A 107,606-nucleotide genomic window follows, 5' to 3' on the forward strand; every position below is an offset into this window, starting at 1 on the left:
CGACCGCTTCAACATCCAGTGGCATCGGCACACCGGCGCCTGGTTCTGCCTGCACCGGGGCAAATCACTCGCCCAAGTGTGTGCCGCCAACGATTTGAGTCCACTCCGCCAAGCAAAACGACTCCCTTGCGCCAAGTAGCTGACTCTTTGTACCGGTGTGGATCGCGCTTGGCGTGAATAGCTCGGCCGGCGGCAAGGCGCGCAGCTATCAGCCAGCGCAGCGCGTTGCCGCCCGCCTCACCAACAAATGTTCAGCTGCCGGGAGGGGGTCTGGGGGAGGTCGCGTAGTTGAGGTTAGCGCGAAGGAGCTTTCGCTCAGGTGTAAATCTCGCCTGACTGGTATTGTCGCCGGTGCCTAGATCTGGGCGCATAGAAAGCGGTTATCAGGGGACGATGATGCCTCGCCAAAATGTGGCCATTGAAACGCTTCTGGGAATTGGGGACTTCGCGCGAGTATCTCCTTTGGCTCTAGCCCATTCCATCGAGGCAGGTCTTCCCGTGTCAGCGTTGGAGCAGATCGCGGCGATCATTGCGCCAGATGACGCCCGCTTCAAATATCGCTTGGTCCCAAAGGCGACATTGCGGAGGCGTATAAAGTCCAATGGACAGCTATCAACAGACGAGAGCGATCGCCTGTTCCGGCTTGCCAAGGTCTTCAGCTTCGCTCTTGAGATTTATGGGAAGCCGGAAAAGGTTCGCGAATTTCTGCAACGGCCCCACCAGATGCTTGAGGGCAAGCCCCCGCTCGATGTGGCCCTGGCCACAAGTCCAGGAGCCGATCTGGTCGTCAATCTTCTCGGTAGGGCAGCCTACGGAAGCGCGGTTTGACTAGTCCACGGCGAAGTCGGCAGGCTATGCGCTGTTGCAGCCGTTGTGCGCCATTAGTGGAGTTTGGATTTCAACCTGCAACGCGAAATTGAACGGAATCAACGATCGGCTGCGTGCCGCGCGCCGGATTCGCTGAGGTGATAGTTTCGATAAGGCCATTCCGAAATCAGTCGTCATGCCCTTGCGTAGCGCCACCGATAGAAATGAGCTCTCGGCCTTTTTGCTGCAACTAGCGCCGTCTGCTGAACGTGTAGCGAATGCTGTCGCCCGCGATATTGAGGGAGCCATCGGCTTCCGGGCTGAGCGGATTAGGCAGGATATCGATCGTCGTTTGGCCTGTCTGGCCGACATTCGCGACATAGGCGATCACATAGCGCTCGGGAGCCCGCGCTCGCGCGACGTCGCGCGCTCGCCGAACCTCGGTCTCTCCCATTTCGAACTGGCAGGGATCCTCGGTGCTCGCCTTAACCTCGATATACCAAGTCTGTTTGTTGAAACGGATGCAGAAGTCGTACCCAAGACCATCGTCGCCCTCGCGGCCGATGAACAGCCGTGCATTGCCCGATACCCAGCAGCGGTCAATGTCTTGGCCGGGCTGCCGCGCCTTTAGCCAGTGATAGACAGACAACTCGCCTAAGCGACCAATCATATCCTTTTTCTCTTGTGGTACGCTGCTGTAGGTGCCGCCGCCACTTCCCCGGCCACGCCGTTTCCTGCGCGCGGCCTCGGCCGGCGCGAGGTCAGCGAATGCGCCAATCGGCCGGTTCAAGACCTTCTTCGACAAGCCTTCGGCGATCTCTTTCGAGAGGCTTAGCCAATCAACTGCGTGCGGATCACGGAGTTCGCCGTTGAGGCGCACCGATCGCGCCTCACGTTCTCGGCTCTCGCGCTCGGCGCGTGCTCTGCGCGCCTCCGCCTCGATCTCAGTCTCGGCGACCCCAAGTTCAGTCCTATCCAGGGTGTACGCCATATCAGCCGGCCAAAGCCGGAGCCGACCGAGCCAGACCAGGATTTCCGCGTCGCTCCACACGCGGCAATCGAACGCGCCGGCATCATCCAGTCGACGCCGGATTTCCGTTTCTGCGAACGCCTGATCGCGCCAAAGTTCGTGAACCTGAGCCGAATGCTGCACGCCCCACGCGCGCACCAATGGCTGCGCGATCTGGGCCACTTTCCTCAGCACCGTCGCATTCGAGGTGCGAACCAGCATCAAGTCGGCCAAGCCGTACGGGTTCTCTCCCAAAGGCGGAGCTCCCGTAGCCGCCAGCCACTTCGCCACATGTTCTGCAAGCTCCGCCTCAGGGACGCGCTCGAACTGTTGGAGCCAGTCGGGATCGGGTTTCAAGGCGCTCAAGGCCTCCCGCGCGGCCTTGTAGCGTGGGTCCGGCTCGAAACCGAAAAGGGTCGGGGCCACCATATTCCGGAGCGCTTCCCCGATCACTATACGGTTGTCTTCGACATAGAAGTTGAGCTGCGCGCTCTGACCATCGGGATCGATGTCCGGAGCGCTGGCTACCACTCGCAGGCGACGATCATGTCCTATTTCAATGATCTGACCTTTGCGGATGTCACCTTCGGCGGGCAAAACTACGACCTTGCCCAAAGCCTTCTGATCAAACGCGATACATTCGCGCATGAGAAAGAGGTGCGCATTTTGCATTTCGACACCCACAAAGTCATTAGCGGCAAGGTCGCCGAGTTTCCCATCAACCCCGCCACGTTGATCGACGATGTGATGCTTGATCCGCGGCTCGACGCCTCAATGGTGGCGACCATCGGCGCTGCGCTGACGGCGGCGGGACATGTTGGGCCTGTCATACAGTCGGACCTCTATCGCCTTCCTTCCCTGACCATCAAGTCGGGCTGACCCGGCTTTGCGCCAATCGGAACCCAGCTTGTAGGGGTGCGCTTTAAGCGTATATAAAGAGCTGACTTGGACTGTAGACGATATCGAGATCGTGTTTGACAACACGGCCACCGATGATCCGGTCGTGACGGCGGATATCAACTATCCGGGCGGCACGCTGTCCGTTATGGCCGCCGCCACGAAAAAGGGGCGTCGTATCGAGTTCGATGGCCTTCACGTACACGGCTCGGGCGGCTCAAACAGTCTTGGTCACGCAAAGATTCGCCGCCTTGCGCGCCTGGTGATGGAGCAGTTGGATATCGATGAAATCTTCATTCGCCCAGCAGTTCGGACGACGGGTGCGAACCCGGGACATCGACCCGGTGACTTCCGGTTCACGCGCTCTCCTAAGCCTTGAGCCCCAGACAGGATTTTCCGCGACCGTCCCTGTGGCGCGAGCACTTATCCGTCGCGGCGTGAAGCCCAGCGTGGCAAAGTCGGTCGTTGAGCGTCTTTCAACCGGCGCGCCGGCTGCTGTTCGGCTCAAGCACTACGATCCCGAGGTTCTCGATCGCGAACTCAACAACGCCCACGTTGGCGTCCAGCGCCAAGACGTGGACATCGCCGAACTCGCCGTTGCGCTCTCCAAGGCGCGCAAAAAGCTTAAGATGAGTCAGGACACGTTTGCGAACGCCGTGGGCCTTAGCGTCAGCACCCTGCGCAACTGGGAGCAGGCGCGCTCGCAACTCGATGAGCCGACCAAGCTTCTGGTGCGTATGGTCGCCTCGGCGCCCGAACTGGCGATCAAGGCCGCAGCGGAAAACTGTGTGACCGAAACTGCTATTGGCCGCCCAGTCGCAAAGAAACCTGCCAAGCAAGCCGCACCCGACTGATTGGCTCAAAAAGCCCAACGCACCTAGGGGCCGCAGCGTAGGCGTAGCTTTCCTCGTCGCTATCCTCCGCGCGCGCCTACGCTAACTGCGAAAATAGTGTCCAGCAGTACGCGAGTGCCGTCGCCTACGCCGTCAAGCTGGCGTTTAGATGTCCGCAAGGAGCAGGGACGAGCAGACCTTGCCTGAAGGACGAAGACGCTTGCGGTTATGCGCGAATAGCGGGGCGGCGGCGTCGCGCCCGATGTGCGTGGAGAAGGAACTTTCTGATCTCCAATCGGCGGTGTGCCGTCGCTACGATGCCCATACCTTATTGAGCACGCCTGCCGCCATCGCTGCTTTGTCCTGGGGGAGGAAGCGTCCATAGTGCTGTGCGATGGTGTCGGGGGTGTCCTGGATCGCATAACTCGCCTGTTCGTATGAGCCGGTCTGCTTGAGAACGTGGGTAGCCAGGACATCGCGCACATTGTGCGGGCCGTGGGGCAGGAGGCCCTCGATCGCGCCGCGGCCGGTGTAGGGGTTGTAGATGCCGTAGCGCTGGATGGTCACCCGCCAGGCCTCGTAGAAGGTGTTCTGGTCGTAGGCGGCCTCGCGGCTTCTCGATTTCATCGTCTTGACGAAGAACACGCCCGGATCCGTCGCGCCGCGTAGGAGGACCGCCCGGTCGGTCGCGATGTACTGCGCGATCTCCTCGTAAAGGCCGCCCAGATCCGGCAGCACCAGCCTGAACGGGTTCTTTCGGAAGTAGCTGGAACCGGCGTTCTTGAACGCGGCGGCGGGGACGAGCACCTCCCAGCCGTTGTCCCGAGCGCTCCAGCGGAGCTCACCGCGCTTCAGGGCCTCCAGCTGACGCTCGGGTGTCGCGGGCCACCCTCTTGGCTTGAAGAGAAGCTGGCGGAGGTTCTTCTGGCGTAAGCCCAGATGCAGGCCGAGGCGGAGCATCAGAAACGCGCGGGTGGCTTCCGCTGCCGAAATCGGATGGCGCCGTCGACTGGGGCGGTAGCGCAGCACTTCCTCAGTGATCTTACGATACTCGCCCACCGGGCTGTCGGCCTCGAGGATCGGCAGGATGGGCTCGAACGGGTCGCGATGGACCCGGCTGACGCGCGCGATCTCCTTGGCGCGAATCAAGGCGTGACGGTGCTGTTCGTCGCAGACGGCGTTCCAGTCTGCCTGGGCGGCGGCCACGTCGGCGGTGGTGATGAGCCCTTCGATCGGCGTCAGGCGCTCGGCCAGGGCTGGTGTCTGTCGCAGCCAGCCCGTCTCGCGCCGGCACAGTGAAGCGCCGAGGATCAGCATCTCGGACTCCCATTGCGTGAAGAACCCGCGCCGCTTTTGTCGCCAGCCAAGGTACCAGTCCCACACCGCCGGGAACGCCAGGAGGCCGAAGGTGACGTCGGCGAGCGCAACGCCGAATCCGCCGACGTCGCCATCGGGCGAGGCGACCAGCGCTCCGAGCATCAAGCCAAGATGCTCCATCTTCTGGTCGGCCGTATCAGGGCCCCAGACACCGGCGCGTTGACGTCCACGACTGGTCAAGGTGGCGCATTTGAACTCGAGGAGATCTTTGGCTTCCGCATCAAGAGCCGGCGGCGCGGCGACCGGACGTGTTCTGCCATCGTCAGGCCAGTACTTTGCCGCGTTTGGCCTGGCCGTACCTGTCGCGGAGAACTGCATGGCGAACCGCTGCTTCATGGCCGCAGCTTGGAAGCGGCGATAGTCGGTCGCGCCGGTGATGATCACCGACTTCACCCAGGCCACGATCTCGTCCCGCTTGGCTTGGGGGAGTTGGGCAAAGTCGTCGGGCAGGTGCCAGGCCATCTGCCGGCGTTCCGGCTCGGGAAGAGGGATCAGGGTCTCGTTGGAGATCATTCTGCCCGGGTGGTGCAGCTTGGCGCGGAAATAGCCGGCCGGCAGCCGCCAGCGCCGTTCGAGCGCGGCTAGGATCCGGAAGCTAGTGGCGCTCCGCGGCGCCTTATCGCCGCGCCGCCAAGCCGTGAAGGTCGTGGTCTCAACCTTGTCGTCGCGACCGCATACCGCCCGGCGAAGGCCATAGCCGGTGTCGTTGTGGCGGCGCATGTGGAGGTCGAGCGCTTCGGCGAAGTCCTCGGGATCATTCCAGTCCTCCCAGAGCGGGGGCGGGAAGGGAACGATGGGACGGGGCGTGCAGCCGCGTTTCTTCTGAGGCGCAGGCGTTCGGTTTGCCGAGTTGTCCGTGGATAGCTGGCCAACGGGCGGCTGTTTGGGCTTACGGGGCATCGAGCACTCTGGAGACGCCGCGCACAACAATGCGGCGGAGTCAGAGACGCTAGACCCCCTAGCGGCGGGCGGTGGCGCTCCAGAAAAAATCCTAAGCCCGCATCCGTTGCTTGGCGCTAGTTCATCGAGCGCCGCCCTCGTCGTTCTTATGAATCTCGATCGGCGTCGGGCGACTGTGAGCGGCCGTATGTTGACGTAGTGCTGGAGACGCAGCGTCGATCCGCAGCGGCAAAATCCGGTTTCTGGCAAATAACTGGCAAGCACCAGCTAGACGCATCGACGAGATGAGATGGAGGTTGGTGTAAGTCTTTGTTTTTTAAGGGGAAGTGATGGTGGATGCGACAGGGATTGAACCTGTGACCCCCTCGGTGTGAACGAGGTGCTCTCCCGCTGAGCTACGCATCCGCCGGTGTGGAGAGGTCCGTGAAGAACCGATCCGCGAGAGGAGGGGGCCTATAGCCCGGTGTTCGGCGCGGGGCAAGAGGCCAAAAGCGTCTTGCAGGCCCGGGGCACATCCAAAAAGCTGTGGATGACCAGATCGGCCCCCAGGGTCTCGACCGGATCCTCCGTGTAGCCGAACGAGACCAGCAGGCCGGGGACGCCGGCGTTGCGGGCCCCCAGGGCGTCGTTGATGCTGTCGCCGACCATCACCGCGCGGGCCAGATCGCCGCCCACGGCCGCGATGGCGGCGGCGACATGGCGGCCGTCGGGCTTGGGCGCGGGGGCCAGGTCCGCGCCGATCACCCCGTCGAACAGCGGCGTCAGGCCCACCGCGTCCAGCAGGGCGACCGACAGGTTGGTCAGCTTGTTGGTGCAGACCACCAGCCTGGCGCCGTCGGCCTTCAGTTCGGTCAGCACCTCGACCACGCCAGGGAAGGGCGCGCTCTCGTCGGCGATGCGGTCCAGGTAGACGGCGATGAAGCGCTCCACGAGCGTCGGGGCGCGGTCGACTCCCAGCGGCGCCCCGGCTGCGGCGAAGCCGCGTTCCAGCAGGGCGCGCGCGCCGCGCCCGACCATCAGCCGAACCTCGTCGAAGGGCAGGGGCGGCAGGGTTTCCTGGGCCAGGATGGTGTTCAGCGCGCCGACCAGGTCGGGGGCGGTGTCGACCAGGGTTCCATCGAGATCAAAGGCGATTGTCGCCCCGTTCAGGTCATGAAGCTCGCTCATGGGTCTGGCCTTTCCGCCAATTGGGCGGCTAATGCAACGCTGGAAGCGTCCCAGGGAGTCGCCCATCCATGACTGATTCCGTTTCGAGCCCACCCCGTCCGCGCGCCGCCGTGATCCTGGCCGCCGGCCAGGGGACGCGGATGAAGTCGCCGACGCCCAAGGTGCTGCACAAGGTCGCCGGCCGGACTCTGCTGGACCTGGCCATCGACGCCGCCGAGGGCCTGAACTGCGAGCGGATCGTCGTCGTGGTCGGCGCGCACAGCCCGCAGGTCGGCGAGAGCGCCCGCAAGCGCCTCGGTCCGAACGCGACGGTCATCCAGGATCCGCCGCTGGGCACCGGCCACGCCGTGCTGGCGGCCAAGGACGCCCTGGCCGATTTCGAGGGCGACGTGGTCGTCACCTATGCCGACTGCCCGCTGACCACGGCCGGGGTGATCGCGCCGCTGTTCGACCTCATCGCGGGCGGGACCGACGTGGCGGTGCTGGGCTTCGAGGCCGCCAACCCGACCGGCTACGGCCGCCTGATCCTGGCCCCGGGCCATGTGCTGCTGCGCATCGTCGAGGAGAAGGACGCCGACCTCGCCACCAAGCAGGTCAAGCACTGCAATTCCGGGGTCCTGGCCGCAGACCGCGCGACGCTATTCAGCCTGCTGGCCGACGTCCGCAACGACAATAGCAAGGGCGAGTACTACCTGACCGACGTCGTCGGCCTGGCCCACGATCGCAAGCTCTCGACCCGCGCGGCCTTCGCCCCCGAGCCGGCGGTTCAGGGTGTCAACTCGCAAGCCGAGTTGGCCGCCGCCGAGGCGGTCTGGCAGCGCGGCCGCCGCAACGTCCTGCTGACCGAGGGCGTGACCATGCCCGCGCCCGAGACCGTCCACCTGTCGTGGGACACGAAGATCGCTGGCGGCGCCGTCGTCGAACAGTTCGTAGTCTTCGGCCCGGGCGTCAGCGTCGAGACCGGCGCGGTGATCAAGGCCTTCAGCCACCTTGAAGGGGCGGCGGTGGGCGAGGGCGCGCTGATCGGTCCCTACGCCCGCCTGCGGCCGGGCGCCGAGATCGGGCCCGAAGCCCACATCGGCAACTTCGTCGAGGTCAAGAAGGTCAAGGTCGGGGCGGGCGCCAAGGCCAACCACCTCAGCTATCTCGGCGACGGCTCGATCGGCGAGAAGGCCAACATCGGGGCCGGTACGATCTTCTGCAATTACGACGGCTTCGAGAAGTTCGAGACCCATGTCGGCAAGGGCGCCTTTATCGGCTCCAACAGCGCCCTGGTCGCGCCGGTCCGGATCGGCGACGGAGCGATGACCGGCTCGGGCTCGGTGATCACCAAGGATGTCGAGGGCGGGGCCCTGGCCCTGACGCGTCCGGAACAGAAGACCAAGGCCGGCTGGGCGACGAAGTTTCGCGCCCTCAAGCAGGCCGCCAAGGACAAGAAGAAGGGCGGCAAGAAATGAGCGTCGACGACCAGAAGCGTATCTCCGGCGAAGCCGCCGCCGAACTCGTCGAGAACGGGATGGTGGTGGGTCTGGGCACCGGCTCGACGGCCGCCTGGTTCGTCAAGGCGCTGGCCGCCCGCGAGCTGAGCGACATCCGTGGCGTGCCGACCTCGGACGCCACCGGGGCCCTGGCGCGCGAGCTGGGCATCCCGCTGGTGGCGCTGGACGACGTCAAGACCATCGACCTGACGGTGGACGGCGCCGACGAGGTTGGTCCGGGCCTCAGCCTGATCAAGGGCGGCGGCGCGGCCCTGCTGCGCGAGAAGCTGGTCTGGGAAGCTTCCAGCCGTTGTGTCGTCATCGCCGACGCGGCCAAGAAGGTCGACGCTCTGGGCAAGTTCCCGCTGCCGATCGAGGTGGTCCGCTTCGGCCACGTCCATACCAGCTGGCGCCTGGCCGACATCGCGGCCGAGTTCGATCTGCCGCCGCCGCGCCTGCGCATGGCCGAGCGGGGCGTGGTGGTCACCGACGGCGGCAACCTGATCTACGACATGGCCTCCGGCGTCATCGCCGAACCCACGGCCCTGGCCGCCGCGCTGAAGAGCGTCACCGGCGTGGTCGACCACGGCCTGTTCCTCGACCTCGCCGACGAAGCCCTGTTCGGCACGGACGAGGGTGTGGTGCGCCTCGTTCCCTGACATCCTACATAAGCCGACCAGTTAAGGTTCCGGAGGCCGGTGATGGCTGACTACGACTTCGATCTCTTCGTCATCGGCGCCGGCTCGGGCGGCGTGCGGGCGGCCCGTCTGGCGGCCATGAGCGGCGCCAAGGTCGCCGTGGCCGAGGAATACCGGGTCGGCGGCACCTGCGTGATCCGCGGCTGCGTGCCCAAGAAGTTCATGGTCTACGCCAGCGAGGTCACCAGCCAGCTGAAGACCGCCAAGGGCTATGGCTGGACGATCGAGGGCGCCAAGTTCGACTGGAAGGGCTTCCTGCACGACAAGGACGTCGAGATCGCCCGCCTGTCGGGCATCTACGTCACCAACCTGCAGAAAGCCGGCGCGCACCTGCTGCACGGCCGCGCCCAGATCGTCAACGCTCACACCGTCGAGGTGCTGCCCAAGGAGGGGAGCAACGATGCCGGAACCTACACCGCCAAGAAGATCCTGGTCGCCACCGGCGGTCGTCCGGTGAAGCCCGACTTCCCGGGCGCGGAGTTCGGGATCACCTCGGACGAGGCCTTCCACCTCCCCAAGCTGCCCAAGAGCATCCTGGTCGTCGGCGGCGGCTATATCGCCGTCGAGTTCGCGGGCATCTTCAACGGTCTGGGCGTCGAGACCACGCTGCTCTATCGCGGCGCCAACATCCTGCGCGGCTTCGACGACGATGTCCGCTCGCACCTGGCCGAGGAGCTGGAGAAGCGCGGCGTCAAGGTGGTGCTGGGCTGCTCGCACACCAGCATCGAGAAGCAGGCGGACGGCACGCTGCTCAGCACCTTGACCAGCGACCTGACCTTCGAGACCGAAGCGGTGATGTTCGCCACCGGCCGGGAGCCCTACGTCCACGGCCTGGGCCTGGAGAAGGTCGGCGTGAAGCTGAACGACAAGGGCGCGATCGCGGTCGACGCGCACTCCAAGACCAGCGTCGCCAGCATCTGGGCCGTGGGCGACGTCACCGACCGCATCAACCTGACGCCCGTGGCCATCCGCGAAGGCGCGGCCTTCGCCCAGACCGAATTCTACGACAATCCGACCACCTTCGATCACGACCTGGTCGCCTCGGCGGTGTTCTCGCAGCCGCCGGTCGGCTCGGTCGGCATGACCGAGGCCGAGGCCCGCCACGCGTTCGGCACGGTCGACGTCTATCGCTCGGTGTTCCGTCCGATGAAGATCACCTTCTACGGCGGCCAGGAGCGGTGCCTGATGAAGCTGGTGGTCAAGGCCGACGACCAGAAGGTGCTCGGTGTGCACGTGGTGGGTCCGGACTCGCCCGAGATCATCCAGATGGCCGCCATCGCCGTGAAGATGGGCGTGACCAAGCCCCAATGGGACTCGACCTGCGCGGTTCACCCGACCCTGGCCGAGGAACTGGTCACGATGCGCGAGAAGTATACGCCGGTCGAAGTCGGCGGGGTTGGATGACGCTGGCGGTGGCTTCTGCCGAGAGCCCCGAGCGCCGCACCCGGTGGCTGGGCGTGCTCGCCGTCTTTCTGATGGTGATGACGCCGCTGGTCGGCTACCTGGCGCCGCTGGGCTTCGCGCCGCTGCTGGCCGTGGTCGGCCTGCTGGCGACGCCAGGCCTGGCGCGATCGCGCCCGCCGCTGTTGCCGATGTTCGCCCTGATGCTGCTGGTGCTGTGGGCGCTGGTCAGCCTGAACTGGAGTCCGGCCGCCCCGGCGCTGTCAGAGCTCAAGCGCGACAAGGACGTCGGCGCCTTCACCGCCCTCAAGCTGGTGCTGCAACTGGGCCTCTACGGGACCGCCGTCGCGGTGCTCGGAACCATGTCGCAACGTTCGGCGCGGCTGGCGGGGCGGGTGATGCTGTTCGGCATGATCGCCTTGGCCGCCTTCACCTTCATCGACGCCGCGATGGGGGCGAGGATCTACCAGGCGATACGGGCCGCGACCCACGATCCGATCCGGCCCGACCTGGCGGTGGTGAAGGTGTCGCTGCCGATCTATCCGCTGGTGCTGCTGTTCTGGCCCTGCGTGCGTTTGCTGGACGCCTGGGGCTTCCGCGGCCGCAACGTGCTGATCGCGACCATGGCGCTGATGATCCTGGCCGCTTCCCACTTCACCAGCGCCGACGCTTCGGGCGCGGCTCTGCTGCTGGGCGGAGTCGTCTGGCTGGGGACGCGGATCATCGGCAAGCCGTTCGTGCGCGGCATGATCCCGGCGATCTCGACCCTGTTCATCTTCGCGCCGATGGTGGTGCTGTGGGGCGTGCGCTCGGGCCTGTTCGCCTGGCTGCACGTGATCGCCCCGCCCTCGTGGGACGCGCGCCTGAACATCTGGGCCTTCGCCGCCAACAAGATCGTCGAGCACGCCCTGCGCGGCTGGGGTGTCGACGCCAGCCGGACCTTCGGTAACGCCATCCCACTGCACACTCACAACGCCGCCCTGCAGCTGTGGCTGGAGCTGGGCGCGCTGGGCGCGGCCCTGGCGGCGGCGTTCTTCGCCTGGGTGCTGTACCGGATCGTGGCCTGGACCGGCGAGAACCGCCGCGACGGCGCGATGGCGGCCGCCACCCTGACCGCGTACGTGATGATCGGCGGCCTCAGCTTCGGCGTCTGGCAGGAGTGGTGGCTGGCGCTCGGCGTCATCGCCGCCATCGGCTGTGCGATCGCGCAAAAATCGAGCGCTCCACGGCGTTAGCGCGACCGTCACGTTTCTCGCTCGGGCGGATCGGCGGTGTTCAGCCGCATGATTTTGCCTTTTGGTTCCTTTCGCGGTATCTACGCCGCCCTTTCAGTTATCGAGCCTTGCCATGACCGCCCGCTGGACCCCCGCCGCCTGGAGAGCCAAGCCCGCCAAGCACATGCCCACCGATTATCCGGACATGGGCGCGGTGGAGCGAGTCGAGCAGACGCTGCGCCAGATGCCGCCGCTGGTCTTCGCCGGCGAGGCGCGCCGCCTGAAAAGCCTGCTGGGCGACGTGGCCGAGGGCCGGGCCTTCCTGCTGCAGGGCGGCGACTGCGCCGAGAGCTTCAAGGAATTCCACGCGGACAACATCCGCGACACCTTCCGCCTGATCCTGCAGATGGCGGTGGTGCTGACCTTCGCCGGCGGCAAGCCGGTGGTGAAGGTGGGCCGCATCGCCGGCCAGTTCGCCAAGCCGCGCTCCGAGCCCATCGAGACGATCGACGGCGAGACCCTGCCGTCCTATCGCGGCGACATCATCAACGGCATGGACTTCACGGCCGAGGAACGCGTGCCGGATCCGGATCGCCTGCTGAAGGCCTATGGCCAGTCGGCGGCGACCCTGAACCTGCTGCGCGCCTTCGCCAGCGGCGGCTACGCTGATCTGCACAACATCCACCGTTGGACCCTGGGCTTTGTCGGCGACAGCCCGCAGGGCGCGCGTTACCGCGAACTGTCGGACAAGATCACCGAGAGCCTGGCCTTCATGGCCGCCATTGGCGTCACGCCCCAGAGCCACCCGGGCATGCACCAGGTGGAGTTCTTCACCAGCCACGAGGCCCTGCTGCTGGGCTTCGAGGAAGCCATGACTCGCATCGATAGCACCTCGGGCGACTGGTACGACACCAGCGCCCACTTGCTGTGGATCGGCGAGCGCACCCGCCAGCTGGACGGCGCGCACGTCGAATTCATGAAGGGCGTGAAGAACCCGATCGGCATGAAGTGCGGCCCGACCATGGAGGCCGACGATCTCCTGCGCCTGATCGACGTGCTGAACCCCAACAACGAGTCGGGCCGTCTGACGCTGTACGGCCGCTTCGGTTCGGACAAGATCGCCGATCGCCTGCCGCGCCTGATGCGGGCGACCAAGTCGGCCGGTCGTTCGGTGGTTTGGGCCACCGACCCGATGCACGGCAACACGCTGAAGGCCTCGACCGGCTACAAGACCCGTCCGTTCGACCGCATCTTGAGCGAAGTGAAGAGCTTCGTGGAGATCGCCCAGGCCGAGGGCGTCCATCCGGGCGGCGTCCACCTGGAGATGACCGGCCAGAACGTCACCGAATGCCTGGGCGGCGCGCGCGCGGTTTCCGAGACCGAGCTCGCCGACCGCTACCACACGCACTGCGACCCGCGTCTGAACGGCGAGCAGGCGCTGGAGCTGGCCTTCCTGGTGGCCGAGAAGCTGAAGTCGGCCCGCGACGAGCAACGCCGTCTCGCTGCCGGCTGACGATCAGCGCCGGATACGGCGATCCTGACTGATCGCCGTTCAGGTTGGGCGAACATTGAAAGGTTTGCGATGCAGCGCGCGGCGTCTTGACCCGTCGCGCGGCGCTCTCCAATGGTTGTTTAAGGGAGAGACGAATGCGTTTGCGTCAGACAATCAAGCGGGAAATCCGGTTTCTGAAGGGACTTTCCCGGACGCTCAAGCGCGTGAAGTCGATTGCTCCCGACAGCCCGAACCTGATCTGTGACGACCTGGAAGCCGCGGTCGACAAGTGGCGCGATCGCCCGGCGATCACCTTCGAAGGCAAGTCGGTCACCTACGCCGAGCTGGACGCCATCGCCAATCGCTATGCCCATTGGGCCAAGGGGCTGGGGCTGACGAGGGGCCAGACCGTGGCGCTGTTCATGCCCAATCGCCTCGAATACCTGGCGATCTGGTATGGCCTGACCAAGGTCGGCGTGGCCACGGCCCTGATCAACAACCAGCTGACCGGCGCGGCGCTGGCGCACTGCCTGAACATCTCTCAGGCCCTGCATTGCATCGTCGACCCCGAGACCTCGCCCTGCTTCGAGGACGTCAAGGGCCAGCTGGAGCGCCACATGCACCAGTGGGTGCTGGGGCCTGTGACCGGCGAGCAGCGCGACCTGATCAAGGCGCTGAAGAGCTGCAGTCAGTTGCGTCCCGACCGCGAGACGGCCCGCGACGGCATCGTCGCCAAGGACACCGCGCTCTACATCTTCACCAGCGGCACGACGGGCCTGCCCAAGGCCGCGCGCATCACCCACATGCGCGCCCAGCTCTATATGCGCGGTTTCGCCGGCTCCACCGGTTCGAAAGAGACCGACCGCATCTACGTGACCCTGCCGCTGTACCACGCCACCGGCGGCCTCTGCGCCATGGGCGCGGGCCTGCTGAACGGCGGTTCGATCGTGCTGCGCAAGAAGTTCTCGGCCACCCACTTCTGGCCCGAGATCGTCGCCGAGAACTGCACGATGTTCGTCTATATCGGCGAGCTGTGCCGCTACCTGGCCAACCAGCCCGAGCACGAGCTGGAGCGCGCCCACAAGATCCGCATGATCTTCGGCAACGGCCTGCGTCCCGACGTTTGGAACGACATGCTGGACCGTTTCAGGGTCGGCGAGGTGCTGGAGTTCTACGGCGCGACCGAGGGCAACGTCTCGCTGTTCAACTTCGATGGCCGGCGCGGCGCGATCGGCCGGATCCCCGGCTATCTGAAGAAGAAGTTCAACATCCGCATCGTCAAGTTCGACGTCGAGGCCGAGATGCCGATCCGCGGCCCGAACGGCTGCTGCATCGAGGTCGCGCCGGGCGAGGTCGGGGAGTGCATCGGCCATATCGGCAGCGACGCCCGCTCGAATTACACCGGCTATGCCGACAAGGCCGCCACCGAGAAGAAGGTGCTGCACGACGTCTTCCAGAAGGGGGACGCCTGGTTCCGCACCGGCGACCTGATGAAGGTCGACGGCGACGGCTACATCTATTTCGTCGACCGTATCGGCGACACCTTCCGCTGGAAGGGCGAGAACGTCGCCACCAGCGAGGTGTCCGAACGCATCGCGGGCTTCGAAGGCGTGCTGGAAGTCAACGTCTACGGCGTCAAGGTCGGGGACCTGGACGGCAAGGCCGGCATGGCGGCGCTGGTCGTGGAAGGAGGCTTCGACATCGAGGCTTTCGGCAAGCACGTCGACGAGCAGCTGCCCAGCTACGCCCGTCCGCTGTTCGTGCGCCTGCAGCAGCAGATCGAGACGACCGGCACCTTCAAGTACCGCAAGATCGACCTGGTCAATGACGGCTTCGACCCGGCCAAGACCCGGGACCCGTTGTACTTCCGCGATCCGGCCAAGGGCTATGTGAAGATCACCAAGGCCCTGCACGCCAAGATCGAGAGCGGGGCTTTTAAACTTTAGGGCCGTCCGTGACCAAAGGAGCGATCAAGCGCCTGCTGGCCGCGTTCTCGCCGCTGCAACTGTTCGCCCTGATCGCGCCGAAGGACCTCGCGCGGCGCGTGACCCACGACGCGGGGCATGCAGAGGGACCGCGCGGCGGGCTTGATGTCTACGCGCCGCCAAAGGCCGACGGCCCGGCGCCGGTGGCGATCTTCTTCTACGGCGGCTCCTGGGAGACCGGCCGCCGCCAGGACTATCGCTGGGTGGCGCGCGCCCTGGCCGCCCAGGGCTTCCTGGCGCTGGTCCCGGACTACCGGCTCTATCCCGAGGTCCGCTATCCGGGCTTCCTGGAGGATGGCGCGGCGGCGGTGCGCTGGGCGGTCGACAACGCCGCCAGCCTGGGCGGCGATCCTGGCCGCATCGTTCTGATCGGCCACTCGGCCGGCGCCTACAACGCCGCCATGCTGGCCTTGGACCCGCGCTGGCTGCGCGCCGTCGCGGTCGAACCCAGCGTGATCCGCGCCTTCGTCGGCCTGTCAGGACCCTATGCCTTCCTGCCGCTGGAGAGCCCGGTGACGATCCGCACCTTTGGCGAGGCGGACGATCTCGCCGCCACCCAGCCGGCCGCCTTCGCGCGCGCCGACGCGCCGTCGGCGTTTCTGGCCACCGGTGAGCAGGACACGGTGGTCCGCCCCCGCAACACTCGCAAGCTGGCCGCCGCCCTGCGCGAGGCAGGCGCCAGGGTCGAGGAGCGCCACTACCCCGGCATGGGCCACGCCGGTCCGGTGCTGGCCCTGTCGCGCCTGTTTCGCGGCAAGTCGACGGTGTTGGCGGACATGGTCGCCTTCCTCAAGACAGCCGTAGGCTAGCCTCCGCAGGTCTGGCCGTTCAGCTTGCGCTGATAGGCCTCGGCCAGGCTGAGATACGGCGGCAGGAAGGTCTGAAGCGCCACGGCCTTGCCGTCGGTGGTCACGCCCGCCACGCCGGCCCGCAGCTCGAAGTGCAGGTGGATGGTCGTCGGCGTGCCCCCGAAATCGTTCGATACCTTGCCCAGCTTCTGGCCCTTGGCGACCTGGTCGCCTTCCTTCACCGCCAGGGTCGACATCCGCATGTGCAGGTAGCGGTAGGTGTAGTGCGGCTGGGCCTTGGCCACGAGGGTGACGCTGTACGAGCCGATGTCCGTGATCGTGCCGGCCTCGGCGGCCACGGCCCAGTGCTCGTTCTTCTTGCAGGTGGCCGGACGGATGTCCTGCCCCTGGTGACCCGTGCCGGCGCCGGCGCACAGCGGGTTCGCGCGCGAGCGGGCCTCGCAGAAGGTGTCGTGCCAGGGCAGGCTGTAGTTCAGCGCATCGCACTGGCTGGGCTTGCCGGGCGGACCCATGCCGCCGCCGGGGCCGTAGACCTGCGAGTTCGGGAAGCCGGCCTCGGCCAGCGGCCAGCACATGTTCGGCGACCAGACCGTGCGGTCCAGATAGCCCGGACCCTGGCCGGCCGGGATCGCGCCGGCCGGCGCGTGGTCGAACGTGGCCGGCGAGGGCGCGGGCGGATCGGCTGGCTGCGGCGCGGGATCGGGGCTGGGCGGCACGGGTTCGCTGGACGGCTGCTCGGCCCCGCCGTCGGCCGGGGTGTCGTCGGGCTGGGGCGGACCCGGCTCGGGCGAGGGCGGCTTGGGCGTCTCGCCGGGCGCCGGAGGCTTGGTGGTGTCGTCGCAGGCGGCCAGCGGCGCGAGGGCCAGGGCGGCGACCAGCAGGAGCGGGGAGAGGCGCATGGTCAACCTCCCAGCCCGGCGGCTTCGCGGGCCGCCTTGCCCATCACCACGGCGGTGGTCTTGCCGACCAGGCCCAGCACATAGTTGTCGTCGGCGCAGCGCGGGTCGCCGGCGGAGTCGCAGCGGATCTCCACCGTGTAGAGCACACCGTAGCGCACGAAGCTGGCCAACTGGCCGTCGACCGTGCGCTGGATCGTCAGCATCTCCGGCCCGGTCTCGATCTTCAGCGGCCTGGACGCCGGCATCGGCACGGTGACGGTCGTGCCGCTCAACGAGACGCGGCCGCCAGCGGTGTTGCTGGTGATCGTGTAGTAGTCGCCGAAGCTGTAGATCCGCGCCCCGGCCGTCAGCTTGGCGTCCCGGGGCAGCAGGATCGGCACGGCGGTCATGTCGACCTGCTCGCGGTTCAGGTTGCTCGCCAGGCTCTCGCCGACATTGGCCGACTGGCGCAGGCCGCCGACGGCGCCTTGCCAGTCCACGCGGCCGCGCGGCCGGGCGGTCAGCGCCGCGATCCCGGGGCGGACAGCCGCCGCGCCGGGAATCGGCGCACCGGTCGCATCCCGCGTCTGCGCCTTGCCGGTCGAGATCCACGCCGCGCCCGCGAGCACGCTCACGGCGACGGCCCCCGCCATCGCCCACCCTCTTGAATGACGCATGGCACCCCCACAGAACCGCGTTCTTTCAAACCCTAGCGCGAAAAGGTCGTGGTGTTAACCATTGGTCCCGCGCCGAGGTGCGATTGAACGGTTGTGGGTTCGTGTCTATATGGCGTGACCTGTTTCGGGCCTTGTGTGTGGCGGCCTTGAGAATTCCATTTCGTTCAAAGGGATAGAGCCCCCGCCATGCTGCTCACCATGCTGAAGGCCAAACTGCACCGGGCCACGGTGACCCAGGCCGACCTGGACTACGAAGGCTCGATCGCCATCGACCGCGACCTGCTGGACGCCTCGGGCATCCTGCCGAACGAGCAGGTCGATGTTCTGAACATCACCAACGGCGCCCGCTTCACCACCTACGCCATCGAGGCCCCGCGCGGTTCGAAGGTCATCGGCGTCAACGGCGCCGCCGCTCGCCTGGTGCAGAAGAACGACCTGGTGATCGTCGTGACCTACTGTCAGATGGCGGCGGAAGAGGCCCGCAACTACGCCCCGACCGTCGTGCTGCTGGACGAAGGCAACCTGATCAAGAAGGCGGCCTGATGCGTCGTATCGCGCTCGCTGTTCTCGCCGCCGCGGGCCTATCGGCCTGTTCGCCGAAGCTGCCTTCGGGCGTGGACGAGGCCGTCCTGACCCAGTCGGTCGGCAAGTCGATCGGCTCGCCCTCGACCTGCGTCGTGATCGCCGACGCCAGCGGCAAGCTGGTGTGGCGTGGCGGCGGCTATGTCACCTGCTCGCGCAACCTGCCGTCCTGCGAAGGCGCGCAGACCACGGCCGAGAGCTTGCTGAAGGCAAGCCTGGGCAAGCCGGCCCGCTTCATCAGCTGCGCCAGCGGCGGGGCCAACGGCGCCACGGTCGGCTGGTCCATCGGCCCGGTGCCGACCGGCGAGGGCAAGCCGCCGCGCGGCCTGACCTATGTCGCGGTCATGGAGGGCGAGCGGGCCCTGCCGGGGCTGGAGATCAAGGATCGTGTCGAGCGGGCCTTCAAGAAGGCGGGCTTCTAGGAAGCGAAAACCTCGTCCTTCGACAGGCTCAGGATGAGGTTTTCGACTCAATCACCGCGAGAAGTAGCCCTCACCCTGAGCTTGTCGAAGGGCGAGGGCGGCTCCAGGCGGATATCGCCTACTTGGCGGCTTCGTACGTCGCGCTGACGTCGATGCGGACCTTCAGTTCACCGGCCGCGATGCTGGTCGAGTCGGCCATCTCGCGCTTGGCCATGGCGAACACCGGCATCGGGGGCGGCGCGGGCTGGTAGCCGCCGCCTTCGCTCAGATTGACCAGGCGCACGGCCTTGTAGCCGGTGGCGCGGCCATAGAGCTCGGCCTTGGCCTGCAGGGCCTTCACGGCTTCCAGGCGCGCGGCGTCCTCGGCGGCCTGGGGATTGATGAGGCCGAAGCTGATGCCGTTGACCGTGTTGGCGCCGGCATTGACCGTGGCGTCGACCGTCGCGCCCAGCTTGGCCAGGTCGCGGACCGTGATCGTCACCTGGTTCGAGGCCTGGTAGCCGGTCAGCTTCGGCGGCTGGTTCTGCTCATAGGCGTACTGGGCGTTAAGGTTGAGGTTCGAGGTCTGGACGTCGCGCTCGGCGATCCCGGCCTTCTTCAGGGCGGCCATCACCTGGTTCATGCGCGCGCCGTTGGCCTTCAGGGCCTCGCCTGCGGTCAGGGCCTCGGTCTGCACGCCCAGGGTGATGGTGGCCATGTCCGGCGCCACGCGGGTCTCGCCATAGGCCGACAGGCTGAAGGTCGTGGCCTTGAACGCCGAGTCGGCGCTGGTCTGGGCCAGGGCCGGGGCGGCGGCGCCCATCAGCAGCGCGCCGCCGATCAGGGCGGGCAGGATGAAGGCGGCGGGGTGGCGCGCGGTGTTGGTCATCGTTCTTTTCTCCAGGTCCGTCCAAGGCAAGGGAAGCGCTGCTGGACAGCTATGCGTTCCCTGATGACAGCTCCAACCTGAACCGGAGCTTTAAGCCGCGTTCGGCTCATGCTAATCCGCCGCTCTCGCGTACGCTCACACGTATCCGCGCGGGCCTGTAGCTCAATGGTTAGAGCCGACCGCTCATAACGGTCTGGTTGGGGGTTCGAGTCCCTCCAGGCCTACCAAACATAAATTGTTCAATAAAATCAATGACTTACGGGGTTCGGGGCGCTACCACATGGGGCGAGCTAAGCCTTTGAATTCGTTCACTATTGCCTTTTCCAACGCGGATGCCGCCGGCGTCGGCTGTTGGTATAATCGTTGGTATCGCGTCCGATGCCATCACCGATACCAACAGAATGTCGGAATGCTGAGTTCGATCAAAGGCTTACGCGGTAAGCGTTTGCGAGTTCGCGGGCGGCAGAATCGGTAGCGGATGTGTGTCCCACTGCAGGACTCGAACCCGCTACGAACTGAAGTGAGGAGCGTCGAGGCCAATCCGGCGCCTGCGCATCGCCAAATGCGGGAGCCGCGCCTGGTCATGATGCAGGGGCATCCGCCCACAATGTTTGTTCGTCCTGTTCTGAGCCGACATTGCGAACGATCGGCAGGGCAATGAGTGGCTGATTGTGTACCCTCACCCTCGCACGGCTATGCAGTGGTCGGTCGGGCTCGGAATTTAGGACGAACATGTCGAAGCCCCGTCTCATGATCGAACGAGGATCAGGTCCCAATAAGGTGCGTCTGGGTGTCGCCGGAGAGGCTACGCTTGAGAAGCCGTTTTTCACAATCCACGTGAATCATCTAGGTAAAATTCGAGAAGAGACGGTTTGGTGCACCGCTCTAAATATCGATCAGATTGGCACTATGTTGCCGAATGAAATCGATAATGTTGAAAATGGATGTCTGTATTGTGTCCACATAGGTTGTTCTGACAGCTACGCATTCAGTTTATCGACGGATGGTCGCGATGCGATATGCACGGAATACTTTATTTATAACGATGGTGTCATAGAAAAATTCGATGAAAGTCGATATAAGTCTGAACGAAAGTCTATGGCTAGTCGAAATTTGTCACCGTTATATGCCGAAGACGGGCATGAGGCTGGATCTAAGGCGTTTGAGATCGTTTTCTTCTTTGCTGGTGTAAATATTCATTTTCCGTCCGCGATGGAAGGTGTGTCAATATTTCCAATTTCTCCTGGTTTAAGCAACGAATCTACATTCGAAGCTGTAAGGCAATATTTGCTGGATAGCCATACGATAAGCATACCATTTGGTGGCGATCTTAACGATCAGCTTATATATCAGCCGATGTTTTCAGTAAATTTTCATAAAATAGTTGCTCTGACGGAGCAATCTGCATTCGCCTTTGCGACTCGGTTTGTGCAAGATATTTCAACTATCATTGCAAGCGAACGTGGGGACAAACCATTTCCGGTTCTTTCTCTAATTTTGCATCACGAAAATGGAAATTGGCGAATTGATTCTACTAAATATGACTTCCGCGGAAATCTATTGCCGCCAATGTTTTCAAGCGCAAATATGCGTAGGGTTGAATATGTATATCCGATAATTAAATCGAATCCTTATGCTAGGCTTATTGTGGAGTTGTTTGTTCAATCTATATCGGAGCGAGATCGTTCATTCCGATTTTTCCGTCAGTGGGCGATATTAGAATTGATAGCCGATAGGAGAATAACAGCCTCATCGACGCCTCTTCTAAATCTCGATCAAACCCAGATTAAGCTGGGCAGCGGGAAGACACTGACTACCGAAAGGAAAGAAGGCAAGGTTTACTCCTACCTCCGGAGTGGGAGTTTGACCGCCATATATCAGGGGACCCATTCGGGCGTGACGCGTGTCCTAGAAGGATCAGCTGGAGGGGTTGATCAAGGCGGTGGTGTAGTAACCTTATGGGAAGCAGTAGCAGCGTCCTACAATATTAGGAATGAGGTTGCGCACGATGGTCGTTTCGATATTTCAAAGACACCCAGAAATGCCCGTGATAAATTGAGTAAAGAGATATATTCTGGTGTTTTTGGATTTATGGATCGCGCAACTGAATACGCCGTGTGGAAGGAGATTGCACAGATCGCATCGTTGTCTCCGTAGGGGTAGGTGATAGATGTTGTCTAATTCTGCCCTTGGAGTATGAAAACCTAAGGCTGGTGTATCGAGCATTTGTCGATGAGCATTGCTGTTGGTATCGACACCAAAAAGTTGATACGTTTCAACATAAAGTGGATACCTCCAGGCCTACCAACTCTTTGAATTCGTTGATCTGCTCTCTGCCAAGAAAAAGGCCGCCGCCAAGCGCTGGCAGCGGCCCCCTGTTCTAGCGGATAGATGCAGACTGTTGGATCGCGAGGAACTCGTCTGCCGGTACAGGACGGTTCCAAAAACGCTGGTCCGAAACAAGCCTATGCTGGCTCTCGCCTCCTATTGATGGGGGTATGTCGGCGACCTGCTTGATCTGTCCGCACTCGTCCAGCCAGACAGCATAGCAGCGGAAGTTCAGGAGATGGATTTCGGGAGTGCGCATGATGACGCCCTTCTCTCTTCACGCGCAGTGTGCGCGCGAGATCAGTATCCGGCATCCGGAAGGGGCCTCAGGATCGCGCTGCATCCCCCCCCACACCACTGGATACGCATCCGCGATCTTCACGCCCGTCTTGTAGTGAACGCCCGGCTGGGCGACGAAGCTGACGTTGGACTTGGCTTCGAACAGCACGATGATGTCCGAGCCGCCGAACTGGAAGTAGGCCAGCTCCTCGCCCTTGCGGAGGGTGACGCCGACCTCGGCGGTGACGATCACCGACGAGACCTGGCACATGCCGATCGGCAGCACCGCGACCAGGCCGATCGGGGTGTCCAGCACGATCAGGCCGCGGGCCTGGGCGAACTGGTAGCCGGCGGCGTCCGGGGCGTCGAAGGCGCGCAGGGGCTTCAGCTTATGAGCGCCGTTCTCGTCGCCGGCCACCGGCTCGGCCACGACCTCCAGATAGACCTGGCCCGGGATGACGCGCGACTCCAGCACGGTGCCGCCGACCGGTGCGTGCTGGCGGTGATAGTCGTTGGGCCCCAGGAAGGCGTGCATGAACAGGCCGTTCTTGAAGCGGTCCTTGTAGGGACTGCCCTCCATCAGCTCCTCGATCTTCCAGTGCAGGTTCTTGACCGTCACGTGGCTGTCGGTGCGGATCTCCCACTGGCCGGCGAAGGTGGAGTCGGCGGGGGAGACGATGACGCTCTGATCGGCGACCGCCGCTACCGGCCGGTAGCCCGGCTTGAAGTTGCGGGCGAAGAACTGGTTGAAGGTCTTCCAGCCGCCGTGCGGCTCGATGTAGTCGCCCAGATTGTAGCTCGGCGACTTGCGGAAGCTCTCCAGCGAGGCCGGCGTCAGGGATTCCGGCGTGTCGAGGAAGGCGCCCAGGGCGTCGGCATAGTCGACCAGCCATGCCGACAACGGCGTCAGGGGCGCGGCCTTGTTCAGCGGAACGACCTTGTTTTGCAGGTCGATCACCGCGTCCTGGTCGAGCACGAAGTAGAACTTGCAGAGCTTGTTATAGACCTCGCGGCCAGGCTCGTTCTCGCTGGGGACCCAGCGCAGGAAGTCGTTGATATAGACGTAGTAGCTCTCGAGGTCCTTCAGGTCGGCCAGTTCCGGGATGTTCCATGCGCGGGCCTGGGCGACGGCCTTCTCGAACCGCGCCTCCCAGCCATTGTCCTTGATCAGTTTCTGCAGCTTCACGACCACGGGATGCCACTTGCTCATCGTCTGTCCTCCAGGGGCGGGCCGCGCGGCGGCGGGGCGGGTGGGCGAAAGCTCTCTATTCGGGTCTCTGATCTATAGACTACTCATACTTGTATATCTTTACCGCGCTCGCGTAAATGGCGCCGCTCGCCATGGACGACAGTTGGGGTGACCGAGCCGAGACGGACTCCGGTCGGATATGCGTCAGACTCGGACGCATGCGCGCACGCGGGCAATCGACTCTTCCGTCGGTCCTAGGCACATTTGTTAACGGCGAGGACGTTCCGGGCGCCGTCGCGGCCGCGATGCAGACTGGAACGACCGGACGCCGTGACCCCAAGATCCCAGGCCGTAAGGAGGCTGTGATGGACATCGATCCCGACCGCCTGCGCGCGATCGTGGGCGCGCTCGGCGGCGTGGCCGTCTATGGCCTGGTGCAGGTGGGCGCGCCGAGCGGCGCGAGCCCGCGCGAGCTGACGATCCGGCTGGTCTGCGCCACCGCCTCGGCCGTCATCCTGGCGGCGTTCTTCGTCAAGGCGGCGCTGCCGCCGATCTCCTGGGCGCCGATGCGCGAGGCCTATCTGTTCGGCTTCGCGATCGGGGCCTTCAACTGGGACCTGCTGCCGTTGCTGTTCCGCGTGGTCAGGCGCCGCGCGGCCGAGCGGGCGGAGAAGCTTTAGAACCGGCTCGGAAACGCCTTGGTGGTCTTGGCGTCGTTGTAGCGCGCGCCCGGGCAGTCGACGGCGTAGGCGCCTGCGGTCTCGGCCAGGTAGGGGCCGCGGTCGCTGTCGCCGTTCAGGGCGCGGCACGAGACGGCCGTCTTGTAGACCACCGAGCCGTCGTGGCTGAGCTCGTTCATGAAGAGGTCGAAGGCCAGGTCCATCAGGCCGCGCGTGGCGGCCAGGCGCCGGTCGCGGCCGTTGAAGGCGGTGGTGACCTCGCCCTGTTGGGACATCTCGCGGCCCGCCGGGACGGGACCCGCCGCGGCGCCGGCCGCGCTGATCACGCCGCCGGCCAGCATGGCCTCCAGGTCCTGGAAGCGGCCCGAGGCCGTGCCGACGGCTAGCGCGGTGCTGAAGGCGGCGTCGAAGCCGGGACCCAGGCGGCTGGGACCACCGATGGCGGCGGCCTGGGCCGCGCCGACGAGGCCGGCATAGGGCGCGTCATAGATCGAGACGATCAGGTTCTGGTTGACGTAGTAGCCCAGCGCGATGCCGCCGATGGCCCCGCCGGGCAGGGCCAGCACGCGGTCGCGCGAGACGCCCAGCGGGCCGGCGATGGCGGCGCGGGCGATGTCGGGCGTGATCCCGGTCCAGCGCGCCTCGTAGGACGCTTCCAGCGTCTTCTCGCGGACCACCTCGCCGGTGCGCCAGCGCACCAGCCGGAAGGTGACGCGAGCCGAGGCCAGCTTGTCGGTTCCCCACCAGACGTTGGGGCCGCGCAGCTCTTCGAAGGTCGTGTAGAGCATGTATTCGGCGTCGAGCCGCGTCGGGGCCAGCATCTCGGCGCGGCGCAGGTGGTTGTTCAGGCTCTCGACCACCTGGACGCGGGTCGGGCGGGTGGTGACGACGGCGCCGCCATCGAACCAGCGGAACTCCGGCGCGCCTTCGACGGCCTGGACGGCGACGTTGCGATAGAAGGCGCGGGCGGGCGAGGCCTTGGCCACGGCGACCGGCGGCATGGCCGGCTGGCGCAGGGCGGCGACCTCCTCGCGGGTGGCGCAGGCGCTCAAGCCGGCGGCGACGCTCGCCAGTAGGATGGCCAGACGGATGGATTTGGTCGGCATGATCGTGCGCTCCCCCAGATGGGCGGCACTATCCGGCTCAATCCTAAAGAGAGCTTGAAAGGCGAAGCTTCAGGCGAAAAAGAGCCCCTGTCGGGCAGGACCGACAGGGGCGCCAAGGCTTCTTCGGGGAAGGAGTGGTCGGCTTAGAACCGATAGTTCAGGCCGACGAGATAGGTGCGACCGTAGTTCTGGTAGTCGATGACCTGGCGCGGATCGTTGTTCTGGTAGGTGACGAAGGGCTCGTTGGTCAGGTTGTTGACCTGGGCCAGGACCGAGAGGCCCTCCATCGGGCCGTCGCTGAAGGTGTAGCCGATCTGGCTGTCGACGACGGACTCGCCCTTGACCATCCGGTAGTTGCGGCCGTTGCCGAAGCCGGTGACCTCGCCCAGGAACTTCGAGCGGTAGCGGTCGCTGACGCGGAACGAGAAGCCGTTCTTCTCGTAATAGACGGTCAGGTTGGCGACGGTCTTGGACAGGCCGGGGATCTGCTGGGTCGGATCGCTCGGGTTGGGCTGGATCGAGCTCTCGGTGTACGAAGCGCTGAAGGTGGCGCCAAAGCCGTCCAGCACGTCGGTGAACAGCGCGCCGGGGATCGAGGCGGCGAATTCGACGCCCTTCAGATTGCCGCCCTTGCCGTTCTGCGGCGTGGTGACCAGGCCCAGGCGCGTGGCCGGGGTCGGACCGCCGCCGGTCGGGAAGCCCGTGAAGTCGAACACGACGCTCTGATCGTAGACGTAGGTCTTCAGGTCCTTGTAGAAGGCGGCCAGCGAGACATAGGCCTGACGGCCGAAGTACTTCTCGTACGACACGTCATAGGCGTCGGCGCGCCAGGGTTCGAGCTCGGGATTGCCGCCCGTGCCGCTCCAGGGCGAGAAGTTGATGTTGCTGTTGCCGGCCTTGGCGGCGTCGTAGCTGAAGGTCTTGCTGGCGCGCATCTGGTCCATCCGCGGACGGGCCAGGGTGCGGGCGACGGCGAAGCGCAGGGTCTGCTCGGCCGGCAGGTGGAACTGCAGGTTCATGCTGGGCAGGAAGTCGGTATAGGTCTTGCCGCCCGACAGGTTGGTGCGGGTCACGCCCGCGCCCGTGCCGCTGGCGCCCAGGGCGGTCGAGCTCTGGTCGGTGTTGACGATCTGGAAGCCGAAGTTGCCGGTGACCGGCACGCTGCCGACGGCCGCGTCGATATTGGCCTTCACATAGCCGATCGTGACCTTTTCCTCGACGTCCCAGCTCTTGACCAGCACATCCGAGTTCGGGTTCCGGACCAGGTCGTACGCGCCGTTCTTGATCAGGGCGAACGGATCGTAGCTGACCATGCCGGCGATGCCGATGAAGGCCAGAGAGGTCGTGCCGACGATGGCCGACGAGGGGAGCGCGACGCTGGCCGGCGAGCCCTTCGCGCGCAGGAACCACTCGTCATTGACGAGGCCCTTGGAGCGTTCGCTGTAGTTAAAGCCGACCTCGAAGCTCGACAGGCCGTCGTCCAGCGCCTTGGTCGCCGAGAAACGGGCCGCCTTCAGCTCGTCCTCGATGTGTGGCTGGTTCAGATAGCCGTCCTGGCCGCCGGTGATGATGTCGCCGCCCCAGCCTTGCGGGCTGGTCAGCTTGATCACGTTCGGGTCGGCGTAGTTCAAGGTCGACTTGAAGATCGCCACGCCGTCGTCGTTCATCGAGAACGTCATGTTGTCGGTCGCGCCGACGCCCGAGCGGCCCGTGCCCGAATAGCTCTCGACGATCTGGTCGGTGCGGTCGACTTTCGACCACGACAGGTCGCTGACCAGGGCCCAGTCGTCGCCGACGTTGAACCTGTTGTTCCAGCCGACCGACTTGATGGTCGCGTCGCGGTCGTTGCCGTCGTTGCGGACCACGCCCTTGACGCCGTTGAAGGCGCCGCTGTTGACGAAGCCGCCCGAGGCCTGGGCCCCGGTCAGCGGCACGCCGCCCCAGACCAGCGGCAGTTCGATGCCGCGCTGGATCTGGTGGTTCTTGAACTTCGAATAGAAGACGTCCAGCGACGAGCTGAAATTGTCGGTGGGCTTGAACTCCAGGACGCCGATGACGCCGTCGCGCTTCAGCATGCTGGACTGCACGTACGGCTTGGCGCCACCGATCACCAGGTTGCCCGAGGCGTCGGTCGGATAGCCCCATGAATTCCAGCGCTCGGCCTGATAGGGCGACTCCATGTGGGCGTAGCCCAGGGCCAGGCCCAGCTTACCGTCCATGAACTGGTCGATGTACGAGATCGAGAAGCGGTTGCCGTGGGCCTTGGTGCCGGCGTTCAGGGCGCCGATGTCGTTCCACTCGTAGCGGGCGCCGATCGCCAGGGCGCGCTTGCCGAAAGCCAGCGGACGGACGGTGCGCATGTCGGCGGTGCCGGCCAAGCCCTGGCCGATCAGGCCGGCGTCCGGGGTCTTGTAGACCACGACGGCGCTCAGCAGTTCCGACGGATACTGGTCGAACTCGACGCCGCGGTTGTCGCCGGTCGAGACCTGCTCGCGGCCGTTCAGCAGGGCGGTGGTGAAGTCCGGCGCCAGGCCCCGGATCGAGATGACCTGACCGCGACCGTCCAGGCGCTGTGCGGTCAACCCGGGAAGACGCGCGATCGACTCGGCGATCGACATGTCCGGCAGCTTGCCGATGTCTTCGGCCGAGACGGCTTCGACGATCGAGGTCGAGCTTTTCTTCAGCGAGATGGCGCCTTCGATGCCGCGGCGGATGCCGGTGACGACGATCTCTTCGACCTTGCTGTCATCCTGAGCAGCGGGTGCGGTGGTTTGCGCTTGAGCCGAGCCGGCCACGGCGAACGCCAGGACCAGGCCGGTGGCGCCGCCCGCCATCAGCCACGCACGACGACGCGAAACTTGGGTGTTCATGGAATGCTCCCTCCCTGTCCGGCTCTGCGCTCTTGCAAACTTGCGATCGGGCCGTTGCTGCAAACTACCGCAAATTAACGCGCTGTAATCAACCCAAAAAATTGCAAATCCGGCGCCGGGCTCGCCGTGGGATCACCGGAATGGGGCGTTGTGTGGTTTCTTTGCGCCACTTGTGCTGCGCAAATTTGTTGGAAGGGTCTGCAAATCCAGTCCGTCGGGCGGATTGACAGGTTGCTGTTGGTTCTGCAAATTCTTGCAAATAATTGCAATGGCGGCTGTCGTCCGCCGCGAGGGGAGGGAGCGATGTCGGCGTTGACGCCTTGGCGACGAACGCTGCTGGCCGTGACGGCCCTGGGCGTGCTTGGCGTGGGTGCGCTGGCCTCGGTCGCGTGCGCTGCTCCGGGCTCCTATCGCCTCCGCAAGCCCCAGGACGAAGTGATCTATTTCGTCCTGCCCGACCGCTTCGAGAATGGCGACGCGGCCAATGACCACGGCGGACCCCCCATCACGCAAAGGGGGGCGGGGCCGCTGGTCGACGGCTTCGACCCGACGCGGGCAGGTTTCTATCACGGCGGCGATCTGAAGGGCGTGACCCGGCGGCTGGACTACATCCAGGGCCTGGGCGCGACGACGGTGTGGCTGGCGCCGATCTTCAAGAACCGCGCGGTGCAAGGGTCGCCCGGCCACGAGTCGGCCGCGCACCACGGCTACTGGATCACCGACTTCACCGATGTCGATCCCCACTTCGGGACCAGGGCCGAGTTCAAGGTGCTCGTGGACGCGGCCCATGCCCGGGGCCTGAAGGTCTATATGGACATCGTCGTGAACCACACGGCCGACGTCATCCAGTACAAGGAATGTCCGGACGGCCGCTGCGCGCATCGTGGCGTCGCCGACTATCCCTATGTTCGCCAAGGCGGCCTCGGCGGCGCGCCGATCAATGCTGGTTTCGACGGCAAGGACTTCACCAAGCTCAAGACGCCGAGCTGGGCCTACACGCCTTATGTTCCGGCGGGGCAGGAGCACCTCAAGAAGCCGGATTGGCTGAACGACCCGATCTACTACCACAACCGGGGTGACAGCACGTTCGCGGGCGAGAGCTCGCTGCTGGGCGATTTCGCCACGCTGGACGACGTCTTCACCGAGAACCCCCGCGTGGTCGCGGGCTTCATCGAGATCTACGGCCAGTGGATCGACGATTTCGGGATCGACGGCTTCCGCATCGACACCGCCCGTCACGTGAACCCCGAGTTCTGGCAGGCCTTTGTTCCGGCCATGCTGGCGCGCGCCAAGGCCAAGGGCATCCCGAACTTCCACATCTTCGGCGAGGTGTTCGACGCCGATCCGGCGATCCTGGCCAGTCACACCAAGGTCGACAGGCTGCCGGCCGTGCTGGACTTCGCCTTCCAGGCGGCGGTCGCCGATGTCGCCCTGGGCCGGACCGGGACCGATCGCCTGGCCCGCGTCTTCGCCGCCGATCCCGTCTACGAAGGCGGCGAGGCGACCGCGCGTCAGCTGCCGACCTTCCTGGGCAATCACGACATGGGCCGGATCGGCTGGTTCGCGCTGAAGGCCAAGCCAGGGATAGGCGATGACGAGTTGCTGGCCCGTGTCACCCTGGCCAATGCCCTGATGCTGACCGCGCGGGGTGTCCCGACGATCTACTACGGCGACGAGCAAGGCTTCACCGGCGACGGCGATTACGCGGACAGCCGCGAGGACATGTTTGCGAGCCAGGTGGCCAGCTACAACGACAACCGTCTGATCGGCTCAAACGCCAAAGGGCCGAGATCCGCCTTCGGGACCGACGCTCTGCTCTATGGCCGTATCGCCGAACTCGCCAGGCTGCGCCAGGCGACGTCGGCGCTGCGCGAAGGGCGCCAGGTGGTCCGTGTCGCCAGTGAAAAGCCCGGCCTGTTGGCCTTCTCGCGTCTGTTGGGCAAGACCGAGGTATTGGCTGTCTTCAACACCGGCGACCAGCCGCTGAACGCCAATATCCCGGTCGAGACCGGTTCCGTCGCCTGGCGGGCGCTGCACGGCGCATGCGCCGCGACGGCGACCGCGCCCGGCAGCTATTCCATCGAGCTGAAGCCGCTCGACTACATGATTTGCGTTTCCGAGGGACGATAGTGACAGTGCAGGTTCTGGTTCGCCCCGGTGCGGAGACGTCGATGAACGCGGAGTGGTGGCGCGGCGCGGTGATCTATCAGGTCTATCCGCGCAGCTTCGCCGACTCGAACGGCGACGGGGTCGGCGACCTGCCGGGGATCACCGGCCATCTCGACCACATCGCCTCGCTGGGCGTGGACGGGGTGTGGCTGTCGCCGTTCTTCACCTCGCCGATGAAGGACTTCGGCTACGACGTCTCCGACTATCGCGACGTCGATCCGATCTTCGGGACCCTGGCCGACTTCGACGCCCTGATCGCCAAGGCCCACGCCCTAGATCTGAAGATCATCATCGACCTGGTGTTCTCCCACACCTCGGAAGAGCACCCGTGGTTCACGGAAAGCCGTCAGGACCGGACCAACGCCAAGGCCGACTGGTTCGTCTGGGCCGACGCCAAGCCGGACGGCAGCCCGCCCAGCAACTGGCAGTCGGTGTTCGGCGGCCCGGCCTGGACCTGGGACGCCCGCCGCGGCCAGTACTACATGCACAACTTCCTCAGCAGCCAGCCGCAGCTGAATCTGCACAATCCGGCGGTGCAGGAGGCTCTCCTGGCCGTCACCCAGTTCTGGATCGACAAGGGCGTGGACGGCTTCCGCTTCGACGCCATCAACTTCTCGATGCACGACCCGAAGTTCACGGACAATCCGCCGCTGCCGCCGGGCGGCAAGCGCACGCGGCCGTTCGACTTCCAGGACAAGATCCACAACCAGAGCCACGCCGACATCCCGAAGTTCCTGAGCCGCCTGCGGGCGCTGACCGACGCGGCGGGCGGCCGGTTCTCGGTGGCGGAAGTGGGCGGCGATCACGCCGACCGCGAGATGAAGCTGTTCACCGCCGGAAACGACCGCCTGAACAGCGCCTACGGCTTCCTCTATCTCTATGCCGACAAGCTGACCGGCGACATGATCCCGCGCGGCGCGGCCATGTGGCCGGGCGAGGACGGGGAGGGCTGGCCGTCGTGGACCTTCTCGAACCACGACGCCCCGCGCGCGGTGTCGCGCTGGGCCGAGGGGCGCGACCGAAAGGCCTTCGCCGAGATGTGCCTGTTGCTGTTGATGGGCCTGCGCGGCAATGTCTTCGTCTATCAGGGCGAGGAGCTTGGCCTGCCGCAAGCCCATGTGCCGTTCGAGCGCCTGCAGGATCCCGAGGCCATCGCCAACTGGCCCCAGACCCTGGGTCGCGACGGCGCCCGCACGCCGATGCCGTGGGTGGGTGGCGCTATCAACGCCGGCTTCTCGCGTGTCGAGCCCTGGCTGCCGGTCGATCCCGAGCACCTGCCGCTGGCGGTGGACGTCCAGGAGGCGGATCCGACCTCGACCCTGCATGTGGCGCGTCGCCTGATCGCCTTGCGGAAAGCCTATCCCGCCCTGCGCACCGGCGCGATCAGCTTCGTCGACACCAACAGCCCGCTGCTGATCTTCCAGCGCGGGGAGGGGGCGAACGCGGTGCTGCTGGCCTTCAATCTCGGCCATGAGGCGGCGACCTGGTCGCTGCCGGAGGGGTGGGCGATCGTCGACGGGGTCAACCTGGGCGGCGAGGGCGAAATGCCGCCGTGCGCCGGGCTGATCGCGCGACGGGTTTAACCGCCGCAGCTTTCGCGAATGATCAGGTCCGTCGGCACGCGTTCGGACCGGCTGGCCCGCTCGCCGCTGTCGAGCAGCTTGGAGACCATCAGCCGGCCGGCCTTGTTGGTGTCCTGGGCGATGGTGCTCAACGCCGGGCTGGCGTAGCGGCTGAAGGGGACGTTGTCGAAGCCCATCACCGAGACGTCGCCGGGAACCGACAGACCGGCGTGCTTCAGGGCCCGCATGGCGCCCAGCGCGATCAGGTCGGACGCCGCGACGACGCCGTCGAACGCCACGCCGTGATGGATCAGGCTGTCGACGGCGGCCTCGGCCGACTCGACCTCGAAGTGGGCTGGGACGATCAGGTCTGGGTCGACGCCCAGCTTGGCGTGATCGAGGGCGTCCAGATAGCCGCGATGGCGCTGCATGGCCTCGGGGGCCTCGGTGTCGCCGAGGAAGACGATGCGCTTGCGGCCCAGGCGCTGCAGGTGAAGCGTGGCGCGGCGGCCGCCCATCACGTTGTCCGAGCCGACCGAGCAATAGTTCTGGTCCGGCAGCTGGGCGCCCCAGACCACAAAACGGTTCTCGGTCTCGGCCAGGCGGTTGAAGGCCGCGTGCAGTGAGCTCTGGCCCAGGAAGATCACGCCCTCCGCCCGGCTGGTGGTCATGGCCGAGGACAGGTCCTCGAAATTGGTCGGGGCGATGTGGCTGAGGATCACGTCGCAGCCGCGCTCGCGGGCCGCCTCGCCGACGCCGGCCAGCAGCTCGAGGAAGAACGGATCCGACATGCTGCTGGCGCGGCCCTGCGGACGGGGCGTGACGATGGCGATCGTCGCCTCGGCCCCGATCGGACCGGCGGGCATGTAGCGGCGGAACGGATAGTCCATCTCGCGCGCCAGCTTCCAGATCAGCTGCTTGGTGCGCTTGTTGACGGCCGGGCTGTCGTTGAGGGCTCGCGACGCGGTCGAGATCGAAACCCCCGCCAGCTTGGCCAGGTCCTCCAGTCGCGTCGCCCCCTTGCTCACCTTACGCCCGTCCCTGTTCGACTGTTGATGCTGCAAAGATTTCTGCAAACTTTTTCAGAGGCCCATAAGGCGCCGTTCGATGGGGTTTGCAAGCCGAGCCGATTGAAAATGGGCGTGAAAACTACTGCAAATCATGGCGCGAACCTTGCCGCGCCGCCGGTGGCGGATGTCGGGTTTTGGGTGGCCTTTTCGCGAGAAATCTCAACAAATAATGGATTCTCCGTTGCGCCCATTGACGGCGCATGCGCAAATGCCCGTCACGAAAGTTCATGAAAAAACTTGCGAACCAGTCGGGCTAACCGGCGGTCGGAGCGGGGCGGAGGACCGATGGCCAGGCAGAGGCTCAGTTTCCTGCAGATCTGGAACATGTGCTTTGGGTTCTTCGGAATCCAGATCGGTTTCGGCCTGCAGAACGCCAACACCAGCCGCATCTTCCAGACCCTGGGCGTCGATGTGAACCATCTGGCGATCCTGTGGATCGCCGCGCCGGCCACGGGCCTGCTGGTCCAGCCGATCATCGGTCATCTGTCCGACAAAACCTGGGGGCGTCTGGGTCGCCGCCGGCCGTACTTCTTCTGGGGCGCGATCCTCACCACCCTGGCCCTGTTCGTCATGCCCAACGCGCCCGCGCTGTGGGTGGCGGCGGGCGCGCTGTGGCTGATGGACGCCTCGATCAACATCACCATGGAGCCGTTCCGCGCCTTCGTCGGCGACAACCTGCCCGACAAGCAGCGCGCCACCGGCTACGCCATGCAGAGCTTCTTCATCGGCCTGGGCGCGGTGCTGGCCTCGGCCCTGCCGTGGATGCTGACCAACTGGCTCCACGTGTCGAACACGGCGCCGGCGGGGCAGATCCCCGACGCCGTGCGGATCGCCTTCTACGCCGGCGGCGCCGGCCTGCTGCTGGCCGTGATGTGGACGGTGTTCACGACCAAGGAATACACGCCCCAGCAGTTGGAGGCGTTCGAGGCGGCCGAGTTCGACAACGGCGTCCACGAGAACCCCGAGCCGTCAGTCAACGCCTATCTCGGCCTGGCTCTGGGCGGCTTGCTGGGCGGGCTGGCCCTGGCCCTGATCGTCTGGGGCTGGAAGCTGGAGAAGGAGCTCTATGTCCTGGCGGGCCTGCTGGCCGTGTTCGGCGTGGCGGGAGTGGTCGGCGTTCGCCTCAAGCGGCGAGGCATGACGCAAAACGGCTTTTCCGAAGTGCTGGACGACTTCTTCCGCATGCCCAAGACCATGCGCCAGCTGGCGGTGGTGCAGTTCTTCTCTTGGTTCGGTCTGTTCGCCATGTGGATCTACACGACGCCCGCGGTGGCGGCGGTCCACTTCCACGCCGTCGATGCAACGTCGAAGGCCTATAACCAAGGCGCGGATTGGGTGGGCGTGCTGTTCGCCGTCTACAATGGCGTCGCGGCCCTGGCGGCCCTGGTCATCCCGCTGATGGTTCAGGCTACCAGCCGCAAGGTCAGCCATGCCGCCTGCCTGATCCTGGGCGCCCTGGGCCTGCTGTCATTCCTGCTGATCCGCGAGCCGGGGATGCTGTGGATCGGCATGATCGGCGTCGGCTTCGCCTGGAGCTCGATCCTGTCGGCCCCGTACTCGATCCTGGCCGGGGCCCTGCCGGCGCGGAAGATGGGCGTCTACATGGGCATCTTCAATTTCTTCATCGTCATCCCGCAGCTGCTGGCCGCGACGGTGCTGGGCCTGCTGCTGAAGAGCTTCTTCGGCGGCCAGGCGATCTACGCCCTGGTGCTGGGGGCCGCATCCTTCGCCATCGCCGCCGCCACGACCTTCCTCGTCCGCGACCGTGTCGCCGGCGAGCCCGCCTGATCCTCCCTTTCCCTTCCAGCCTGACGAGGTCCTCGCCATGCGCCGCCTGAAACTTCTCGCCCTGGCCTCGGCCGCCGCCTTCACCGCCAGCGGCGCCCACGCCGCCGCGCCCACCACCTGGGCCTATGCGGCCAAGACCGGGGTCGGCGCGTCCTACGAGGCCTATGTCGACGGGGCCTACAAGGCCGGCGGCAAGACCGGGGCGGTGTCCAAGGTTTGGTTCTCGATCGCCGACGGCGTGCTGACCGAGACCATGTACGGCCTGATCCACGAGGCCCAGATCAAGCAGATGCGCATCGCCGTCCAGACCGCGACGGGCCTGGCGGTCGAGGGCGCGGACACCACGTCGAAGACCGAATATCTGCATGTCGACGCGGCCGGCCGTCCGCTGTCGCCGGCCTACAAGATCACCACCACCGACCGCCAAGGCCGCTTCGTCATCGAGAAGCGGATCTTCACCGACCCGGACCGTAACGCCTTGTTCGTGCGCGTGACCGTCAAGGCGTTGAGGGGCCCAGTCACGCCGACCCTGGTGCTGGAGCCGCACATGGCCAACACCGGCGGCGGCGATACCGGCGCGGCCTCGACGGCGGCGCTGACCGCCTACGAGGGCAAGGCGTTCCTGAGCCTGAAGGGGACCAAGCCTTTCGCCAAGGCCTCCGCCAGCGTGTTGAAGGACAACGACGCGCTGCTCGGCCTGAAGGCCACGACGACCTCGGCCAAGGGCGCGATCGTCCTGACCGGCCAACTGCCGGCCGTAAGCAAGGAAGCGACCTTCGACTTCGCCGTCGGCTTCGGTCCGGACGCCAAGGTCGCCGACGCCACCGCCGCCGCGACGCTGAAGACCGGCTATGCCGAGGTGCTGGCCCGCTTCAACGGCGAGGGCGCGCGGGTGGGCTGGGAAGACTATCTGGCCTCGCTGACGCAGCTGCCGCGCCTGCGTGAAGCGTCGGAAGACGGCGGCAAGCTGGTCCAGGCCTCGGCCCTGATGCTGAAGGTCCAGGAGGATCGCACCCACGCCGGGGCCCTGATCGCCTCGCTGTCGAACCCGTGGGGCGACACGGTCGACGCCACCCAGTCTTCGACCGGCTACAAGGCCGTCTGGCCGCGCGACTTCTACCAATGCGCCATGGCCCTGGCCGCCCTGGGCGACAAGGAGACGCCGCTGGCGGCTTTCCACTACCTGCCGACGGTGCAGGTCGGAGCCAAGACGCCCGGCAATAAGGGCGATGGCGGCTGGTTCCTGCAGAAGTCGCACGTCGACGGTACGCCCGAATGGGTCGGCGTCCAGCTGGACCAGACGGCCATGCCGATCATGCTGGGCTGGAAGCTGCGGAAGCTGGGCTGGCTGTCGGAGGCCGAGCTGAAGACCTATTACGGCGAGATGCTGAAGCCGGCGGCCGACTTCCTGGTCAAGGGCGGCAAGGTCGACCTGGGCTGGAACCACGCGACCATCACCCCGCCGTTCACCCAGCAGGAGCGCTGGGAAGAGCAGGGTGGCTACTCGCCTTCGACGACCGCCGCCGTGATCGCGGGTCTGGTCGTGGCCGGCGACATCGCCGAGGCCGCTGGCGACAACGCCTCCGCCGAGACCTACCGCAGAACCGCCGACGACTATTCATCCAAGGTCGAGGCCCGCATGGTCACGACCAAGGGCGCGTTCGGCGACGGTCACTACTACCTGCGCCTCAACAGCGACCAGGACCCGGACAACAAGAGCCCGGTCGAGGAACGCAACGGCCAGACGGCGGTCCCCGAGGACAGGATGCTGGACGCCGGCTTCCTGGAGCTGGTCCGCTACGGCGTGCGCCGCGCCGACGATCCGGCCATTGTCGCCAGCCTGCCCAAGCTGGACGACGAGGCGATGGAGGACCTCTATCGCGTCCGCTACGGCTTCACCTTCCCCGGCGTCGACGGAACCTTCCCCGGCTGGCGCCGCTACGGCGTCGACGGCTATGGCGAGGATACCAAGACCGGCGCCAACTACGGGGCCGACGGCCAGATGCGTCCGGGCCAGCGCGGCCGCGTGTGGCCGATCTTCACCGGCGAGCGCGGTCACTACGAACTGGCCCTGGCCGGTGTCTCGGGAGAACCCGACGCGGCCTCCATCAAGAAGATCCGCGACACCTATGTCCGCGCCATGGAGCTGTTCGCCAACGAGGGCCTGCTGATCCCCGAACAGGTCTGGGACGGCGTCGGCGCGCCGAGCGCTCATGGCTACACGCGCGGCGAGGGGACCGACAGCGCTACGCCCCTGGCCTGGAGCCACGCCGAATACGTCAAGCTGCTGCGCTCGGTCAGCGACGGCCAGGTGTGGGACAACTACGCGCCTGTGAAGGCCCGTTTCTCCCGCTAGGGTAACTGTTCGGGATGCGCGGATTGTCGCAGTTCGGCGCGTCCGCGGCATGGTTAACGGGTAGTTTAGGATTCGGCCGCGAAGACAGGGTTAACAGCCCTGCTCGCGGCCGGAGACCTTCATGACAGCGTTCCGTCGATTGACCATCGCCTGGAAATTGATCCTCGTGGCGGGTCTCGCGATCGGCTTCCTGCTCATCGCCGCGGCGGTCGCGGTGTCGTCGCACACCAGCGCGATCGTCTCGGGCCTGACCAACCGCTACGCCGGTGCGGTGGCCGATGACGCGATCCAGAGTGTCCAGGCCGACATCGGCAAGGTCCAGTCGACGGCGCGGTCGATGGCCGTCTCGATCGGCGCGGCCCATGAGGCGGGCATGACCGACCGGGCCACGGTGGTCCAGATGCTGAAGCCCAACGCCGAGTCCTCGGCGATGGTGCTGGGCAGCTGGTACATGGCCGAGCCCAACGCCTTCGACGGCAAGGACGCCGAGTTCGTCGGCAACACCGCGTCGGGCTCGAACAAGGCCGGCAACTTCTCGCCGTACTGGGTGCACGACGGCGACAAGGTGATCTTTCAGCCGCTGGACCAGGGCAACGAGTACCAGGAGCCCTACTACGCCATCCCCAAGCAGACGGGGAAGTCGACCGTCGTCGAGCCCTATTCCTACGAGGTCGCCGGCAAGTCGGTGTTGATGACCTCGGTCGTCTACCCGGTGTTCTCGCACGGCCGGTTCATCGGCGCGGCCGGTCTCGACATGGCGCTGGACAGCGTCTCCAAGACCCTGGGCGCCCTCAAGCCGCTGGGCGGCGGCCGGGTGATGATGCTGTCGCCGAGCGGCAAGTGGATCGCCCATCCCGATCCGGCCAAGCGCACCCAGCCGTATTCGGATGCCGGCGCCGACCAACTGCAGAGCGTCCTGGCCGGCGGCGCGATCGTCGAGGTCAAGGGCGTCGTCGACAATGGCGTGCCGATGGCCCGCATCATCCGTCCCGTCCCGATCCCGGCTTTGAATACAACCTGGGCCCTGGTCATGGATGTGCCGGTGGCCGCCATCACGGGTCCCGCCGACCGCCTGGCCAAGATCCTGTTCGTCGGCGGGCTTGTCATCACCGCCGCCGTGCTGGCGGCGCTGTTTTTCGCCAGCGCCGCCCTGGTCAAGAAGCCACTGACGGGGCTGACCCGCAGCGTCGACAAGCTGAGCGCCGGCCGCTACGACGAGGCCGTTCCCGGTATCGACGGCGGCGACGAGATCGGCGCCATCGCCCGCGCCCTGGACGGCTTCCGCCACGACCTGGCCGATGGTCAGCGCCGCCGGGCCGAGCAGGAGGCCGAGCGCGCCGTGGCCGAGGCCGCCCGCCTGCGTCACGAGCAGGAAGCGCAAGCCTTCGCCGCCGCCCAGGCCAAGGCCGTCGCCAACCTCGGCGAAGGCATGGAGCGTTTGGTCGACGGCGACCTGATCTGGCGCATGCGCGAGGACGACTTCCAGGGCGACGCGGTGAAGATGCCGCGCGACTTCAACGCCGCCGTCGAAAGCCTGCAGGCGACCATGGCCGGCATCCTGACCGCCGCCCGCAGCATCCGCGGCGGCTGCGCGGAGATCAGCAGCGCCGCCGACGATCTTTCGCAGCGGACGGAGCGCCAGGCCGCTGGCCTTGAGCAGACCGCCGCCGCCCTCGACCAGATCACCGCCACGGTGAAGCGCAGCTCGGAAGGCGCCGAGCGGGCGCGTCAGGTGACGATCAGCGCCAAGGCCGCCGCCGAACGCAGCGGCGCGGTGGTCCAGGAAGCCGTCCAGGCTATGGGCGGCATCGAGAAGTCCTCGCAGTCGATCACCCAGATCATTGGCGTCATCGACGAGATCGCCTTCCAGACCAACCTGCTGGCGCTGAACGCTGGCGTCGAAGCCGCCCGCGCCGGCGATGCCGGCCGTGGCTTCGCGGTGGTCGCTCAAGAAGTGCGGGCCCTGGCCCAGCGCTCGGCTGATGCGGCCAAGGAAATCAGGGGCCTGATCCGCGCCTCCAGCGACCAGGTCGGCAAGGGCGTCAAGTTGGTCGGCGAGACGGGCGAGACCCTGGCGCAGATCCTCACCCAGGTGGCCGAGATCAACGAACTGGTCGGCGAGATCGCCTCGTCCTCCAAGGAGCAGGCCGTGGGCCTGGCCGAGGTGAACCAGGCCGTGAACCAGATGGACCAGGTCACCCAGCAGAACGCCGCCATGGTCGAGCAGTCGACGGCCGCCAGCCACGCGCTCTCGACCGAGGCCGCCGAACTGGAACGCCTGATCGGCCGCTTCCAGGTCGGCGCGGTGGTCCACGAACTGCCCGCCCGCGCCGAGCGCCGTCCAGCGGCTCCGGTCCAGCGTCCGACGGCGGCTCCAACCCGCGAGAGCTTCCGCCAGCGCTACGTGCAGGGCGCGAACGCCCTCAAGGTCGCGCCGAGCTCACGTCCGGGCGAGTGGGAAGAGTTTTAGGGCGCTACCTGGAACCGATCCGAGACGAACTTGCTCAGTCGCCCTGCCAGGAATGGCGGGGCGACATTGCTTAGGGCGACGATCACGCCCTCGCCGCCGTCGATGATCCGAAGGTCGCCGGCCATGCCGGGTGCGCCGCCGTTGTGGCCGACGATGGTCAGGGGGCTCGGATAGATGGCGATGCCGTAGCCGTACTTCATGCCATCGCCCAGATCGACGAAGCCCGTGGTCATCTGCTTGCGATGCGTCTCGTCCAACAGGCGGCCGTCGTAGAGCGCCATGGCGAACTTCACGAAGTCCTCCGCCGTTGCGTAGCCGCCACCCGCCGAGGTTCCGCGCCAAGGCAGGCCGCCGGCCAGTGTGAAGTCAGCCTTCTCATGTTCGTAGGCCACCGCGCGGCCGGGCACGGGCGTGGTCTCCGGTTCGAAGCCGCTGCCGGTCATGCCGGCCGGCTGGAAAATGTGGTCGCGGACATAGTCGTAGTAGCTCTGGCCGGAGACCGCCTCGATCACCCGGCCCAGCAGGATGAAGCCGTAGTTGGAATAGTCGTCCTTGGAGCCCGGCTCGAAGTCCGGGGTCCGCTTGCCGAACAGGTCGACATAATCCTGCAGCGTCCGCACCTGGTCACGCCTGGCCTCGTATTCCGGTGTGAAGATGTCGCCCGCGCCGCCCTGGTGGGTCAGCAGGTGATGCAGGGTGACCTTCCGGGCCCAGTCGGCGTTGGGATAGTCCTTGAGATAGGTGATCAGCGGCGCGTTGACGTCCAGTTTGCCGGCCTGGGCCAGCTGCATCACGGCGACGGCGGTGAAGGTCTTGTCCATCGAGCCGACCCGGAACTTGGTGTCCGCCGTGTTGGGGATCTTGCGCTCGCGATCGGCCCAACCCTGGACGAAGGTCGCGAACGGCTGGCCCTTGCGGGCGACCATGACGACGCCCGAATAGTCATCGCCCATCTCGGCCAACCTGCCGGCGATCGCCGTGGCCAGGGCTGCGTCTGGCAGGCGCGCGGGGGCTGGGGCGACTTGCGCGACAGCCGGCGCGGGCAGGGCGAGCGCGGCCAGGAGGCCAACGAGCAGGCGAAGCTTCATGTCGAGAATCCACTTGAGGTGGAGCGACGTTCGCTCAAGCGCTGTCATGTGTCTATTTGCAAGTCGTTCGCAAAAATGCTGGCGTTGGGACGGGCAACCCGGATACGTCAGGACTTGAGGTTCATCCCTGGAGCGCCGATGTCCATGAAGTCCTGGCTTGTTTCCCTGCCGATCCTGGCGCTGGCCGCGTCGTCGCTGATGACGTCGGGCGCCGTGGCCCAGACCGCGCCGATCGTGAAGCCCGTCGGTGACGCCTACCAACTGAGCCGGGGGCTGGAGGACTTCTACGATACCGCGTTCGTCATGAAGGACGCCGAGACCGGCAAGCCCCGCGTCGTGAGCTTCGCCGAGGCCGCCGAGTTGCTGTCGGGCTACGACGTCGTGTTCTTCGGCGAAAGTCACCGCCATCCCGGCGTGCATCTGCGGCAGCAGAAGCTGTTCCGCGCTCTGGTGGCCAGGAACCCGCGCTACATCCTGTCGCTGGAGCAGTTCGAGCGCGACACCCAGCCGGTGGTCGACGCCTATCTGGGCGGCAAGGTCGGCGAGAACGCGCTGAAGGAAAAGGGCAGGGCCTGGGACAACTATCCGACCTCGTACCGGCCGCTGGTCGAGTTCGCCCGGACCCACGGCTTGCCCGTGGTGGCCGCCGAGGCGCCGACCTGGGCGATCTCGTGCATCGGCCAATGGGGCCCCGAGATCCTCAGCCAGTTCACGCCGGAGGAACGCGGCTGGATCGCGCGCGATCTCAATCCGGGGACCGGCGCCTATCGCGCCAAGTACATGCGCTTCCAGTCGGGCGCCGCGGCCCACGGCGGCGGCGGGGGCCAGTCGCCCGAGGCGCCGCTGAAGGCCGAGCGCAGCCTGGCCGGCCAGACCGCCCGCGACGACACCATGGCCGAGGCCATTTTTATGGCGCTGAGAGCCCATCCGGGCTCAAAGGTCCTGCATCTGAACGGCAATTTCCATAGCGCGGCCTTCCTGGGAACCGTCGAGCGGCTGAAGCTGCGCGACCCCGCCCTCAAGATCGCGGTCATCGACCCCCTGGAGGTCGATGACGCCAAGGCGCCGGCCTTCAAGGCCGCCGACCTGGAGAACGGCACGCTGATCCAACTGATCTATCCAAATCCGCCGACCTTCGTGGACGGCGAGGACACCGGCGCGTGGGTCCAGGCCCTGATGGCCAAGCGCAAGGCCAGCGCCTGCAAGTACTCGCCGCCGGGGACCGCTGAGCCGGCCAAGCCCTAAACCCGCGCCGCCCCTCTGACATCCGCTGATGGCCGCGCTATATCCCCGCCATGGCCGAAGCGTTCAACGACATCACCCTCTCCGCCGACAAGGCGACCCGCTATGCCGAGGTCGCCGACGAGATCGCGTCCGTGCTGGATGGCGAGCCCAACGTCACCGCCCGCATGGCGACCGTGGCCTCGATGCTGGCCAACAGCTTCGACCACTATTTCTGGACCGGCTTCTACGTCGTGGATCCCATGAAAGAGCGCGAACTGGTGGTCGGGCCCTATCAGGGCTCGCTGGGCTGCCTGCGCATCGCCTATGGGCGCGGCGTCTGCGGGGCGGCGGCGGCCACGGGCGAGACCCAGCTTGTGCCGGATGTGCACGCCTTCCCGGGCCACATCGCCTGCGACAGCCGATCCGAGAGCGAGATCGTCGTGCCGGTCTTCGGCCCCGACGGCCAGTTGATCGCGGTGTTCGACGTCGATTCCGACAAACCCGCCGCGTTCGACGCCACCGACCAGCTGTGGCTGGAGAAGATCCTCAAGACGACGTTTGCATAAAAGGCCGGCCGAACCGCCGGTCTGACACATGGCCTGCCGATTGCAGGCCTTGATCCATCTTTCCCTAACCCGAGCCGGAGTAGGACAGGTGGACATGTTGGACGTCGAAACCCTACACCCGAGCCTGCTGAGCGCCGAAGACGTGGCGCTGTGGCGGAGCCTGGCCGCCGCTCAGGCGGGTTTCGGCAATCCGTTGCTGGGTCCCGACTTCGCGCAAGCCATTGGAAGCGTTCGGGAAGACGCGCGCGTGGCGGTGGTCCGCCGCGACGGCCAGACCCAGGGCTTTCTAGCCTATCACCGCCGGCCGGGCGGCCTGGCGCGGCCGATCGGTTCTCCGTTGTCGGACTATCACGGCCTGGTGGCCCGTCCCGATGCGGGACTTGATCTGGGACAGGTGCTGCGCGCCGCTGACGTCTCGGTGTTCCGCTACACCGGCCTCGTCGATCCGAATGGCCTGTTCCCGGCCTCGCCGGAGACCGACCGCACGGCCTATCTGATCGATCTGGGGGGGACGACCGCCGAGGCCTATCTGGAGGCCATCCGCGCCGCGAGCCCCAAGAAGATCAAGAACTACCGCCGCCTGGACAACAAGCTGGACCGCGAGATCGGGCCGGTGCGCCTGGTCGCGGGCGATGTTTCGCGCGACGCGTTCAACCAACTGATCGACTGGAAGCGCGAGCAACTGGAGCGCACCGGCGCCCACGACTTCCTGCGCGCCGACTGGACCCGCGAGTTGATGGCGGACCTGTTCGCCCGCCGCTCGGGCGACTTCCGGGGGCTGATGATCAACCTTTATGCCGGCGACACGCTGGTGGGCGGCCACTTCGGCGTCCGCCTGGGCGAGGCGTACCATCCGTGGATCGCCTCGACCTCCCCCGAACACGCCGCCTGGTCGCCGGGCCAGATCTTCTTCCTGCGCGCCATCGCGGCGATGCCGAAACTGGGCCTATCCCGCTACGATCTCGGCCCCGGCCATGACCACTACAAGCGGTCCTACGGCCTCAACACCGTGACGATCGGCGAGGGCGCGGCGACCGCCGCCACGATCGGCGGGCGCATGGCGCTGTCGATCGAGAACGCCTGGACGATGGCCGGCGCCCACGGCGCGGGTCCGGTCGGCCGCCTGCGCCGCCGCATGGACGCCATCGCCAGCACCGAACTGACCATGTCCGGCCGCGTGCGCGACTTCGTCGGGGCCGTGGCCTCGCGCGCGCATCGCCGCCAGGGAGACCATCCGGAGGTCTGATGCCGCGCGTGACGATCATGATTCCGACACAGCGGCGTCCGGACGGCCTGGCCGTCGCGGCGCGCTCGGTGTTCGGCCAGACCGGCGTCGACCGCGCCGAACTAGAGCTGGTGATCGTTGACAACGACCAGGTCCCGTCCGCCAAGCCCGTGGCCGACATGCTGGCCAAGGCCGCGCCGTTCCCCTTGGTCTACGTCCATGAAAAGCGCCCCGGCGTGGCCTTCGCCCGCAACGCCGGCATGGTCCGCGCCTCGGGCGAGCTGATCGCCTTCCTGGACGACGACGAGGAGGCCCCGGCCGGCTGGCTGGCGGCGCTGCTGGCGGCCCAGGTCCGCTACGACGCCGACGTGGTGTTCGGTCCGGTCCGAACTCGCGCCCCGGATCACATCGTCGAGCACCGCGACTATCTGGAGCGCTTTTTTTCGCGCGAAGGTCCCGCCGAGGCCGGTATCCTCGACCACTACTACGGTTGCGGCGACAGCCTGATCCGCCGCGCGGCCCTGCCGGATCCGGTCACGCCGTTCGCGATCGAGCGCAATCACATCGGTGGCGAGGACGACATGCTGTTCGGCCACATGCGCGTGGCCGGCGCGCGCTTCGCGTGGGAGCCGGCCGCCTGGGTCTGGGAAGAGCCGGTGCCCAGCCGCATGAACCTTCGCTACACGATCGCCCGCGCCTTCGCCTACGGCCAGGGCCCGACCTCGCACTGCGCCGCGGCCACGCCGCGCGACACTCTGGGCGTCGCCCGCTGGATGATCATCGGTCTGGGCCAGGCCGCCGTCTTCGGGGCCGTCGCCGGCTTCAAGTGGCTGACCCGCGCCAGGGACCGCGCCGAATGGCTGGACCGCGCCGCGCGCGGCCTGGGCAAGACCTTCTGGTGGGGCCCCTTCAAGATCCATTTCTACGGGAGGACCGCATGAGCGTGATCACCGACTGGACGGCGGACAAGGCCAAGGCCTTCGGCCGCGAGAACCTGATGTTCAAGCACGCCCTGCACGAGCGTCCGATGTTCGACGACGAGGGCCTGGCGCGCCTGCTGGACCAGTATCCGCGCGACAAGCTGGGCGTCTTCACCATGGGCGAGGATCCCAAGGCCTGGACCACCTGGCGCAAGGGCTCGGCCGGCGATCTGACCGGAGATCAGTTGCTGGAAGGGGCCAAGACCGGCCGCATCTGGCTGAACCTGCGCCAGACCAACGAGCATGTGCCGGAATACGCCGCCCTGGCCGATGAGATCTTCGCCGACAAGGAAGCCCACGTGCCGGGCCTGCGCACCTTCAAGCGCGATGTCGGCATGCTGATCTCCAGCGCCAACGCCCAGGTCTTCTATCACCTCGACGTGCCGCTGGTGTCGCTGTGGCAGCTCCGCGGCGAGAAGAAGGTCTGGGTCTATCCGGTGGCGGACCCCTATGTCGGCGACCAGGCTCTGGAGAAGATCGTCCTGCGCGAGACCGCCGAGCAGTTCGCCTTCGAACCCGAATGGGACAAGGGCGCTCAGGAAGTGGTGCTGACGCCCGGGAACATGGTCACCTGGAAGCAGAATGCTCCGCACCGGATCGAGAACGGTCCCATGCTGAACGTCTCGATCTCGGTCGAATTCATGACCCCGCCGGCTTTGATGCGGGCCAACGTCATCTACGCCAACGGCGTGCTGCGCCGGCGCATGGGCATGAGCCCGCGCGTGCAGGAAGGTTTCGGGCCGACGGCGCTGGGCAAGCTGGCCGTGGCGCGTGGAGCCAAGGCCCTGGGCCTGCAGACGCCGCACGTGCGCCACCTACCGATCACCTTCGGCCTGGATGCCGCGCGACCGGGCGTTTTGGTCGAGCCCGTGCACGGCTGACCTTGCCGACCGCCGATCTTTGCCGCACTGCTTAGGCAATGAGTAAAGCGGTTACGATCGAACTGGGGGAGGGCGCCGAGCACGACGCCCGGGCCCTGCGCAATGCGTTCGGATGCTTCACGACCGGGGTGACGGTGATCACCACCGTCCGCGAGGACGGTCGCAAGGTCGGGCTGACGGCCAATTCCTTCACCTCGGTGTCGCTGGACCCGCCGCTGGTCCTGGTCTGCGTCGACCTGAAGTCGTCCAGCCTGTCCTCCCTGGACGCGGCCGGCCGCTGGGCGGTCAACGTCCTGCACGCCGAGCACCAGGCCCTGGCCCGCCAGTTCGTCCAGAAAGACACCGACCGTTTCGCCGGCGTCGAGACCGAGATCTGGCGCACGGGCGTGCCGATCCTGCCGGGCTGCATGGCCAATTTCGAGTGCGAGACGCACCACGTCTTCGACGCCGGCGACCACCGGGTCTATGTCGGGCGGGTGGTCAAGCTGCGCTACGACCCCGACCATGAGCCGCTGGTCTATCTGCAGGGCCGGTTCCGCCGCGTCCATGTGGACGCGGAATGACTTCGCGCGATACGGCGTGAACCTTGGATGCTATTGACGCTCAAAACAGCGTTAGGGAGCGCATCATGCGAGACATCGCCCATTTCGTGAACGGTCAGACCCTGACCGGAGCCTCCGGCCGCTTCGGCGACGTCTTCAATCCCAACACCGGCGAGGTCCAGGCGCGCGTCCAGTTCGCCACCGACGCCGAGCTCGACGCCGCCGTGCAGGTCGCCGCCAAGGCGCAGATCGGTTGGGCCGCCACCAACCCGCAGCGCCGCGCCCGGGTGATGTTCGAGTTCAAGCGCCTGATCGAGCGCGACATGAACGCGCTCGCGGAGATCCTGTCGTCCGAGCACGGCAAGGTCATCGCCGACTCCAAGGGCGACATCCAGCGGGGCCTGGAAGTCATCGAGTTCGCCTGCGGCATTCCCCACATCCTGAAGGGCGAATACACCGAGGGCGCCGGTCCCGGCATCGACGTCTATTCGATGCGCCAGCCGTTGGGCGTCTGCGCGGGCATCACACCATTCAACTTCCCGGCCATGATCCCGATGTGGATGTTCGGCATCAGCATCGCGGTGGGCAACACCTTCATCCTCAAGCCGTCGGAGAAGGATCCGACCGTGCCGGTCAAGCTGGCCGAGCTGATGATGGAAGCCGGCGCGCCCGCCGGCGTGCTGAATGTCATCCACGGCGACAAGAGCGCCGTCGACGCCATCCTGACCCACCCGCTGATCCGCGCCGTCAGCTTCGTCGGCAGCTCCGACATCGCCCACTACGTCTACCAGACCGGAACGGCGCACGGGAAACGCGTCCAGGCCATGGGCGGCGCCAAGAACCACGGCATCGTCCTGCCCGACTCGGACATGGACCAGGTGGTCAAGGATCTCTCGGGCGCGGCCTTCGGTTCGGCCGGCGAGCGCTGCATGGCCCTGCCGGTGGTGGTGCCGGTCGGGAAGAAGACCGCCGACGAGCTGCGCGAGCGGATGGTCGCCGAGATCGCGACCCTGAAGGTCGGCGTTTCCACCGACCTCGACGCCCACTATGGCCCGGTGGTCAGCGCCGCGCATCGCGACAAGATCGCCGACTACATCCGCATCGGCGTCGAGGAAGGCGCGGAGCTGGTCGTTGACGGTCGCGACTTCCAGCTCCAAGGCTTCGAGAGGGGCTTCTTCATCGGCCCGTCGTTGTTCGACGGCGTCAGGAAGGGCATGAAGACCTACCAGGAGGAGATCTTCGGCCCGGTGCTGCAGATGGTCCGCGCCGACAGCTTCGAGGAGGCCGTGTCCCTGCCGTCCGAGCATCAGTACGGCAACGGCGTCGCCATCTTCACCCGCAACGGCCGCGCGGCGCGCGAGTTCGCCGCCAGCGTCAATGTCGGCATGGTCGGCATCAACGTGCCGATCCCGGTGCCGGTCGCCTACCACACCTTCGGCGGCTGGAAGCGCAGCGCGTTCGGCGACACCAACCAGCACGGCGTCGAGGGCGTGAAGTTCTACACCAAGGTCAAGACGGTGACCGCCCGCTGGCCGGAAGGCGAGGTGGGCGACTCCAGCTTCGTCATTCCGACGATGAAGTAACTTTCAGAGGGGGCGGCGATGAGCATGCTGGTTCGACGATCCTTCCTGTCCATCGCCGCCGCCGGGCTCCTGGTCCCGACCGCGTTCGGCCAGACGAAGGCCGAGTGGGCCGCCATCGGCCAATACGGCGACAAGGCCGCGCCCTTCACCGTCTTCGAGAAGGACGGGGCGCTGCACATTGACGGCGAGGGCTTCAAGTCCGCGCGCCTGACACCCTCGGGCGGCGGTCGCTATGACATCGCCGGCGGCGGCGAGCTGGTGCTGGAGAGAGGCGCGGCGCGTCTGAATGGCAAGGCCCTGGCCTTCCACGACTTCGGGGCCGAGGTTCGCGAGCGGATCCACGGGGCCGTGCGCGCCGATCCGGTCGCCCTTCGCCAACGGGCTCTGGCCGCCACGCCGCCGGTCGAGCCGGGCGAGCGCTTGCCGTCCCATCTCGTCGACGTGACGACCATCGATCCTGGTATCAAGCTCGACATCCGCTACGCCGGCCAGGACAACTTCATGGGCATTCCGCTTTACGAGACGCCGGCGGCCTACATGCAGCGGCCGGCCGCCGAAGCCCTCGGGCGGATTCACAAGGCGCTGGCGGCCAAGGGCTACGGCCTGCTGATCCACGACGCCTATCGGCCCTGGTACGTGACCTGGATGTTCTGGGAGGCGACGCCGCCGGAGGACCATGTGTTCGTCGCCGACCCGGCGCAGGGCTCGCGTCACAACCGCGGCTGCGCGGTGGACCTGACCCTCTACGACCTCAAGACCGGCCAGGCCGTCGAGATGCCCGGGCGCTACGACGAGTTCTCGACCCGCTCCTACGCCGACTTCGTAGGCGGCACGACGGCGCAGCGGGCCCGGCGCGCGATCCTGCGTCAGGCGATGGAGGCCGAGGGCTTCACCGTCTATCCCGAGGAGTGGTGGCACTTCGACTACCGCGACTATCGCCGCTACCCAATCGGGACGAAGACGTTCACGGAGCTGGGGGTGAGGCGGTAGGGCCGCTCGCGTCGAGCGTCAGGGCTGGGCTGAAGTCGGAAATCAGCGCCCTCGCCGGAAGCGGACCAAGATGTAGGAGTGTGGGGGCCCTGCTTTCGACAGGGCCCTCGGTAGTCAGATCAGCGAAGGCTGAGGATCGAGCGCGTCGAACTCTTCGTCGGTCAGCAGCCTGAGGCAGTTGGCTGACTGAAGTGCGAGGTGCCGATCATCGACGCTGACAATGCTGGGCGAGACCTCGGCGGTCCATCGAGCTTCACCCCAAAAATCTAGGCATCGGACGAAGGCTCCGGCTTGACCGCCGAAGCCTTCAAGCCTGAAGTTGAATTGGGTCATTTGACCCTCCTGACAAACCCGCCGTGATTCAGCGAGCCCAAGTAGTATCGACTCGCCCAACCCTGTCTCAGTTCCCCACGTTCAAGTAGGGGGCGGGGCCTGAAGCGACCTATCGAACTACCGACTAGGGTCGGAAGCACCCATCGCTAGCGGCATCCGTGACCGACCAGGAACGACCGCAAAACCCTCCTTTATGAGACCTGGGTTCAGTCCCGCGGTCGCCAGGCCAACACATCGGCGCTGTGACCCACCCCCGTCTTGGCGCACATCGACTTGATCGGGCACGCCCCGCACTTCGGCCCCTCGTGCGGACACAGCATCTGGCCCAGGCCCCGCTTCAGCAGCCAGTGCAGTTCGAACAGGTCGTCGGCGGTCCACGTGTCCGGCGCCAGGGCCATCAGCGTGTGATAGGCCTGAGCCGTGTCGCCCGCGCCGACCAGGCCGATGCGCTTGGCGACGCGGTGGACGTGGGTGTCGACCACCAGGCTGCGCATGGCCAAGTCGCTGAAGTTCAGCACGCAGGCGGCGACCTTGACGCCCACGCCGGGCAGGGCCTGCAGCTCCCAGCGGGCCTGATCGACCTCCAGGGTCTTCAGGTGGTTCAGCGACAGCCAGCCGACCTTGGCCTGGATCATCTTCAGGGCGGTGGTCAGGTGACGGGCCTTGTCGGCGGGGAAGGCGACATCGTCGATGATCCGGGCCACGGCCGCGACCGGCGCCTGGGCCAGGTCCTCCCAGCACTTGAACTCGGCCCGCAGGCGCAGGAAGGCCGCCCACGAGACGGCGTCCAGGGTGCGGCCGCTGATCGACGACTTCACCAGTTGCGAGATCGGATCCATGCGCGCGACAGGTCGCTGCGGGCCGAACTCACAGAGAAGGGCGTCGCGCACGCTTTCCAGCGGCGACCGGGCCAGGCCTAGGGACAGCTGCATGGGACCTCGCCGGGGTAGAACATAATGGGAACATTATGCGTGACGAACGGCGTTGTCCACAGGCGTTTGCTTGGGTTGGATCAGCGGCTGTAGCGGCCCCACAGCGCCGTCACGCGGCGGCGCAGGCGCTGGAAGGCGACGCGCGCGGGCGTCGGCGCCGGGTCGAACGCCGGGCGCTCCTCCTCGGGCAGGGCGACGCCGGCGAAGTTGGCGATCAGGTCGCGCAGCGCGGGCTCCTGGACGGCGAGGGCGGCCTCGACCGGGGTCATCCAGTCCAGCGTGCGCTGGCCCTTCTCCGGCCAGGCTTGGAGTTCGCCGGTGACCTCGAGCGTATAGACGTCGACCTTGACCATCCGCGCCGCGCCGCTTTTCAGCTTCTTGAGGTACTCGTACTCGCCGATCGGCTGGTCGGCGATCACGCCCACCAGGCCGGCCTCCTCATAGGCTTCCTGGGCGGCGGCGGCCGAGTCGGTCTTGTCCCTCATCGGCCAGCCCTTGGGGATCACCCAGCGGCGGGTCTCGCGCGACGAGACCAGCAAGACGCGCAGGGCCTCGCCCTCGCCCCGCCAGGGCAGGGCCGCGACCTGACGGCGCTTGCCGTCGCCCCCTGTTTTGCCCGTTCCCGCCTTGCCGCTCGACCTCGCCACGTCACCCCAATCCCAAGTCCGCGAACCGCGTGGTCCGTCGGACCCGCAGAATAATGGCTGCTGTCGCCCGAGTCGTCGCGTTGAACGTCGGTGCGACAACTCGCTCACGCGCTCCGCGTGCGGAGCCGCCCTAGTGAATATCGTCTGTAAACGGATTGATTCTCCGGGGGCGAGGGAAAACCACGCGCGTGGGCGGGTGTCAAATTCGTTCGATATTTTTGGCTGGCTGGGCTCGCGCGCGGAGCTTCCCTCAGGCAGGATCACGCCCGTTCAATCGGGATCGGAGCCGTGTCATGGCCTTCACGCTGACCGTCAATGGAGAGACCCGGACAGCCGATGTCGACGGCGACACCCCGCTGCTGTGGGTGCTGCGCGACACGCTGGGCCTGGTCGGAGCCAAGTTCGGCTGCGGGGCGGCCCTGTGCGGGGCCTGTACGGTGCACCTGAACGGCGCGCCGGTCCGGTCCTGCGTCACGCCGGTCAGCCGGGTGGGGGATCGGGCGGTGACCACGATCGAAGGCGTCGGCAAAAATCCTGTCGGGGCCAAGGTTCAGGAGGCCTGGAAGGCGATCGACGTGCCGCAGTGCGGCTACTGCCAGGCGGGCCAGATCATGTCGGCCACGGCGCTGCTGACCGCCAAGCCCAAGCCGACCGACGCTGACATCGAGGCGGCCATGAACGGCAACCTCTGCCGCTGCGCGACCTATCTGCGGGTCAAGAAGGCGATCAAGGCCGCGTCCGGCCAGGTGGAGGTCTGATCATGGATGGCGAATTCCCGCGCGATCTCACTCGCCGCTTCGTCCTCAAGAGCGGCGCGGCCGCCGGCGGCGGCCTGCTGCTGAGCTTCACCATGGCCGCCGTGGGGCATGCGGCCGAGGCCAAGCAGATCAACGCCTATGTCCGCATCGCCCCGGACGGCAAGGTGACGATCGCTTCGAAGGTCCCGGAGGTCGGGCAGGGCATCAAGACCGCCCTGCCGATGCTGATCACCGAGGAGCTGGACGTCGAGTGGTCGGCCGTGACGGTCGAGCAGGCCCTGGCCGACGCCAAGGTCTATGGCCGCCAGGTGGCCGGCGGCAGCATGGCCACGACCCTGGAATATGACGGCCTGCGCCGCGTCGGCGCGACCGTGCGGGCGCTGCTGATCCAGGCCGCCGCCGCGCGCTGGAACGTTCCGGTCGATAGCTGCAAGACCGAGCCGGGCTTCGTCGTCTCGGGCAAGAACCGCGCGTCCTATGGCGATCTGGCGGAAGCCGCCGCCGCCCTCACGCCGCCCGATCCCAAGACCCTGGTCCTGAAGGATCCGAAGGCCTTCCGGATCATCGGCCAGAGCCACAAGAGCCAGAACCTCGACGCCATCACCACGGGCCAGCCGCTGTACGGCGTCGATATCGTTGTGCCCGGCATGCTGTTCGCCACCTTCGTCAAGGCGCCGGTCTATGGGGCCAAGGTGGCCAGCGTCGACCTCGCCCCGGCCAAGGCGGTCAAGGGTGTACGCGACGCCTTCATCATCGAGGGCGGGACCAACCTCAACGGCCTGCTGCCCGGCGTGGCGGTGGTGGCCGACAGCTGGTGGGCGGCGCGCAAGGGCCGCAACGCCCTGGAGATCCAGTGGGCCCAGCACCCCACCGCCGGCCAGTCCAGCGCCGGCTTCGCCGCCAAGGCCGCCGAGTTGGCCAAGGCCCCGCCGCAGCGCACCGACCGTTCGGACGGCGATGTCGACGCGGCCTTGAAGGGCGCGGCCAAGGTCGTCAGCGCCGCCTACAGCTATCCCTTCATCGCCCACGCGCCGCTGGAGCCGCAGAACTGCACCGCCAGCGTCAAGGACGGCAAGGTCGAGATCTGGGCCCCGACCCAGAACCCCGAGCCCGGTCGCAAGCTAGTCGCCGCCGCCCTGAACGTGCCGGAGGAGGCGATCACTATCCACCTCGTCCGAGGCGGCGGCGGTTTCGGCCGGCGGCTGAACAACGACTACATGGTCGAGGCCGCGGCGATCGCCGCCAAGGTCGGCGCGCCCATCAAGCTGATCTGGACGCGCGAGGACGACACGCGCCACGACTTCTACCGTCCGGGGGCCTGGCACAACCTGACCGCCGGCCTGGACGCCTCCGGCAAGGTCACGGCCTGGAAGGACCACTTCGTCAGCTTCGGCGAGGGCGACAAGTTCGCGCCCAGCTGCGGCTTCAACGCCACCCAGTTCCCGTGCCGGGCGGTGGACAACTACCGCGTCGACGTCTCGGTCATGCCGCTGGGCGTGCCGACCGGGCCGCTGCGGGCGCCGGGCAACAACGCCTTCGGCTTCGTGCTGCAGAGCTTCACCGACGAACTGGCCGTCGCCGCCGGCAAGGACCCGGTCGTGTTCCGTCGCGAACTCCTGGGCGAGCCGCGTCTGCTGGGCGAGCCGGGCAAGGGCGACAGCTTCCACACCGGCCGGATGCGCGGGGTTCTGGACCTCGTGGCCGAGAAGTCCGGCTGGGGCCGGGCGCTGCCCAAGGGCTCGGGCCTGGGCGTGGCCTGCCACTACAGCCACCTGGGCTATGTGGCGGTGGTCATGCAGGTGACGGTCAAGGACGGCGCGCTGAAGATCGACAAGGTCTGGGCCGCCGCCGACGTCGGCCGCCAGATCGTCAATCCGAACGGGGCCGAGCAGCAGATGCAGGGCTCGATCCTCGACGCCATCGGCTCGACCCTGCGCCAGGAGATCACCTTCGAGAACGGCGCGGCCAAGCAGGGCAATTTCAACACCTTCCCGCTGCTGCGCATGGCCGACGCGCCGGACGTCGAGGTGCACTTCAAGCTGTCGGACAACAATCCGACCGGCCTGGGCGAGCCGGCCTATCCGCCGACCCCGGCGGCGCTGTGCAACGCCATCTTCGCCGCCACCGGCAAGCGCATCCGCAGCTTGCCGATCGGCGACCAACTGGCCTAGGACCGGAGGATATTTCCAAAGCGAGCGCGCTCATGTCCCAGGTCACCGTCGTCAGCCACCCGCTCGTCCAGCACAAGCTGACCAAGATGCGGGACAAGCGGACCTCGACGAAGACCTTCCGGGCCCTGATGCGCGAGGTCGCGACCCTGATCTGCTACGAGATCACCCGCGACCTGCCGATGGATGCGGTCCAGATCGAGACGCCGGTCGCCCCGACCACGGCCTATGAGATCGCCGGCAAGAAGCTGGTCTTCGCCCCGATCCTGCGCGCGGGGCTGGGGATGTGCGAAGGGATGCTGGACCTGGTGCCGTCGGCGCGCGTGGCCCATATCGGCCTCTACCGCGATCACGAGACGCTGGAGGCGGTCGAGTACTATTTCAAGGCGCCGGAGGACATCGCCGGCCGCCTGGTCATCGTCGTCGATCCGATGCTGGCCACGGGCCATTCGGCCATCGCGGCGATCTCGCGGCTGAAGGCCGCCGGCGTCGCCAATCTGCGCTTCGTCTGCCTGCTGGCGGCCCAGCCGGGCGTCGAGGCGCTGCAGGCCGCGCACCCCGACGTGCCGATCTGGACGGCGGCGGTCGACGCGACGCTGAACGAGCACGGCTACATCGTGCCGGGCCTGGGCGACGCCGGCGACCGGACGTTCGGGACGCGTTGATGAGTCGAAACCTCGCCCTTCGGCAAGCTCAGGGTGAGGTTTGGCGCGGAGTAGCCCTCACCCTGAGCCTGTCGAAGGGCGAGGGCGGGCCACTCGTCGCTACTTCTTGGCGTCCTTGACGGCGTCCTTCAGCTCGCCCTGCTTCAGGTTGCCGGCGACCTTGTCCTTCTTGCCTTCGTTCTTCAGGTCCTTGTCGCCGACGACCTCGCCGACGCCGGACTCGACCTTGCCGATCGTTTCCTGCTTGCGGCCGGCTTCCTTGTCGCAGGCGCTCAAGGTCGTCAGCGCGATCATCGAGGCCAGGGCGAAGGCGAGGGGACGTTGCAGGGTCATGGGTAAAGCTCCGTGTTGTCCGCAAGGAACGCAAACGGAGCCCTAGCGATCCGGGCCTAGTTCGGCAGCGCCTTGACGAAGGCCTTCACCACGGTCGCGGAGTTGTCCGAGGCGAGAGCCATGAAGGTGTGCATCTCGTTCGCCCCCGCCCCGCCGCCAGCTAGGTCCGACAGGCTGCGGAAGGCGATGAACGGGGTTGCGTTGACCAGGGCCACGTGGGCGACGGCGGCGCTCTCCATGTCCACGACGCGAGCCTCGAAGGTCGCGCGCAGGTATTTGCGGTAGCCGGCGTTGTCGAGGAACACCGGGGCCGAGACGCCGTTGCCGCCCACCACCACCTTGGGCGGATGGACCAGGCACTTGTCGACGGCGCAGCGTTGCAAAGCGACCTCGGCGGCGACCTTGCGGGCGGTGGCCAGCAGGGACGGATCGGCCGGGAACCAGACGCGGGCCGGCGCCGACAGGTCGGTCCCCGGCAGGATGATCGCGCGCGGATAGATCATCCCGAAGTTGGCGAGCGGACTGTTGCGGATGGCGGGCGAGACCTCGAAGCCCTTGTCCGTCTCGCGGGCGAAGGCGCTTTCCAGGTTCTGGGCCCACTGGTCGGCGACTACGACGTCACCGATGTCCAGACCCTCGTCGACGCCGCCGGCGATGCCGGAGAATACGATGCGGGTGATGTTGAAGCGGTCCAGCGCCATCTGGGTGGTCATGGCCGCGTTGACCATCGACACGCCGCTGAGGAACACCACGACCGGCTTGCCCTCGAGCTGACCCGTCGTGAAGCGGACGCCGTGGATGTCGAAGGTCTTCTGCTCGCTGGTCGCGGCGTTCAGCGCGCCGATTTCGGGCGGGAAGGCCGAGATCACCGCCACGCGGGGGGTCTCGTCCAATCTTTGCGCCATGGCCGGCGCGCCAACGAGGAACAGGCAGGCCAGGACGAGGGCGGCCAAGGAAGGAAAGGACGGACGCATGGCGACTCCGAGGCGAAACTGCCTCTGCTTAGCGGCCCAGCCGCTCGGCCCCAAGGGTGGAAGCCCTTCCAGCGGCCTTCATTTGAATTGTGATCGCGAAACGGGAAGTCTTTAACAGATATCCGAAACCGCGTAGGCCGTTGGCTCGATGTCCAGACGTGTTCCTCTGATCTATGTCGCCGACGACGACGCGGCGACGCTCGAGTTGGTCGAGGCCTATCTGGCCCGCGACGGGCTTGAGGTGGTGGGCTTTCCGGCCGCCGACCGGCTGATGGCGGCGATCCCCGCGCGCCGGCCCGACGCCATCCTGCTGGACGTGCGTATCCCCGGTCAGAGCGGGCTAGACGCCCTGAAGGCGCTGAAGGAGTCGGAAGCCGCCGACATCCCGGTGCTGATGCTGACCGGCGACGGCCGCCTGGACCGCATCGTGCAGGCCATGCAACTGGGCGCCAAGGGCTATGTGATGAAGCCGTTCGATGGTCCCAAGCTGGTCGCCGAAGTCCTGGCGATGCTGGAGTCCGCCTGAGGTCAGCCGATCAGGCTCTTCAGCCACGCCACGACCTCGCCGCACCACGCCAGGAAGTTCTCGAACACGCTGACGGGCCTGGCTGGAGGCGGCGGCTTGCTCTCGACCGGCGTGAACCAGCTGGGCGCGGCCGGCGGGGCGCAATTCATCCTCATGCCAACGCCCTTCAGATAGCCGCGCCGCACGCCGCCGGACTGGATGGCCTTGGCGATGGCCCGATCGTGCTTGGCCGCGCCGGTCAGGCGACGGATCCAGCCACGGAACGGCAGCAGGTCGTGGGTCGTGTCGCGGACCCCGGCCACCCCGGCGCCATAGGCCGCGTCGGCGACCTTCTTGCCGCGCGAGCGGTCGTCGGGCGGCGGGTCAGGCCCGTGAGGTCGTAGGGATCGGTGACCGCCCGGGCCAGGACCGGCGGGATCGACTTCCGCTTGAGGTTCAGGTCCTCCAGCGGCGCGGTGGCGGCGTCGCGGAAGGTGTCGTGCTGCTGCAGCGTGCCTGGGTCGGCTTCGGCGAGCGCCGGGCCGGCCAGGGTCAGCAACAGCAGGGCGGGGACCAGGCGCATCACGGCCGCCGCACGATCTGGCCGCCCTTCATGACGAAGAGGACGTCCTGGGTAGCCTCGATCGTCCGGGTCGGATCGCCCTTCACCGCCACGATGTCGGCGAGGTAGCCGGGCTTCAGCTGGCCGAGGTCATTGGCCCGGCCCAGCACCTTGGCGTCGACGGCGGTGGCGGCCAGCAGGGCCTGCGCGGGGCTCATGCCCTCCTTGACCAGCCAGACGAGTTCGCGGGCGTTGTCGCCGTGCCTGAAGACGCCGACGTCGCTGCCCATGCCGATGGTGACGCCGTTCTTCACCGCCAACTTGAAGGCGCGCTCGGCGTTGACCATGGCGGCGGTCGGCGGGGTCTTGCCGGCGACATAGCCGCCGAAATAGCTCGAGGTGCTCTCCACCGCCGTCAGGGTCGGGAAGAACACGACGCCCTTCTCGGCCATCAGCTTGAAGGTGGCGTCGCTGCCGCCATAGCCATGCTCGATGGTGTCGACGCCCGCCACGATCGCCCGGCGCATGCCTTCGTCGCTGGAGGCGTGGGCCGAGACCGGCCGGCCGCTGGAATGGGCCGCGTCGACCAGGGCCTTCAACTCCTCGATCGAGAAGGTCGGCTGGGTCGAGCCGTCTGGACCGACGCGGTAGTCGGCGTAGACCTTGATCCAGTCCGCGCCGGCGCCGGCCTGCTCGCGCACGGCCTTGATCACCTCGGACACGCCGCTGACTTCCTGCGCGCCCTGGGGCAGCTCGGCTTCGGGATTGTAGTTCTTGCGGGCCGGGCCGTACGAGCCGGTGGCCACGATCGCCTTGGTCGCCACGAACAGGCGCGGACCCGGGATCAGGCCGTCATTGATCGCCTTGCGCAGCGGAACGTCCGCCGCGCCGACGCCCTCGGTGCCGAGATCTCGCAGGGTGGTGAAGCCGGCCTCCAGCGTCGCCTTGGCCTGCACCGCCGCCCGCAGCGTGCGATAGGTCGGCGTCTCCTTCAGCACCTGATCGTCCCACAGGGTCTCGTTATAGGGATGCAGGAAGAGATGGCTGTGCAGGTCCATCAGGCCGGGGATCACGGTTGCGCCGGGCAGGTCGACGATCTCCGCGCCCGCGGCGTCGATCTGCGCGGCGGGGCCCACGGCGGCGATCTTGCCGTCCTTGACCAGCACGGCCCAGCCCTCGCGCGGCGGGCCGGCGTTCTCGGCCGTCCAGACCCGGGCGGGCTTCAGCAGCACGGGCTGGGCGGCGAGCGCGAGGCCGGGCGCCAGGATCAGGGCAAGGGCGGTGAGCAGACGGCGCATGGGACGACTCGTGTTTGACGTCACGCAGCTAAGCCGAAATCGCCCCAACCACCAAAGCGATCAGACGCCAAAGCGCAGATGGATCAGCGGGTAGGGGCGGCCCTGGCCGTCGGTGGCCGACCAGCCGATGCGTTCGAAGCCCATGTGCTCGTAAAAGCCGACGGCCTGGGCGTTCTGCTCGTTGACGTCGGTGGTCAGGACCGGGTGAACCGCCAGGGCGTAGTCGATCATCATGGCGCCGACGCCGGCTCCGCGATGCTGGGGATCGATGAACAGGGCCTCCATGTGGCTGTCGACGATCAGCATGAAGCCCAGCGGTCGATCGCGGTCGTCGACGGCCAGCATCAGCGGCGCGGTCGGCAGGAAGCGCTCGACGTCGCGACCGATCGCGGCCCGGTCCTCCAGCGTTAGAAAGTCATGGGTGGCGTCGACGGCGGCGGCCCAGATCTCGACGACGCGAGCGCCGTCTTCCGGACGCGAGGGGCGGAGCTTGATCATGGCGGTGACCTAACCCGCCGCCGCTTTCCGCGCCAGCCGATCGGCCGGTTCCGACATATTTCGCGGCGCCCCTGATAAACTGGGCCTTCGCTCCCCATATGAAAGTTCAGTCGCCGTCGGGAGCGAACCGCATCGCGGTCAACGCTCGGACTTGGCGACGTATGAGACTTCCTCAATGATCTGGCTTTTCCAGCTTTCGGTCGCCTGCGTCGCCGCGGCGGCGCTGATGCTTCCCATCTTCCGTTTCTTCATCGTGTCGCCGAGCCGCGCCCGCGCGTCGCACCGCCCGTCCAAGGCGACGCCGCGATGAAAACCTATTCAGGCACGCTGCCCTCGCCCCTGCGCGGACTGAACGACCCCCGCTCGACCGGCGGCCCGCCGCCCCTGAAGCGCGTGGATACCGTCGCGCAACGGGGCACCAAGACGTCTTGATAAGGACGTCTGATCTCCGGCGGTTGAACGTCCAATGACAAAGGGCCGGCGCTGATGCGCCGGCCCTTTCTCGTTAAGCCGTTAGAACCGGTCAGATTTCCTGATTGTACTTGCCGACCCGGTCGCCCAGGCGGGGCTTCACTTCCTGGCGGAACAGGGCGCGCATGTCGTCCTCGGACTGGGTGCTCTCGACGACCACCACGACCTCGGGCTTGTTTGACGAGGCGCGGACCAGGACCCACGAGCCGTCTTCCAGGTGGACGCGGACGCCGTTGACCGTGATCACCTCGGTGATCTTGCGGCCCAGGATCGAGCCGCCGGTGGCGAACAGGTCCTCGTATTCCTTCACCACGTCGGCGACCACGCCGTACTTTACCTCGTCGCCGCAGTGCGGGCTCATGGTCAGCGACGTGAAGGCCACCGGCAGGGCCTTGCGCATGTCCGACAGCTTCACGCCCGGATTGCGGTCCAGCATGGCCAGGATGGCGGCGCCGGCGGTCAGGCCGCAGTCGTAGCCGTAGCCCAGCTCGCCGTTCATGAAGAAGTGGCCGCTCTTCTCGAAGCCGGCCAGGGCCCCCAGCTCGGCGCTCTTGCGCTTGATATAGCTGTGGCCGGTCTTCCAGTAGATGACCTTGCAGCCGTGGGCGGCCAGGATCGGGTCGGTGGCGTAGAGGCCGGTCGACTTGACGTCGACCACGAAGGTCGCGCCCGGATGCAGCGGGGCTAGGTCGCGGGCCAGCATCAGGCCGATCTTGTCGGCGAAGATCTCCTCGCCCTCGTCGTCGACCACGCCGCAGCGGTCGCCGTCGCCGTCGAAGCCAAAGGCCAGGTCCGCCTTGGTCTCACGGACGGCGTGGGCCATCGCGTGCAGCATCTCGGCGTCTTCGGGGTTGGGATTGTATTTCGGGAAGTTGAAGTCGAGGTCGGTGTCCATCGGCACGACCTCGGCCACGCCCATCTTCTGCAGGGCCTCGACCACGAAGGCGCCGGCCGTGCCGTTGCCGCAGGCGGCGACGACCTTGAGGGGGCGGGTGATGCTGGCGCGCTTGGCGACGTCGTCGATATAGCGCTGGGCCTCGCCTTGGACGCGGATCAGCTTGCCGCCGTCGCGCTCGACGAACTCGGCGCCCAGCACGATGGCCTTCAGGCGGCTCATCTCGTCGGGGCCGAAGGTCAGCGGACGCTGGGCGCCCATCTTCACGCCGGTCCAGCCGTTCTCGTTGTGGCTGGCGGTGACCATGGCCACGCAGGGGATGTCGAGGTCGAACTGGGCGAAATAGGCGGTCGGCGACAGGGCCAGGCCGATGTCGTGGACCTCGCAGCCGGCGCTGATCAGGCCCAGCATCAGGGCGTTCTTGATCGAGGTCGAGTACGAGCGGAAGTCGTGGCCGACCACGATCTTCGACTGACCCAGTTCGTGGATGTAGGTGCCGAGACCCAGGCCCAGCGCCTGAACGCCCAGAAGGTTGATCTCGGGCCCGAACAGCCAGCGCGCGTCGTACTCGCGAAAGCCGGTCGCCTTGACCAACGGCTCGTTCTCGTAGGCGGCGGTATTCGGGACGAGGTCGGAGCGCGGCGCGGAGAACATCGAAAGCTCGCTTCAGTTTAGGTGACGTGGCTTTAGCCGCCCAGAGACCGGGCGACTAGCGCGTTCACATGACAAAGTTCGATAAAGTCGAATGTGACCTAGATCACGCCGGCCCGGAGTAGGTCGTGAACATGCAGCACGCCGACTGGGCGTCCGGCGTCGACCACGAACAGCACGGTGATGCGGCGCTCGTTCATGACCTTCAGCGCCTCGGCGGCCAGGGCGCCAGGCGCGATGATCAGCGGATGCTGGGTCATGACCTGGCCGGCCGTGTGCTGAAGAAGGCCGTCCATGTGCCGGCGCAGGTCGCCGTCGGTGATCAGGCCGGTCAGCAGGCCCGCGTCGTCGACGACGCCGACCGCGCCGAAGCGCTTCTCGCTCATCACCAGCAGGGCGTCGGGCATGGCCGCGTCGGCGCTGATCAGCGGCAGCTCGTCCTGCCCATGCATCAGGTCGGCGACGGTGCGCAACATGGCGCCCAGCTTGCCGCCTGGGTGGAAGACGCGGAAGTCGCTGGCCGTGAAGCCTCGCCGCTCCAGCAAGGCCACGGCCAGGGCGTCGCCTAGAGCGATCTGTAGGGTCGTCGACGTGGTCGGCGCATTGACCTCGGCCGTGGCCTCCGGCGCGTCGGGCAGCAGCAGCAGGATGTCCGCCGCCTGGCCCAGCGGGCTGTCGGCCACGGCGGTCATGGCCACCAGCGGGATCGAAAAGCGCTTGGCGTAGGCCAGGGTGTCGGAGAGCTCGCGCCCCGCGCCCGACTTCGACAGGGCCAGGATCACGTCGTCGGGACCGATCATGCCGAGGTCGCCATGGCTGGCTTCGGCCGGGTGGACGAACATGGCCGAGGTGCCGGTCGAGGCCAGGGTGGCGGCGATCTTGCGCGCCACGTGGCCAGACTTGCCCATGCCGGTGCAGACGACCCGGCCCTTGGCGTCGAACACGGCCTCGACCGCGCGGACGAAGGTCTCGCCCAGCGACTCGGCCAGGGTGTTGAGCGCGTCGGCCTCCCTGCTCAGCACGCGACGGCCGACCGCGACGGCGTCGAAAGCGCTCATTGCGGGGCCTGGGGCGGGGCCTGGGGCGGAACGGGCGGCGGCGCCTGGGTCGGCATCTGGCCCACGGCCTCGACAGCCTTCTTGGCGGCCTGGTCGCGGCGGATCGCGGCGTCCTTCTCCTTTTGGATCCGGGCCTTCATCTCCGGCGTCTGCTGCACGGGCGTGTGGCCGAACGGACCCCAGGAACGGGCGCCCTGGCCTTGCGGCCAGACGAGGGACAGGGCGATCAGCGCGGCGGCGACCAGTCCCATCAGCGGCATGAAAATGCGATCAGGCATGGCCCGCCTATAGCATGCGCCGCGGCGCGGGGGAGGGGGAAGAGGAGGGAGGCGGACGTATCGCGCCTTGCTCCGCGCTTGACGCTGCGGCCGCGGAGCCTTAGCCCGCGCCCATACCTCCCCGATCCGCGAAGGAAGCCGCCCGATGCCGACCCTCGTCCTGCTCCGCCATGGCCAGAGCCAGTGGAACCTGGAAAATCGCTTCACGGGCTGGGTCGACGTCGACCTGACCGCCGAGGGCGAGGCCCAGGCCAAGAAGGGCGGCGAACTGATCAAGGCCGCCGGCATCCAGATCGACCACGCCTTCACCTCGGTCCAGACCCGGGCCATTCGCACCGGCAATCTGGCCCTGGACGCCGCCAAGCAGAGCTTCGTGCCGGTGACCAAGGACTGGCGTCTGAACGAGCGTCACTACGGCGGCCTGACGGGCCTGAACAAGGCCGAGACGGCCGAGAAGCACGGTGTCGAGCAGGTCACCGTCTGGCGCCGCTCGTATGACATCCCGCCGCCGGAGCTGGCCGCGGGCGGCGAGTACGACTTCAGCAAGGACCGTCGCTACAAGGGCGCCGATCTGCCGTCGACCGAGAGCCTGGCCACGACCCTGGTGCGCGTTCTGCCCTACTGGGAAAGCGATATCGCCCCGCACCTGAAGGCCGGCGAGACGGTCCTGATCGCGGCCCACGGCAATTCGCTGCGGGCTATCGTCAAGCATCTGTTCAACGTGCCGAACGACAAGATCGTCGGCGTCGAGATCCCAACGGGCAATCCGCTGGTCATCGAGCTCGACGACCAGCTCAAGCCGACCAGCGCTCGCTACCTGGACGAAAGCCGGGCGGAAGCTCTGCCCCAAGTTGGGTAAAATTCTGGCTAAGCTTCACCAGAAACCCTTGGAAACACGACGTTAATTTTGCTCTGCGCATGGTGATCCCCTATCCGGGATTCCATGCCAGACATGAGCGCCGCCGCCAGCACGACACAGGAATACAAGCGCCTGACGCAGCATGATGTCGACGTCATCTGCGCCAAGCACGATCGCCTGTGGTCGGCCCGCCTGGGCGGCGCGCGCGCCGTGTTCGCTTTCTGCGATCTGTCTGGCCTGTCGATGACCGGCCGCAATCTGTGCGACGCCGATTTCACCGGCGCGATGATGGTCGGCTGCGACCTGCGCAAGACCAAGTTGGACAACGCCAATCTCTACGGCGCGGACCTGCAGGGAGCGGACCTGACGGACGCCTCGATGCGTCGCGCCGACCTGCGCGGCTCCAGCCTGCGCGGCGCCAACCTGACCGGCGCCGACATGTTCGAGTCCGACCTGCGCGAAGGCTCCATCGCCGCCGCCGACCGCAAGGAAGGCTATCGCGTCATCGAGCCGGTCCATCGCGAGGCCTACGCCAAGGGCGCCAACTTGTCGGGCGCGAATCTCGAGCGTTCGCGCCTGTCGGGCATCGTCGCCACCAAGGCCGACTTCAGCGACGCGATCCTCAAGGACGCCAAGCTGGTCCGCGCCAACCTCAAGCAGGCCAATTTCAACGGGGCGAACCTGGCCGGGGCCGACCTGTCGGGCGCCAATCTGGCCGGGGCCGACCTGCGCAACACGATCCTGGTCGGCGCCAAGACCATGTCGTGGAACATCAGCGACACCAATCTGGAAGGGGCCCTGACCGACAAGCCGTCGGGCACCAGCGTCTCGGACCTGCCGTACGAGCAGATGATCGCCGACCACGCGCGGTGGATCGACACGGGCGGCGCCGAGGGCAAGCCGTCGGTGTTCGACAAGGCCGACCTGCGCAATCTGCGTTCGGTGCGGGGCTTCAACCTGACGGCCCTCTCGGCCAAGGCCGCGGTGTTCTACGGCCTCGACATGGAAGGCGTGCAGATGCAGGGCGCGCAGCTGGACGGCGCCGACCTGCGCGCCTGCAACCTGCGCCGGGCCGACCTGCGCGGCGCGCGGCTGAAGGGCGCCAAGCTGACCGGCTCGGACCTGCGCGACGCCCAGCTGGGGCCGCTGCTGATCGCCGCCGACCGCGTGCTGCCAGTGGACCTGACGGGCGCCATCCTGGCCAACGCCGATCTGGCGCGCGCCGACCTTCGCCAGGCCCGGATGGCCGGGGCGGACGTGTCGCGCGCCAACTTCACCGGAGCTCAGCTCAAGGACGTCGACCTGACCGGTGCGATCCGCCTGGCGGCGCGCGGCTTGGACGACGTGATCTGAGAAAATAACGCGACAAAAGGACGCATGCTTAACGCTTCGCTCGTCCCTCGTCGCTAGAGTGCGCGTAACTCAGAAAAGCACCTAACGGGGAACCAACGTTATGAACGCCGCGCAAAGCGTGGTCGGGCGTCGTCGCCTGAGCCAAGCCGAGCTCGACATGATCGTAACGGCGCACGAGAAATTCGTTACCGGCAAGCAGGGCGGCAAACGCGCCTCCCTACGCTTCATGCAGCTGTCGGGCCTAGATCTGTCGTTCCGGAATCTGGCTGACGCGGACCTGACCGCTTCCGTCCTCGAAAATTGCCGCATGGTCCGCACCAAGCTGGACCGCGCTAGCCTGTTTGGCTGCGACCTGCGCAAGAGCGACATGCGACAGGCCTCGCTGGTCCGCGCGGATCTGCGCGGCGCCTGCCTGCGCGGCGCCAACCTCGCCCAGGCCGACCTGACCCAGGCCGACTTCCGCGAAGGCCAGATCGCCATCCCGCATCCCCGCAAGGGCCTCGAAACCATGCGCCACGAAACCCGCCAGGGGGAGGTGGACGAGGTCAACTTCTCGGGAGCTACCCTGGACGGCTCGCAGTTCGAGGGCGTCTCCGCGTTCAAGGCCGACTTCAGCGACTGCTCGCTGAGGGGCGCCAAGCTGGCGGGCGCGAACCTCAAGGAAGCCAATCTGGTCGGGGCCATCCTCGACGGGGCCGACGTCAAGGGCTGCAATCTCGAAGGCGCGAACCTGTCGGGCGCGGTGATGGCCGGGGTCGACACCTCCACGGCCCGCACCAGCGGCGCCAGCATGACCGGCGCGGTGGTCACGGTGACCCGCGAGGCAATCGGCAAGGCTCAGGAGCTTTACAATCGCTGCCTGGGCAACCAGCGCTGGTGCCAGACCGGCGGCAAGGAGGGCGCGGCCGCCCGCCTGGACGGCGAGGACCTGCGTCCACTGGGCGACAAGCTGAAGGGCCTGCGCCTGACGGCGATGAGCGCCAAGGGCGCCTGCATGGTGGGCCTGGATCTCTCGGGCGCCCAGTTGCAGGGTGCGAACCTGCAGAACGCCGACCTGCGCATGGCCAACCTGACCAAGGCGGATCTGCGCGGCGCCCGGTTGGCCGGCGCCAACCTGACCAAGGCGGACCTGCGCCAGGCCTTCCTGTCGCCGCTGCCGCTGGGGCCGGCGCGCCAGACCCAGTCGAACCTGCAGGGCGCGCGCATGCGCTACGCCATGGTCCAGGCCGCCGATCTCAGCGAAGCCATCTTCGACGGCGCCGACCTGCGCGGCTCGGACTTCACCGGCGCGCGGATCGCCAAGGCCAGCTTCCGCGACATGGATCTGAGCCAGGTCCAGGGCCTGGATTTCTCGCTGCCCTGAACGGAAAAAGGCGGCGCATCGCTGCGCCGCCCAAGTTCAGAGGGGATTGAGGGAGACTAGGGAGAGGCGCGCCGTTAGGCGGCCTTTTCGCCTTCGATCAGGGTCGAAGCGGCTTTCGACTTGATCTCCACCGTACGGGGCTTCAGGGCCTCCGGCAGTTCACGCTTCAGCGCGATCGACAGCAGGCCGTTCGACAGATCGGCGTCTTCGACGATCAGGTAGTCGGTCAGCTGGAACTTGCGCTCGAAGTTGCGCTCGGCGAGCCCGCGGTGCAGGTACTGCTTGGCGTCGCCGTCATTGGCGGCTTTGCGGCCGGTGACGGTCAGCAGGTTTTCCTTCACCTCGACGGTCAGTTCGTCTGGCTTGAAACCGGCCACCGCGATCTCGATGCGGTAGTCGTTCTCGCCGGTGCGTTCGATGTTGTAGGGGGGATAGCCCGAGGCCGCTTCGGTGCGGGCGGCGGCGTCCAATTGGTCTGCGAGGCGGTCGAAGCCGACGAGCGAGCGGTACAGGGGCGAAAGGTCGATCGTACGCATAGGGTCAGATCCTTCTCTTCAAGCAAGGTCTTCGAATGTTTCGTCCCGTCGGCGACCCGAAATCGGCATCGCCAGGTGGTCCGGAAGGCCCGGGTGTCCAGCGCCTTCGTGAAAATAGTTGGTGAGCGGATTCCCGGGTTCAAGGGGGCGCAAGCTCGCAGAACGTGAATCGTTTGACGCAACGGCCGCCCCGGCTAAGGTCGCGGCCTCCGTTATGCCGAAGGACACGTCCCCATGCCGCTTCGCCGCCACATGCTGTTGCTCGCCGCCGCCATCACCCTGGCCGCGCCCGCCGCCTTCGCCTCGACTGATCAAGCCCTGAAGGCCGCCGTCGCCTCGCCGACCCGTCCCGCCGGCGATGTCGCCCGCGATGGCGCGCGTCACCCCGTCGAGAGCCTGACCTTCTGGGGCCTGAAGCCCAAACAGACCGTGATCGAGATCTCGCCCGGCGGCGGCTACTGGACCGAGATCCTGGCTCCCTACGCCAAGGCGACCGGCGGGACCTACGTCGCCGGTGTCGCCGATCTGTCGAACCCCAAGATCTCGGAAGGGGCCAAGAAGGGGCGCGCCGACTTCGAGGCCCGCTTCGCCGACATGGCCAGATACGGCAAGCCGCAATTCGTCAATTTCGGCGCCCAGTCGGGCCCGTTGGGCGCGCCCGGTTCGGCCGATCTCGTGCTGACTGCCCGCAACGTCCACAACTGGACCCAGGCGCCGGGCATGGCCGACAAGGTGTTCGCCGACTTCTTCGCCGTGCTGAAGCCCGGCGGCGTGCTGGCCGTCGAGGATCACCGCGCCGATCCGCGCTCGGAAAAGGACGCCGGCGCCGACGGCTATCTGAACACCGCCACCGTGATCGCCCTGGCCGAGAAAGCTGGTTTCAAGCTGGACGCCAAGTCCGAGATCAACGCCAACCCCAAGGACACCAAGGACCACCCCTTCGGCGTCTGGACCTTGCCGCCGACCAAGCGCACCGCGCCGGGCGGCCAGCCGGCCAATCCGAACTTCGACCGCGCCAAGTACGACGCGATCGGCGAGAGCGACCGCATGACCCTGCGCTTCCGCAAGCCCGCCTAGGTTTGACCCGCCTGACTTTGGTCAAGGTCGGCTGGCAGGCTGGCTGCATTACGGGGGAATGATGCTTCCAGCTCGGTATTGGTCGCGGCGAGGAGTCCTGGCGAGCGTTGGCGCGCTGGGACTCTCGGCCTGCGGCAAGAAGAACGACCCGTCCAAGACCGAGGCCAAGGCGGCCCAGAAGGCCGGGCCGGCGACCATCGAGGCGGTCGTGGCCGGCGACTGGCGACCGCCCGCCGACCGCGCCCGCGACGCCTGGCGCCATCCGGTCGAAACCCTGAAGTTCTGGGGGCTGAAGCCCGGCCAGACGGTGGTCGAGTTCTGGCCCGGCGCGGGCTGGTACACCGACATCCTGGCGCCTTTCCTGGCCGAGACCCACGGCAAGCTCTACGAAGCCGAGCTGCAGGCCGACGATCCGTCGGAGCCGGCCGCGGCGGAGATCGTCGAGGCCTACCGTCGCAAGCTGTCGGAAAAGAAGAAGATCTACGGCGAGGTGACCTTCACCGCCTTCGGCCCGACCAGCGGTCCGGTGGCCCCGGCGGGGACGGCGGATCTGGTGCTGTTCCTGCGCAACCTGCACAACTGGATGGCCGGCGGCATCGCCGAGAAGGCCTTCAAGGACGCCCTGGCGGCCCTGAAGCCAGGCGGAATCCTGGGCGTCGAGGAGCACCGCGGCGAGCCGGGCCGGGTGCAGGACGTGCTGGCCGCCGACGGCTATGTGCAGCAGGACTACGTGATCCAGATGGCCAGGGAGGCCGGCTTCGTCCTGGCCGGGACCAGCGAGATCAACGCCAACGCCAGGGACACAAAGGACCACCCGTTCGGCGTCTGGACCCTGCCGCCGACGCGCCTCTCCGCACCCCGTGGAGAGCCGGCCGAGTCTGGCTTCGACCATTCCAAATATGACGCCATCGGCGAAAGCGACCGCATGACCCTCAAGTTCGTGAAGCCCAAATGAAACGCGCCGCTTCGCTGATCCTGATCGCCGCCCTGGCCGCCTCCACGCCCGCCTTGGCCGAGAAGACCGCGCCGGCCTCCAAGGTGCTGCCGTTCCTGGACCGCTATCTCAAGGTTCCGGCCGCCGAACGAGCGCGGGTCAAGCTGTCCTACGCCCTCAAGCGCGACGGCAAGCCCGCGTCGAACCTGAAGGTCGTCATGGTGGAGAAGAACGGCGCGCGCACGCCGCTGCCGGTCAACGCCGACGGTTATTTCGACAGCCTGCCGACCTTGTCTCAGCTCGACGGCGACCCGACCCTGGTTCTCGACGTGCCATCCGACGCCAAGATGGGCTCGATGATGAACTTTGGCGCTCAACTGAAGCCGGCCGCCGAGTATGACGCCCGCGAGCTGGCCGCGACGGTCAACGAGGCCAACACCGTGATCGGCAAGGCCGCCGGTCCGATGGCCTTCATGGCTCCTAAGATGACCGGCGTCGCCTTTCCCAAAGCCGACGGCGGCGTGGCGATCTTCGCCGATGGACACATCGCGTCGCTGCCGCAGGCAGAAGGGACGCCCTATTTCCGTCCCGCCGATCATCAGGGCGCCGTACGGGTAAAGTTGACAAAAACGCCAACTAAGGTCGGGTTCTACGACGGGAAGAAATAAGACCCTGGGTCGTCTGAACGGTGTTTACTTAACAGGACGGCCCGGTCTAGCTATCCGCCACACTTTTTCGCGCAGAGGGAGATCGCGCTCATGGCCACGCTTCAGGAAATCACCGATCGCATCAAGGGCGCCGTGGGCGACGACAGCGGTCTCGGCAAGAGCCTCAAGTTTGATCTGAAGGACGCCGGCGTCATCCATATCGATGGCGGCTCGGTGACCAACGAAGACAAGCCCGCCGACCTGACCATGACGCTCAGCCTGGACGATCTGCTGGCCATGGGCGCCGGCTCGCTGGACCCGACCATGGCGGTCATGACCGGCAAGCTGAAGCTGTCGGACATGGGCGTGGCCATGGCGCTGCAGCCCAAGATGGGCGCTCTGTTCGCCAAGATGCGCTAGCGCATTTTCCGACGAAGTGGATGCCGGTTCGTCGCAAGAAAATGCGTCAAGTTGAAAACCCGACGAATGTGCCGATCCAGCCGGATCGTTACATTCGTCGGGCCGAGATGACGGAAGAACCGGCGCGTCTGGTCTCGATTCCCGAGGCTCCGGTTCCCGATCACGGCCCAAATTCGACTGGGGCCGAATGGTTTCGCGGCGCGGATGGGGCGACCCTCCGCGCCGCGACGTTTTTCCCCGACGGTCCCGTTCGAGGTTCGGTGGTGGTCAGCCCCGGACGCAGCGAGCCGCTCGAGAAATATTTCGAGGTCGTCGAGGACCTCCTGAGCCGCGGCTTCGCCGTGCTGCAGCATGACTGGCGAGGGCAGGGGCTGTCGGCCCGCGGCCTGCCGGACCGCCTCAGGGGCCATGCCCGGGGCTTCAAGACCTTCATTTCCGACCACAAGGCGCTGCTCGACACGTTCGAGGCGCGGATGCCCAGGCCGTGGATCGCCGTCTCCCACTCGATGGGCGGCTGCCTGACCATGCTGGCCCTGGCCCATGGCGAGACCCGCTTCGACGCCGCCGTGCTGTCCGCGCCGATGCTGGGCCTGAACACCGCGGGCGTGCCGCCCTGGCTGGCCAGGCCCCTGGCCTGGACGATGTCGCGGGTCGGTCTGGCCGGCGACTATGTGTCCGCCGCCTACGACCCGCTGGTCCAGACCTTCCAGGGCGACGCCCTGACCCATGACGAGACGCGCTTTGATCGCTACCAGGCGCAGCTAAGGGCCGATCCTGAGATCGCCCTGGGCGGCATGACCTGGGGCTGGGCCGACTTCGCGATCTCGGCCTGCGCCTGGTTGCGCGGAAGCAAGAGCGTCGAGAAGATCCAGATCCCCGTGACCATCGTCGGGGCCGAACTGGACAACCGCGTGCTGAACGCCGACGCGGAGTCGATCGCCCGCCGCATCTCCAAGGGCCGCTATGTCGAGGTCCCGGGCGCGTTCCACGAGATCCTGATCGAGACCGATCCCCGCCGGGCGCTGTTCTGGAAGACCTTCGACGAGGCGGTCGATCCGGTCGCTCCGCGCGAGCCGTTTATTTCGCCGAACGCTTCAGACTGACCAGGGCCTCGTCCAGCGGGCGGCGATCGCCCGAGATGACCATCTGGCCGCCGTTCGGGCCGACCGGCTCGCCGCGCCAGTTGGTGACGATGCCGCCGGCGCCCTCGATCACGGGGATAGCGGCCTCGATGTCCCAGGATTTGAGGCCGGCCTCGATGACCATGTCCATCTTGCCCATGGCGACCATGGCGTAGGCGTAGGCGTCGCAGCCCAGGCGGGCCAGCTTGGCGGCCGCGCGCACCTGCAGCCAGGCGCCGCGTTCGGCTCCGTCGAAGCAGGCGTCGGGATCGGTGGTGGCGATGACGGCGTCGGTCAGGTCGGCGCATTCGCGGACCCTGATCGGCGTCTCCCGACCCTGCGCCAGCAGGCGCGAGCCGCCGGCGTGGCCGATGAACAGCTCGCCGACATAGGGCTGGCCGATCGAGCCCAGCACCGGGCGACCCTGATGGCGCAGGCCAACCAGGGTGGTCCACAGCGGCAGGCCGGAGATGAAGGCGCGCGTGCCGTCGATCGGGTCCAGCACCCAGACGAACTCTGCGTCCGGACGGTCCTCGCCGTACTCCTCGCCGATCACGCCGTGCTCGGGGAACCGCTCGCCGATCAGCTTGCGGATCGCCGCTTCCGCGCCGCGGTCGGCCTCGGTCACGGGGTCGAACGCCGCGTGGCTGTCGCGCGGGAGGTTCTTGCCGGCTCCCTTGTCCTCCAGGCCATGGTCGGCCCGGAACAGGGGCAAGATCGCATCCGCGGACGCGCGGTTCAGATCGATGATGAAGGCGTCGAGCGCCGTGAGCCGGTCAGCGGAAAGCGTCATGAGCGGGGGTTTAGCGCCCCCGCCTCACGTAAGCTACCGTTGTCAGGCGTCAGCGTGCTCGGGACCGCCGCCGTTCAGCGATTTGGCCAGGTCCAGCAGGCGACGGCGCGGACGCTCGCCCAGCAGGTAGTAGGCGCGGATCAGGTCCAGCGTCTCCTTGCGAGCGAACATTTCGCCGCCCTCGGCCGACTCGCCGGCGCTCTCGCGGCGCACGTCCGACAGGCCGTCGTAGAAGTAGCCGACCGGCACTTCCAGGGCCTCGGACAGTTGCCACAGACGCGCGGCGGAGATGCGGTTGGCGCCGCACTCGTACTTTTGAATCTGCTGGAATCGCACGCCGACGGCGCCCGCCAGTTGTTGCTGGGTCAAACCCAGCAGACGACGGCGGCGACGCAGGCGTTTGCCCAGGTGCGTATCGATGTCGTTACCCATGGAAGCCGTGCCCCCTAGCTTTCTCGAGCCGTCCCGAAACGGAACGGCCTGGGCTGACAGCCGCAAGTCGCGTGCCGGGCGAGAGCGCGTTGGTCCAAAGCGCGCGCGGCTTCGCCGCCTAACGCGCTCTGGACGACGTTGCGCGAGATATGCGAGACAGCCTACTTAGGACCTATGTCGGATAAGCGTCAGCCCTGGGTTCAGGACATTCTGTGGCGGTTGGAGGCCCTGGGCTTCGACCTCTTTATCGGCGCCGTGCGTCTGATGGGCGTGGATCGCGCTTCGGACTTCGGCGGCTGGCTGGGTCGCACGTTCGGGCCGCTCAGCGGCGCGCACAAGGTGGCGACCCGCAATCTGAAGCTGGCCTTTCCGGAAAAGGACGCCGCCTGGCACGCGCGGATTCTGGACGAGCAATGGGAGGGCCTGGGACGCTCGTTCGCCGAGTTTCCGTTGATGGACAAGATCCTGCCGTCCACCGGCCGGGTCGAGGTGGTCAATGCCGAGCGCCTGGCGCAGATCGCCGAACAGAAGACGCCGGTGGTGTTCGTGTCAGGCCATCTGTCGAACTGGGAGGTCATGCCCGCGGCCATCGTCGACAGCGGCGTGATCTGCGAGATGACCTATCGCGCGGCCAACAACCCCTATGTCGACAAGCGCATCCGCGACAGCCGCTTCCGCTACGGGGTGCGCCTGTTCGCGCCCAAGGGCGGCGACGGGTCCCGCGAACTGCTGAAGGGCATGATGGAGGGACGGTCGGTCGCCCTGATGAACGATCAGAAGTTCAACAGCGGCGTGGCGGCCCCGTTCTTCGGCCACGACGCCCGCACCGCGCCGGCCCCGACGCGGATGGCGATCCGTTTTGGCACGGTGCTGCAGCCGATGTCCGTGCAGCGGTTGAAGGGCGCGCGGTTCCGGGCGGTGGTGCATGCGCCGATCGTCCCGCCCAACACGGGCAACCGCACGGCCGACATCGAGGCCGGAGTGCGGATGATCAACGCCTTCATGGAAGACCGCATCCGCGAGCGGCCGGCCGAGTGGTTCTGGGTTCACCGCCGCTGGCCGAACGAGGTCTATGCGGAACTGGCCGAGCGTGAACGCGCGGCCCAGGACGCCAGCGCCTAGAGCCCTTTAGCAGGCTCTAGATCTCCAGCGTGTCGGCGGGCGCGTCCTTCTCGCCGGAGCGGCGGAATGGACCGCTATAGTGCGGGTCGACGCGACGGCGGCGGCAGGGGCCGAAATAGTCCCCCGAACGGATGAACGGCCGCGGGTGGAAGATCACCGTGTTGATCCGGTCCAGCAGCGAGCGGGCCGTCACCGGCTTGACCACCACCTCGGTCACCCCGGCGTCGCGGGCCTCGAACACGCGGTGACGCTCGGCGAAGCCGGTCAGCATGATGACGGGCAGGAACGGGTCGACGCTGTCGGGCGAGTTGCGGACCAACTGGGTGAACTGCACCCCGTCCAGGGGGGTCATCTTGAAGTCGACGATGGCGATGTCGGTCTGCCAGTCGCGCAGGATCTGCAGGCCCTCGGCCCCGTCCATGGCTTCACGGATGTGCCGAACGCCCACGCCCTTGAGGATCGCGGAGACGATCGACCGGATGTGCTGGTTATCATCCACCAGCAAAAAGCGCAGCTTTTCGAACGCCGCCGACATGCGGAAGCCGCCTCCTCAAATCATACGGGAAGATCGGAACCCCGAAGCCGCTCCCCCGCGTCTCCATGTCCCGATGCGGCGGCATAGCTACCTAAGGATTGAAATTCGCGCCAGGGGCGAAATGCCAGAATCTCAAGCGCGGAAGGGGCCGGCGCCAACCAGCAGTGACGGGTCGAGATTGCGGCCGCGCCACTTCATGCGCCAGCACAGATGCGGCCCGGTCGCCCGGCCTGCCTTTCCCGTCTCGGCGATCATCTGACCTTGCTTGACGTAAGTGCCCGCCGGGACAAGGATTTTCGACAGGTGAAGATAGGCGGTGACCAGGCCCTGGCCGTGATCGACCAGGACGAGACCGCCTTCGTAGTGCAATCCGGTCTCGGCGAAACACACCAGGCCGCCGGCCGGCGCACGCACCGGCGCGCCCACGGGCGTGGCCAGATCAACCCCATAATGGGGACGTTTGGGCTCGCCGTTGAGGATGCGCTGGCCGCCGAACCGGGCTGAACGCCGCGCGCCTGCAACCGGAAGTATGAAGCCGTCGCGGAATCCCTCCAGGTCGACTTGGCTGGCGAAGCCGGCCACCTTGCGCAGGTTCTCGGCGGTGATCCGTTCCAGCAGCGCCGGGTCGGTCGGCGTCACCTGTTCGGGCGGCAGGCCATTGATGCGCTGGATGTCGAAGTCGCCGATCGCGACAGCCCGCTCGTCGGAGGCCGAGCCGTCGGGCGTGGTGATCGTCATCTTGCTGGTCGGCGGCGCATCGCGGTCGAAGCCGATCACGAACCAGCCCTCCGCCGAGGCGGTGGTCAGCACCTGGCCGTCGAGATCGATCACCGCGCGAGGCGTGGTGCGGCCCACCGCGTAGCCGCCCTGGACGAACTGGCCCGTCAGCGACAGGCCGGGCGCGGCGGCGCGGGTTGTCGTCGTCAGGGCGGCCGAGAGCGGAAGCGCGGCGAGGACCGCGCGGCGGCTCAGGCTCCCTGCCAACGCTTCAGCGCCTCGGCGGGACCGGCATAGGCTTCCTGGTGCTCGGGGCTCCAGTAGCGCAGGCCCTCCAGCGGGATCTGCCTGTTGGTGATGGCGCACAGCACGAAGCGCCCCGGGCTGAGCACGGCGTACTCACCGTCGCCATAGTGCAGGACGGCCAAGCCATCGGACTTGCCGAGATCACGATCGAAAGCGTTCATGGTTCTTACTCTACGCCAATGCGGGGCTTCAGAACAGATCGCCCTGATCGGTCTTCGGCGGTGTGGGCTTCGGGCGCGGCGGCGCGGGCGTCGGACGGACCGGCGACGCCGAGGAGGGGGCTGGCCCTTCATTGCCGATCACCGCCTCGCGCTCGCCATCGGCGAATTGCAGCGAGACGTGGTCGCCCAGGGCCAGGGCGGCGGACGAGCGGATGATGGTCCCGTCGGCCTTGCGCACCAAGGCGAAGCCCAGCTCCATCGGTCGGCGAGGATTGAGCGACTGGCGCAGCTTGTCGAGCGACGAGAGCTGGTCTTCGGCGCGGCTGAGACGTCGCTGGCCGGCCGACCGCAGGCGCTCCCAGAGCAAGGGCAAGCGCGCATGCTGCTCCGCGCGCTCCGGCGCGCGGGTCCCGCAGGCGTTCAGGCGGCGGCCAAGGTCGGCCACGCGGTCGGCCTTGGCGGCGTGCTGGCGGCGCAGGGCGTCCGGCGTCAGGCGGGCGGTGACCTTCAGCAGCGCCTGGGCGTGGACGGTGGTGTTGCGGTGCAGGGCCGCGTCGAGGCGTCCGGAGGCGATGTCGAAGCGCTGCTGGGCCAGGGCCAGGATGTCGTCGGGACGCGGCAGGCCGCGCGCGGCGCTGACCAGGCGCGTGCGGCGGTCCTCGATCAGGCGCGCGCCCGAACGGTTCAGGCGGCGGTCGAAGTCCGAGATCAGGGCGCGCAGTTCGGCCAGCACCGGCGTCGCCATTTCGGCGGCGGCCGTGGGCGTGGGGGCGCGACGGTCGGAGACGAAGTCGATCAGGGTGGTGTCGGTCTCGTGACCGACCGCCGAGATCAGCGGGATGGTCCCCTCGGCCACGGTGCGGGCCAGGCCCTCGTCGTTGAAGGCCCAGAGGTCTTCAACGGAACCGCCGCCGCGCGCCACGATCAGGATGTCGGGGCGCGGCACGGGGCCGCCGGGTTGGATGGCGTTGAAACCCCGGATCGCCGCGCTGACCTGGCCGGCGGCGGCGTCACCCTGGACGACGCACGGCCAGACCAGCACCTGGCAGGGCCAGCGGTCGCGGATGCGATGGAGAATGTCGCGGATCACCGCGCCGGTCGGGCTGGTGATGACGCCGACCACGGCCGGCATCGAGGGCAGGGGCTTCTTGCGCTCGGGCGCGAACAGGCCCTCGGCGGCCAGCTTGGCCTTCAGCCGTTCGAGTTGCGCCAGAAGCGCGCCGACGCCGGCGGCTTCCATGCTGTCGATGACGATCTGGTAGCGGGAGCCGGCCGGATAGGTGGTGATCTTGCCGGTGACGATGACCTCGAGCCCATGCTCGGGCCGCACGCTCAAGGCCCGGACATTACCCTTCCAGACCACGCCGTCGATCGCGGACTTGTCGTCCTTGATGGTCAGGTAGACGTGGCCGTTGCCGTGGTGAGTGACCTTGGACAGCTCCCCGCGCAGCCGCACGAAGCCGTAGCGGTCCTCCAGCGTCCGCTTCAGGGCGAAGGCCAGCTCGGAGACCGAATAGGGCGGGGCGTTGGAATCGTTCGGCGCGAGGTCCGTCATGCGTCCTATCTAGAACGTCCCCCGGAAATGGAAAATCCCGGGCAGTCGCGAGACCGCCCCGAGAAATGGAAAATCCCGGGGCGCGTGAGCGCCCCGGGATCCGCCGCCTGAGAGACTTTTGTTGTTCTTAGATGTAGCGGCGAAGCGAACGGGCGAGCTCGGTGGCGCCGCCCTTCTTCTTGGTCTGCTGCGGCTGGTAGGCCACGCGGGCGTGCTCGATGCAGTAGGGGCCGTCCGACGATCGACGGCCGCAGAAGGTGAAGCCGTCCGTCGAAGGATCGCCGATCGGCCACTTGCACATGTGCGCGCCCAGGGTCAGCACGGTGGCCGAGCCTGGCTCCTCATGCCGGAAGGCCGGCAGCGATGGCGGCGTCGAGGCGGAGGCCGCCGGAACCGACGTTGGCGCCTCGACCGGCGTCACGCGACGCGGCGCCGACGGCATGGCCTGGGCGGCCGGACGCGCCGGACGCGGAGCCTTGAACGCCGGACGCGCCGGCTGCGAGGGGGCCGCGCGGCCCGAGAGGCCCAGGCGGTGCACCTTGCCGATGACGGCGTTGCGCGTGACGCCGCCCAGTTGTTTGGCGATCTGGCTGGCGGAAAGGCCGTCCAGCCAGAGCTTCTTCAAGGTCGAAACCCGTTCGTCGGTCCAGCTCATAACCCGTCTCCGCCGTTTGGATGGAGGTGAAGCGCGTCCCCACGCTCCTCACCCCATATCTGGTGTTCAAACCGCCCCGCCGGCGGTCGTCCTACTAGATATCGTAAAGAATGTGTTAAGGCGCACAATAGGCGGTAACGACTCTGTCCACAGAAACAAGATGTTGATTCCGGCAAGCCCAAGCTTGCGGAAAGGCGCCCCAGGGCGCACATGGCCAAGCAACACAACGGGTTGAGCGTATGAGAGACATGGCCAACAGCGTCATTCCGCCGCAGCCGCGTGACTATCACGGCTGGAATTGGTCCGGGTTCGCCACGCTGTATCAGCGCGAAATCCGCCGGTTCTGGAAGGTCGGCACCCAGACGGTGGCCGCGCCGGTGGTCACCACCTTGCTCTACATGCTGGTCTTCGTGGTCGCCGTGGGCGCCAGCCGGCCGGCCGTGGGCGGGGTGACCTTCGGCCATTTCGTGGCCCCGGGCCTGATCATGATGGCGATCCTGAACAACGCCTTCGCCAATTCCTCGTCGTCGCTGATCCAGGCCAAGATGATGGGCCTGACGCCGGACTTCCTGACCCCGCCGCTGTCGGCCCTGGAGCAGGTCCTGGGTTTCGCCCTGGGCGCGGCGACGCGCGGCGTCGTGGTCGGAGCCGTCACCGCCCTGGTCATCGGCGTGCTGCCGGGCGCGGGGCTGCAGCTGGCCCACCCCTGGGCCATCGTCTATTTCGCCGTGACGGCTTCGCTGATCCTGGGCCTGGCCGGCATATTGGCCGGCCTGTGGGCCGAGAAGTTCGACCAACTGGCGGCCGTGACCAACTTCCTGATCATGCCCATGACCTTCCTGTCGGGCACCTTCTATCTGGTCGACAAGCTGCCCGAGCCGTTCCGCTCGGCCAGCCATTTCAACCCGTTCTTCTATCTGATCGACGGCTTCCGTTACGGCTTCATCGGCCACGCCGACGGCTCGATCCTGATCGGCGTGATCAGCATGGGCGTGCTGACCACGGGCATGTTCCTGTGGTGCTGGCGCCTGTTCGTCACCGGCTATCGCCTGAAGAGCTGAGGCCGCCGGCGTCGGCGAGCCGAAAACTCGTCGGTTTTTCAGCGGCCTTCACAGTCCGTTGATTGACAGGACGTCGTTCCACGGCGACAACCTGCGGCCTCTCGGTCCCCGTGCTCACGCGCGGGGGCTTCTTTCCTTTTTGGGAGGCCGGTCTTGAGCACCGCGACGTCGTCCAACCCCTCGCAGCACCACATCATGGGCGTCTACAACCGCGCCCCGCTGGCGTTCGAGCGAGGCCGAGGCGCGCGCCTGTTCTCTACGGACGGCGGTGAGTACCTGGACTGCGTGGCCGGCATCGCCACCGACGGCCTGGGTCACGCCCACCCCGTCCTGGTCGAGGCGCTGAAGACTCAGGGCGAAAAGCTCTGGCACGTCTCCAACATCTACCGGATCCCCGAGCAGGAAGAGCTGGCCGACAAGCTGTGCGCCCACAGCTTCGCCGACGTGGTGTTCTTCACCAATTCGGGCACCGAGGCGATCGAGTGCGCCCTGAAGACGGCCCGCAAGTATCACACCGCCAACGGCCAGCCCGAGCGGACCGAGATCTACGGTTTCGACGGCTCGTTCCACGGCCGCTCGTACGCGGCGGTCAACGCTTCGGGCAATCCCAGCTATGTCGAGGGCTTCGGTCCGCGCCTGCCGGGCTATAGCCAGCTGAAGTTCGGCGACCACGACGCCCTGAAGGCCGCCATCGCCAACCCGACCACGGCGGCGATCATTGTCGAGCCCGTGCAGGGCGAGGGCGGCGCGCGCTCGATCCCCGAGCACTGCCTCGTCAGCCTGCGCCAGCTTTGCGACGAGCACGGCGTCCTGGTGATCTACGACGAAGTGCAGTGCGGCATGGGCCGGACCGGCAAGCTGTTCGCCTATGAATGGGCCCCCGGTGGCGAGCCGCATATCATGGCTATCGCCAAGGCCCTGGGCGGCGGCTTTCCGGTCGGCGCCTGCCTGGCCACGACCGAAGCGGCCAAGGGCATGGTCGTGGGCGTCCACGGCTCGACCTTCGGCGGCAACCCGCTGGCCATGGCCGTCGGCAAGGCGGCCTTCGACACGATCAACACGCCCGAGATCCTCGACAACGTGAAGACCGTCGCCGGCTACTTCACCCAGCAGCTGAACGGTCTGAAGGATCGCTTCCCGGACGTCATCGTCGACATCCGCGGCAAGGGCCTGCTGATCGGGATCAAGTTGATCCCCAACAATCGCGAGTTCATGGCCCTGGCCCGCGACCAGCACCTGCTGGTGGCTGGCGGCGGGGACAACTGCGTGCGCCTGCTGCCGCCGCTGAACCTCACCATCGAGGAAGCCAGCGAGGCGATCTCCAAGCTTGAGAAGGCTTGCGAGGCCGCGCGCGCCAAACTGGCGGCGGCTTAAACCCTCACTTCTTTCCGCTCTTCCCGGCGAAAGCCGGGATCCAGATCAAGCCCGCTGAATTCCTGGATGTATCTGGGCCCCGGCTTTCGCCGGGGAGAGCGGGCAGGGGGACGGCAATGACCCAACCTAGGCACTTCATCGACCTGTGGAAGCTGGACGGCGCGACCCTGCGCCTGATGCTGGACGACGCTCACGCCCGCAAGGCCGCCCGCAAGGGCTGGCCGCAGGGCAAGGTCGACGCCGACGCGCCGGCCAGGGACCGTGTGCTGTCGATGATCTTCCAGAAGAACTCGACCCGCACCCGCTTCTCGTTCGACGCGGCCATGCGCCAGCTGGGCGGCGGCGCCATCATCTCGACCTCGTCGGACATGCAGCTGGGCCGGGGCGAGACCATCGAGGACACCGCCAAGGTGCTGTCGCGCATGGTCGACGCGGTGATGATCCGCGCCAACAGCCACGCCGACGTCGAGCGCTTCGCCCAGGTCTCGACCGTGCCGGTGATCAACGGCCTGACCGACAAGAGCCACCCCTGCCAGATCATGGCCGACATCCTCACCATCGAGGAGCATCGCGGCCCGATCGCCGGCAAGACCATCGCCTGGGTCGGCGACGGCAACAATGTCTGCTCCAGCTTCATCCACGCCGCGCCGCTGCTGGGCTTTGAGCTGAAGATCGCCTGCCCGGCGGTCTATCACGCCGACCTGCATGACCTGGCCCGCGCCGAGAGTCTGCAGGGCCGCGTCAGCATGACCACCGACGTCAAGGCGGCCGTCGCCGGCGCCGACGTCGTGGTGGCCGACACTTGGGTCTCGATGGGCGACACCGACCATGACGAGCGCCTGGCGGCTCTGGAGCCCTATCAGGTCGACGACGCCCTGATGGATCTGGCCGCCGGCGACGGCGTCTTCCTGCACTGCCTGCCGGCTCACCGGGGCGAGGAAGTCACCGACGCCGTGCTGGACGGCCCGCGCTCGCTGGTCTGGGACGAGGCGGAGAACCGCATCCACGCCCAGAAGTCCGTGCTGGCGTGGGTGTTCGGAGCGATCGGGTAGGGCAGTCGGGGCGGCGCCCTCGCAATTGTCACCCCCTCATCCTATCTAGCCTCCCCATGACCGACATCGCCTCCAATCCTGGCGTCCTCGACGACGTCGTTTCCGCATTCCAGATCGAAGGCCTGCCCGTGCGCGGCCGCGTGGTCCGCCTGGGCGACGCCGTCGACCAGGTGCTGACCCGCCACGCCTATCCGGAGCCCGTCGCCAACCTGCTGGGCGAGGCCTGCGCGCTGGCCGCCCTGGTCGGCTCCAGCCTGAAGTTCGAGGGCCGGCTGATCATCCAGGCCCAGGGCGACGGTCCCGTGCGCTACGTCGTGGTCGACTATGACACCAGCGGCGGTCTGCGCGGCTACTGCCGGTTCGACCCGGAGGAGGTCGCGGCCCTCTCGGAAGGCTTCACGCGTCCGGGCGCCAAGACCCTGCTGGGCGGCGGCGTGTTCATCATGACGCTGGACCAGGGCGCGGACATGGACCGCTATCAGGGTGTCACGCCGATCGAAGGCGAGACCCTGGCCCTGTGCGCCGAGCAGTACTTCGCCCAGTCGGAACAGACCCCGACCCGCGTGCGCCTGGCCGTCGGCCAGGTCGACACCGGCGAAGGGCCGAAGTGGCGCGCCGGCGGCATCCTGATCCAGATGATCGCGGGCGATCAGTCCCGCGGCGACACCCAGGACGCCTGGACCCACGTCCAGGCCCTGTTCGAGACCACGGGCGAGGACGAGCTGGTCGACCCGACTCTCACGACCCCGACCTTGCTGTGGCGGTTGTTCAACGAGGACGGCGTGCGGCTGCTGGAAGAAAAGCCGATGCGGGCCTTCTGCCGCTGTTCGGACGAGCGCATCGCCGTGGTGATGGACTCGTTCTCGGCCGAGGAAGTCGCCGACATGGTCGAGCCCGACGGCAAGATCCACGTGACCTGCGAGTACTGCTCGCGCGTCTACAAGCTGGACGCGCCGGCGGCGGCCTGACCGCCGGGCCCGAAGTCGTCACTCATAGACGACGGTGTAAGCGCCATTCGGTTCCTGGATCACGGTGGCCGTCGTCTCCGAGCGGCCGGTGAAGTCGATCGCGGCGTAGTCGTTCGATATCGCGTCCATGTCGATCACCTCGCCGGGCGTACAGGCGGTGTCGGCGACGTAGAACTTCACCACGGGCGTGATGTTGTATCGTTCGTTCGGCGCGGCGTTGAAGGTCGCGACGGGCGAGGGGATCGCGCTGCCGTTATCGGTGGCCAGGCCGAAGACGAAGTTGCTGATCGGCGTGAAGTCGCTGCTCGTCACGATCTGGAACGACCCGTTCTGCGCGTGACCGGGACTGCTCACGCCGGTGAACCCCGTCGCGCCCGTGTTGGTGAAGGTGACCGTGTCGTTCGTGCTTGAGTCCACGCCGATGACGCCTCCGGAGTCCAGCACGGTCCCGTGGTCCAAGCGACCAGCTGGCTGTCCCCAATAGGCATAGGTGTTTTCAGTGTAGGTCACCGAATCCCAGGCGCCATTCGTGATGTTCTCGAAGGTCGCCCAGGCGTTCGTGTAGACTGGCGTGGAACCGCCACTGGACACCACGGTCGGTTGCTGCAGGAACGCCACGAACGACTTCGTGACCTGAGACTGATTGAAAATCTTGATGGTGTAGGTCGCCATCGCGGAGCCTCCCGGATCGTGGAGGCGCCTTCGCGTATCAAGCCGCGTCGTGCTTCCCCCAAAAAAACCACTCCATTAACGCGTGAAGTGCTCCGGGATGCAATCTATGATTTTTGTGGCGCGACGCGAAACGGCGACTAGTTCAGCTTCGCCGCCGCGCCGGGCAGGTGCAGCGAGAACTCCGGAATCTCGGCCTCGAACACTTCGCCCTGGTCGGTGACCATCTGATAGCTGCCCTTCATCGCGCCGGACGGCGTGGGCAGGGGGCAGTTGGAGACGTAGCGGAAGGCTTCGCGCGGCTTCAGCTCCGGCTGCTCGCCGACCACGCCCGAGCCCTCGACGTCGTTCACGCGGTTGAAGCCGTCGGTGATCGACCAGCGCCGCGAGATCAGGGTCACCGTCTCGGTCCCGTGGTTCTCGATCTCGACCGTGTAGGACCACAGATACAGGCCCTGATCGGGCGAGGATTCCTCGGCCGCGTAGGTCGCGAAGACGCGCACGACGATGTCGCGCGTGCGAGCCTCGTAGGCCGCGCCGTCCTGGCCGCGACGGCGGCGCATCCGCTGCATCGGCGGGGAGGTTTCACGCCTGATCGAGCGCACGGATCACATCTCGCTGAAGGTCGGCCAGGCTTTCCAGGCCCACGGACAGGCGCACGCCGCCCTCGGTCACGCCCAGGGACGGGCGCAGCTCCTCGGGCACTGAACGGTGGGTGGTGGTCGGCGGGTGGGTCGCCATCGATTTGGCGTCGCCCAGATTGTTGGAGATGTCGACGATCTCCAGGGCGTTCAGGAACTTGAAGGCCGCCTCGCGCGAGCCGAGGTCCATGGCGATCACGGTGCCGCCGCCGCTCATCTGCGCCTTGGCGACGTTGTGGCCCGGGTGGTCGGTGCGGAACGGGTAGAGCACCCGCTGCACCTTCTTGTGCTCGGCGATGGTGTTGGACAGGGCCAGGGCGCTGTCGGCCTGGCGGCGGACGCGCAGGTCCAGGGTCTCGAGACCCTTCAGCATCACCCAGGCGTTGAACGGCGACAGCGACGGGCCGGTGTGGCGCAGGCTGTCGCGGTAGAATTCCTCGTTGATCGCCTCGCTGGTCAGGATGGCCCCGCCCAGCACGCGGCCCTGGCCGTCGATGTGCTTGGTGGCCGAGTAGACCACCACGTCGGCGCCCAGTTCCAGCGGCTGCTGGAAGATCGGGGTGGCGAAGACGTTGTCGACGATGACCTTGGCGCCGACCGCGTGGGCCATCTCGGAGACGGCGCGAATGTCGGTGATTTCCAGGACCGGGTTCGAGGGCGTTTCGATCAGCACGGCCTTGGTGCCCGGGCGGATCGCCGCTTCCCATGCCTTCAGGTCGGTGGCGTCGACGAAGGTGGTCTCGACACCGAAGCGCGGCAGCCACTCGCTGATGATCCAGCGGCACGAGCCGAACAGGGCGCGGCCGGCCACCACATGGTCGCCGGCGCGGACCAGGCCCATCAGGGCCGAGTGGATCGAGGCCATGCCGGTGGCCTGGGCGCGGCACACCTCGGCGCCTTCCAGCAGGGCCAGGCGGTCCTCGAACATCTTCACGGTCGGGTTGTTGAACCGCGAATAGACGAAGCCCGGATCCTCGCCGGAGAAGCGGCGGTCGGCGGCCTCGGCGCTGTCGTAGGTGAAGCCCTGCGTCAGATAGAGCGCCTCGGCGGTTTCCATGAACTGCGACCGCGCGATGCCCCCACGGATGAGCTTCGTCGCGACGTCCCAGTCTTTTGGATCCTCGGCCACGGGCCCTGCCTCTCTACGCTTGAAACCGCCGGCATAAGGAGCGGCGAGGGGGTCTTGGTCAAGCCTGAACGCCCCGTCCGCGAGCGGAGAATTGTCACGGGCGAAAATCACATTGTCACAGGCGAACTGGCGTCTCTCCCGCCTTGCCTTTGTGTCGCGGTTTGGCGAGTGTCGCGCCGATGACCGACGCCCACGCCGCAGGGATTCTGCCCTGCCAGACCATCGAGGACCTGATCGTCGAAGAGGCGATCACCTCGGCCACGCCTTTCGACACCGACCAGGTGCAGCCCGCCAGCCTGGACCTGCGGCTGGGCGCGCGCGCCTGGCGCGTCCGCGCCTCGTTCCTGCCGGGCCTGGGCCGCCGGGTGGTGGAGCGTCTGAAGGACGTCGCCATGCACGAGCTGGACCTCACCAAGGGCGCTGTGCTGGAGAAGGGCTGCGTCTACATCGCCGAGCTGCAGGAGAGCCTGGCCTTGCCGGGCAATGTCTCGGCGCGTGGCAATCCCAAGAGCTCGACCGGCCGCGTGGACGTGTTCGTGCGCCTGCTGACCGACCACAGCCGCGCCTTCGACGATGTCGACGCCGGCTATGACGGTCCGCTCTATATGGAGATCGCGCCGCAGACCTTCTCGGTGCTCGTGCGCTCCGGCACGCGACTGAACCAGCTGCGTCTCAAGCGCGGCGAACCGGCCAAGCTGTCGATCAAGAGCGTGGGCGTGGACCTGACGCCGGGCCCGAACGGCCTGGTCGGCTTCCGCGGCCGCCGTCACGCCGGCGTCGTCGACCTGGACCACGAGGACGGCCACGACCCGCGCGACTACTGGGAGCCGCTGGAGGCTCGCCATGGCGAGCTGCTGCTGGATCCGGGCGAGTTCTACATCCTGGCCTCGAAGGAAAACATCGAGATCCCCGTGCTGGAAGCGGCCGAGATGACCCCGATCGATCCTTCGGTCGGCGAGTTCCGCGTCCACTATGCCGGCTTCTTCGACCCCGGCTTCGGCACCGAGGAGGCCCTGGCGACCGGCTCCAAGGGCGTGCTGGAAGTGCGCAGCCACGAGACGCCGTTCCTGCTGGAGGATGGCCAGACCGTGGCGCGGCTGGTCTACGAGCCGCTGACCGCGCGCCCCGTCCGCCTGTATGGCGAGGGCGGCTCGCACTACCAGCGCCAGGGGCTGAAATTGTCCAAGCATTTCAAGGCGTGGAGCTGAGCTTCAGCCCGCTGAGGCGTTAGGTCGCGGGGCGTGTTCACTCGCGCCTTACCAAGCTACCGCTTACCTGAAGGTCCAGTTCTGGTCGGGCCTTGAGTATGTGCGTCGTGTTTGGAAGCGCCTGTCGCGCGAGGTCTGCCGCCGGCCCTTCCGAAGGCGCGCGGCTATGCCGTCCGGAGCCTGCACATGGGTGTCGCAGCCCCGCCGCGCGGCAACGCGCCGCACTACATCTAGTGGACAGTCGGTGCGGTTACACAAATTCTAGTCCTCGTCCTCGCTGGCGGCGACTCACCGAGTCGCTGGGTGGCGAGGCTGGTTAAATCTCCACGGAGGCCATATTGGCCCGCATCGCACATGATCGGTTCCTGATCCTGCAAGGCCGCGTCGAGGCCTGGGAGCGGTGCGCGCGCATCCCTGGCTGCGACAAGGCCGTCTGGCGCCAGGACGCCGGGGGGCGGGTGATCCGCTGGGCCGACTTCGGCGACCGCTTCTCGCGTTACGGCTGGGAGGTGGTCAGTCGTCCGCGCCCCGGCGTGCTGGGCCGCGCCCTGTCGGTCAAGCGCCTGGAGGCCATCCACTGGCGCGGCCTGGCCCGTGACGCGGCGCCGGCCGACCCGTTCCTGGATCGCGAGGCGGCCTGAAGCGCTGCCGAAAGCGTCAGGCGCCACAATCTCTTAGATTGGTGTGCATGACAAAATGACAACTTTCCTTGACACGGGCGTGCCTCGATGTGACAAGTTTGCTTGTCAAATTGAGAGGCGTGCTTGTCATGGATGACCAAACGAAACCGAAATGGCCCAAGTGGGTCCTGTTCTTCGCCGGCGCGGCGGCGCTGTCGGCCATTCCGTTCTGGCTGGCCTTCGCTCGCCCGTTCTCTGGGACGGCGATGCTGGTCGCCATGCTGGCCTGGTTCCTGATCTACATGGCCTATGTCTATGTCGGCTCGTCGCGACTGAAGGCCGGCCAGATCGGTCCCGTCATGAAGCGCTATCGTCGCCGCCTCGCCGTGGCGATGATGACCTACTTCCTGTTCCTGATCAGCTCGCTGAGCCTGCTGCGCGGCGACCACCTCACCGGACCGCTGCTCTGGATCGTGGCCGCCGCGCCGGCGATCCCGATCCTGGGCGTGCTGGTCGTGATGGGCCTCTACCTGAAGGAAGAGCCCGACGAGTTCGAGCGGATGATCCACGTCGAGGCCATGCTGTGGGGCCTGGGCGCGGTCCTGGGCGTCAGCACCGTCTGGGGCTTCCTGGCCAATGCCGAGGTTGTGCCGAAGCCGCCCATTTTCCTGGTCTTTCCGCTGTTCTGCGTGGCCTGGGGCTTCAGCCAGCCTATCATCCGGAGGCGGTACCAATGAAGAACCGCCTGAAGGTCCTCCGCGCTGAACGCGACTGGAGCCAGGCGGACCTCGCCGAAAAGCTCCAGGTCTCCCGCCAGACCATCAACGCCCTGGAGACGGGCAAGTACGATCCGAGCCTGCCGCTGGCCTTCAAGATCGCTCGCCTGTTCGAGCAGCCGATCGAAGCGATCTTCCAGGACGACCTCTGAGCCAAGGCCTCAGAGCCGGCTCCCACCCACCGACTTTCCTTTCCAACCGCGTCCGGCGCCTGAACGCCGGAGCCTTCCGCACGTCCCTGTCCAAGGAGAACACACCATGTGCACGCCCATGCCGCGCTTCCGCTTCTTCGTCATGGTGATGGCCATCATGGCCGCCTGCGGCGTCTTCGGCCGCGCCCACGCCGCCACCCCGTCCGACGGTCGCATCACGGTCGCCGTCACGGGCCAAGGTCCCGACGTCATCCTGATTCCGGGCCTGGCCTCGTCCGGCGCGGTCTGGGACGAGACCGTCAAGCAACTGGCGCCGACCCACCGTGTCCACGTCGTTCAGGTCGCGGGCTTCGCCGGCGCGCCGGTGGCCGGCAACGCCGAAGGGCCGGTCGTCGAGCCCCTGGTCGAGGCGGTCGACGCCTACATCAAGGCCAATCACCTCAAGTCGCCGGCCGTGATCGGCCACTCGATGGGCGGTTTTGCCGGTCTGCTGCTGGTCAGCCGTCACCCGGAGGACGTCAGCCGCCTGCTGATCGTCGACAGCCTGCCCTTCTTCTCGTCGCTGTTCTCGCCGGCCGCCACGGCCGAAGGCATGAAGCCCCAGGCCGCCGCCATGCGCGACGCCACCATCGCCATGAGCGCCGACGCCTTCGCCAGCCAGCAGGCGATGACCCTGCCGCGCATGGTCAAGTCGCCGGACGGCCAGAAGGCCGCCCTGGCCTGGTCGGTCGCCTCGTCGCAATCGGTCGTGGCTCGCGCCCTGTACGACCTGCTGACCACCGACGCCCGGGCCGACCTGCCAGCGATCAAGACCCCGACCACGCTGCTCTATCCCTATGACCCGGCCATGGGCGCGCCGACCGCGGTGATCGACAAGACCTATGCCGACGCCTATGCTGGCCTGCCGGGCGTCGCGCTGAAGCGCATCGACGACAGCCGCCACTTCATCATGTTCGACCAGCCCAAGGCCTTCGCCGACGCGGTCGAGACCTTCTTGAAGTAGGGGGCGGCGCAGTCCAAGCATGGGGCCGACGCATCAGCGGGGGTCCCATGCTTCGTAATCTTCGTCGCGTCGCGGCGAGCTTGATCTCTGTCCTGGCGCTGGGTTTCGCCGGGACCGCCCTGGCCGAGCCGGCGCTGTGGAAGATCCAGGACGCGGACTCCACCATCTATCTGTTCGGCACGATCCATGTGCTGAAGCCCAGTACGGTCTGGCGATCGCCCAGGATCGACAAGGCCCTGAAGGACAGCGGCGACCTGACCCTGGAGATCGTCGGCGCCGACGACCCGGCCGTGATGCAGCCGCTGGTGATGAAATACGGCCTGGATCCGAACCAGCCGCTGTCGGGCAAGATCGACGCGGCCGCCTTCCAGAAAGCCTCGGCCCTGGCCCAGGTGGGCGGGGTGTCGCCGCAACTGCTGAACGCCATGCGGCCCTGGCTGGCGGCGGTGCAGCTCTCGCTGATCCCCGTCATCAAGGCCGGCTACGATCCCAAGAGCGGCGTCGAGCCGATCCTGGCCGCCGAGGTCAAGGCCGCCGGCAAGCCGGAAGGCGCCTTCGAGACGCCGGAGCAGCAGATCCGCTTCTTCGCCGACCTGCCGGTCAAGACCGAGGTGGAGTTCCTGAGCTCGACCCTGGACGAGGCCGACGAGGGCGTCGGCAAGATCGACAAGATGGTCGCCGCCTGGGCCGCCGGCGACACCGCCGAGCTGGAGACCGAATTCGTCACCGAGATGAAGGGCCAGTACCCGGAGCTCTACGACCTCTTGATCACCAAGCGGAACCAGAATTGGGCCGGCCAGCTGAAGACCAAGCTCGCGGGCAAGGGCGTCAGCTTCGTGGCCGTCGGCTCGGGGCACCTGGTGGGGCCCGACAGCGTCCAGGTCCAGCTGGCCAAGCTGGGCGTCAAGGCCGAGCGGGTGGAGTAGGGGGAGGGACTTTGGAGCGGGCGGGGGGAATCGAACCCCCGACATCAAGCTTGGGAAGCTTGCGTTCTACCTCTGAACTACGCCCGCCAAAGGGACGCCCCGTTTAGCCTGGGACGTCCGCCTACTCAAGGCGCCTTCGCGAGGCCTCGGATCCGCACTGGTCAAGATGACCAAATTGCGCCGCACAGTTCGTCTCCTTATCCGCGGTGACACGGATGGGGAGTCGATCGGCGCGTGGAAGTCCTGACGGAAATCTCTAAACAGCCCCGGATGATCTTCGGCGAGGTGACGATCGATGTCGAAAATCGTCGCGTGCGGACCCCCGTGGGCGCCAGCAGCCTGGAGCCGAGGGTCTTCGACCTTCTGCTGACCCTGGTCGAGCGGCCGGGCCTGACCGCTTCGCGCGACCATCTGATCGAGACAGTGTGGGGCCGGGGTGACGGCTCCGACGGGGCCCTCAGCCAGGCCGTGTCCAAGCTGCGCCAGGTCCTGGGCGACGATGACCGCGCGCCGCGCTACATCGAGACGGTGCCCAGGCTCGGCTATCGCTGGATCTTCGAGGAGCCGCCCGAACGCCTGCGCCCGCCCGCCCCGCGCTGGTCGCTGGGACCGGCCTGGGTGGCCGGCGGCGCGGCTCTGGCGATGATGGTCGGCGGCCTGGGCGGGGTCGGCGCCTATGCCTGGGTCCGGGCGGAAGAGCCCGACCATTTCGAGATTCGCAAGATCCGCATGCAGCGCACGGCCGACGGTCGCTGCCTGAGGCAGGTTCAGGTCATTCGCGGCGTGGGCCGACCCACCGAGGCCGACCAGGCTCTGCCACGGCCTTCGTCGCCGGGTTGCGAGCCGCCGCCGATCTCGCGTGAGTTCGTCGAGCGCTAGGCGTGAAAAAGGCGGGCGTTGCAGCGCCCGCCTTCCTCGTCCGCCTTGGCCTATCAGGCCTTGATGAAGGCCAGGATGTCGGGGTTGATCACGTCGGGATGGGTGGTGGCCATGCCGTGCGGGAAGCCCGGATAGGTCTTGAGCGTGCCCTTCTTCAGCAGCTTGATGCCCAGGCGGGCGCTGTCGTCGATCGGGACGATCTGGTCGTCCTCGCCGTGCATCAGGAACACCGGCACGTCGACTTTTTTCATGTCGTCGGTGAAGTCGGTTTCCGAGAAGGCCTTGATGCAGTCGTAGTGGGCCTTGGTTCCGCCCATCATGCCCTGGCGCCACCAGTTCTCGACCGTGGCTTGCGACACCTTCGCGCCCGGGCGGTTGAAGCCATAGAAGGGCCCCGCCGCCACATCGTGGAAGAACTGGGAGCGGTTGGCGATCTGGGCGGCGCGGAAGCCGTCGAACACCTCGATCGGCAGACCGCCCGGATTGGCGGGGGTCTTCAGCATGATCGGCGGCACGGCGCCGATCAGCACGGCCTTGGCGACGCGGCCCGGCTTGGCGCGGGCGACGTAGTGGATCACCTCGCCGCCGCCGGTCGAGTGACCGACGTGGACGGCGTTCTTCAGGTCCAGGTGGTCGGTCAGGGCCGCGACGTCGGCGGCGTAGGTGTCCATCTCGTTGCCGGTGTCGGTCTGGGTCGAGCGGCCGTGGCCGCGGCGGTCATGGGCGATGACGCGGAAACCCTGGCCCAGGAAGAACATCATCTGATTGTCCCAGTCGTCCGCGCTCAGCGGCCAGCCGTGGTGGAACACGATCGGCTGGGCGGTCTTGGGGCCCCAGTCCTTGTAGAAGATCTGCGTGCCGTCCTTGGTGGTGATGAAACCGCTGCTCATGTTCGAAGCTCCTGGAGCGGCCGCCGCGACGGCCGGATTGGCGAGGGTGGGGAGGGCGGTCAGCGCACCGAGCGCCAGCCCGCCGGCAAGCACGCCGCGACGCGATGTTTCGATGGATTCGTTGGCGTCCATGGCTTTGCCCCTCGTGTGGAGACGCCCGCCTGGAGCGGCGCGCCGTCGTTCTGCGAGGCGGACATTGGCCCGGAGGGGCGGGTTGGGATTGGACGGCCTGGACGCGGTTTGAATGTTCATGAGGCTTGTCGGGCAATGCGTGCGCCCGAAATGCAAAACGCCGCCCGGCGGGACCGGGCGGCGTTCGAAAGCATCTTTGCCTGAGCGCTTAGTTGCCTTGCGGCGGGTGGCCTTCCGGCGGCGGGCCGGGAGGCGGGCCGCCTTCCTGCGAGCGGCGGGCGCGCATCTTTTCGAAGGCGACCTTCAGTTCGTCCAGGGTGACCTTGCCGTCGTTGTTGGCGTCGATCATGGCGAAGCGGTCGGCCGGGCGACCCGTGGCGTCCCATTCGGCCTTGTCGACCGCGCCGTCGCTATTGGCGTCCCAGCGCTTGAAGATGTCCTCGGGGGCCGGCATCTGGCGCGGCGGACCTTCTTGGGCCATGGCGACGCCGGCGGCGGCGGCGAGAGCGGTGAGCGAGGCGAGCGCTACGGTGAGCGTGCGGCGCATGGGGGGTGTTTCCTTCCGGGTGATGTCCCTGTTTTGGTCATCGGCCGCGAATATTGCCAGGATGTTTCGGGATTGCGGCCGGACCGGGCCGCGAGCGCCTGGCTGGAACGCGTTCGACGCGACACGAAACTGTCATGCGTGGCCGATAGGCCGAACCTGTCAGATCCGAGGGCGAGAGGCGCCGTCGACGGCCCGACCTTGCGACGAGGCTTCGCCATTCGTGAGGCGGACCGCCAGCTTGCGAGGCGAGATATGAAAAAGCGGCTCAAGGGCTCGGTTCCGGAGCGTTCGCGGACCGCCCCGGTCCGGGCGGCCGAGACCGAGCTGGTCTGCTACGTGCACGAGGGCTGGAAGCCGCGGGTGGAACCGGCCTCGGCCAAGCGCGACTGGATGACCGCCACGCCCGAAAGCTTCGCCTATCGTTGCCTGCCGCTGGCGATCGCCAACGCCCACGGCTGGGTGATGCTGAGCCCGTGCGGCTTCTCCGCCCGTTGGCTGGGCGATGTCGGCACCCATTCGGTGGAGATCGTGCTGGACAAGGGCGCCGACCCCAAGCACGCCCCGGTCTCTCTGTTCGGCAGCGGCACGCTGACCTTTCACGTCGAAGGCATCATGCGCACGTCGGAGGGCTGGAACCTTTGGGTCGGCGGCCCGCCGAACGCCATGAAGGACGGCATCGCGCCGATGGGCGGCGTCATCGAGACCGACTGGTCGCCCTACACCTTCACGATGAACTGGCGCTTCACCCGGCCGGATCACTGGATCCGGTTCGAGGAGAACGAGCCGTTCTGCTTCTTCTTCCCCACGCCGCGCGGCGTGGTCGATGGCTTGAAGCCGGAGCTGCGTCCGATGGAGGACCTGCCCGAGCTTCTGGACTCCTATCATGAATGGAGCCGCTCGCGGGCGGCCTTCCAGGACTGGGTCAGGAGCAACAAGCCCAAAAACCCGGCCGACCAGTGGCAGAAGCTCTACTACCGCGGCCTGCATCCCGACGGTCAGGCCGGGCCGGCCGACCATGAGTCGAAGATCCGGCTGGCCGAGTTCCGGCAGACGGGCTCGCGGCGGGTCTGTCCCGTCGGTCGCAAGGGCGCTCGCAAGCCCGACTGACGCGGCGCCGGTCGGAGGCTAGTGCTTGCCCCGGTCCCGGCCGAAGTTGGGTAGGGCGCTTTCCTGGCCGGCCGCCACGATGCCGCGCCGGATCGCCCGCGTGCGGGTGAAATGCGTATGCAAGGTGTCGGCGTCGCCCCAGCGGATCGCGCGGCTCATGGCCTGCAGGTCCTCGGTGAAGCGGCCCAGCATCTCGAGCACCGCGTCCTTGTTGGCCACGAAGATGTCGCGCCACATGGTCGGGTCGCTGGCGGCGATGCGGGTGAAGTCGCGGAAACCCGAGGCCGAGTACTTGATGACCTCGTTCTCGGTGACGTTCTCGAGATCCGCCGCGCTGCCGACGATCGTGTAGGCGATCAGGTGGGGCAGGTGGGACACCACGGCCAAAACGAGGTCGTGGTGCTTCTCGTCCATCAGCTCGACCTGGGCCCCGAAGGCGCGCCAGAAGGCCGACAGCTTGGCGACCGCCTCGGCGTAATGTTCGTCATCGCTGTCGAGCGGCGTCAGGATCGTCCAGCGGCCTTCGAACAGTTCGGCAAAGCCTGAATCCGGGCCCGACTGCTCGGTGCCGGCGATCGGGTGGCCGGGGATGGCGTAGATCTTCGAGAGATCCTGGGCGCGGAAGGCCTCGGCGACATTGGCCTTGGTCGAGCCGACGTCGGTCAGGGTCGCGCCGGGCTTCATGGCCGGGATGATCTCGGCGGCCAGGCCGGGGATCGACAGCACCGGGGTGGCGATGACCACCAGGTCGGCGTCCTTGACCGCTTCGGCGATGTCGCCGGTGACATGCTCGGCGATGCCCAGTTCGACGACACGGGTGCGGTTGGCCTCGCTGGCGTCGGCCACGGTGACCTCGCCGACGACGCCGTGCTGGCGCGCCGCGCGGATCACCGAGCCGCCGATCAGGCCGCAGCCGATGACGGTGAGCTTGGGATAGAGAAGACCGGGGCTAGACATGGACAAAGCTCACTTCAAACCGTTCCCCAGTCCGTTCTTCCCGGCGAAGGCCGGGACCCAGATTCATCCGGAGCGGCTGGGGATGACGCGCCATCCGACCACGCTCACCAAAAGGGCGTTCGTGGGTTCGATCTGGGCCCCGGCTTTCGCCGGGGAGAGCGGAAAAACAAGGAGTCACCGCCCCATGAACTCGCTCAGCAGATCCACGACCGCCCGGTTCTGCTCTTCCAGGCCGATGGTGATCCGGATCGCGTCGGGCAGGCCGTAGTTGGCCACGGCGCGGACCAGATATCCCTTCGACGCCAGGAAGGCCTCGGCCTCGCGGGCGGTCTTGCCCGGCGTGGCCGGGAAGGTGGCCAGGACGAAGTTGGCCGCCGACGGCGTCACCTCCAGGCCCAGGCCGCTCAGCTGCTGGGCCAGCCACGGACGCCACCGCTCGACGAGCGCGAGCGAGCGGGCCTGGAACTCGTCGTCGAACAGGGCCGCCACGGCCGCTTCCTGGCCGGGGATCGAGGTGTTGAACGGCGGGCGGATGCGCTCGATCGGCTCGATGATGTGCGTCGGCGCATAGCCCCAGCCCACGCGCAGGGCGGCCAGGCCGTGCAGCTTCGAGAAGGTGCGCGTGACGATCACGTTCTCGGCGGCGCGGGCCAGGTCGAGGCCGTCCTCGAAGCGCGGATCGCTGCAGAATTCCGAATAGGCGCCGTCCAGCACCAGGATCACCGACGGCGGCAGGGCCGCGTGCAGGGCGCGGATTTCCTCGCCCGTCAGCCAGGTGCCGGTCGGGTTGGCGGGATTGGCGATGAATACGAGACGCGTGCGCTCGTCGACGCACTTGACCGTCTCGTCGATGTCGATGCGGTGGTTGATCTCCTTGGCCATCCGCACCTGCGCCTGGCAGGCGCGGGCCCCGATGGCGTAGGCGGCGAAGCCGTGCTCGCCCTGGACGATGTTGTCGCCGGGCTCGAGATAGACCTGGCACAGCAGGGCGAAGATCTCGTCGCTGCCGTCGCCGAAGGTCAGGCGCTCGGGTTCCAGCTTGAAGCGCTCGGCCACGGCGGCGCGCAGGATATTGGCCTTGCCGTCCGGATAGATGTGCATCCGGTCAACCGCGTCGCGATAGGCCTGCTTGGCCTTGTCGCTGCTGCCCAGGATGTTCTCGTTGCTCGACAGCTTGATGGGGTGCTCGACGCCCTCGATCTTCGACTTGCCGCCGACATAGGCGTGGATGTCCATGATCCCGGGCTTGGGAACGGGACGGGGCGCGGCGAAGCGATCGGTGGGGGCGGCGGTCATCGGATACTCAGTCTAGAGACGGGCGTCTCTTACACGTCGAACTGTTCGGGCGCAGCCCCGATGACGCCGGTCAGTTGACCCGGCGCGCGGGCCAGGCGCTCGTCGTCGGTCTGGAAGAAGCCCGAAAGCGAGAACAGCTTCAGGCCGCCGGCCTCGGCGACCTGCTCGGCGGCGACGCCGTCCTTGCTGAGCGCGTCGACGATGGCGGCCGCGCTCTTGGCCGAGTCGGTCACCCAGAAGGTCTGGTCGTGGCCGGTGGGCTCGACCTCGACCTCGGCCACGGCCAGGGCGGCTTGCGGTCCCCAGGTGGCCAGGCAGGGCAGGGCGGCGAACACCTTCAGCTTCGGCTCGGCCAGCAGGCGGCCCCACCAAGGCGTGTCGGACGCCAGCGGCATGACGGCGACGCCCCACGGGGCGCGGGCCACGGCCAGGGCGTCCTGGGCGGTGGGGACGATCGACAGGCGCGGGGCGGTCCCGAAGCGCAGGCGGGTCAGCTCGACGGCGCGGGCCGGTTCGCGGCCGCCGAACACGGCCAGCTGATAGGGACCTTGGCGCGCCAGATTGTCGGCCATGATCTCGCGCCAGATGCGGATGACCAGGGCGTTGGAGGCGCCGGTGCGGGGCGCTTCCAGAAGCTTGCGGACAATCTGGGCCTCGCGGCCGGGGCGCAGGCCAAAGCCCGTGTCGCCGGAAGCGCGCTTGGCGGCCGCGACGGCGCTGGCCAGGCCGGCGCGCTCGTCGAGCAGCTTCAACAATTCACCGTCGATGGCGTCCAGTCGCCATCGGACCTCTTCGAGAGACGGTGTGGCGTCCGTCGCGTCGCTGCCCATGTTCTTCCCCGAAATTGGAGGGCGGACCATAGTCTTTGCCGCCGAACACGCAATAGCCAGCCCTGTTGGGGAAGAAAATTGCGCGCTCAGCGATCAGTGATCCATCATTCGGGTTCAGTACACCTTCGGCGCGGGGCCCGTATCGATCACGCCCAGGAAGGTGCGGCCGTTCTGGAACCTAAGGTCCGCTTCGATCACCGGCTCCTGGCCGGCGGCCTGGGCGACGGCGGCCAGGGCCTGTTCCGGCGTCTTGATCGGCTGGCCGGGGGGCGCGCGTTCCTTCAGCGCCACGCTCAGCGACCCGGTCACCGCGCCATCGGCGTCGACCGACAGCACGCCGGACTTGGCCTTGCCCTCGGCGTCACCGGCCAGCAGTTGGCTCTGCTGGACGCTGATCTGGCCGCCGGCCTCGCTCCAGCGCTTGACGGCCGCCTCCCAGTTGCGGCCGCGCAGGTACGAGACGTGCGACAGACGGGTCTCCAGGATCATCGAGGCGGTCTTGTCCTGGGCCAGGCGGCCCAGCAAACCGGTGAAGGCGGTCTTGGCGCCGTCGGCCTTGAAGAAGATCGCCCCCTGGTCGTCGGGACCGCCGCGAGTGTGCAGCTGCATGTTGTCGGCCGAGACCAGCTGGAACGGCTTGGTCCCCGGGGCGGGGACGAAGGTCAGCTTGGCGCCCTCGACCGAGATGCGCGGCGGGTATTCGGTGACATGCGAGATGCTGGCGCGCAGGGCCTGGCCGGTGATGGTCACGTCGCCGGCCTCGGGACGGGTCAGCACCACGCCTTGGGGCGCGACGAGCACCCAGTGGGTCAGGTCATAGATCTCGGCCTCGCCCTTCAGCACCGGCGCGCGGACGGCCCAGCCGGTCGGCTCTGCCATGCGGGCGTTCGTCAGGTCGACGTTCATGCGGAACGGGAAACCGTGGAAGGTGCGGGCGCTCCACGACAGGTCATAGCCGCGCGACTTCAGGTCGGCCGACTGGGCGTCCATCCGCTGCTCGGCCTGACCGCGCAGCCAGAACCAGCCATAGCTCCAGCCGCCCGCGATGACGGCGGCGAGAATGAAAGGCGTGAACAGACGGCTGCGCCGAGCCTTCTGGGGGGCTTTGCGGGACGGGCGGGCGTCGGTATGGGTCATGTATAGGGCGCGTCCAGTCAGGATCGGGAATGGGTTTGGCAGGCGACAGTGAAGATCGCTGGGTGTTCGGATACGGATCGCTCATGTGGCGGCCCGGGTTCCCGTTCATAGACCGAAGAACGGCCGTGCTCCACGGTCGCCGGCGGGCCTTTTGCATCTATTCCGTCCATCATCGCGGCACCTATGAGCGGCCGGGCCTTGTGCTGGGCCTGGCTCCCGGCGGGGCGGTGCGCGGCATGGCCTACCGGGTGGCGGCTGGCGAATGGGAAGCGGTCTACGCCTATCTGCGCGAACGCGAGCAGCCGACCGAGACCTATTTCGAGACCTGGCGCGACGTGAAGATCGACAATGGGCCAGAGGGGGGCGAGAAGACGCCGGCGCTGGTCTTCCTGTCGGACATGAAGCACGCCCAGTGGGCCGGAGCCTTGACCCTGGAGCAGCAGGCCCAGCTGATCGCGGGCGCCAAGGGTCTGTCGGGCCGCAACATCGACTACCTCTCCGACCTCGTCCTGCACCTGCGCGAGGATGGGGTGCGCGACGGGACGATGGAGAAGCTGCTGAAGATGGTCGAGGCGATCGAGCCGGTCCGCTAGAGTCGTGGACCGAAATCCTCGTCCTTCGACAGGCTCAGGATGAGGATTTCTACTGGAACCGCCATCGACAATAGCCCTCATCCTGAGCTTGTCGAAGGACGAGGGCGGGAGCGCGGCGGTTAAATTCCGCTGTCCTCCAGCGCCTTGGTCGCGGTGTCGATGCGGGTCTGCAGCTCGCGCATGAATTCGCCGCGCTTCAGGCCGGCGGGGATCGGTTCGAGGTAGTCGAAGACGATCGTGCCCGGCTTGACGACGAAGCCCTTGTTCCAGTGGCTGCCGCAGTTCAGGGCGAGCGGCGTGACCGGCATCTCCAGTTCGCGATAGAGCGCGGCGATGCCAGGCTTGTACTCGCCGGGGTGGCCGGGGAGGCCGCGGGTGCCTTCTGGGAAGATCACGATCTGGCGGCTTTCCGTCATGCGCTCGACGGAGTCGCGGACCAGCTTCTTCAGCGCCGTCGAATGGCCAGCGCGGTCGACCACGATCATGCCCGCCTTCATCCCGTGCCAGCCGAACAGCGGCACCATCAGGAGTTCCTTCTTCATCACGAAGCAGGCGTCGGGCAGCAGGGCGAACTGACTGAAGACGTCGAACATCGACTGGTGCTTGGCCGCGACCAGGGCCGCGTCGGTCGGACGCTGACCGCGCACCTCGACCCTGACATCGGCCAGCCAGCGCAGGCTCCAGATCAGGCCCTTGGCCCAGGTCTTCAGCGACCAGGTGTTGGCCTGCCGGGGCAGCGGATAGGTCACGATCATGCCCACGGCCCAGACGATGGACCACAGCCAGAAGAACAGCTGGAACAGGAACGAACGCAGATAGATCAAGACGCTTCCTTCGCGGCCGGGGCGGCCTTTTCTTTCGGTCCCAGGCCTAGAAACGCTTCACGGCCCAGGATCGCCAGGTACTTGCAGTATTCCACGATCATCCGCCGGGCGCTGATGCTGGTCTTCCACCAGCGGTGGGCGTTGAGATCGGTCTTGACCGGATAGGCATAGAGCTCGACGTTCGGCATGGCGGCCCGCAGCTCCAGCATCGAGCGCGGCATATGATAGTCGGCCGTGACCACGATCAGGCTCTTATAGCCCTTGGACTTGGCCCACTCGGCCGTCTCGCGGGCGTTGCCGACGGTGTTGGCGGCGGCGAAGCCTAAGTCCACGCAACAGTCATAGATCGGCTTGACCGCCTTGGTCACCGTCTGGACATCGGCGCGGGTGGCTTCGCGGTTGACGCCGGAGATCAGCAGACGCTGGCCCTTGCCCTCCTCCAGCAGCTTGGTGGCGGCTTCCAGGCGCAGGGTCGAGGCGCCGGTCAGGGCCACGACGCCGTCGGCGACCGGCGGCTCCTTGGCGGGGGTCGACTGGTCCACCCGGCCGGTGAAGGCCAGCAGGCCCAGGCCCCAGATCATCAGCGCGATCAGCAGCGCGGCGAGCGTCTTCATGACGTTTGGGTCTTCACGGCATCTCCCCCACGATGCGCGACGCCGCCAGGCGGGCCGAGAGCCCGGCGATCAGGGCCGCGACCACCGGAGCGGGCAGGGCGGCGACCAGATCGATCCAGGCCAAGGGCAGGACCGGCGCAACCCCCGCGCCGCCGCCGAAGTAGCGCGCAACGACGCCGATGATGGCCGCGCCCGCTCCGCCCAGCAAGCCCGCCAGCGCGCCCATGGTCGCGAAACGGTTCTGGAACAGGCTGGCGATGAAGCCCTGCTCGGCCCCGGAGAAGTGCAGCACCTCGATCACGTCGCGGCGGGCGGCCAGGCCCGCGCGGGTGGCGAAGGCGATGACGGCGGCCGTGGCGGCGGCGATCAGGGCGAAGACGCCCAGGGCCGCCAGGCGCGCCAGGTCGGCGGCGCGCTCGATGTCGGCGATCCAGCGGCTGTGGTCGTCCACCGTGGCGTCGATGCCGGCCGAGCGCAGGGCCTTGTCCAGCACCTGGGCGGTCGGCGGGGCCTTGGGATCGAGCTCGAGCGTGACGAGACGCGGTGTCGGCAGCTCGTCGACCAGGGCCTCCTTGCCGATCCAGGGCGCGAGCAAGGCCTCTGCCTTCTCGCGCGGCAGGGCCTGGGCCTCGGCCACGCCCCTGACCCCGGCCAGGGTCTCGGCGGCGCGGGCCGCGGCGCTGTCGGGCGTCTCGTTGGCGCGGGCGCGGACCACCACGGTGGCCGAGTTGACCAGTTGCGAGGTCCAGCCGTGGGCGGCGCGATTGGCGGCCAGGGCGGCGAAAGCGGTCAGGCAGGCCAGGAAGCAAAGCACCGCCACCACGAACACCAAAGCCCCGTCGCGAGCGTCGCGCGGCGGCAGCAGCGGCCCCGGCTTCCAGCGGGCGACCTGGAAGAACTCGCTCATGACTGGCCTCCCACATCGACCAGGCGACCGTGTTCGAGGTGCAGGGTCGGGCGGCCGGCGCGGGCCACCAGATCCTCGTCGTGGGTGGCGATCAGCACCGTGGTGCCCAGGCGGTTCAGCTCGACGAACAGGCGCAACAGGCGCAGCGACATGGCCGGGTCGACATTGCCTGTCGGCTCGTCGGCCAGCAAGACGTCGGGGCGATCGACCACGGCGCGAGCGATGGCCAAGCGCTGCTTCTCGCCGCCGGACAGGGTGGCGGGAAGCGCATGCATGCGTTCCCCAAGTCCCACCCAGGTCAGCAGTTCGGCGACATCCTCGCGGTAGGTGGCCGGCTTGCGCTTGAGGATACGCAGGGGCAGGGCGGCGTTGTCGAACACCGACAGGTGCTCCAGCAGCCGGAATTCCTGGAACACCACCCCGATCCGGCGACGCAGGAATGGCAGGTCCGAGGTATGGGTGAGGCTGACATCGCGCCCGAAAAGCTCGACGCGACCCCGTGACGCACGGTGCGCCAGATAGATCAGCTTGAGCAGGGAGCTCTTGCCCGCGCCCGACGCGCCGGTCAGGAAATGGAATGAGCCCGGAGCCAGGGAGAAGCTGATATCCCTCAGGGTTTCCGGCGCGCGGCCGTAACGCATCGAGACGCCATCGAACCGGACCACCGGAAGGGCGTCATCGCCCTGTTCTGTGTCGATCCGCAAGGCGCGTCACTTGGGTTTCTGGACATCAGGGTTAAAATCAGCGACCCCCTTAAGGTATGTGGGGAGCGTTCGATTCGCGGCCATGATACTGACCTGTCCGGAGTGCGCCAGCCGCTATTTCGTCGACGACTCCAAGGTCGGCGCGGCTGGTCGCGTCGTGCGTTGCGCTTCGTGTGGTCACCGCTGGAACGCGCGCAACGAAACCGCTGACGACCTGTTCGACGAGCCCGAAGCGCCGACGCTGGCCAGCCAGGCCGAGGGCGCCGAGCAGACCGCTGAAACCGTGGCCGAGGGCGCGGGGGCCGACGCCGAGGAACCGCCGGTCAGCGCCCTGCCGGGCGAGGAGCTTCCCAAGGTCTTCCGGGCTCGCGCCGACGCCGAGCGTCGCCTGCGCGAAGCCACCGCCACCGGCGTCATCTGGGCCGGCATGGCCGCCGCCATGGCGGTGGTCGTGGTCGCCGCCCTGATCTTCCGCATCGATGTGGTCAAGATCCTGCCGGGGTCGGCCGGCGCCTACGCCGCCGTCGGCCTGCCGGTGAACACCATCGGCCTGGTGATCGACCGCGGCAGCATCAAGGCTCAGCCCGTGATGCTGGATGGTCACGCGGCCGTGACCATCACCGGCTCGATCCGCAACATCACCGAACATGAAGTGCTGGCCCCGCCACTGCGGGTCGAGCTGCTGAACAAGCAGGAAAAGCGCGTGGCCGGCCAGCTGGCCGCCGCCGCCGACGCCAAGATCCCGCCGGGCGAGGTGCGCCACTTCTCGATCACCTTCCTGAATCCGCCTCGCACGGCCAAGGACTTGCAGATCGGCTTCGCCACCGAAGCCGGCGCGGCCAAGGCGGTGAAAGCGGCTCTCCACAAGCCCGAAGGCCACGGCGGCGAGCCCCAATTGGACCTGCGCGGCGCTCAGGACGCCCCCGTCGAACACGAAGCGGCTGGACAGGAACCCCCGGTACATGAGAGCGGGGACGAAACTCCTCCCCCAGCAGACTCTCATGAACCCGCCCACCATGAATGACACCAAACAGCCCGAAGTCCTGATCTCGGAAGCCGAGATCGCCGAGCGGGTTCAGAAGCTGGCGGAAGCCATCGCGCCGCGCATCGACAACGACACCGTCGTGATCTGCTTGCTGACCGGCGGTCTCTGGTTCGCCGCCGACCTCACACGCGCCCTCTACAAGGCCGGCCGCGATGTGCGTTTCGACGCCCTGTGGCTGGCCTCCTATCACGACGAGCGCAAGAGCACGGGCCGCTGCGAGGTCCGCGCCGACCTGCAACGCCCGCTGGTCGGCCGCCGCGCCCTGGTCGTCGACGATGTGTTCGACACGGGCCTGTCGCTGTCGGAAGCCGCCCGTCTGGTCAAGGACGCCGGGGCCAGCGAAGTGCTGACCGCCGTCTTCGCCCGCAAGCCCTGGCCCAAGGATCGCGGCATGGAGCCCGACTTCGTCGCCTGGGAAGCGCCCGCGCGCTACCTGGTCGGCTACGGCCTCGACGACGAGGGCAAGAGCCGCGGCCTGCCGTACATCGGCGCCCTGGACTAGAGGCCCTTAGGCCGCGCGCTGCGGGCGCGCCGCCGGCTTTTTGTCGATTTCGAACAGGTCGACCCGTTTGGCCAGTTCCTGCGTCTCGTTGTGCAGCGCATGGGCGGCGGCGGTGGTCTCCTCGACCATGGCCGCGTTCTGCTGCACGACCCGGTCCATCTCGCCCATCGTCGCGTTGACCTCGCCCAGGCCCAGTGCCTGATCGTGGGCGGAGGCGGCGATGGCCTTGACCTGAGCGTCGATCTCGGCGACGCGGGCGATGATCCGCTGCAGCGCTTCGCGGGTGCGGCCCACGCGCTCGACGCCGGCGCTGACCTGTTGGCCCGAGACGTTGATCAGGTCCTTGATCTCCTTGGCCGCGCTCGCCGAGCGTTGGGCCAGGGCCCGGACTTCCTGGGCCACGACCGCGAACCCGCGCCCGGCCTCGCCGGCGCGAGCGGCCTCGACGCCGGCGTTCAGGGCCAGCAGGTTGGTCTGGAAGGCGATCTCGTCGATGACGCCGATGATCTTGCCGATCTGGCCAGACGAGTTTTCGATCAGGGTCATGGCCTCGACGGCCTCGCTGACCACGGGATCCGAGCTTTCGGCTTCCTGGCGAGCCGAGGCCGCGGCGGCGTTGGCCTGGCTGGCGCTGTCGGCGGTGCTGCTGACCGCGATGGTGATCTCGCCCAGGGCGGCCGTGGTCTGAACCAGGCTGGCGGCCTGGTGCTCGGTGCGACGGGCCAGTTCGTCAGAGGCGCGCGACATGTCCGCGACCCCGGCGGTCATGCTGGCGGCGTTGCCGGCGATCTCGCGCATGGCGGCCTGCAGGCGCGACAGGGCGTCGTTGAAGTCGGCGCGTAGCGGCTCGTAGCGGGCGGCGAAGGCCTGTTCCAGCCGCCAGGTCAGGTTGCCGCGCGACAAGTGACCCAGCGCCGTGGCCAGTTCCTCGACGACCTGGGTCTGCTCGGCTTCCAGAGCGGCCTTCTGGCGAGCCTGTTCGGCATTGGCCATATCGCGAGCGTTGCGCTGGGCCTCGGCCTCGGCGTTGGCGGCGTCGGCGCGCGAAGCCGCGTCCAGCGCCTTGTCGGTACGAGCGGTGACGGTGACGAACAGCCGCGACACGCCGGCGGTCAGCCAGATCAGCGACCAGGACGTGGCGAGGGTGACACCGGCGTCGAAGGCCAGGCGCAGGGGCGTGACCTCGCCGCTCATGAGGACGTGTGGAGCGATCGCGGCCATGGACAGCTCGATCCCCACCACGGTGGCCGCGCCCACGGCGACGGCGCGCCAGTCGCCATAGGCGACGAGCAGGGCCAGGGCGGCGAGGTAGGCCATGCGGGCGTCGGCTTGAAGGGGATGGCCGGAAAATGCGGCGATGAACAGGCTGACCTGGCCCATCAAGGTCAACGCGGTCGAGATTCGCTGAGCGGCGTTGTCGCGCCAGATCGCCCAGCCGCCCCAGGCCAGGGCCGCCAGCAGCACCGAGCCGCCAGCCAGCGGCGGGACCGGGCGACCCGCCATCATCGCGGCGGCCGGGGTGATCAGCACCAGCGCCCCGATACAGGCCAGCACCAGATAGCCGCCGAGCTTCCGTTGAGCTTCGATACTGTCGAATTCAATCAGGTTGCCCACCGCCGAGCTCCACTGTTCCCCGAGACTGGACCACTGTTACGGCGCCGATGGTTAATCCCTTGTGGCGGTAGGGCTATTTTTTGAGGTTTCCGTAGGACTACCTAGACCCAGTCCGGGACGAGGTCGCGCGCCAGCATTTCCTCATAGGTCGGGCGCTTGCGGATCACCGCGTAGCGGTCGCCGTCGACCAGAACCTCAGGGACCAGCGGCCGGGTGTTGTACTCGCTGGCCATGGCCGAGCCATAGGCGCCGGCCGACATGAAGGCCACCAGATCCCCCGCGCCGAACGGCGGCAGGGCGCGATCGCGGGTGAAGGTGTCGCCCGTCTCGCAGACCGGACCGACCACGTCATAGACCGTCTCGGTCCCTTGCGGGTCCTTGGCGCGCTTGATCACCGGCCGAATGTCGTGGAAGGCGTCGTACATGGCCGGACGGATCAGGTCGTTCATGGCCGCGTCGATGACCAGGAACTTGCGGCCTTCCGGACGCTCGTGGACATGGATCACCTCCGAGACCAGCACGCCGGCGTTGGCGGCGATGACCCGGCCGGGTTCGAAGGCCAGCTTGACGGGAAGGCCCTTGGTGACCTCGCCGACCATCGCGCCGAACTCCGCCGGCGAGGGCGGCGCGGGGCTGTTGAAATATGGCACGCCCAGGCCGCCGCCCAGGTCCAGGCGCTCGACCGACAGGCCTTCACCCAGCAGTTGTTCGACCAGGCCCCGCATCTTGGTGAAGGCCGCGCGCATGGGCGTCAGGTCGGTGATCTGGCTGCCGATGTGGCAGGCCACGCCGACGGGTTCGAGATTGGCGTTGTTGCTGGCGTTGGCGTAGAGGCGCGCCGCCTCGGCGAACGAGACGCCGAACTTGTTCTCGGACTTACCGGTGGCGATCTTGGCGTGACCGCCGGCCGCGACGTCGGGATTGACCCGGAAGGCGATCTTGGCGCGAACGCCCAGCTCGGCCGCGACCTGAGCGATCAGGTTCATCTCCGGTTCGGATTCGACGTTGATCTCGGCGACGCCGACCTTGAGAGCGAACGCGATCTCGCGACGAGTCTTGCCGACGCCGGAGAAGACGATGCGCTCGGCCGGGATGCCGGCGGCCAGGGCGCGGCGGACCTCGCCCTCCGAGACCGTATCGGCCCCGGCGCCCAGATCGCCCAGAACCTTCAGCACCGCGACGTTGGAATTGGCCTTCACGGCGTAGGCGACCAGCGGGTCGACCACGCCGCCGGCGATCAGGGCGTCGCGGAACACGGTGAAGTGCCGCTCCAGCGTGGCGCGGCTGTAGACATAGACGGGCGTGCCGACCTCGGCCGCGATCCTGGCCAGGGGCACGCCTTCACAGGCCAGGCCCTCGGGGCCGTACTCGAAGTGGTTCAACGGAATCTCTTACCTGGGCGTGGCGCCGGGGAAGCCGGCTTGCGAGGGGCCGCCGAACGGATCGTTGGTGCCCGGCAGCGGCGCTTCGCGAATGGTGCGGTTGCTGGAGGCCGGGTCTCGGATCTCCTGGGCGCCGCCGGCGCGGGCCGGCTGATTGGCCTGGGCCGAGGCGGCGCGGCGTTCGGCGTCCCAGGCGGCCTTCTTGGCCGGATCCCACATCGGCGCGGGGCGTTCCAGGGCGCCTTGCTTGCCGCAGGCGGCGGCCGTGAGGGCCAGGGCGGTCAGGGCGAGCAGGGTGACGGGACGCCCGAAGTTCTTGTTAAAGGGGGTCATGCGAGGACTTCCTTCCAACGCGCGATCTGGGCGCGGACCTGGGCGGGGGCGGTCCCACCGTAGCTCATGCGGCTGGCCGCCGAGGCGGCCGGAGTCAGAACGGCGTAGACGTCCTGGGTGATCCGGGGCTCGATCGCCTGGAACTGCTCCAAGGTAAGATCGGCCAGATCGACGCCAAGCCCTTCGGCCGTCTTCACGGCGGAGCCTGTCACGTGGTGCGCGTCGCGGAAAGGCATGTTCAGCGTCCGCACCAGCCAATCGGCCAGATCGGTGGCGGTCGAGAAGCCGGCGCCGGCCGCCTTGGCCATGGTCTCGGTGTTGGGGGTCAGGTCGGCGACCATGCCGGCCATGGCCAGCAGGCTCAGTTCCAGGGCGTCGAAGGCCTCGAAGGTCGGGACCTTGTCTTCCTGCATGTCCTTCGAATAGGCCAGCGGCAGACCCTTCATGACCACGGTCAGGGTGGTCAGCGAGCCCAGGATGCGGCCGACCTTGGCGCGGATCAGCTCGGCGGCGTCGGGGTTCTTCTTCTGCGGCATGATCGAGCTGCCGGTCGTGAAGGCGTCGGTCAGCTTGATGAAGCCGAACATCGGCGTCGTCCACAGCACGATCTCCTCGGCCAGGCGCGACAGGTGCGTGGCGGTGATCGAGGCGGCCGACAGGGCTTCGAGCGCGAAGTCGCGGGCCGAGACGCTGTCCAGCGAGTTGGCGGTCGGGCGGTCGAAGCCCAGGGCCGCCGCCGTCTGGTGGCGGTCGATCGGGAACGGCGAACCGGCCAGGGCCGCCGCGCCCAGCGGGCACTCGTTCATGCGGGCGCGGGCGTCGCGGAAGCGGCTGGCGTCGCGACCGAACATCTCGACATAGGCCATCAGGTGGTGGCCGAAGGTCACCGGCTGGGCCGGCTGCAGGTGAGTGAAGCCCGGCATCAGGGCGTCGGCATAGGCCTCGGCCTGAGCCAGCAGGGCCTTTTGAAGCGCTTCCAGTTGCGCCGCGGAACGATCGGCGGCGTCGCGGACCCACAGCCGGAAGTCGACGGCGACCTGGTCGTTGCGCGAGCGGGCGGTGTGCAGCCGGCCGGCGGTCGCGCCGATCAGCTCGCGCAGCCGCGCCTCGATATTCATGTGGATGTCTTCGTACTCGTCGCGGAACGGGAAGACCCCGGCCGTGATTTCGCCCTCGATAGCGTCGAGCCCTTTGAGGATTTCCTCGCCGTCGGCGCTTGCAATCACACCTTGGCTGATCAACATCCGGGCGTGGGCGCGGGAGCCTGCCAGGTCCTGCGCCCAGAGGCGCTTGTCGAAGCCGATGGAGACGTTGATCGCCTGCATCAGTTCCGCCGGCTTGGCCGAGAACCGACCGCCCCACATGGCTTGGCCCTGGCCCTTGTCGGCCTTGGGCGTATCGGAGGCGTTGTCGGTCATATGAGCGAAGTCCAATCGGAGGCGGCGGCCAAGAAGCGCAACCCTGTGAGGCTGGCGCTGGGTGGCGTCGTCCTCGTCGGCGTGGCGGCGGTTCTATACGTCATCGCCAGTGCTTCGTTCAAACCCCATGGGCCTGCCGACCTCACAGAATTCAAGAAGGGGACGCTGGAAAAGCTCGACGTGCCCGCCACGCCGCGCCCCGCGCCCGACACGGTGTTCACCAGCCTGGACGGCAAGCCCGCCACTCTGGCCGACTTCAAGGGCCGCGTGGTGGTCATGAACCTGTGGGCGACCTGGTGCGCGCCGTGCAAGGCCGAGATGCCGACCCTGGCCAAGCTGCAGGCCGTCTACGCGACCCAGCCGGTCACCGTGCTGCCGATCAGCGTCGACCGCGATAGCGACCTGAACCTGGTCAACGAGGAGATGGCCGCCAACCCGCCGCTGAAGACCTATCGCGATCCGGGCTACAAGCTCTCGTTCGCGCTGGAGCCCAAGGCGGCCGGCTATCCGACGACGATCATTTACGACCGCCAGGGCCGTGAGCGCGCCCGCATGGCCGGTCCGGCCGACTGGTCCAGCCCGGAAGCGCGCGGAATCGTCGAGAAGCTTCTGGCCGAGAAGTGATCGATCCGGCGCTTCTGGAACCCCTGGCTGACGACGCCTGGCCGGCCCGCGAGCGGGCGCGGCTGGGCGGCTGGCGGCTGAACGCCTCGTCCGGCCAGTCGATGCGGATCAACGCCTGCTGGCCGCTGGCGGCGCCGGATCGCGATCCGGAAGCGGCGCTGGATGCGGTCGAGGCCTGGTTCGTCGAGCGCGGCCTGCCGCCGCGCTTCAAGCTGACCGACGGCGTGGTGGCGCCGGCTGACCTGGCCGAGCGTTTGGCGGCCCGAGGCTACGCGGCCTGCAAGGCGACCCTGGTGATGCTGGGGGCGACGGGCGGGGAAGGCGACGATGGCGTCCGCCTGTCGGACACGCCGGACGCCACCTTCGAAGCCGTGTTCACCGCCACGGCCGGTAACCCGGAGGATGGTCGCGAACGGCTGGAGGCGCTTGGCCGTATCCCTCCGCCGGCCCGCTTCGCGCGGCTGGACATCGACGGCGTCCCGGCGGCGATCGGGGCCAGCGCCATCGGCGGCGGTTACGCGGGGATCTTCGGCATGCGCACCGTGCCCGACCATCGCCGCAAGGGGCTGGCCCGCCGGGTGCTGCGCGCCCTGCTGGCCGAGGCGAAGGATCTGGGCGCTGGCCGCGCCTGGCTGCAGGTCGAGGCCGACAACGCCCCGGCCATCGCCCTCTATGCCGACGATGGCTTCGAGCCCGGGTATCGTTACAGCTACTGGACGCGCTAAAGTTCAAAAACTCTCATAAATACAGATCTCTAACTCTTGTCATCCCGGCCGCAGCGAAGCGGAGAGCCGGGATGACAAGCTGGGGTGAAGCAGCCTTTTGATAGACTAGTTTACAAAACAAACTTGTTGATCCAAGGTGCGGTCACCTCAAAGGGGGAGACCCAAGCCATGCACGCGCCCCTCAGCGCATCCGAGCGCTCGACGCTCGCCCAGATCGGCGGGCGCAACGCCCCGATTGGCGCCCTGCGCGCCTTCGTCACCCTGCTGGTGATCGCCCACCACGCGGTGCTGACCTACCACCCGTATGCGCCGGCCCCGAAGGCGTTCGACGCCCAGCCGATCCTGTGGACGGCTTTCCCGGTCGTGGATCCGCGGAAGTACGAGGGCTGGAGCATACTGACCCTGGTCAACGACCTCTTCTTCATGTCGCTGATGTTCTTCATCTCGGGTCTGTTCGTCGCCGATGGCCTGCGGGCCAAGGGGGCGGGCGGGTTCCTGAAGAGCCGGGCCTCGCGCCTGGGCGTTCCGTTCGTCCTCGCCGCGGGCCTGCTGGCGCCGCTGGCCTATTTTCCGGCCTGGCTGCAGTCGGGCGGCGCGCCGTCGTTCACCGCCTTCGCCGAGGCCTGGACGCGCCTGCCGTTCTGGCCCAGCGGTCCGGCCTGGTTCCTGTGGGTGCTGCTGGCGTTCGGCGGACTGTTCACGGCGGCTTACGCCATGTGGCCCAGCGTCACCGACGCCCTCGGCCGCCTGGCCAGGGGCGCGGACGCCAGGCCCGGCCGGTTCTTCTGGGGCCTCGTGGCGGTGAGTCTGATGGCCTATCTGCCGCTGGTCATGACCACGCCGTTCGGCCACTGGACGATGGTCGGGCCTTTCGTGGTCCAGACCGCGCGCATCGGCCACTACTTCGTCTACTTC

Annotated in this window: 107 protein-coding genes, 3 tRNA genes and 3 pseudogenes (1 of these 113 running past the window's edge); 63 read left to right on the forward strand and 50 right to left on the reverse strand. The window is 67.2% G+C overall.

All coding sequences use genetic code 11. The features are described from left to right. The first annotated feature begins 393 nt into the window (after positions 1-393). Positions 394-828: an Xre family toxin-antitoxin system antitoxin gene (locus tag AC1RJ9_RS21100; RefSeq protein ID WP_492881687.1), complete on the forward strand. Its 435-nt coding sequence runs from the start codon at positions 394-396 to the stop codon at positions 826-828. Positions 829-1,057: 229 nt separating this feature from the next. Here AC1RJ9_RS21100 and AC1RJ9_RS21105 read toward each other — a convergent pair whose 3' ends face one another. Beyond that, positions 1,058-2,347 (reverse strand): protein NO VEIN domain-containing protein, encoded by a 1,290-nt coding sequence (locus AC1RJ9_RS21105; protein ID WP_492839922.1) that lies wholly within the window; start codon positions 2,345-2,347, stop codon positions 1,058-1,060. Positions 2,348-2,362: 15 nt separating this feature from the next. On the opposite strand from AC1RJ9_RS21105, the gene AC1RJ9_RS21110 reads away from it, so the two are divergent. From AC1RJ9_RS21110 to AC1RJ9_RS21120, 3 genes are all read left to right on the forward strand, one after another. Continuing rightward, positions 2,363-2,695: a hypothetical protein gene (locus AC1RJ9_RS21110; RefSeq protein ID WP_492839923.1), complete on the forward strand. Its 333-nt coding sequence runs from the start codon at positions 2,363-2,365 to the stop codon at positions 2,693-2,695. A gap of 91 nt (positions 2,696-2,786) precedes the next feature. Next, a complete protein-coding gene (locus tag AC1RJ9_RS21115) occupies positions 2,787-3,092 on the forward strand; it encodes a hypothetical protein (protein WP_492839924.1) in 306 nt (101 codons plus the stop codon). 70 nt (positions 3,093-3,162) lie between these two features. Next, the gene (locus tag AC1RJ9_RS21120; protein ID WP_492839925.1) at positions 3,163-3,567 is read left to right on the forward strand and encodes a helix-turn-helix domain-containing protein; all 405 of its coding nucleotides are present in this window, start codon (positions 3,163-3,165) and stop codon (positions 3,565-3,567) included. Between the two features lie 291 nt (positions 3,568-3,858). Here the strand turns inward: AC1RJ9_RS21120 and AC1RJ9_RS21125 are convergent, their stop codons facing one another. The 3 genes from AC1RJ9_RS21125 to AC1RJ9_RS21135 all read right to left on the reverse strand — a co-directional run bounded on the left by AC1RJ9_RS21125 (position 3,859) and on the right by AC1RJ9_RS21135 (position 6,990). Further along, on the reverse strand, positions 3,859-5,823 hold the full coding sequence (locus AC1RJ9_RS21125; RefSeq protein ID WP_492839926.1) for a hypothetical protein: 1,965 nt from the start codon (positions 5,821-5,823) through the stop codon (positions 3,859-3,861). Between the two features lie 330 nt (positions 5,824-6,153). Continuing rightward, a tRNA-Val gene (locus AC1RJ9_RS21130) sits at positions 6,154-6,228 on the reverse strand. Between the two features lie 48 nt (positions 6,229-6,276). Then, the gene (locus tag AC1RJ9_RS21135; protein WP_492839927.1) at positions 6,277-6,990 is read right to left on the reverse strand and encodes an HAD-IA family hydrolase; all 714 of its coding nucleotides are present in this window, start codon (positions 6,988-6,990) and stop codon (positions 6,277-6,279) included. Positions 6,991-7,058: 68 nt separating this feature from the next. Here AC1RJ9_RS21135 and glmU point away from each other — a divergent pair, with 68 nt between their 5' ends. From glmU to AC1RJ9_RS21170, 7 genes are all read left to right on the forward strand, one after another. Continuing rightward, complete coding sequence (gene glmU / locus AC1RJ9_RS21140; RefSeq protein WP_492839928.1) at positions 7,059-8,447, forward strand: bifunctional UDP-N-acetylglucosamine diphosphorylase/glucosamine-1-phosphate N-acetyltransferase GlmU; 1,389 nt, start codon at positions 7,059-7,061, stop codon at positions 8,445-8,447. Next, a complete protein-coding gene (gene rpiA, locus AC1RJ9_RS21145; RefSeq protein WP_492839929.1) occupies positions 8,444-9,127 on the forward strand; it encodes a ribose-5-phosphate isomerase RpiA in 684 nt (227 codons plus the stop codon). The genes glmU and rpiA overlap by 4 nt, the downstream gene beginning before the upstream one ends. A 42-nt stretch (positions 9,128-9,169) precedes the next feature. Next, the gene (gene gor, locus AC1RJ9_RS21150; protein ID WP_492839930.1) at positions 9,170-10,570 is read left to right on the forward strand and encodes a glutathione-disulfide reductase; all 1,401 of its coding nucleotides are present in this window, start codon (positions 9,170-9,172) and stop codon (positions 10,568-10,570) included. Continuing rightward, positions 10,567-11,802 (forward strand): O-antigen ligase family protein, encoded by a 1,236-nt coding sequence (locus AC1RJ9_RS21155; protein WP_492839931.1) that lies wholly within the window; start codon positions 10,567-10,569, stop codon positions 11,800-11,802. The genes gor and AC1RJ9_RS21155 overlap by 4 nt, the downstream gene beginning before the upstream one ends. Before the next feature lie 112 nt (positions 11,803-11,914). Continuing rightward, complete coding sequence (locus tag AC1RJ9_RS21160; RefSeq protein ID WP_492839932.1) at positions 11,915-13,294, forward strand: class II 3-deoxy-7-phosphoheptulonate synthase; 1,380 nt, start codon at positions 11,915-11,917, stop codon at positions 13,292-13,294. A 134-nt stretch (positions 13,295-13,428) separates the two neighbouring features. Next, positions 13,429-15,219: a long-chain-acyl-CoA synthetase gene (locus AC1RJ9_RS21165; RefSeq protein ID WP_492839933.1), complete on the forward strand. Its 1,791-nt coding sequence runs from the start codon at positions 13,429-13,431 to the stop codon at positions 15,217-15,219. 8 nt (positions 15,220-15,227) lie between these two features. After that, positions 15,228-16,067: an alpha/beta hydrolase gene (locus AC1RJ9_RS21170; protein ID WP_492839934.1), complete on the forward strand. Its 840-nt coding sequence runs from the start codon at positions 15,228-15,230 to the stop codon at positions 16,065-16,067. Here AC1RJ9_RS21170 and AC1RJ9_RS21175 read toward each other — a convergent pair. Next, positions 16,064-16,966, reverse strand: a complete 903-nt coding sequence (locus tag AC1RJ9_RS21175) for a M23 family metallopeptidase (RefSeq protein ID WP_492839935.1) — start codon at positions 16,964-16,966, stop codon at positions 16,064-16,066. The two genes, AC1RJ9_RS21170 and AC1RJ9_RS21175, sit on opposite strands and share 4 nt — an antisense overlap. A 2-nt stretch (positions 16,967-16,968) precedes the next feature. Next, the gene (locus AC1RJ9_RS21180) at positions 16,969-17,622 is read right to left on the reverse strand and encodes a hypothetical protein (RefSeq protein WP_492839936.1); all 654 of its coding nucleotides are present in this window, start codon (positions 17,620-17,622) and stop codon (positions 16,969-16,971) included. A 186-nt stretch (positions 17,623-17,808) separates the two neighbouring features. Here AC1RJ9_RS21180 and panD point away from each other — a divergent pair, with 186 nt between their 5' ends. The 3 genes and pseudogenes from panD to AC1RJ9_RS21195 form a co-directional block, all read left to right on the forward strand. Beyond that, positions 17,809-18,165 carry an aspartate 1-decarboxylase gene (gene panD, locus AC1RJ9_RS21185; protein ID WP_099576484.1) on the forward strand — a complete coding sequence of 119 codons (357 nt, stop codon included), beginning with the start codon at positions 17,809-17,811 and terminating at the stop codon, positions 18,163-18,165. Beyond that, positions 18,165-18,626 (forward strand): hypothetical protein, encoded by a 462-nt coding sequence (locus AC1RJ9_RS21190; protein WP_492839937.1) that lies wholly within the window; start codon positions 18,165-18,167, stop codon positions 18,624-18,626. Before panD ends, AC1RJ9_RS21190 begins: the two co-directional genes overlap by 1 nt. A gap of 5 nt (positions 18,627-18,631) precedes the next feature. Then, positions 18,632-18,730, forward strand: a pseudogene (locus tag AC1RJ9_RS21195) (hypothetical protein); the annotation flags it as partial. A 14-nt stretch (positions 18,731-18,744) separates the two neighbouring features. Here AC1RJ9_RS21195 and AC1RJ9_RS21200 read toward each other — a convergent pair. Next, positions 18,745-19,494, reverse strand: coding sequence for an SIMPL domain-containing protein (locus AC1RJ9_RS21200; protein WP_492839938.1), 750 nt, complete (start codon positions 19,492-19,494; stop codon positions 18,745-18,747). A 151-nt stretch (positions 19,495-19,645) separates the two neighbouring features. Here AC1RJ9_RS21200 and AC1RJ9_RS21205 point away from each other — a divergent pair. Together AC1RJ9_RS21205 and AC1RJ9_RS21210 are read left to right on the forward strand one after the other, a co-directional pair. After that, a tRNA-Ile gene (locus tag AC1RJ9_RS21205) sits at positions 19,646-19,721 on the forward strand. 523 nt (positions 19,722-20,244) lie between these two features. Beyond that, complete coding sequence (locus AC1RJ9_RS21210; RefSeq protein WP_492839939.1) at positions 20,245-21,651, forward strand: hypothetical protein; 1,407 nt, start codon at positions 20,245-20,247, stop codon at positions 21,649-21,651. A 448-nt stretch (positions 21,652-22,099) separates the two neighbouring features. On the opposite strand, the gene AC1RJ9_RS21215 is transcribed toward AC1RJ9_RS21210, so the two are convergent. Next, positions 22,100-23,311, reverse strand: coding sequence for a phosphatidylserine decarboxylase (locus AC1RJ9_RS21215; protein ID WP_492839940.1), 1,212 nt, complete (start codon positions 23,309-23,311; stop codon positions 22,100-22,102). Between the two features lie 344 nt (positions 23,312-23,655). Between AC1RJ9_RS21215 and AC1RJ9_RS21220 the strand changes: the two genes are divergently transcribed. Further along, positions 23,656-23,970, forward strand: a complete 315-nt coding sequence (locus AC1RJ9_RS21220; RefSeq protein ID WP_492839941.1) for a hypothetical protein — start codon at positions 23,656-23,658, stop codon at positions 23,968-23,970. Here AC1RJ9_RS21220 and AC1RJ9_RS21225 read toward each other — a convergent pair. Both AC1RJ9_RS21225 and AC1RJ9_RS21230 read right to left on the reverse strand, forming a co-directional pair. After that, complete coding sequence (locus AC1RJ9_RS21225; RefSeq protein WP_492839942.1) at positions 23,967-25,076, reverse strand: hypothetical protein; 1,110 nt, start codon at positions 25,074-25,076, stop codon at positions 23,967-23,969. The two genes, AC1RJ9_RS21220 and AC1RJ9_RS21225, sit on opposite strands and share 4 nt — an antisense overlap. Before the next feature lie 143 nt (positions 25,077-25,219). Then, positions 25,220-27,946: a TonB-dependent receptor gene (locus AC1RJ9_RS21230; protein ID WP_492839943.1), complete on the reverse strand. Its 2,727-nt coding sequence runs from the start codon at positions 27,944-27,946 to the stop codon at positions 25,220-25,222. 303 nt (positions 27,947-28,249) lie between these two features. Here AC1RJ9_RS21230 and AC1RJ9_RS21235 point away from each other — a divergent pair, with 303 nt between their 5' ends. Next, on the forward strand, positions 28,250-30,076 hold the full coding sequence (locus tag AC1RJ9_RS21235; RefSeq protein WP_492839944.1) for an alpha-amylase family glycosyl hydrolase: 1,827 nt from the start codon (positions 28,250-28,252) through the stop codon (positions 30,074-30,076). Next, positions 30,055-31,698, forward strand: a complete 1,644-nt coding sequence (locus AC1RJ9_RS21240) for an alpha-amylase family glycosyl hydrolase (RefSeq protein ID WP_492839945.1) — start codon at positions 30,055-30,057, stop codon at positions 31,696-31,698. Before AC1RJ9_RS21235 ends, AC1RJ9_RS21240 begins: the two co-directional genes overlap by 22 nt. Here AC1RJ9_RS21240 and AC1RJ9_RS21245 read toward each other — a convergent pair. After that, positions 31,695-32,797 (reverse strand): annotated as a pseudogene (locus AC1RJ9_RS21245) (LacI family DNA-binding transcriptional regulator). The gene AC1RJ9_RS21240 and the pseudogene AC1RJ9_RS21245 overlap by 4 nt on opposite strands. 235 nt (positions 32,798-33,032) lie before the next feature. Between AC1RJ9_RS21245 and AC1RJ9_RS21250 the strand changes: the two are divergent. The 3 genes from AC1RJ9_RS21250 (at position 33,033) to AC1RJ9_RS21260 (ending at position 39,361) form a co-directional block, all read left to right on the forward strand. Further along, positions 33,033-34,535, forward strand: coding sequence for an MFS transporter (locus AC1RJ9_RS21250; protein WP_492839946.1), 1,503 nt, complete (start codon positions 33,033-33,035; stop codon positions 34,533-34,535). 37 nt (positions 34,536-34,572) lie between these two features. After that, a complete protein-coding gene (locus tag AC1RJ9_RS21255) occupies positions 34,573-36,891 on the forward strand; it encodes a glucan 1,4-alpha-glucosidase (RefSeq protein ID WP_492839947.1) in 2,319 nt (772 codons plus the stop codon). A 121-nt stretch (positions 36,892-37,012) separates the two neighbouring features. Further along, positions 37,013-39,361 carry a methyl-accepting chemotaxis protein gene (locus tag AC1RJ9_RS21260; protein ID WP_492839948.1) on the forward strand — a complete coding sequence of 783 codons (2,349 nt, stop codon included), beginning with the start codon at positions 37,013-37,015 and terminating at the stop codon, positions 39,359-39,361. On the opposite strand, the gene AC1RJ9_RS21265 is transcribed toward AC1RJ9_RS21260, so the two are convergent. Continuing rightward, the gene (locus AC1RJ9_RS21265) at positions 39,358-40,449 is read right to left on the reverse strand and encodes a serine hydrolase domain-containing protein (protein ID WP_492839949.1); all 1,092 of its coding nucleotides are present in this window, start codon (positions 40,447-40,449) and stop codon (positions 39,358-39,360) included. The two genes, AC1RJ9_RS21260 and AC1RJ9_RS21265, sit on opposite strands and share 4 nt — an antisense overlap. 144 nt (positions 40,450-40,593) lie before the next feature. Here AC1RJ9_RS21265 and AC1RJ9_RS21270 point away from each other — a divergent pair, with 144 nt between their 5' ends. The 8 genes from AC1RJ9_RS21270 to AC1RJ9_RS21305 all read left to right on the forward strand — a co-directional run bounded on the left by AC1RJ9_RS21270 (position 40,594) and on the right by AC1RJ9_RS21305 (position 48,440). After that, a complete protein-coding gene (locus AC1RJ9_RS21270; RefSeq protein ID WP_492839950.1) occupies positions 40,594-41,694 on the forward strand; it encodes a ChaN family lipoprotein in 1,101 nt (366 codons plus the stop codon). A 50-nt stretch (positions 41,695-41,744) separates the two neighbouring features. After that, positions 41,745-42,239 (forward strand): GAF domain-containing protein, encoded by a 495-nt coding sequence (locus tag AC1RJ9_RS21275; RefSeq protein ID WP_492839951.1) that lies wholly within the window; start codon positions 41,745-41,747, stop codon positions 42,237-42,239. A gap of 94 nt (positions 42,240-42,333) precedes the next feature. Next, complete coding sequence (locus AC1RJ9_RS21280) at positions 42,334-43,485, forward strand: GNAT family N-acetyltransferase (RefSeq protein ID WP_492839952.1); 1,152 nt, start codon at positions 42,334-42,336, stop codon at positions 43,483-43,485. Next, positions 43,485-44,405, forward strand: a complete 921-nt coding sequence (locus AC1RJ9_RS21285; protein WP_492839953.1) for a glycosyltransferase family 2 protein — start codon at positions 43,485-43,487, stop codon at positions 44,403-44,405. The genes AC1RJ9_RS21280 and AC1RJ9_RS21285 overlap by 1 nt, the downstream gene beginning before the upstream one ends. Next, complete coding sequence (locus tag AC1RJ9_RS21290; RefSeq protein WP_492839954.1) at positions 44,321-45,325, forward strand: hypothetical protein; 1,005 nt, start codon at positions 44,321-44,323, stop codon at positions 45,323-45,325. The genes AC1RJ9_RS21285 and AC1RJ9_RS21290 overlap by 85 nt, the downstream gene beginning before the upstream one ends. A 38-nt stretch (positions 45,326-45,363) precedes the next feature. Further along, positions 45,364-45,888, forward strand: coding sequence for a flavin reductase family protein (locus AC1RJ9_RS21295; RefSeq protein ID WP_492839955.1), 525 nt, complete (start codon positions 45,364-45,366; stop codon positions 45,886-45,888). 65 nt (positions 45,889-45,953) lie between these two features. Further along, positions 45,954-47,450 carry a CoA-acylating methylmalonate-semialdehyde dehydrogenase gene (locus tag AC1RJ9_RS21300; RefSeq protein WP_492839956.1) on the forward strand — a complete coding sequence of 499 codons (1,497 nt, stop codon included), beginning with the start codon at positions 45,954-45,956 and terminating at the stop codon, positions 47,448-47,450. Positions 47,451-47,468: 18 nt separating this feature from the next. Next, complete coding sequence (locus AC1RJ9_RS21305) at positions 47,469-48,440, forward strand: M15 family metallopeptidase (protein ID WP_492839957.1); 972 nt, start codon at positions 47,469-47,471, stop codon at positions 48,438-48,440. 114 nt (positions 48,441-48,554) lie between these two features. On the opposite strand, the gene AC1RJ9_RS21310 is transcribed toward AC1RJ9_RS21305, so the two are convergent. The 3 genes from AC1RJ9_RS21310 to AC1RJ9_RS21320 all read right to left on the reverse strand — a co-directional run bounded on the left by AC1RJ9_RS21310 (position 48,555) and on the right by AC1RJ9_RS21320 (position 50,352). Then, complete coding sequence (locus AC1RJ9_RS21310; protein WP_492839958.1) at positions 48,555-48,773, reverse strand: hypothetical protein; 219 nt, start codon at positions 48,771-48,773, stop codon at positions 48,555-48,557. 206 nt (positions 48,774-48,979) lie between these two features. After that, positions 48,980-49,705: an endonuclease III domain-containing protein gene (locus tag AC1RJ9_RS21315; protein WP_492839959.1), complete on the reverse strand. Its 726-nt coding sequence runs from the start codon at positions 49,703-49,705 to the stop codon at positions 48,980-48,982. Between the two features lie 80 nt (positions 49,706-49,785). After that, positions 49,786-50,352, reverse strand: coding sequence for an NUDIX hydrolase (locus AC1RJ9_RS21320; RefSeq protein ID WP_492839960.1), 567 nt, complete (start codon positions 50,350-50,352; stop codon positions 49,786-49,788). A 293-nt stretch (positions 50,353-50,645) separates the two neighbouring features. Between AC1RJ9_RS21320 and AC1RJ9_RS21325 the strand changes: the two genes are divergently transcribed. The 3 genes from AC1RJ9_RS21325 to upp are packed head-to-tail and all read left to right on the forward strand — an operon-like array spanning position 50,646 to position 53,943. Continuing rightward, positions 50,646-51,110, forward strand: coding sequence for a (2Fe-2S)-binding protein (locus tag AC1RJ9_RS21325; protein WP_492839961.1), 465 nt, complete (start codon positions 50,646-50,648; stop codon positions 51,108-51,110). A 2-nt stretch (positions 51,111-51,112) separates the two neighbouring features. Then, positions 51,113-53,281, forward strand: coding sequence for a xanthine dehydrogenase family protein molybdopterin-binding subunit (locus AC1RJ9_RS21330; RefSeq protein ID WP_492839962.1), 2,169 nt, complete (start codon positions 51,113-51,115; stop codon positions 53,279-53,281). A gap of 32 nt (positions 53,282-53,313) precedes the next feature. Further along, complete coding sequence (gene upp / locus AC1RJ9_RS21335; RefSeq protein ID WP_492839963.1) at positions 53,314-53,943, forward strand: uracil phosphoribosyltransferase; 630 nt, start codon at positions 53,314-53,316, stop codon at positions 53,941-53,943. A 99-nt stretch (positions 53,944-54,042) separates the two neighbouring features. Here the strand turns inward: upp and AC1RJ9_RS21340 are convergent, their stop codons facing one another. Together AC1RJ9_RS21340 and AC1RJ9_RS21345 are read right to left on the reverse strand one after the other, a co-directional pair. Further along, a complete protein-coding gene (locus tag AC1RJ9_RS21340) occupies positions 54,043-54,276 on the reverse strand; it encodes a CsbD family protein (RefSeq protein WP_492839964.1) in 234 nt (77 codons plus the stop codon). Between the two features lie 56 nt (positions 54,277-54,332). Then, a complete protein-coding gene (locus AC1RJ9_RS21345; protein WP_492839965.1) occupies positions 54,333-55,250 on the reverse strand; it encodes a 5'-methylthioadenosine/S-adenosylhomocysteine nucleosidase in 918 nt (305 codons plus the stop codon). A 148-nt stretch (positions 55,251-55,398) separates the two neighbouring features. On the opposite strand from AC1RJ9_RS21345, the gene AC1RJ9_RS21350 reads away from it, so the two are divergent. After that, positions 55,399-55,776: a response regulator gene (locus AC1RJ9_RS21350; RefSeq protein WP_492839966.1), complete on the forward strand. Its 378-nt coding sequence runs from the start codon at positions 55,399-55,401 to the stop codon at positions 55,774-55,776. A 2-nt stretch (positions 55,777-55,778) separates the two neighbouring features. Here the strand turns inward: AC1RJ9_RS21350 and AC1RJ9_RS21355 are convergent, their stop codons facing one another. The 4 genes from AC1RJ9_RS21355 to AC1RJ9_RS21370 are packed head-to-tail and all read right to left on the reverse strand — an operon-like array spanning position 55,779 to position 58,113. Then, positions 55,779-56,078, reverse strand: a complete 300-nt coding sequence (locus AC1RJ9_RS21355; protein ID WP_492839967.1) for a hypothetical protein — start codon at positions 56,076-56,078, stop codon at positions 55,779-55,781. Then, positions 56,015-56,338, reverse strand: coding sequence for a hypothetical protein (locus tag AC1RJ9_RS21360; protein ID WP_492839968.1), 324 nt, complete (start codon positions 56,336-56,338; stop codon positions 56,015-56,017). Before AC1RJ9_RS21360 ends, AC1RJ9_RS21355 begins: the two co-directional genes overlap by 64 nt. Then, positions 56,338-57,615, reverse strand: a complete 1,278-nt coding sequence (locus AC1RJ9_RS21365; RefSeq protein ID WP_492839969.1) for a metal-dependent hydrolase family protein — start codon at positions 57,613-57,615, stop codon at positions 56,338-56,340. The genes AC1RJ9_RS21360 and AC1RJ9_RS21365 overlap by 1 nt, the downstream gene beginning before the upstream one ends. Before the next feature lie 60 nt (positions 57,616-57,675). Further along, positions 57,676-58,113: an acetyltransferase gene (locus tag AC1RJ9_RS21370; RefSeq protein ID WP_492839970.1), complete on the reverse strand. Its 438-nt coding sequence runs from the start codon at positions 58,111-58,113 to the stop codon at positions 57,676-57,678. A gap of 175 nt (positions 58,114-58,288) precedes the next feature. On the opposite strand from AC1RJ9_RS21370, the gene AC1RJ9_RS21375 reads away from it, so the two are divergent. Continuing rightward, positions 58,289-58,423, forward strand: a complete 135-nt coding sequence (locus AC1RJ9_RS21375) for a hypothetical protein (protein WP_492839971.1) — start codon at positions 58,289-58,291, stop codon at positions 58,421-58,423. A gap of 213 nt (positions 58,424-58,636) precedes the next feature. On the opposite strand, the gene AC1RJ9_RS21380 is transcribed toward AC1RJ9_RS21375, so the two are convergent. From AC1RJ9_RS21380 to AC1RJ9_RS21390, 3 genes are all read right to left on the reverse strand, one after another. Beyond that, positions 58,637-60,133, reverse strand: a complete 1,497-nt coding sequence (locus AC1RJ9_RS21380; protein ID WP_492839972.1) for a phosphomannomutase/phosphoglucomutase — start codon at positions 60,131-60,133, stop codon at positions 58,637-58,639. 98 nt (positions 60,134-60,231) lie between these two features. Then, the gene (locus tag AC1RJ9_RS21385; RefSeq protein WP_492839973.1) at positions 60,232-61,188 is read right to left on the reverse strand and encodes a KpsF/GutQ family sugar-phosphate isomerase; all 957 of its coding nucleotides are present in this window, start codon (positions 61,186-61,188) and stop codon (positions 60,232-60,234) included. Further along, positions 61,185-61,448, reverse strand: coding sequence for a hypothetical protein (locus AC1RJ9_RS21390; protein ID WP_492840041.1), 264 nt, complete (start codon positions 61,446-61,448; stop codon positions 61,185-61,187). Before AC1RJ9_RS21390 ends, AC1RJ9_RS21385 begins: the two co-directional genes overlap by 4 nt. Positions 61,449-61,611: 163 nt before the next feature. On the opposite strand from AC1RJ9_RS21390, the gene gpmA reads away from it, so the two are divergent. From gpmA to AC1RJ9_RS21405, 3 genes are all read left to right on the forward strand, one after another. Further along, positions 61,612-62,325 (forward strand): 2,3-diphosphoglycerate-dependent phosphoglycerate mutase, encoded by a 714-nt coding sequence (gene gpmA, locus AC1RJ9_RS21395; RefSeq protein ID WP_492839974.1) that lies wholly within the window; start codon positions 61,612-61,614, stop codon positions 62,323-62,325. Between the two features lie 93 nt (positions 62,326-62,418). Next, entirely contained in the window at positions 62,419-63,678 is a 1,260-nt protein-coding gene (locus tag AC1RJ9_RS21400; RefSeq protein WP_492839975.1) for a pentapeptide repeat-containing protein, read from the forward strand. A 100-nt stretch (positions 63,679-63,778) separates the two neighbouring features. Further along, the gene (locus AC1RJ9_RS21405) at positions 63,779-65,041 is read left to right on the forward strand and encodes a pentapeptide repeat-containing protein (RefSeq protein ID WP_492839976.1); all 1,263 of its coding nucleotides are present in this window, start codon (positions 63,779-63,781) and stop codon (positions 65,039-65,041) included. A gap of 74 nt (positions 65,042-65,115) precedes the next feature. Here AC1RJ9_RS21405 and AC1RJ9_RS21410 read toward each other — a convergent pair whose 3' ends face one another. Next, positions 65,116-65,577 carry an Hsp20 family protein gene (locus tag AC1RJ9_RS21410; protein WP_492839977.1) on the reverse strand — a complete coding sequence of 154 codons (462 nt, stop codon included), beginning with the start codon at positions 65,575-65,577 and terminating at the stop codon, positions 65,116-65,118. A gap of 234 nt (positions 65,578-65,811) precedes the next feature. Here AC1RJ9_RS21410 and AC1RJ9_RS21415 point away from each other — a divergent pair, with 234 nt between their 5' ends. From AC1RJ9_RS21415 to AC1RJ9_RS21435, 5 genes are all read left to right on the forward strand, one after another. Next, the gene (locus AC1RJ9_RS21415) at positions 65,812-66,654 is read left to right on the forward strand and encodes a class I SAM-dependent methyltransferase (protein ID WP_492839978.1); all 843 of its coding nucleotides are present in this window, start codon (positions 65,812-65,814) and stop codon (positions 66,652-66,654) included. Positions 66,655-66,712: 58 nt separating this feature from the next. Then, positions 66,713-67,609, forward strand: a complete 897-nt coding sequence (locus tag AC1RJ9_RS21420) for a class I SAM-dependent methyltransferase (RefSeq protein WP_492839979.1) — start codon at positions 66,713-66,715, stop codon at positions 67,607-67,609. Further along, positions 67,606-68,256, forward strand: coding sequence for a DUF2987 domain-containing protein (locus tag AC1RJ9_RS21425; RefSeq protein ID WP_492839980.1), 651 nt, complete (start codon positions 67,606-67,608; stop codon positions 68,254-68,256). Before AC1RJ9_RS21420 ends, AC1RJ9_RS21425 begins: the two co-directional genes overlap by 4 nt. A gap of 90 nt (positions 68,257-68,346) precedes the next feature. Then, positions 68,347-68,655: an SCP2 sterol-binding domain-containing protein gene (locus tag AC1RJ9_RS21430; protein ID WP_492839981.1), complete on the forward strand. Its 309-nt coding sequence runs from the start codon at positions 68,347-68,349 to the stop codon at positions 68,653-68,655. Positions 68,656-68,762: 107 nt separating this feature from the next. After that, positions 68,763-69,758 carry an alpha/beta fold hydrolase gene (locus AC1RJ9_RS21435; protein ID WP_492853330.1) on the forward strand — a complete coding sequence of 332 codons (996 nt, stop codon included), beginning with the start codon at positions 68,763-68,765 and terminating at the stop codon, positions 69,756-69,758. On the opposite strand, the gene hisN is transcribed toward AC1RJ9_RS21435, so the two are convergent. Together hisN and AC1RJ9_RS21445 are read right to left on the reverse strand one after the other, a co-directional pair. Further along, the gene (gene hisN, locus AC1RJ9_RS21440; RefSeq protein WP_492839983.1) at positions 69,733-70,569 is read right to left on the reverse strand and encodes a histidinol-phosphatase; all 837 of its coding nucleotides are present in this window, start codon (positions 70,567-70,569) and stop codon (positions 69,733-69,735) included. The genes AC1RJ9_RS21435 and hisN overlap by 26 nt on opposite strands. A gap of 42 nt (positions 70,570-70,611) precedes the next feature. After that, complete coding sequence (locus AC1RJ9_RS21445) at positions 70,612-71,001, reverse strand: helix-turn-helix domain-containing protein (RefSeq protein ID WP_125158674.1); 390 nt, start codon at positions 70,999-71,001, stop codon at positions 70,612-70,614. Positions 71,002-71,175: 174 nt separating this feature from the next. Between AC1RJ9_RS21445 and AC1RJ9_RS21450 the strand changes: the two genes are divergently transcribed. Next, complete coding sequence (locus tag AC1RJ9_RS21450; RefSeq protein WP_492839984.1) at positions 71,176-72,123, forward strand: lysophospholipid acyltransferase family protein; 948 nt, start codon at positions 71,176-71,178, stop codon at positions 72,121-72,123. Between the two features lie 16 nt (positions 72,124-72,139). Here AC1RJ9_RS21450 and AC1RJ9_RS21455 read toward each other — a convergent pair whose 3' ends face one another. From AC1RJ9_RS21455 to gcrA, 5 genes are all read right to left on the reverse strand, one after another. Beyond that, positions 72,140-72,658 carry a response regulator gene (locus AC1RJ9_RS21455; RefSeq protein ID WP_492839985.1) on the reverse strand — a complete coding sequence of 173 codons (519 nt, stop codon included), beginning with the start codon at positions 72,656-72,658 and terminating at the stop codon, positions 72,140-72,142. A gap of 132 nt (positions 72,659-72,790) precedes the next feature. Continuing rightward, complete coding sequence (locus tag AC1RJ9_RS21460; protein ID WP_492839986.1) at positions 72,791-73,642, reverse strand: M23 family metallopeptidase; 852 nt, start codon at positions 73,640-73,642, stop codon at positions 72,791-72,793. Continuing rightward, positions 73,627-73,842 (reverse strand): DUF2093 domain-containing protein, encoded by a 216-nt coding sequence (locus AC1RJ9_RS21465; RefSeq protein WP_492839987.1) that lies wholly within the window; start codon positions 73,840-73,842, stop codon positions 73,627-73,629. The genes AC1RJ9_RS21460 and AC1RJ9_RS21465 overlap by 16 nt, the downstream gene beginning before the upstream one ends. 28 nt (positions 73,843-73,870) lie before the next feature. After that, positions 73,871-75,397, reverse strand: a complete 1,527-nt coding sequence (gene xseA, locus AC1RJ9_RS21470) for an exodeoxyribonuclease VII large subunit (RefSeq protein WP_492839988.1) — start codon at positions 75,395-75,397, stop codon at positions 73,871-73,873. A gap of 127 nt (positions 75,398-75,524) precedes the next feature. Continuing rightward, on the reverse strand, positions 75,525-76,052 hold the full coding sequence (gene gcrA / locus AC1RJ9_RS21475; protein WP_492839989.1) for a cell cycle sigma 70 cofactor GcrA: 528 nt from the start codon (positions 76,050-76,052) through the stop codon (positions 75,525-75,527). Between the two features lie 239 nt (positions 76,053-76,291). On the opposite strand from gcrA, the gene AC1RJ9_RS21480 reads away from it, so the two are divergent. The 4 genes from AC1RJ9_RS21480 to AC1RJ9_RS21495 all read left to right on the forward strand — a co-directional run bounded on the left by AC1RJ9_RS21480 (position 76,292) and on the right by AC1RJ9_RS21495 (position 80,507). Further along, positions 76,292-77,113 carry an ABC transporter permease gene (locus tag AC1RJ9_RS21480; protein WP_492839990.1) on the forward strand — a complete coding sequence of 274 codons (822 nt, stop codon included), beginning with the start codon at positions 76,292-76,294 and terminating at the stop codon, positions 77,111-77,113. A gap of 153 nt (positions 77,114-77,266) precedes the next feature. Next, positions 77,267-78,487 (forward strand): aspartate aminotransferase family protein, encoded by a 1,221-nt coding sequence (locus AC1RJ9_RS21485; RefSeq protein WP_492839991.1) that lies wholly within the window; start codon positions 77,267-77,269, stop codon positions 78,485-78,487. Positions 78,488-78,603: 116 nt separating this feature from the next. After that, positions 78,604-79,539, forward strand: a complete 936-nt coding sequence (gene argF, locus AC1RJ9_RS21490; protein ID WP_492839992.1) for an ornithine carbamoyltransferase — start codon at positions 78,604-78,606, stop codon at positions 79,537-79,539. A 56-nt stretch (positions 79,540-79,595) separates the two neighbouring features. After that, on the forward strand, positions 79,596-80,507 hold the full coding sequence (locus AC1RJ9_RS21495; RefSeq protein WP_492839993.1) for an Hsp33 family molecular chaperone: 912 nt from the start codon (positions 79,596-79,598) through the stop codon (positions 80,505-80,507). Between the two features lie 18 nt (positions 80,508-80,525). On the opposite strand, the gene AC1RJ9_RS21500 is transcribed toward AC1RJ9_RS21495, so the two are convergent. From AC1RJ9_RS21500 to metZ, 3 genes are all read right to left on the reverse strand, one after another. Beyond that, a complete protein-coding gene (locus tag AC1RJ9_RS21500; RefSeq protein ID WP_492839994.1) occupies positions 80,526-81,179 on the reverse strand; it encodes a hypothetical protein in 654 nt (217 codons plus the stop codon). A gap of 137 nt (positions 81,180-81,316) precedes the next feature. Then, complete coding sequence (gene apaG / locus AC1RJ9_RS21505) at positions 81,317-81,781, reverse strand: Co2+/Mg2+ efflux protein ApaG (RefSeq protein WP_125158662.1); 465 nt, start codon at positions 81,779-81,781, stop codon at positions 81,317-81,319. Next, a complete protein-coding gene (metZ, locus tag AC1RJ9_RS21510; RefSeq protein WP_492839995.1) occupies positions 81,762-82,946 on the reverse strand; it encodes an O-succinylhomoserine sulfhydrylase in 1,185 nt (394 codons plus the stop codon). The genes apaG and metZ overlap by 20 nt, the downstream gene beginning before the upstream one ends. Positions 82,947-83,125: 179 nt before the next feature. On the opposite strand from metZ, the gene AC1RJ9_RS21515 reads away from it, so the two are divergent. The 6 genes from AC1RJ9_RS21515 to AC1RJ9_RS21540 all read left to right on the forward strand — a co-directional run bounded on the left by AC1RJ9_RS21515 (position 83,126) and on the right by AC1RJ9_RS21540 (position 87,631). Continuing rightward, a complete protein-coding gene (locus AC1RJ9_RS21515; RefSeq protein ID WP_492839996.1) occupies positions 83,126-84,154 on the forward strand; it encodes a 2'-deoxycytidine 5'-triphosphate deaminase in 1,029 nt (342 codons plus the stop codon). A 338-nt stretch (positions 84,155-84,492) separates the two neighbouring features. Then, positions 84,493-84,795 (forward strand): hypothetical protein, encoded by a 303-nt coding sequence (locus AC1RJ9_RS21520; protein WP_492839997.1) that lies wholly within the window; start codon positions 84,493-84,495, stop codon positions 84,793-84,795. A gap of 128 nt (positions 84,796-84,923) precedes the next feature. Beyond that, on the forward strand, positions 84,924-85,511 hold the full coding sequence (locus AC1RJ9_RS21525) for a hypothetical protein (protein WP_492839998.1): 588 nt from the start codon (positions 84,924-84,926) through the stop codon (positions 85,509-85,511). Further along, positions 85,508-85,702: a helix-turn-helix transcriptional regulator gene (locus AC1RJ9_RS21530; protein WP_099576561.1), complete on the forward strand. Its 195-nt coding sequence runs from the start codon at positions 85,508-85,510 to the stop codon at positions 85,700-85,702. Before AC1RJ9_RS21525 ends, AC1RJ9_RS21530 begins: the two co-directional genes overlap by 4 nt. Before the next feature lie 106 nt (positions 85,703-85,808). Beyond that, positions 85,809-86,705 carry an alpha/beta fold hydrolase gene (locus AC1RJ9_RS21535; protein WP_492839999.1) on the forward strand — a complete coding sequence of 299 codons (897 nt, stop codon included), beginning with the start codon at positions 85,809-85,811 and terminating at the stop codon, positions 86,703-86,705. A gap of 47 nt (positions 86,706-86,752) precedes the next feature. Then, positions 86,753-87,631 carry a TraB/GumN family protein gene (locus AC1RJ9_RS21540; protein WP_492840000.1) on the forward strand — a complete coding sequence of 293 codons (879 nt, stop codon included), beginning with the start codon at positions 86,753-86,755 and terminating at the stop codon, positions 87,629-87,631. A gap of 12 nt (positions 87,632-87,643) precedes the next feature. On the opposite strand, the gene AC1RJ9_RS21545 is transcribed toward AC1RJ9_RS21540, so the two are convergent. Beyond that, positions 87,644-87,718: transfer RNA gene (locus AC1RJ9_RS21545), tRNA-Gly, on the reverse strand. A 147-nt stretch (positions 87,719-87,865) separates the two neighbouring features. Here AC1RJ9_RS21545 and AC1RJ9_RS21550 point away from each other — a divergent pair. After that, a complete protein-coding gene (locus AC1RJ9_RS21550; RefSeq protein ID WP_492840001.1) occupies positions 87,866-88,510 on the forward strand; it encodes a winged helix-turn-helix domain-containing protein in 645 nt (214 codons plus the stop codon). A gap of 53 nt (positions 88,511-88,563) precedes the next feature. Here AC1RJ9_RS21550 and AC1RJ9_RS21555 read toward each other — a convergent pair whose 3' ends face one another. Both AC1RJ9_RS21555 and AC1RJ9_RS21560 read right to left on the reverse strand, forming a co-directional pair. Then, entirely contained in the window at positions 88,564-89,400 is an 837-nt protein-coding gene (locus tag AC1RJ9_RS21555; protein WP_492840042.1) for an alpha/beta fold hydrolase, read from the reverse strand. 340 nt (positions 89,401-89,740) lie between these two features. After that, complete coding sequence (locus AC1RJ9_RS21560; RefSeq protein WP_492840002.1) at positions 89,741-90,079, reverse strand: EF-hand domain-containing protein; 339 nt, start codon at positions 90,077-90,079, stop codon at positions 89,741-89,743. A 252-nt stretch (positions 90,080-90,331) separates the two neighbouring features. On the opposite strand from AC1RJ9_RS21560, the gene AC1RJ9_RS21565 reads away from it, so the two are divergent. Further along, the gene (locus AC1RJ9_RS21565; RefSeq protein WP_492840003.1) at positions 90,332-91,186 is read left to right on the forward strand and encodes a DUF6065 family protein; all 855 of its coding nucleotides are present in this window, start codon (positions 90,332-90,334) and stop codon (positions 91,184-91,186) included. 18 nt (positions 91,187-91,204) lie between these two features. Here the strand turns inward: AC1RJ9_RS21565 and AC1RJ9_RS21570 are convergent, their stop codons facing one another. From AC1RJ9_RS21570 to AC1RJ9_RS21585, 4 genes are all read right to left on the reverse strand, one after another. Continuing rightward, the gene (locus AC1RJ9_RS21570) at positions 91,205-92,143 is read right to left on the reverse strand and encodes a prephenate/arogenate dehydrogenase family protein (RefSeq protein ID WP_492840004.1); all 939 of its coding nucleotides are present in this window, start codon (positions 92,141-92,143) and stop codon (positions 91,205-91,207) included. Between the two features lie 174 nt (positions 92,144-92,317). Further along, the gene (gene hisC / locus AC1RJ9_RS21575) at positions 92,318-93,439 is read right to left on the reverse strand and encodes a histidinol-phosphate transaminase (RefSeq protein ID WP_492840005.1); all 1,122 of its coding nucleotides are present in this window, start codon (positions 93,437-93,439) and stop codon (positions 92,318-92,320) included. Positions 93,440-93,468: 29 nt separating this feature from the next. Continuing rightward, a complete protein-coding gene (locus AC1RJ9_RS21580; protein ID WP_492840006.1) occupies positions 93,469-94,269 on the reverse strand; it encodes a chorismate mutase in 801 nt (266 codons plus the stop codon). Positions 94,270-94,383: 114 nt separating this feature from the next. Next, positions 94,384-95,406 (reverse strand): DUF2125 domain-containing protein, encoded by a 1,023-nt coding sequence (locus AC1RJ9_RS21585; RefSeq protein WP_492840007.1) that lies wholly within the window; start codon positions 95,404-95,406, stop codon positions 94,384-94,386. A gap of 29 nt (positions 95,407-95,435) precedes the next feature. Between AC1RJ9_RS21585 and AC1RJ9_RS21590 the strand changes: the two genes are divergently transcribed. Together AC1RJ9_RS21590 and AC1RJ9_RS21595 are read left to right on the forward strand one after the other, a co-directional pair. Next, positions 95,436-95,999 carry a gamma-glutamylcyclotransferase gene (locus AC1RJ9_RS21590; RefSeq protein WP_492840008.1) on the forward strand — a complete coding sequence of 188 codons (564 nt, stop codon included), beginning with the start codon at positions 95,436-95,438 and terminating at the stop codon, positions 95,997-95,999. Positions 96,000-96,013: 14 nt separating this feature from the next. Then, positions 96,014-96,107 (forward strand): annotated as a pseudogene (locus AC1RJ9_RS21595) (hypothetical protein); the annotation flags it as partial. 11 nt (positions 96,108-96,118) lie between these two features. Here the strand turns inward: AC1RJ9_RS21595 and AC1RJ9_RS21600 are convergent. Genes AC1RJ9_RS21600 through ftsE form a run of 4 tightly spaced genes read right to left on the reverse strand, consistent with a single transcriptional unit; the run spans position 96,119 to position 99,048 of the window. Beyond that, positions 96,119-96,823, reverse strand: a complete 705-nt coding sequence (locus tag AC1RJ9_RS21600; protein WP_492840009.1) for a lysophospholipid acyltransferase family protein — start codon at positions 96,821-96,823, stop codon at positions 96,119-96,121. Then, entirely contained in the window at positions 96,820-97,437 is a 618-nt protein-coding gene (locus AC1RJ9_RS21605) for a YdcF family protein (protein ID WP_492840010.1), read from the reverse strand. The genes AC1RJ9_RS21600 and AC1RJ9_RS21605 overlap by 4 nt, the downstream gene beginning before the upstream one ends. A gap of 13 nt (positions 97,438-97,450) precedes the next feature. Beyond that, complete coding sequence (locus AC1RJ9_RS21610) at positions 97,451-98,344, reverse strand: cell division protein FtsX (protein WP_492840011.1); 894 nt, start codon at positions 98,342-98,344, stop codon at positions 97,451-97,453. Then, positions 98,341-99,048 carry a cell division ATP-binding protein FtsE gene (gene ftsE, locus AC1RJ9_RS21615; RefSeq protein ID WP_492840012.1) on the reverse strand — a complete coding sequence of 236 codons (708 nt, stop codon included), beginning with the start codon at positions 99,046-99,048 and terminating at the stop codon, positions 98,341-98,343. Before ftsE ends, AC1RJ9_RS21610 begins: the two co-directional genes overlap by 4 nt. Positions 99,049-99,106: 58 nt before the next feature. Here ftsE and AC1RJ9_RS21620 point away from each other — a divergent pair, with 58 nt between their 5' ends. Beyond that, positions 99,107-100,072 (forward strand): MJ0042-type zinc finger domain-containing protein, encoded by a 966-nt coding sequence (locus AC1RJ9_RS21620; protein WP_492840013.1) that lies wholly within the window; start codon positions 99,107-99,109, stop codon positions 100,070-100,072. Next, on the forward strand, positions 100,011-100,595 hold the full coding sequence (locus AC1RJ9_RS21625; RefSeq protein WP_492840014.1) for a phosphoribosyltransferase: 585 nt from the start codon (positions 100,011-100,013) through the stop codon (positions 100,593-100,595). Before AC1RJ9_RS21620 ends, AC1RJ9_RS21625 begins: the two co-directional genes overlap by 62 nt. 6 nt (positions 100,596-100,601) lie before the next feature. On the opposite strand, the gene AC1RJ9_RS21630 is transcribed toward AC1RJ9_RS21625, so the two are convergent. The 4 genes from AC1RJ9_RS21630 to argH form a co-directional block, all read right to left on the reverse strand. Continuing rightward, positions 100,602-102,200: a methyl-accepting chemotaxis protein gene (locus AC1RJ9_RS21630; RefSeq protein WP_492840043.1), complete on the reverse strand. Its 1,599-nt coding sequence runs from the start codon at positions 102,198-102,200 to the stop codon at positions 100,602-100,604. A gap of 110 nt (positions 102,201-102,310) precedes the next feature. Beyond that, positions 102,311-103,591 (reverse strand): diaminopimelate decarboxylase, encoded by a 1,281-nt coding sequence (gene lysA / locus AC1RJ9_RS21635; protein ID WP_492840015.1) that lies wholly within the window; start codon positions 103,589-103,591, stop codon positions 102,311-102,313. A gap of 9 nt (positions 103,592-103,600) precedes the next feature. After that, entirely contained in the window at positions 103,601-103,924 is a 324-nt protein-coding gene (locus AC1RJ9_RS21640) for a hypothetical protein (RefSeq protein WP_492840016.1), read from the reverse strand. Beyond that, a complete protein-coding gene (argH, locus tag AC1RJ9_RS21645; RefSeq protein ID WP_492840017.1) occupies positions 103,921-105,342 on the reverse strand; it encodes an argininosuccinate lyase in 1,422 nt (473 codons plus the stop codon). Before argH ends, AC1RJ9_RS21640 begins: the two co-directional genes overlap by 4 nt. Between argH and AC1RJ9_RS21650 the strand changes: the two genes are divergently transcribed. The 3 genes from AC1RJ9_RS21650 to AC1RJ9_RS21660 form a co-directional block, all read left to right on the forward strand. Beyond that, positions 105,343-105,966 (forward strand): TlpA family protein disulfide reductase, encoded by a 624-nt coding sequence (locus tag AC1RJ9_RS21650; RefSeq protein WP_492840018.1) that lies wholly within the window; start codon positions 105,343-105,345, stop codon positions 105,964-105,966. After that, positions 105,963-106,691: a GNAT family N-acetyltransferase gene (locus tag AC1RJ9_RS21655; RefSeq protein ID WP_492840019.1), complete on the forward strand. Its 729-nt coding sequence runs from the start codon at positions 105,963-105,965 to the stop codon at positions 106,689-106,691. The genes AC1RJ9_RS21650 and AC1RJ9_RS21655 overlap by 4 nt, the downstream gene beginning before the upstream one ends. Positions 106,692-106,859: 168 nt before the next feature. Then, positions 106,860-107,606, forward strand: the 5' portion of a protein-coding gene (locus AC1RJ9_RS21660; RefSeq protein ID WP_492840020.1) for an acyltransferase family protein. It continues 471 nt past the right edge of the window; only the first 747 of its 1,218 coding nucleotides appear in the window; its start codon is at positions 106,860-106,862; its stop codon lies off the right edge, out of view.

Source organism: Caulobacter sp. GW822-FHT07D08 (assembly GCF_058798735.1).

What these genes read in the sequence shown, in the direction of transcription:
- AC1RJ9_RS21375 (WP_492839971.1), top strand. Translation starts at nt 58,289, where the DNA reads ATGATCTGGCTTTTCCAGCTTTCGGTCGCCTGCGTCGCCGCGGCGGCG.
- AC1RJ9_RS21340 (WP_492839964.1), bottom strand. Translation starts at nt 54,276, where the DNA reads ATGACCCTGCAACGTCCCCTCGCCTTCGCCCTGGCCTCGATGATCGCG.
- hisC (WP_492840005.1), bottom strand. Translation starts at nt 93,439, where the DNA reads ATGACCGCCGCCCCCACCGATCGCTTCGCCGCGCCCCGTCCCGTTCCC.
- AC1RJ9_RS21480 (WP_492839990.1), top strand. Translation starts at nt 76,292, where the DNA reads ATGAGAGACATGGCCAACAGCGTCATTCCGCCGCAGCCGCGTGACTAT.
- AC1RJ9_RS21455 (WP_492839985.1), bottom strand. Translation starts at nt 72,658, where the DNA reads ATGTCGGCGGCGTTCGAAAAGCTGCGCTTTTTGCTGGTGGATGATAAC.
- AC1RJ9_RS21345 (WP_492839965.1), bottom strand. Translation starts at nt 55,250, where the DNA reads ATGCGTCCGTCCTTTCCTTCCTTGGCCGCCCTCGTCCTGGCCTGCCTG.
- AC1RJ9_RS21250 (WP_492839946.1), top strand. Translation starts at nt 33,033, where the DNA reads ATGGCCAGGCAGAGGCTCAGTTTCCTGCAGATCTGGAACATGTGCTTT.
- AC1RJ9_RS21315 (WP_492839959.1), bottom strand. Translation starts at nt 49,705, where the DNA reads ATGCAGCTGTCCCTAGGCCTGGCCCGGTCGCCGCTGGAAAGCGTGCGC.
- AC1RJ9_RS21390 (WP_492840041.1), bottom strand. Translation starts at nt 61,448, where the DNA reads ATGCCGCTGATGGGACTGGTCGCCGCCGCGCTGATCGCCCTGTCCCTC.
- AC1RJ9_RS21465 (WP_492839987.1), bottom strand. Translation starts at nt 73,842, where the DNA reads ATGAACGCTTTCGATCGTGATCTCGGCAAGTCCGATGGCTTGGCCGTC.
- AC1RJ9_RS21285 (WP_492839953.1), top strand. Translation starts at nt 43,485, where the DNA reads ATGCCGCGCGTGACGATCATGATTCCGACACAGCGGCGTCCGGACGGC.
- AC1RJ9_RS21255 (WP_492839947.1), top strand. Translation starts at nt 34,573, where the DNA reads ATGCGCCGCCTGAAACTTCTCGCCCTGGCCTCGGCCGCCGCCTTCACC.
- AC1RJ9_RS21155 (WP_492839931.1), top strand. Translation starts at nt 10,567, where the DNA reads ATGACGCTGGCGGTGGCTTCTGCCGAGAGCCCCGAGCGCCGCACCCGG.
- AC1RJ9_RS21270 (WP_492839950.1), top strand. Translation starts at nt 40,594, where the DNA reads ATGAAGTCCTGGCTTGTTTCCCTGCCGATCCTGGCGCTGGCCGCGTCG.
- AC1RJ9_RS21260 (WP_492839948.1), top strand. Translation starts at nt 37,013, where the DNA reads ATGACAGCGTTCCGTCGATTGACCATCGCCTGGAAATTGATCCTCGTG.
- AC1RJ9_RS21125 (WP_492839926.1), bottom strand. Translation starts at nt 5,823, where the DNA reads ATGCCCCGTAAGCCCAAACAGCCGCCCGTTGGCCAGCTATCCACGGAC.
- AC1RJ9_RS21570 (WP_492840004.1), bottom strand. Translation starts at nt 92,143, where the DNA reads ATGTCTAGCCCCGGTCTTCTCTATCCCAAGCTCACCGTCATCGGCTGC.
- AC1RJ9_RS21200 (WP_492839938.1), bottom strand. Translation starts at nt 19,494, where the DNA reads ATGACCAACACCGCGCGCCACCCCGCCGCCTTCATCCTGCCCGCCCTG.
- AC1RJ9_RS21435 (WP_492853330.1), top strand. Translation starts at nt 68,763, where the DNA reads ATGACGGAAGAACCGGCGCGTCTGGTCTCGATTCCCGAGGCTCCGGTT.
- AC1RJ9_RS21310 (WP_492839958.1), bottom strand. Translation starts at nt 48,773, where the DNA reads ATGACCCAATTCAACTTCAGGCTTGAAGGCTTCGGCGGTCAAGCCGGA.
- argF (WP_492839992.1), top strand. Translation starts at nt 78,604, where the DNA reads ATGACCCAACCTAGGCACTTCATCGACCTGTGGAAGCTGGACGGCGCG.
- AC1RJ9_RS21290 (WP_492839954.1), top strand. Translation starts at nt 44,321, where the DNA reads ATGGCTGGACCGCGCCGCGCGCGGCCTGGGCAAGACCTTCTGGTGGGG.
- AC1RJ9_RS21585 (WP_492840007.1), bottom strand. Translation starts at nt 95,406, where the DNA reads ATGACCCATACCGACGCCCGCCCGTCCCGCAAAGCCCCCCAGAAGGCT.
- AC1RJ9_RS21265 (WP_492839949.1), bottom strand. Translation starts at nt 40,449, where the DNA reads ATGAAGCTTCGCCTGCTCGTTGGCCTCCTGGCCGCGCTCGCCCTGCCC.
- glmU (WP_492839928.1), top strand. Translation starts at nt 7,059, where the DNA reads ATGACTGATTCCGTTTCGAGCCCACCCCGTCCGCGCGCCGCCGTGATC.
- AC1RJ9_RS21535 (WP_492839999.1), top strand. Translation starts at nt 85,809, where the DNA reads ATGTGCACGCCCATGCCGCGCTTCCGCTTCTTCGTCATGGTGATGGCC.
- AC1RJ9_RS21165 (WP_492839933.1), top strand. Translation starts at nt 13,429, where the DNA reads ATGCGTTTGCGTCAGACAATCAAGCGGGAAATCCGGTTTCTGAAGGGA.
- AC1RJ9_RS21410 (WP_492839977.1), bottom strand. Translation starts at nt 65,577, where the DNA reads ATGCGTACGATCGACCTTTCGCCCCTGTACCGCTCGCTCGTCGGCTTC.
- AC1RJ9_RS21515 (WP_492839996.1), top strand. Translation starts at nt 83,126, where the DNA reads ATGACCGACGCCCACGCCGCAGGGATTCTGCCCTGCCAGACCATCGAG.
- panD (WP_099576484.1), top strand. Translation starts at nt 17,809, where the DNA reads ATGCTGCTCACCATGCTGAAGGCCAAACTGCACCGGGCCACGGTGACC.
- hisN (WP_492839983.1), bottom strand. Translation starts at nt 70,569, where the DNA reads ATGACGCTTTCCGCTGACCGGCTCACGGCGCTCGACGCCTTCATCATC.
- AC1RJ9_RS21230 (WP_492839943.1), bottom strand. Translation starts at nt 27,946, where the DNA reads ATGAACACCCAAGTTTCGCGTCGTCGTGCGTGGCTGATGGCGGGCGGC.
- AC1RJ9_RS21450 (WP_492839984.1), top strand. Translation starts at nt 71,176, where the DNA reads ATGTCGGATAAGCGTCAGCCCTGGGTTCAGGACATTCTGTGGCGGTTG.
- AC1RJ9_RS21530 (WP_099576561.1), top strand. Translation starts at nt 85,508, where the DNA reads ATGAAGAACCGCCTGAAGGTCCTCCGCGCTGAACGCGACTGGAGCCAG.
- AC1RJ9_RS21540 (WP_492840000.1), top strand. Translation starts at nt 86,753, where the DNA reads ATGCTTCGTAATCTTCGTCGCGTCGCGGCGAGCTTGATCTCTGTCCTG.
- AC1RJ9_RS21650 (WP_492840018.1), top strand. Translation starts at nt 105,343, where the DNA reads ATGAGCGAAGTCCAATCGGAGGCGGCGGCCAAGAAGCGCAACCCTGTG.
- AC1RJ9_RS21560 (WP_492840002.1), bottom strand. Translation starts at nt 90,079, where the DNA reads ATGCGCCGCACGCTCACCGTAGCGCTCGCCTCGCTCACCGCTCTCGCC.
- AC1RJ9_RS21295 (WP_492839955.1), top strand. Translation starts at nt 45,364, where the DNA reads ATGAGTAAAGCGGTTACGATCGAACTGGGGGAGGGCGCCGAGCACGAC.
- AC1RJ9_RS21495 (WP_492839993.1), top strand. Translation starts at nt 79,596, where the DNA reads ATGACCGACATCGCCTCCAATCCTGGCGTCCTCGACGACGTCGTTTCC.
- AC1RJ9_RS21100 (WP_492881687.1), top strand. Translation starts at nt 394, where the DNA reads ATGATGCCTCGCCAAAATGTGGCCATTGAAACGCTTCTGGGAATTGGG.
- AC1RJ9_RS21210 (WP_492839939.1), top strand. Translation starts at nt 20,245, where the DNA reads ATGATCGAACGAGGATCAGGTCCCAATAAGGTGCGTCTGGGTGTCGCC.
- AC1RJ9_RS21370 (WP_492839970.1), bottom strand. Translation starts at nt 58,113, where the DNA reads ATGATCAAGCTCCGCCCCTCGCGTCCGGAAGACGGCGCTCGCGTCGTC.
- argH (WP_492840017.1), bottom strand. Translation starts at nt 105,342, where the DNA reads ATGACCGACAACGCCTCCGATACGCCCAAGGCCGACAAGGGCCAGGGC.
- gcrA (WP_492839989.1), bottom strand. Translation starts at nt 76,052, where the DNA reads ATGAGCTGGACCGACGAACGGGTTTCGACCTTGAAGAAGCTCTGGCTG.
- upp (WP_492839963.1), top strand. Translation starts at nt 53,314, where the DNA reads ATGTCCCAGGTCACCGTCGTCAGCCACCCGCTCGTCCAGCACAAGCTG.
- AC1RJ9_RS21225 (WP_492839942.1), bottom strand. Translation starts at nt 25,076, where the DNA reads ATGCCGACCAAATCCATCCGTCTGGCCATCCTACTGGCGAGCGTCGCC.
- AC1RJ9_RS21555 (WP_492840042.1), bottom strand. Translation starts at nt 89,400, where the DNA reads ATGAGCAGCGGTTTCATCACCACCAAGGACGGCACGCAGATCTTCTAC.
- gor (WP_492839930.1), top strand. Translation starts at nt 9,170, where the DNA reads ATGGCTGACTACGACTTCGATCTCTTCGTCATCGGCGCCGGCTCGGGC.
- AC1RJ9_RS21365 (WP_492839969.1), bottom strand. Translation starts at nt 57,615, where the DNA reads ATGCGCCGTCTGCTCACCGCCCTTGCCCTGATCCTGGCGCCCGGCCTC.
- AC1RJ9_RS21110 (WP_492839923.1), top strand. Translation starts at nt 2,363, where the DNA reads ATGTCCTATTTCAATGATCTGACCTTTGCGGATGTCACCTTCGGCGGG.
- AC1RJ9_RS21565 (WP_492840003.1), top strand. Translation starts at nt 90,332, where the DNA reads ATGAAAAAGCGGCTCAAGGGCTCGGTTCCGGAGCGTTCGCGGACCGCC.
- AC1RJ9_RS21325 (WP_492839961.1), top strand. Translation starts at nt 50,646, where the DNA reads ATGGCCTTCACGCTGACCGTCAATGGAGAGACCCGGACAGCCGATGTC.
- AC1RJ9_RS21275 (WP_492839951.1), top strand. Translation starts at nt 41,745, where the DNA reads ATGGCCGAAGCGTTCAACGACATCACCCTCTCCGCCGACAAGGCGACC.
- AC1RJ9_RS21180 (WP_492839936.1), bottom strand. Translation starts at nt 17,622, where the DNA reads ATGCGTCATTCAAGAGGGTGGGCGATGGCGGGGGCCGTCGCCGTGAGC.
- AC1RJ9_RS21280 (WP_492839952.1), top strand. Translation starts at nt 42,334, where the DNA reads ATGTTGGACGTCGAAACCCTACACCCGAGCCTGCTGAGCGCCGAAGAC.
- AC1RJ9_RS21215 (WP_492839940.1), bottom strand. Translation starts at nt 23,311, where the DNA reads ATGAGCAAGTGGCATCCCGTGGTCGTGAAGCTGCAGAAACTGATCAAG.
- AC1RJ9_RS21430 (WP_492839981.1), top strand. Translation starts at nt 68,347, where the DNA reads ATGGCCACGCTTCAGGAAATCACCGATCGCATCAAGGGCGCCGTGGGC.
- AC1RJ9_RS21415 (WP_492839978.1), top strand. Translation starts at nt 65,812, where the DNA reads ATGCCGCTTCGCCGCCACATGCTGTTGCTCGCCGCCGCCATCACCCTG.
- AC1RJ9_RS21610 (WP_492840011.1), bottom strand. Translation starts at nt 98,344, where the DNA reads ATGAGCGAGTTCTTCCAGGTCGCCCGCTGGAAGCCGGGGCCGCTGCTG.
- AC1RJ9_RS21235 (WP_492839944.1), top strand. Translation starts at nt 28,250, where the DNA reads ATGTCGGCGTTGACGCCTTGGCGACGAACGCTGCTGGCCGTGACGGCC.
- AC1RJ9_RS21420 (WP_492839979.1), top strand. Translation starts at nt 66,713, where the DNA reads ATGATGCTTCCAGCTCGGTATTGGTCGCGGCGAGGAGTCCTGGCGAGC.
- gpmA (WP_492839974.1), top strand. Translation starts at nt 61,612, where the DNA reads ATGCCGACCCTCGTCCTGCTCCGCCATGGCCAGAGCCAGTGGAACCTG.
- AC1RJ9_RS21580 (WP_492840006.1), bottom strand. Translation starts at nt 94,269, where the DNA reads ATGGGCAGCGACGCGACGGACGCCACACCGTCTCTCGAAGAGGTCCGA.
- AC1RJ9_RS21300 (WP_492839956.1), top strand. Translation starts at nt 45,954, where the DNA reads ATGCGAGACATCGCCCATTTCGTGAACGGTCAGACCCTGACCGGAGCC.
- AC1RJ9_RS21525 (WP_492839998.1), top strand. Translation starts at nt 84,924, where the DNA reads ATGGATGACCAAACGAAACCGAAATGGCCCAAGTGGGTCCTGTTCTTC.
- AC1RJ9_RS21625 (WP_492840014.1), top strand. Translation starts at nt 100,011, where the DNA reads ATGAGAGCGGGGACGAAACTCCTCCCCCAGCAGACTCTCATGAACCCG.
- AC1RJ9_RS21445 (WP_125158674.1), bottom strand. Translation starts at nt 71,001, where the DNA reads ATGGGTAACGACATCGATACGCACCTGGGCAAACGCCTGCGTCGCCGC.
- AC1RJ9_RS21190 (WP_492839937.1), top strand. Translation starts at nt 18,165, where the DNA reads ATGCGTCGTATCGCGCTCGCTGTTCTCGCCGCCGCGGGCCTATCGGCC.
- AC1RJ9_RS21605 (WP_492840010.1), bottom strand. Translation starts at nt 97,437, where the DNA reads ATGAAGACGCTCGCCGCGCTGCTGATCGCGCTGATGATCTGGGGCCTG.
- AC1RJ9_RS21590 (WP_492840008.1), top strand. Translation starts at nt 95,436, where the DNA reads ATGGGTTTGGCAGGCGACAGTGAAGATCGCTGGGTGTTCGGATACGGA.
- AC1RJ9_RS21175 (WP_492839935.1), bottom strand. Translation starts at nt 16,966, where the DNA reads ATGCGCCTCTCCCCGCTCCTGCTGGTCGCCGCCCTGGCCCTCGCGCCG.
- xseA (WP_492839988.1), bottom strand. Translation starts at nt 75,397, where the DNA reads ATGACGGACCTCGCGCCGAACGATTCCAACGCCCCGCCCTATTCGGTC.
- AC1RJ9_RS21305 (WP_492839957.1), top strand. Translation starts at nt 47,469, where the DNA reads ATGAGCATGCTGGTTCGACGATCCTTCCTGTCCATCGCCGCCGCCGGG.
- AC1RJ9_RS21360 (WP_492839968.1), bottom strand. Translation starts at nt 56,338, where the DNA reads ATGCGCCTGGTCCCCGCCCTGCTGTTGCTGACCCTGGCCGGCCCGGCG.
- AC1RJ9_RS21640 (WP_492840016.1), bottom strand. Translation starts at nt 103,924, where the DNA reads ATGACCCCCTTTAACAAGAACTTCGGGCGTCCCGTCACCCTGCTCGCC.
- AC1RJ9_RS21330 (WP_492839962.1), top strand. Translation starts at nt 51,113, where the DNA reads ATGGATGGCGAATTCCCGCGCGATCTCACTCGCCGCTTCGTCCTCAAG.
- AC1RJ9_RS21400 (WP_492839975.1), top strand. Translation starts at nt 62,419, where the DNA reads ATGAGCGCCGCCGCCAGCACGACACAGGAATACAAGCGCCTGACGCAG.
- AC1RJ9_RS21380 (WP_492839972.1), bottom strand. Translation starts at nt 60,133, where the DNA reads ATGTTCTCCGCGCCGCGCTCCGACCTCGTCCCGAATACCGCCGCCTAC.
- AC1RJ9_RS21500 (WP_492839994.1), bottom strand. Translation starts at nt 81,179, where the DNA reads ATGGCGACCTACACCATCAAGATTTTCAATCAGTCTCAGGTCACGAAG.
- AC1RJ9_RS21135 (WP_492839927.1), bottom strand. Translation starts at nt 6,990, where the DNA reads ATGAGCGAGCTTCATGACCTGAACGGGGCGACAATCGCCTTTGATCTC.
- AC1RJ9_RS21160 (WP_492839932.1), top strand. Translation starts at nt 11,915, where the DNA reads ATGACCGCCCGCTGGACCCCCGCCGCCTGGAGAGCCAAGCCCGCCAAG.
- AC1RJ9_RS21220 (WP_492839941.1), top strand. Translation starts at nt 23,656, where the DNA reads ATGGACATCGATCCCGACCGCCTGCGCGCGATCGTGGGCGCGCTCGGC.
- rpiA (WP_492839929.1), top strand. Translation starts at nt 8,444, where the DNA reads ATGAGCGTCGACGACCAGAAGCGTATCTCCGGCGAAGCCGCCGCCGAA.
- AC1RJ9_RS21405 (WP_492839976.1), top strand. Translation starts at nt 63,779, where the DNA reads ATGAACGCCGCGCAAAGCGTGGTCGGGCGTCGTCGCCTGAGCCAAGCC.
- AC1RJ9_RS21385 (WP_492839973.1), bottom strand. Translation starts at nt 61,188, where the DNA reads ATGAGCGCTTTCGACGCCGTCGCGGTCGGCCGTCGCGTGCTGAGCAGG.
- AC1RJ9_RS21350 (WP_492839966.1), top strand. Translation starts at nt 55,399, where the DNA reads ATGTCCAGACGTGTTCCTCTGATCTATGTCGCCGACGACGACGCGGCG.
- AC1RJ9_RS21425 (WP_492839980.1), top strand. Translation starts at nt 67,606, where the DNA reads ATGAAACGCGCCGCTTCGCTGATCCTGATCGCCGCCCTGGCCGCCTCC.